The sequence below is a fragment of the Calditrichota bacterium genome, from assembly GCA_013152715.1.
Taxonomy (GTDB): Bacteria; Zhuqueibacterota; Zhuqueibacteria; order Thermofontimicrobiales; family Thermofontimicrobiaceae; genus 4484-87.
The window spans coordinates 1-96,674 of the sequence record JAADFU010000190.1 but is presented as its reverse complement, the minus strand read 5'-3'; the positions used below and the strand labels follow the sequence as shown (position 1 = coordinate 96,674).

Here is a 96,674-nt window from a genome sequence, read left to right as displayed (position 1 = left end):
CGGTCTGGGTTTGCTGGTAGATGTGCGCGTAATGCAGTGGTCACAGATTTTAGTGAACGACGTTGTTTTTGTGCTTTATGATATTAGAAATGACGGTACCAAAGACCTGGACAAAGCGGCGGTAACGTTGTTTGTCTTTGATTTGGTTGGCGGGGACGGCGATAGTCAGGACGATCATTCGGATTTTGACTTGTTGAATGATATTGCCTGGTGTACGGATACGGATGGACGCGGAAATCAAAATTTTGGCGATGACAAAGTTGGCGTCGTGGCGACTTCATTTCTGGAAACGCCGGGGAATTCGACCGACGGCATCGACAATGACGGCGACGGAGAAGAAAATTCGCCGATAGTCACAGAAACCATGATTGCCGATGAAGATCCGACAAATTTAATCGACGATAACGGAAATGGATTGATCGACGAAAATAAAACGCACATCGCTTTTGCCGATCAAATGGGCGTCGGGTTTCGCGACCACATCGACAATGACGGCGACGGCGAGCCGCTGAGCCCGGTAGTCACGGACTCAATGACTGACGGCGAAATTAATGGCAATGGAAAAGACGACAACAATAACGGTCTTTACGATGAAGACGCAACAGACGTTGGCAAAGCTTACCGCGATTGGATCGACAATAACGGCGATGGCGAAGATAACAGCCCGGTGGTAACGCAGGAGATGATTGACGCGGCTGCCAGCCAAAATGGCCGTTATGTAACGGCAAATGGCATTACGCTGTACGATTTGGGTGCGGAAGATTTGGGTAAAAAATACGCCGACGGCATCGACAATGACGGCGATGGCGCGGTCGACGAGATGATTGACGAGGGCATTGACGAAATGATTGACGAGCGCCGGGATAATTTCATCGACGACGACGGAGATTGGGACCCGGTGAACGATGATGTTGGTCTTGACGGAAATCCGCTGACCTATGACACGGGTCAGGGAGACGGCGTTCCCACCAGCGGCGCCGGAACGGGATTCCCGGGCGAGCCCAATATCGACGTGACGGATGTTTCTGAGTCCGACCAGTTGGGTTTGACGAATGTCCAATACCAACCTGCGGGGAATTTTCACACTGAACAGGATGAAGGAACCTGGAGCCGCTGGATGATTCCGGGAAAATTCTGGGACACGAGCATTAATACTGTCAATGGCGACTGGGATTTATTTGTTTCTTCCGGCCTTTTTCCACTGAAAGCAGGCGGACGCGTGCGGATTTCCATGGCGGTAAACCTGGGCGAAGACAAGAAGGATGCTTTGCGCAATAAAGAGGTATCCCAAAAAACTTACGATTTGGATTATCAATTTGCCAAAGCACCGATTTTGCCGGTGCTGAAAGCGATTCCCGGCGACGGAAAAGTCACGCTTTACTGGAATAATAAGGCGGAGAAATCTTTTGACAAATTTATGCAGGATATTGGCGCCGAACCTTTTGATTTTGAAGGTTACCGCATTTACAGAGCCACGGATCCGGCGTTTGAAGACGCTTATGTCATCACTGACGCTGACGGAAATTTGACTTTTTACAAGCCAGTGGCGCAATTTGATTTGAAAGATGGCATTACCGGTTTAGATTCTCTTGGCATTAACGGCGCTCATTTTAATTTGGGCAGTGACACCGGACTACGGCACTCCTGGGTGGATGAAGATGTAATTAATGGGCAGACTTACTATTACGCACTTACTGCTTACGACCGAGGCGCGGCCTGGGCCGACATTCCCCCGAGTGAAACGCCAATTCCCATTACCGTGGAAGTGACCGGGGAAGTGAAAATGGGAACCAATGTGCAGCGCGTAATTCCCGACGCGCCTTCAGCCGGATATGTGGCGCCGACGTTGGTGAATATCGACAAACCAGTAATTGGCAATACAACCGGGAAAATCATGTACGACATTGTCGATCCGCAAATCATTCCGGATAATCATAATTATCGCATTACCTTCCGGGATACTCTGGTCCCGCGACAAAAGCAGTCCGAACCGGACACGCTGAAAACACTGGATTTTTCGCTGTTTGACGTGACGTTTGAGTCCGAAGGGAGAATTGACACGTTGATTCTGAATAGCCCTAAACTCAAGGCTTATGAAGAAATTCCCATGACAGATGGATTCCGTTTGATTTTGGACAATGAAGATGTGATTGAATTAAATCAGACTCTTTCTCGCTGGAATGACGACGAAATCATGCCGCTGTCGCTCAAGCCATTTCAAGCGGGATTTCTGGTTGGATTTCCCAATCCCAAGGACTACAAAATCGTGTTTGGCGATGTTGGCATGGATACTTCTGTTTATTTGAAAGTGCGCCGCATTGATTTAAATCCCAAACCGGTGAACTTCACGGTGTTCAATATGACGGATTCGGCGAAAGTGAAATTTGCATTCTGGGAGACGGAAGGCGATGACGGGATTTTTACGGCAAGTTATCTCGAATCGGATGTGATCGTATTTATGGAAGAAAATTCCGAAGGCGTATTGTCGCCGAGCTGGCGTTTCAAAGTTGTATTTGATACGCTGCACAGAAATCCTGCTAAAGGCGATACCGCCTATTTGTACCTAAAAAAGCCCTTTCTCAGCAATGTGGTTTTTGAATTTGCCACTCAGTCGCCCTACATTGACAGAGAATTAGCAAAATCTCAATTGGATCGCATCAAAGTCGTGCCCAATCCTTATGTGGCAACGGCAATCTGGGAAGGTAGAAATTTTTTCACCACCGGCCGCGGGCCGAGATCGATCCATTTCAATCATTTGCCGCGGCAGTGCACAATTCGAATTTTTACGGTGTCCGGAGAATTGGTCGATACCATTGAGCACAACAGCGCCATTGATGACGGTTCTGCGGAATGGGACGTTCTCACGCGAGATAATTTGACGATTTCCTTCGGCGTTTACATTTATCATGTGGACGCGCCGGGAATTGGAGAAAGAATTGGGAAATTTGCTATCATAAAATAATTACGGGAGATGGAGACGTGAAAACGAGTCGAAAATATACATTTCTAATAATTTTGCTATTGCTGACGACGACGCAGGCGATCCTTCGCGCACAAGAAGTAACCAAAATTGGCACTTCGGCGGCAAAGGTGCTCAGTATCCCCGTTGGCTCTCGCGCCCTTGGAATGGGAGCTGCGTTTGTCTCTGTCGCTGACGACGCCACTGCCATGTACTGGAACGCTGCCGGAATCGCGCGTCTCGACCGAAGCGAGTTTGTATTTATGCATTCCAATTGGCTGGCGGATTTGCGTTTTGATTATGTAGGTTTGACTTTACCTTTGGCGCAAATAGGCACGATCGGCGTCAGCTTTTCTGCGCTGACAATGGATGAGATGGACATCACTACGGAGTCCGAGCCCGAAGGCACGGGAGAGACATTTTCTGCCGGTTCATTCATTGCCGGAATTTCCTTTGCGCGAAATTTGACGGATAATTTTACTATCGGCGGCACCGTGAAATATGTGACAGAAAGAATTTGGAATTCCTCTGCCGGCGCCATCGCTGTGGACATTGGCACGCTGTTCGATACGCCGTTTCGCGGTATTCGTTTGGGCGCCAGTATCAGCAATTTCGGACAAAAAATGCAAATCATGGGCGACGACTTGCTTGTACAAAAGGATATCGATGCCTCGATTGCCGGAAATAATGAAAGTGTTAACGCATACCTGGCGACTGACAAATTTGACCTGCCACTGATTATGCGACTGGGTATTTCTACCGAATTAGTAGATACTGATTTTCAAAAATTTACCATTGCCATTGATGGTTTGCATCCGAATGATAATACGGAATCTGTGAATATTGGCGGCGAATACTCCACATTGCGGAAATTGGTTTCTTTTCGCGGCGGAATAAAATCGTTGGGCTTGAAAAATCGGGAAGATCGTTATGTCGTCGGTATGGGTTTGAATTACTTTTTAGGCGGGGGAAGACGAATCCGCATTGACTACACGTATGAACAATTCGTTCATTTGAGAAATATTCATCAGTTCACGTTAGCGGTGAGATTTTAAATATGGCTTTTCAGTTGAGTTGCAATTGTGACAAATGGATAATTTTAATACAAAAGTTACGCAAGGGCTGGATAGCGCCAACAAATGGAGAGGTCAGAACATGGCAGAAGAATTGAATCAAAATATTAAATTAAGAAAGGAGGTGGGCAAAGGTTATTTTTACATTGTTTTTAACATAGTAAATATTTATGAAAGGAGGTGGTAAGATTTTTTGAGGGGTAGCTTTTGCAAAAAACAAAATCAAACGAGTGAACCAAAATTAAGGAGAGACCACATGAGTAAAAGAAATTTTTTACCAGTATTGATGGTGATCCTGGTTGCTTTTGGAGCTGTGACGGCGTTCGGTCAGACGATAACGCTAACAATTCCGGACACGATGGCTCAATCGGGCGCCAGCATTTCCATTCCCATCATGGTGAGCGATGTCACAGGCCTGAATGTGTTAGCCTATGATATGTCGGTCACTTTTGATCAGAATGTGCTCGATGCAACCGGATTTAGCCGCACTGGGACAATTTTGGAGTCCTGGAGCGATCCTACGGTGAATGACCTGGACGGACAATACAATCTGGTCGGCGCAGGCACCGCCGCCATGTCCGGCAGCGGCGTTTTCATCTACATTAATTTTGACGTTGTCGGAAATCCCGGCGATACCACGACGATACATTTCAACAAGATGGTGTTCAACGAAGGCGATCCGGCTGCGACCACAACTGACGGAAAGTTTACTATTGAGGCTGCTGCCAGCATGGTCACTTTTCAGGTAAACATGAGTATTAAACAGCGGGAAATGACTTTTGATCCCGGCGCGGGCGATATTGTTGCCGTTCGCGGAAGTTTTAACGGCTGGAGTGGCAATGATCAGGAATGTACTGATGCCGATGGCGACACCGTTTACACCGGTACTTTTGACGTTGGCACAGATCCGACGATTTACTACAAATACGTCCTTCACAAAGCCGATGGATCGGACGTGTGGGAATCTGATCCGAATCGAGAATTTGCAAATACCGGAAGTCAAACTCTTCCCGTGACTTATTTTGACAGAGATAGTGTCTATACGCCACCGGCGGATGTTTTTGTGACTTTTCAGGTAAATATGAGCATCAAGCTGCGCGAAGAAGTTTTTAAACCAAACGATGGCGATCTCGTTGTTGTGCGCGGCAGTTTTAACGGTTGGTCTGGCAATAACGAAGAATGTACTGATGCGGATGGCGATAGCATTTACACCGGCGCTTTCAATATCGGCACTGATCCCACAATTTTTTACAAATACGTCATTCACAAAGCCGATGGCACAGATATGTGGGAAGATCACGTTATTGATAATAGCGGCGGCAATCGTTATTTTGACAATCCAATGGCTGACGCTACTTTGCCGGTGGTCTTTTGGGACGACGATGACGAATTCAGCGGCGTGACCAAAACGGGCGCCATTTTGTTCAACGTGGACATGCAGGTATGGGAAGATGCTGGTTTCTTCGATCGTAACCTGGATTCACTGGAAATTCGCGGCGGATTTAATGGCTGGGCTTCCGGCGATTATCTGGAACGAGTGCCGGGAATGATGATTTACGAAAAACTTATGTCGGTAGAAGGTATTGTCGGCTCGGAAATGAATTACAAATATTATCTGAATTATAACGACAAAACTCTATGGAGCAATGGCGACTGGGGATATGAAGTTCCTTATACCCGCGGCGGCGGCAATAGATCTATTGTCTTTGAAGGCACCGATGATCAGATGGCTCCGTTGCAGTATATGAACGATATTCCTCATGGCGGCGTAATCCCCGAGGGAAAAACTGTTACCGTGACATTTACAATTGATATGAACCCGGCGATGAGTCTGCCTACTCCGTTCAATCCGGCGACTGATACTGTGACTTTGATTCCGCAGGATCCGCATTGGGCAATCGGGCAGGGAATTACCCCTTACGATGAAACGCTTGTCACTTTTACTGATGACAACAGCGATGGCATTTATACCGGGACATTGGAGATTCACGGCCCGACTATTTATGGCATGGAATATGCGTTTCGTTACGGCGCAGACGATATCACTGAGGGCGGCGGTTTCGATTTCGGACGTTATCGCACGCGCTACATTAACCCCAATAGCGACGGTACTTATCCGGATACCTGGACATTCCCCGTGGATACATTTCAGTTAGATCCGCCACTGCCAGTGGAAGAAGCGCCGCTGAGAGTGGCTGTGGATGAACTTATTCAAGGACGCGTGACTCCGGATAATTTCACTTTGCAACAAAATTATCCGAATCCGTTCAACCCGACAACGATGATCACCTACTCAATTCCCAAATTGAGCCACGTGAGCGTCAAAATTTACAACATGCTGGGGCAGGAAATTGCCACTTTGGTGAACATGTACAAAGCGCCGGGAACGTACAAAGTTTCCTGGGACGGCAAAGATTACACTGGCAAAGTTGTGGCCGGAGGCGTCTATTTCTACCACATTGAGGCAGGCGATTTCAATCAAACAATGAAAATGCTGTTCCTCAAATAAGGAAAAATTTTCTCAAGTAACTTGAAAAAGGGAGAAAATGGTGCTTATTTTCTCCCTTTTTCGATAATTCGGGATGGGAAGCGATGAAAGAGTCCATTCTGACGAGAAGCGAAATATTATTCATCCATAGAAAAGTGTCCGGTAGCGAAATCTCAGTTGATTTCAAGAATTATTACTCCAGAAATATGAAATAAATTGAAACAACTTTGGCATTTTTCCGTTATTTAATAGAGAAAATTCAATGAACTAAATTTCTCAGTAATTTAATGAGGAAAGGATTACGAGATGCCAATATCAAAAGACAGTCAGACATCGGAACCCAAACGTCTTTTTCGCTCAAAGGTTGATCGTATCTTTGCCGGAGTATGCGGAGGATTCGCTGAATATTTTAATATCGATCCGGTTATTATTCGCATTCTATTTTTGGTATTAATTTTCGTGAACGGATGGGGTTTTCTGATATATATTGTCAGTCTCATTGTGATGCGTGAGAACCCGTCTCAATCAGCGGCTGACCGCAAGCAACCACAGAATACGGCGCTTTATTGGGGAGTCGGATTGATAATTCTGGGAATAACGCTGTTAGCCCATCGGTGGGATTGGCAAATATTCCCCTTTATTCCGTTTAATTGGTACTGGTTTCGATTCTGGCCGTTTGACTGGGATGTGATTTGGCCGTTGATCATCATTTTGCTCGGTATTTTATATTTGGTTCATGTGCTGCACCAGGAAACTGACGAAAAAAGCAAACACGCGGGACCTGCGCGGCTTTATCGTTCTCATAGCGAAAAAATAATTGGCGGCGTCTGCGGCGGATTAGCCGATAGGCTAAATATCGATCCGGTGCTCATCAGAATTGGGTGGGTCGTTTTTACGTTAGCGACGAATTTAGTGATTGGCGCTATCGTCTACATCGTCTGGATGATTGCCATACCGGAAACGCCACCCCAGCCAAAGCCGACTGAAACGGCCGCTGCGCCTCCGAAAAAACCGCGAGCGCGACGCGTCAAAAAAATCCCCGAGCAAAAAGAATCGAAGGACACCACTGATTCTAAATCGAAACAAGAAGGAAAAGAATAGGAGAAAGCTATGGCACACAGAAAAAAATCTGCTCTTTTCCCGGGAGTTTTTTTAATACTATTAGGCATCATTCTTTTATTGTACAAATTAATGCCAAACTTTTTTGGTTGGCGCGAGCTTTATCCGCTGATTCTTTTAGTATTGGGTATTTGGCTCGTGATTGAAGCGATGTTGCCGGACAAAAAGGATCGAGGTGCCATTTTTCCCGGCACAATTTTGCTCCTGCTCGGATTGTTTTTCTCCTTGCGCAATTATGATCTCATTCCGTTTTATTATGTCCGCGAGGTCTGGCCTATTTTTCTGATCATTTTGGGATTTGCCTTTTTGGCGTTATTCCTGGTAAATCCTCGCGATCAGGGATCGCTGATTCCTGCTTCCCTATTTCTATTTTTTGGCGTAATTCTCCTATTGAGAAAATTATCGATAATTGACTGGGAAATTGGAAATTTTTTCGCTGATTATTGGCCTGTGATACTTATTTTTGTTGGGCTGGGTATTATTGCCAATAGTTTGCGCCGGCCTGGAATTGACGAAAATTGAAATGCGTCGTCTCTGTCATTTCGACAGCGCTGCCCGGTTTGATCATAAATCGGGCAGGTCATTACTGTTTTTAACTTGAACGCATGAGATGCGATCTGTGGCAACAATTGATTCCTCAAAATTACAAACCTTCGCTTGCAAGCGCTCACTAACTTCAAAATTTTTAGCGAATTATTTCTTGACAATCTTATGAAAATTAATTATATTGATTGACAAATACTGCGCTAATCAATTTTGTTCATGGATTTTTGCTAGAGATTTCAATAGTAATGCGAGGAGAATTTCCGGATGTATTTCACGATTATAAATTCAGTCGTCGGTTTCTTTTTTTTGTTGTTGATTTTCGTCGGAATATTTCTCAAATACCACTCCTTTCTGCCAATAAACATCATTGGAATTCTCATAATTGGGGCAACTCTCTATTTGGACAGGACAAACCATCTCCTGCCGGAAAATATTATTCTGATCATGCTGGCATTGGTCATAATTTTCATCACTGATATTATTTTTATTTTTCGGGATTTCCGCGAAGAAGTGAGCGCTGCGGATGCCCAACGCCTTAAACGATATCTGACCACGGAAAGCAATAACGATTATTTTAAGATGATACGGGACGCTAATCTGATCAAGTCAGATATTGATTTGCACAAGAAAGCGCCGCTTTCTGACAGAGTGCAGGCATTGGAGCTACTCAAGCAAGGCAACGAATTTTTTGAAAAAGGACAATTTCAGGAAGCGCTGGAAAAATACGATCTTTCATGCAATTTGGTGGAATCCGGTATTGGCTATTTAAATCAAAGCGGAGTTTTGCTTAAATCCGCTCAATACGAAGATTCGCTGATCATTGCCCGCAAGGCCGAAGATTTTCGATCTAATTTTTATGAAGCTAAAATAAATCAAGCTGTCGCGTTGGAAAAATTGAATCGTCTGCCAGATGCCTTGAAAAAATACGAAGAAGCCGCTAAATTGAATCCTGATGAATATGAGGTGTGGTTTTGCGAGGCCAATGTGCTTTTCAGGATGGAAAAATATCGCGAAGCAGTAGCGTATTATGATAAGTCGCTTTCTTTGCACGGAAGAAATTTCGACGCCTGGTATTACAAAGGAATTGCACTCCAGAAGTTGAACAAGTTAGTCGAAGCACTTCGCTGTTTCGAGCAAGCGGTCAAACTGAGATCGCACCATGCAAAGATATTTTTTCGCATGGGAAACATTCTGACTGCGCTTGATCGCGATTCCGAGGCTATCGCTGCCTATGAAAAATCGATCCGATTGAATTCGGACTCAGAATTTACCTGGAACAACCTGGGCATAACTTTAAACAAAATCGGCCGTATTCGAGATGCCGTTAAATGCTACGAGCGGGCAATAAAGCTCAATGATAATTATGCCGAAGCCTGGTTTAACAGAGCCCTTGCGCTGGATACGTTGGATAAAATTCGCAAGGCGTACGAAAGCTATCTTCGTTTTATTCAAGTTGCCTCCGAAAAAATGACACCACGAGTGGAAATGGCAAAAAAACGAGTCAATGAAATAAAGACAAAGCTTAAACGCAAAAAAGGATTTTCATTTTCTGCTTTAAAAAAGAAGTCTGGTCCAAAAAGCAAAAGAAAAAAAGACGCCCTGAAATAATCTTTTTCGCTCCGATGCCGCCATCTCTCATTAGAAACAGGCTTTTGAAAAACTGGTTCAATTTTGAACAAAATTTTTTCTCCTGAACGCTCTCATGCTGTCTTCCCTTTCGGATGATTCCCGCACAGAGTTTTGCTTCATTAAGATACACTTATGTTAATATTTTAAGCAATTTTGTTTCTTCATCGGAAGTTATTTTCATTGTGAAACAATATTGAAGTTTCGCTGTTATTGTTTGTAAAACAAAAATATAATTAAAAACCATCTAACATTTTGTGAATACTAAAATTATAATATCATTGAAAATGGGGCGCACTGACTTTGTCAGATGGCATGATTTTTGTTATTTGTATTAAAAACAATAAACAAGCGTGCTAAATCGAGGCGGAAAGGGATGGAAGAGCTTGTCTATTTTTCGAAATTTCAATTGCTGATTCGCGCCGGTTATGACAGGGATTTGAATGTGATCAGATACGAGACGCATCGGAAGCCCTTGCCCGAGGAGAAAAAATCGGTTGAAGTATTTCTTATTTCGAAATTCGCTCTGGACACAGATTATTTTCAGGAATCATCTAGCAGCTTAATTTTCAACGGCGTTGACGGAGCTCTCGAGAAAAATTTAGCGCAAATGCAGTTTGAAAGTTATGCGAAAAAATTAGATTCTCACTATTGGGAATTGGAACTCAAAGTGAGTGAACTCGTTCACGGCTCGCTGAGGAAATTTTATTTCGAGCATCTGGGAGATTCAATTCTGGAATTTAGAAAAAAGGTCAATAAAAGAAATCCTGACAAGGAGATTGTCGTTGAAAAGTTAAAGCACAATATTTTAGAGCTGATCGAAGCTTACAATCGGTACAGCGAGACGAAGGTGACTGTGGACAAAGCAGTGCCGAGAGACCTGCGGGACTATTTCAACTAATGTTACAAACTTGAATTACAACTTTGAACAAAACAGCGCGGTGGGGGGCCGAATAGGAGGTATACAATGAAAAGAATGACTTTCATCCCGGGAATTTTCATCATTATGAGCTTCCTGGTTTCAACAGCATCAGCTCAATTATTGTCTTCGAGTCGGCTGGGATTGGGATTTGGCATGGGAGGCCAGCGAATTTATTGCGACAAACCAAAAACCGGCGTTGGCGGCGGCCTTGAAGGGTACGCCAAGTACGCCATCAGCCCGCGTTTTTTTGCCATCGGTTCTTTTGGATATGGCGAGTTAAGTGACGGGACGTTGATCTTTGACAAATGTACTTTTTCCACGGATGTGCTCAATCTGGATTTAAAAGCGGCGGTAAATCTGGCTAGCGGCGGTAATCTTATCCCTTATGCCTACGCCGGTCTCGGGGCGATCTGGTTCCGGCATGATCCCGGAAAAACTCCCGGATTCCCGGGTCACTATTTCGGCGGTTATTTCGATGCCGCCTGGATGTTTGGCGGAGGATTTGAGTATCGACTCAGTCCGCGGATGGCATTAAATACGTCCGTCGATTATCGCTTTACTTCGGGGGATGATTTGGACGGCGGCTATAATGGCCAATGGAGCAAGTCCAACGACGGCTATTTGAATTTTAGAACAGGGTTGACGTTTTATCGCGAGGGAAGCTTTTTTAATAGAGGGAAAAATATCGACGTGGCAAATAAAACGCCCATTGAGGAATTGGCAAGTTCGCAAACCGGCAATATGGACGCGGGCCAAGGCAACACAGACGATCTGAATAAATTGTTAGAAGGGATCGATCAATACGAAGAAAAATCGGCGGCCGATAATTCGATGAGCGAATACGTGCAGCTCAAATCAAAAGTAGATGAGCTGAATCAGTCAATTTCACAGAAAGAGTTGGAAATTGAGGAATTGCAAAGCCAGTTGCAATATCGAAAAGATCGCATCGCACAAATGGAAGGAAATATGAGCACGAGAAGCGCTGCGATGTCGGCGTCGCTGAATGCAGATGTTTCTGATTTCAGCGCCACTTACGAACAGGCGATGAAAAATTTTTACGCCCGAGAATTTGATGCGGCAATCAATTTGTTTAATTCTTTGTTACAGACTTATCCGACGCACAAATTGGCAAGTAATTGCCAATATTGGATAGGCGAATGCTATTTCGGAAAAAAAGAATTTGACAGCGCGGTAGATGCGTTTGAAAAAGTGCTCGCTTATCAACAGTCGCCCAAAAAAGATGACGCTTTGCTCATGTTGGGACGGAGCTACTTGAAAATGGGCGATAAGCAATTGGCCTCGCAAATGTTTGACAAATTGATGAATGAATTTCCTGACAGTGAATATTTTGAAAAAGCGCAAAAATACGCGCATCGTTTGTAGCGAAATTACGTCCTCCATTTGATATAGATTAGACGCAAAAGTGAGCTGAACAAGCGAAAAGGCGAAATCGGTTTTCTATTTGGCAACTCGAAATTTCATGCGTGGCTTCTATTTGACAGGTGAAGACAGCAGGGAAGTGCAGCAAATGGATGCCACGGTTTCGCCGACCAGATTGTTCGGCTCGCTTTTTTTTAGAAATTATGAACGCCACCTGCCTATCCGCATGACTCCCCCAGAAATTGAGAAAATCGAATGACCGCAGCGCGTGATTCCGTCGAAAAGGGGAAATTCTTACCCAAAAAAGTTGCGCACATTTTTCAAGAAGCTTTCAATTTGCCAAAATCATCACTGAATTATTTTCTTTTGTCAGGTTGTTTTTGCGCCTCACCGGTCATGGGCACGAAAATTACCGGCAGCACAGATTTCCGATGAACTGTTCCATCCATGTCTTTTGTGATCAAAAATAAATTTTGCGACAAATCGCCTACCGGAATGATCATGCTGCCGCCACGTTTGAGCTGCTGGATGAGCGGCTGCGGAATTTGATCCGGCGCCGCAGTGACGATGATGGCGTCAAATGGCGCGTGCTCGGGCCAGCCGCGGTAGCCGTCGCCAATTTTGACGCGCACGTTTTTGTAGCCCAGACTTTCCAATCGCGCTCGCGCTTGCTCGCCCAATTTGGGAATTATTTCAATCGTGTAAACTTCTTTGGCTATTTCCGCCAGCACCGCTGCCTGGTAGCCTGATCCGGTGCCGATTTCCAGCACTTTTTCTTTTCCTTTCAATTTCAATTTTTCAGTCATGAACGCGACGATATACGGCTGGGAAATGGTTTGGTCTTCGCCAATAGGCAAGGGTCTGTCCCAGTAAGCCATTTCTTTTAAATTTTCCGGAACAAAAAGATGGCGCGGCACTTTTTTCATGGCATTCAACACGAGAGTGTCTTTCACGCCGCGCGCCTGAATTTGCGTCTTTACCATCCGCAGCCGGCGACGTGTGTAAATGTCCGCTGATTCTTGCTGTTGTTTTCCCTGACAATTTGGCGCTGAAGGGAAAATCAGCAAAATAAGCAGCCAGATTTTGGGTACATTTTTCATGGCGATGCCTCCTGACTTAAAACAGAGAGATGCGCTGCAACGCTGGCAGCCAATTTTTTCAGATGATATCCGCCTTCCAGCAAAGAAATGAGTCGCCCCTCACAATAATACTGCGCAAGCTCAAAAACGATGTCGCTGAGCGCCGTGAACCCTGTTTCCGTCAAATTCATTCCTGCGAGCGGATCGTCCTTGTGGGCGTCGAATCCAGCGGATATGAGCACAAATTGCGGCTTAAATTTTTCTGCGGCGGGAATGAGTTGCCGGACAAATGCCTGCGCGTAATCCTGATCCCCGGAGCCGGCGCGCATTGGTGCGTTCAGGGTGAAGCCGAGGCCTTTTCCTGAGCCTCTTTCATTGGCCGCGCCGCTGCCAGGATAGTGAGGCCACTGATGGATGCTGAAATAAAAAACCGACGGATCGGCGTAAAAAGTGTTCTGGGTTCCGTTGCCGTGGTGCACGTCCCAATCGACAATCAAAATACGCTCAATTTCTTGTTTCTTCTGAAGATAGCGCGCCAGAATTGCGATATTGTTGAACAGGCAAAATCCCATGGCGTGACCGTATTCGGCGTGATGTCCGGGAGGTCTCACCGCGCAAAATGCGTTGTCAATTTCGCCGGAAATAATTTTGTCGGCAGCGGTCATTCCGGCGCCGGCTGCGAGCAGAGCAATTTCGTAGGAACGGGGACAAATGCCGGTGTCCGCGTCCAGATGAGTCACCCCGTCGGCGGCGCAGGCCTGTCGGACAGATTGAATGTAATCCACTGAATGAATGGTCTCGATCCATTGCAAATCTGCCGGCTGCGGCGTGATTTGAGATAATTTTTCCCACAAAGTCCGTTGTCGCAGATGAGACAAAATCGCTTCCAATCGCTGCGGAGATTCAGGATGCAGAGCGCCGGCAGAATGAAGCAAAAAATCAGGATGAAAAACAAATCCTGTCCTTCGCATGTTTTACCCCTTTTTTTCGTCAACGAGTTTCTTTTTGAAGCGATTGACCGCAAGATGGCTCTGGCGCACCGGCTCGGGAACGCGATATTTTGGGCAACATTTTAGAACCCAGGTAATCGCTTCGGGGATGGTAATTTTTTGCCCGGGTGAAACAAATACCGGTTTCGTTCCTTTGCGCGTGCGAACCACCGCACCGATTCTTTCGCCGTGGTAAAAGAGCGGCGAAAAACTGCCTTTGTCCGGCGCCGGATCATCGAAATTCCCGATAAGGCGACTTTTGGCGCAGCCGATGGATGGAATGTCTAAAAGAACCCCCAGATGCGCCGCGATGCCCATCTTTTTTCTGTGAGCTATTCCCTGTCCGTCGAAAATGATCAGGTCTGGCGTGCATTGCAATTCTTCAAAAGCCTTCAGCAAAACAGGCGCTTCGCGAAAAGTGAGATAGCCGGGAATATACGGAAATGTCACATCGACGACAGCGAAGGTCTGTTCCACAATGTTCAATTCCGGAAATTTCATCACGGTCACGGCGCCAACGGAACGCCTCATTTGGTCAAAATACGCGACGTCGGCGCCGGCAATGTATTTTACTCTCCCGATCAATGGCTCAAAAAAGAGTTTTTTGGCTAATTCCTCTTGAATATCAGCCGCTTTTTTCAGAGTGACCTGCCAAGAATGAGTATGTGCAATTTTCATTTTGGTTTAATTCCGGACAAAGTTCATTCACCGATTTGGATGTTTTGCTCCTTTTGCAGCCGTTTCAGCACCTCGCGGTGCGCAGAAAATGCCACATTCTCCGGTAAATTATCCAGCGGAAAAAAATTTGCCTCAATCGCGTCGTCGCCGGGACGCAGGTCGCCGCCGATAATTTTCCCGTGGTAAACAATAAGCACAATTTGAATTTGCATTTCGTACGAGCCCGGCAGCGCGGCAAATATTCCGCTGATACGAATATCCAGATTCGTCTCTTCCTTTGTCTCGCGAATGGCGCATTCCTCCGGGCTTTCCCAGTATTCCATGAATCCGGCTGGCAAAGTCCAGTCCCCTGCTTGGGGCGGAAATTTTCTTTTCACCAGTAAAATTTCATCATTTTGAAATAAAATCACGGCCACTGCGGGAACCGGATTCATGTAAAAAACAAAACCACAGTTTTGGCAAATCAATCGTTTCGTGTTTTCATCGTGAACAAATTTTTCGCGCAGATCGCCGCTGCACACGGGACAAAAGCGGAAATTCCTCGGATTACTCGAATTCATTTAATGCGTCTCCTTCAGGAATTGCTCCAGCGCTTTTTCGATTGCATTCACGACTCGAGTGCGGTAATTTTTCGATCTGATCATTGTCTCTTCCACCGGATGGGTGATAAATCCTGGTTCCGCCAGCACGGCAATTGTCTGCGGCGTGCGGCAGACGAACAAATTTGCATAGTAGAGTCCGAAATTCGGCGCTCGAGTGTAGTCCAACATTTTGTTTTGAATCAAGTAAGCCAGCCGATAGCTGTGCGGCTGATTGTAATAAGTCGCTACGCCGCGGATGGGAAACGGATTCACGCCGTCGGGAATGCCGTTAAAGTGTATGCTGATGAAAATATCGGCGTTGATGAATTTAGCAAATTGCACGCGCGATTGCAGGGAGATGCCGTCAGCTTTTCCGCGGGTCAGAAAAACGCGGGCGCCCTTTTTTTCTAATTTTTCTTTGAGCGCCTTGCAGTATTCAAAATTAATGTCTTTTTCAGCGACGCCGAACGGACTGATTGCCCCCAAATCCGGACTGTGGCCGGGATCCAGACAAATCACCACGTCGCGCAGCGGAGAACGAAACCAGCCGCCGCTGCGAGGTTTCTTCTTGATGTCCAGATAAAATTTGCCATTGCGATAATAAGGATCGTAACCCCAATGGCGTTTCTGATTGATATTCACGACCAGTTTCAGATTTTCTTCGGAATCATTTTCCCAGTGAATATTTCTGATGAGCGGATCGTTCACGTCCATGCGAATGGAATCCGGCGATAGGCTCGCATTGAAAAAATGTACCACGAGTCGCGTGGGTTTTAGATATTCCGACACGCTGAACGGAACCCGTTGTTCGAGATTAATTTCCAGACTCGCCCAGCCATCGCGTTCTGCAGTTCGCATATCTGACACAATGCCTTCGGGAATTGTGGAACCCGGCGGCAGAGAATCGATGGCGCTGCTTTTGATCCAGAGCGTTTTTTCATCGGTGTACAGAATTTTTATGCGTTTTCCTCGGCGCATAGTGGCGCGCGCCCTGACGCCGCGAAAAAGAAAAAGCTGCGTCCCGATGCGCGTGCCGCTGAGCCGATGAATGACGTTCTCTTTGAATTCCACAATCTGCGGAATGGCGGACACGTTAATTGACAATTCCCCCGGCGCGGTGGTTCGAATTATTTTTCCCGAGCTGTCCTGCAGCGTGAAAGTGATCGGCAAATTTTCGCCCCAATCCCACGGCTGAATGATGCAGGAGCCAGTGTAGATTCCGCGCACTTCTGCCATCTGATAATTTGTCCCCTGCCCAAAAATCGATTCCCCCCAGTAGTAGCGCCGTCGGGGCTCGAGTTCTGTCATGGGAAGATTTTCCACGATGCCCTTGATGGAAAATTGCGCCTTGCAGTCGGGCGTACCTTTCACTGCCACTTTGATGATGTCGCCGGACCGCAGCGTCCAGTTTTCGCGCGGGAACACGTAGCTGGTGTCGATGGTCAGTACGTCTTCGGGAGAGGTTTTCAAATAGTAGGGAACGTAAACCTCTGTCACGACCCTGGCAGTGTCCGCGTCCAGAATTGCCATGCAGTGAATGGAAGAAAATCCAACAGCAACCGGAATGACAACCAGGAATGCGCCATTGTGGTACACTTCCGCCGGTATGCCATTGATAAAAACTTCCGCCTGCGGCGGGCTGACGTTCCCGTAAACGAATATTGTGTCCGAAGCAATGATCGTGCTGTTCGGTTTGGGATGGACGATGTTCAGTTTCAGTTGACAAAAAACGTCTTGCGCGGAAAAAAATAAAATTGCAATTGAAAATGTTGTGAAAAGTTTTCTCATCATCAACTCGCCGCTAAATTTGTCCGTCGATTTTTTTCGGGATTATTTTTTGAAATGAATTCTGTCTAAATTATACGATATTAATCAGTTAATGTCAAGAAATTAATTGAAAATGTGGGAATGGGAATGAGAAAATGAAGGGGAAATATTTTGAGGAAAAATGATTTTTCTCAGACGATTTTTGGAAGAGAAAAAAATGTTGATTTTTTTGTCGTTGATCGCAAATTTAATGTCGCACGGAAAACGCCGAACGTTTGACTGGTTTTAACTGATCGCCAGGGTTCAATTGAGAAAAATGCGCGACAATCCGTTTGATCGGCGTTCAATTTTTATGCTCACAAAACTACAACGTCCGCCTGCTTTTCCTCTGTCGCCGCGGTACGTCTGTCCCAGCGCGTTTGATTTGCTCGTCGGTCGGCAGGGCATTTTTACCCGCCAGAGTCTGTCTCAACAGCATCAGTTGCTCTCTGGTGCGTTCAGTCCAGGTGTTTTGGATGCTGTGCTGCATGGCGATATTCAGATTTGCCTGGTAATATTTGAACGCCTCCAATTGCAGCGGAATGACTAATTGGTTTTCGATAGTGGTCCAATATGCCTGTTTCTGCTTTGCGGTCAATCCGCCCGGTTCCGGCGAGTTGAGAATGTCCTGGCAAAATTCCTCGTACGCCAATCCGATCTGGTAGAACGACGCCGTGGTCCATTCCGCCATGTCGTAGCGCGTGACGTTCACGTATTTTTTTAGCATTGCCGAGAATGCCGCCTGTTTTTGTTTCAGATGAAATTGAAAAGGCGGAACGAGTTTCAGTCCGCGAAAATATTCGTGATCCATTTCCGCCAGACGAAAAGCAGCCTCGGCCGCGAAATCATCGTTCACTTTCAGTCCTGCTGCGGAAAGCTGTCTGTGTTTGTCGAGCACTTTCAGGTAGTCCTGCCGCGCGCTGCCCGCAAGGCGCTGTTTTTCACTGGCGTACGCCATTTTGAACATCGCTTCTAACACGCGATTTTCATCCTGCGGAAATTGAAGCGAGTAATCCCGGAATATCTGGCGCATTGCTAACCAGTCGCCGGCATTTTCCAGCGCCAATCCGGCATTGAACAGGGCGGCGGCTCCTTTGTCGCTATTGCCCAAAATCCGGAACAAGCGCCGGTAATCGGTCGCCGCTAAATGGTATTGTTGCAATTTTTCTCTCAAACTGGCGGCGCGGTACAGGGCTTCCGTTGCCTGTCGATGGTCGGGAAAACGGCGGTAGAAAGATTCGAAATTCACCGCTGCTTTCAGATTTTTGCCGATCTTTTCGTATTGCACCGCAGCTTCGAACTGAGCGGCACGCGCAATTTCTTTGTCTGCGGAACGAATGGCGGTTAGCTCAAAACTTTGCGCCGCTTTTTCGACCCAGCCGCCGGATTTCAATTTTTCCCCGATTTTGTACTGCGCCGAAGCGATCATTTTGTCGCACATTTGCAGCAGTTGGGCGGAGTCCGGTTTTTCTTTTTTCAATCTTGTGAAAATCGCCGCCGCGGTTGCGTAATTTTTTCGCTTAAATTTAATTTGTGCTAACATATTCATTGCATTAAGTTTGTAGGGTGTGCCTATTTTTGTTTTCAGAATGGACATCAGCGCCGAACGAGTCCATTTTTCGCTTTCCTGCCACACTTCGTACTGATAATAAATCTCTGCCAATTTTAATTCAATTTCAACCGTGCGGTCAGAGGTAGGAACAGACTCCAAAAATTGCTCACAGGCAGTAATGAGCGGAAAGGGGAGACCTTTGGATTTTTCGGGCGTGTCGGCGGCTGTCATTTCGTCGAAACAGATTACGCGATTGTAGGCGGCGTCTTCGAATAATTCGCTATTCGGGAACTTGTCGATTAATTTTTGATATTCTTTTTCAGCTTCTGCAAACTGGCGCAAATTGAAAAAACACTCGGCAACGCAAAATTGAGCGTGATCGCAGCGTTTGTCTTTGGAAAAGACGGACAAAAATTGCTGGTAAACCGGCATGGCGAGTTCAAATTTCTCCAGCGCAAACAGACTATCGGCTGATTGCAAAATCGGAGAGGCAATCCGATAATCCATTTCCGCTAACGTAGAATCGTACGCCGTACGAAATTCACTGTAGGGATGCGCCATGCTCCACTGGCTAGCGTCGCCGCAAGCGCGCATAAATTCGTCCCGAGCAGCAATCGCTTTTTTTGATTGCTCCAGTCGATTGTAATTTTCAAAAATTAATTTGTAAACTTCAGGTAATTGCTCAAAAGTTGCAAAATTTTGTTTAACATAATTTAATGCCTCCAGCGCGTCCTTGTAAAAATCACGCTTGAAAAAAATCTTGCCCAATTTGTACAACAGATGCGGTTTGTAGTCGGTCGTTCCGTTTTTGTCAATGAAGTCGAGCAACAGTTGCGTTCCGCCAAATTCGCTGAAACTCAGCGCGATGTATTGTAAAACCTCATCGCGCAATTCTAATTGGGATTTGCCGAGAATCTCTGAGTCCATCGTTTCCAGCAGGCGGATGTCTTTGAGCAGATAATAAAATGTGCTGATGGCGTCGGGAATGCGGTTGGTGAGATAGTGGCACCAACCGATTTTGTACAGCGCCATGGCAAAAAACGGACTGTCCCAGGATTTTAGAATATGATTGTAAGAGATGAGCGCTTTTTTGTAATCCTGCTTGTCAAAATAACATTCCCCGAGGCGAAATGTCAATTCCGCGCGCACCGTGTCCGATTTGACCTGCGGGATTAATTTCAGAAATATTTCCTTTGCCTTGTCTTTTTGGCCGGTCTCGTAATAACAGATGGAATTTCGATAGAGTACTTTCTGTTTGAAGGGAACATTGGGGAACGATTCCAGAATCTGCTCGTTGATGCCAATGGCTCTGGCAAAGGACAGCGTCGGCGGTTCTGGTTCCGTTTTCACTTTCCTCGATTCAAAAAGCTGTTGGCGATGATCGTATTTGATCATTTCAAATTCGAAGCGCAGCCGTTCGCGGCGAACTTCTAACTCGGATAAATGAAATAACATTTCCGCCAGATAAGTGGAGTCGGATACCGATCGGATGGCATCTTCCGCGTAAAGGATGGCGACTTCCGTGACTTTGAGTTCTCTTTTGAGTTGCTTCACATAGGTGATGCCGATGGGCGACGCCGCTGATGGCGTGATTTTATCATTCGCCCCGTTAACCGAAGAAAAAATGAAAATTGAAAACAAAACGCCCCGTGAAAAATAGCAACGAAACGCGCGGTTTAGCCGATGAAATTCCTGTAAGCAGTGCATGGCTGACCTCACAAATTAACAGCGATGATTTCGACCCGAAAAAAAACGTAGGTTAAAGATAAGATTATATTTTTTAGAACTCAAGAGAAAAAAGCAATAATGATGAGAGGGTAATTATTTGTAAAATAAGGGCGAAAATATAAAATATATTATTAGTTCAATAAAATAAATAAGATAGACATAGAAATATTAGTTGGGCAAAGTGCTCATTGATTTCAAAATTGAAATGAAATCGGAAAAGCAATTTTTTGAAGGAGATCAGGCGGAAAAGCGTCTGCGATGTTTGACAGTTTCTTTTGACGTTGCAAGGCTTTTTGCGGTGAACTGGCAACGCAGAAATTGTCGGCGGAGACTCATGTTTAGCGGACGGGAGTTTGCTTTGATTGCCGCGTGCCGCTCGGAACAGTCCGAATCTTTTAATTTCACGGGTTCTATTTTTTCAGAGCGGCAAATTCGGTAAAATTTCTCGTTGGTTTTTTGTATTGACTTTGAGCGGATTTTTCATTATCTTTAGAATAAATAAAAACGGTCAGGGCGGAATTCGTTTCGCAAAAGTATTTTTGTGCATTTGCAGCGTTTTGCCCGTGTTTTTAAATTTCGGAGAAAATGATGAAGAAGGCGCTGAATTATCCTATCATTTTTACTCTTCTGCTTTTTCTGCTGGTCGGATGCAGTAGCACCGCGAAATTGAACGGAAAAAAATCGACTGAGAAATACCAGGAGCGGCCCGGGGTGATCAATGAAAATTTTGATCCGATGAAGCTGGATCGCGAAGAGATTCAAATTCAGAGGACGAAAAATACCGCGACTCGCTCGGACAACATTGACAAATTGCTGCAACAGTCCGATGGCGGCGAACAAGCGACGGCAGATGTCGTAGGTTTTCGCGTACAAATTTGTGCGGTATCCGATGAGCAAAAAGCGCGTGCGATTCAACAGGAAGCAATATTAAATTTTATCGACGAAAATATATACCTCAAATATGACGCGCCGTATTACAAAGTGCGCATCGGCGATTTCGTAACGCGCCGGGAAGCGGAACAACTCCAGAAATTGGCCGTAGCAAGGGGATTCAACGACGCCTGGGTTGTTCGCACAAAAATCAAAGTCAATCCGCAAAAAGGCGAGCCTCCTCAACAGCCCAATCAGCAGCCACCGAATTAAGTTTATTCAGAAAAATTCTCAAAAAATCTTTCTGCCAAAATATTTGCGACATGGATAGCGAGTCGGATTTTGTTCTCCCAAAGTCGAGCGGATTTAAATTTGATTTCACTCGTGATGATTTGTTTTGTCTGATATCAGGTTGGATTTTGGCTGGTTTTGCTTAAAAATAATGATAATAAACAAAATCAACGTAAAAAGAGGCAAAATTTACAATTTTTCGTTTGGAAATCGGGCAAAAATTTATTAAATTAATAGGTTTAAAAATTTTAGGAGATCTCTCATGTCGGGACATTCCAAATGGAGCACTATAAAGCGCAAAAAAGCGAAAACCGATGCGCAGCGAGGGAGAATATTCACTAAGCTGATTAAGGAAATCACGGTTGCGGCTCGCATGGGCGGCGGTGACGAAAACACGAATCCGACTCTTCGTAGCGCCATTGCGGCGGCAAAAGCGGCAAACATGCCTGCTGCTAATGTCGAACGGGCGATCAAAAAAGGCACTGGCGAACTGCCCGGCGTCACTTACGATCAGATAATTTACGAGGGGTACGGCCCCGGAGGCACGGCGCTGATGATCGACGCGCTGACCGACAACAAAAATCGCACAGTAGCAGAAATTCGCCACATTCTCTCCAAACACAACGGCAGCATGGGCGAGTCCGGCTGCGTGGCGTGGATTTTTGACAAGAAAGGCCTGATTGCAGTAAAAGCCGATCAGGTTGACGAAGAGCAACTAATGGACGTCGTCGTCGAAGCTGGCGCCGATGATCTGAAAAGAGAAGACGATTTGTTCGAGATAGTCACTCAACCGCAAGCCTACGAAAATGTGAAAAAGGCGCTGCAGGAAAATAATATTGAAATCGATTCATCGGAATTGACAATGCACCCGAAAAATACGGTGGAAGTGAACGAGAAAGAAGCCGAACAACTTCTCAAATTACTGGACGCTTTGGAGGATCATGAGGATGTCAGCCATGTCTATTCCAATTTTGACGTCGACCCGGAAGTAATGGCAAAATTGGGACAGGAGTAGTCAATTAGCGGCAAGGGCTTGCCTCAGCCGAGGGGAAATTTTTAGTAAACAGAGATTGGGTTTTCATGATCATCGCAGGAATTGATCCGGGTCTGCAGAATACCGGGCTGGCAATACTAAAAAAATCGGGTCGTTCCGTGCAGTTTGTTAAGTTTCAACTGGTGCGAAATAAGAGAACCGATTCGTTTGATGCGCGTCTGAAGATGATTTACGATCAGATCACTGACTTTTTTCGGAGCTACCGGCCCGACGTCACGGCGCTGGAAGAAGTTTTTTACGCGAAAAACGCGCAAGTAGCGCTGAAAATGGGACACGCGCGCGGCGTCGCCATTTTGGCGGCGGCAAATCAGGGCATTCCTGTCGTTGAATACTCGCCGCGGGAGATCAAACTGGCGGTCACCGGAAACGGTAATGCCTCCAAGCACCAGGTGCAGCAAATGATTTTGCGAATTTTGAATATTGCAGAAGCGCCGCAGACGTTCGACATCACCGACGCGATGGCGGTGGCTTTTTGCCATTGCCAGCGACTGTGAGTGTCGCTGAATTCTAGCGGAGAGATGAGATTGGCATGATTGATTTTCTGAAAGGCGTTCTGGCAATTAAACAACCGATGCGCGTCGTTGTCGATGTGCGCGGCGTGGGTTTTGAGGTGCAAATTACTTTGCCTTGTTACGAAAGTTTGGGCGCTGTGGGCGCAGAAGTGAATCTCATCACCTATTTGCACGTGCGCGAAGATCAAATGCAATTGTACGGATTTAGCTCGACTGAAGAACGCGAGCTTTTTTTACATCTCATTTCCATTCCCGGCATTGGTCCCAAAAAGGCGCAGGCAATTTTGTCCAGCGTTACTGTGAACATTTTTCGGAGATATATCGCTGAAGAAGATTTAGCGGGGCTCACCTCGTTATCCGGCGTGGGCAAGAAAACGGCACAGCGATTGATTATTGATTTGAAAGATAAAGTGAGGGCGCCCGAGACCGGAAAAGCATTTCGGGCTGGCGCCGGTGAAGCGATTTCCGAGTTGGAGCATCTAATACGCGAAGCCGAAGCGGCTTTGCTGTCGTTAGGGTTCGTCCGACCAAAGGCGCGGCAGGCGATAGAGAAGACGCTCGCCGTCAAAGGGGCGAAAATAAATTTGGAAATTCTAATCAAAGAAGCGCTTCGGCTGTTGTGAGATATTTTTTTGTAAAAGAAAATGACGGATAAAGATATAAAACGACCCACAGATCCCGACCGATTGGAAGATGAGTTTGAATTTGACCAGACGGTCAGACCGACGACATTGGATGATTTCATTGGTCAGGAGAAGTTAAAAAAAAATTTGCGCGTGTTCATTCGCGCCGCACGCGAGCGAGGCGAGGCGCTGGATCATGTGCTGTTTTATGGCCCGCCGGGATTGGGAAAAACTACGTTAGCACACATCATTGCCGCGGAGATGCAATCCGATGTGCGCATGACTTCCGGGCCGGCGCTGGAAAAACCCGGTGATCTTGCCGGGCTACTGACGAATTTAGGTGATCGCGACGTCTTTTTTATTGATGAAATTCATCGTTTGAATCACACAATTGAGGAATATCTTTATCCGGCGCTGGAAGATTTCAAGCTGGATATTATCATTGATAAAGGCGCTAATGCGCGGACGATTCAATTGGCTTTGTCGCATTTCACGCTGGTGGGCGCGACAACGCGGGCCGGACTGTTGACGTCGCCATTGCGCGCCAGATTCGGCGTTGTCAGCAGACTGGATTTTTATTCGCCGCCGGAATTGAGCACGATTGTCATGCGGTCGGCGCAGATTTTGGGCATTCACATCGATGGAGATGCCTCGTTGGAAATCGCGCGTCGCTCTCGCGGAACGCCTCGCATCGCCAATCGTCTATTGCGTCGGTTGCGAGATTTCGCTCAAGTTCACGGCGACGGAAAAATTAACCTGAAAGTCGCTACTGAATCCCTGCATCAATTGGATATTGATGAAATGGGTCTGGATGAAATGGACAAGCGGATTATTACGACAATTATTGAAAAATTTAAAGGCGGGCCCGTGGGAATCAATACGCTGGCTTTGGCGGTCGGAGAGGAAAGCGACACGCTGGAAGAAGTGTACGAGCCCTATTTGGTACAACAGGGCTTTCTCAATCGCACTCCGCGCGGCAGAGTCGCCACGGAAACGGCTTATGAACATTTTGGTTTTGATTATAAATTATTTGGCCAGGGGAAATTGTTTTAATGTGAGGAGTTATTTTTATGAAACTATCAGACCTTAAATATACTTTACCGGAAGATTTAATTGCCCAGTATCCTACAAAAAAACGCGATCAGTCGCGGATGATGGCGCTTGATCGCAAGACAGAGACAATTGAACGAAAAATATTCAGCGATATCGTGAATTATTTCCACAAAGGAGATTGCCTCGTCGTGAATGAGACAAAAGTTTTTCCGGCGCGGCTGATGGCGACCAAGGACAAGACGGACGCTGAAGTGGAGATTTTTTTGCTGCGCGAGTTGGAGAACGATCTCTGGGAGGTTTTGGTTAAACCGGCGCGCAAGGTTCGTGTGGGAAACCGGTTGACTATTGATCACGGCGTTTACTGCGACGTCATTGACAATACGGTGTCAGGCGGGAGAGTCGTGAGATTTTATTATGAGGGAAATTTTTTCGATATTGTCGAGAAATTAGGCAAATCGCCGCTGCCGCCTTATATCACAAGAGATTCCGAGGATCTGGATAAAGAACGTTACCAGACGGTTTACGCGAAAGTTATCGGCGCGGTTGCTGCGCCGACAGCGGGGCTTCATTTCACTACCGATATCTTAAGCAAGCTCAAGAAAAAGGGCGTAAAAATTGCGCCGGTGGTGCTTCATTTAGGACTTGGCAGTTTCAGACCCGTCGTAGTGGAAGACTTGAGCCGCCACAAAATGGATTCGGAATATTTTGAAATAACAGAAAAATCGGCAAACACCATTAACGAAACCATCAAGAGCGGAAAATCGGTATTTGCGGTCGGAACGAGCAGCGTGCGCGTATTGGAAACTGTGGTGACTACCGAAGGTCTTGTCAAGCCATTGAAAGGATGGACGGATAAATTTATCTACCCGCCCTACGATTTCAAGATTGTCGATCATATCATCACGAATTTTCATTTGCCGTGCACGACTTTGTTGATGCTGGTGGTGGCGTTCGCCGGGAAAGATTTTGTTTTTCGTGCTTACCAGCAGGCGATGGACGAAAAGTGGCGCTTTTACAGCTATGGCGATGTGATGTTAATTATGTAGAATCGGAGTATTTTGTGGCAGTCACGGTCATCATTGCCGGCGGCGGAAGAGGAACGCGCATGGCCTCCGCGGTGGCGAAGCAATTTTTGGAAATTCAGGGTAAGCCGATTCTCTTTTACACGCTAAAAAAGTTTGAACAAAGTTCCGCGATTGACAATATTGTACTAACAGCGCCGGCCGATTCCGTTGGTCGGGTGCGCGATATCGTCGAGAAATTTCACATTTCCAAAATCAGAGCGATTGTCGCCGGTGGAAATTCGCGCCAGGAGTCGGTTGGGAACGGTCTGAAAAAAGTGTCAGAGGAAACGACTCTCGTCGCCATTCACGACGCGGTTCGTCCATTTGTGAGCGAGCGGCACATTCGGAGCGTTGTGGAAGCTGCGCGGGAGAACGACGCGGCTATTTTAGCGGTTCCGGTGAAAGATACGGTGAAAATTGCCGTGGAAGGCGAAATCAGAGCCACGCCTGACAGGCGGGACATGTGGCTGGCGCAAACGCCGCAGGTTTTCTCACGACAATTGATCATTCGGGCGTATCGACGCGCTGCGGAGGAAAATTTTATCGGAACGGATGATGCCAGTTTGGCGGAGCGTCTGGGAGTCACTGTTCGCATCGTCGAAGGTAGCTACGCCAACATCAAAATCACCACGCCGTTTGATCTGGAAATTGCCGAATTGGTTTTACGAAAAAACTTAGAGGCGGGCTGATTTATGCAGCGCGTAGGTTTCGGATATGATGTGCATCGGCTTGTTGAAGGCAGGAAGCTGATTTTAGGCGGCGTCATTGTTCCGTTCGAGCGCGGTCTGGAAGGACACTCCGACGCGGATGTGTTGACTCATGCTATTGGCGATGCGCTGTTGGGCGCCGCGGCTCTGGGCGATCTGGGGAAATATTTTCCCGCTGAAGATGAGCAATTTCGCGATATTTCCAGCTTGATTTTGTTGGAAAAAATTTTATCTTTGCTGAATGAAAAAAAATGGCGAGTCGTCAATGTCGACGCTACCGTTGTCGCCCAGCGGCCTAAATTGCTGCCTTTCATTGACAAAATGAGGAAAAATATTGCCGCCGCGTTGAAAATGGATTTCGAGGCTGTTTCAGTGAAAGCGACCACTACCGAGCGATTGGGCTTTGCCGGAACCGAGCAGGGAATGGCAGCGTTTGCGATTTGTTTGATTGAAAAATTTGAATGAAATTTTGATTTTGGAATAGATGAACTTGAAATTTGTTCGTTATTTTGTAAATCCCTCATTTTTGCACCGAAATATTGAGGGATGATTTTTTTATTGATAATGATGGGAACATGAGTTGAAAATTTGAAGGAAATTTTGATCATGGATACGCGCGTTCGTTTTGCACCCAGTCCGACCGGACACCTGCACATCGGCAATGCCAGGACGGCGATTTTGAATTGGCTCTTTGCGCGCCACACTGGCGGGAAATTTATTTTGCGAATTGAAGATACTGATCCGGAACGGTCGGTTGAGAGTTACATTGATCAAATTGTGGAAGATATGCGTTGGCTGGGTTTGTCATGGGATGAAGGACCGGAAATCGAAGGCGATTATGGCCCTTATCGACAATCCCGACGGCTGGAAATTTATCAGCAGTACGCGAAAAAGTTGATGGATGAGGGCAAGGCGTATTTTTGTTACTGCACGCCTGAAGAATTGGAGCAAATGCGAAATGAGAGCCATGCTCGCGGCGAGGCGGGTTTTTACAATCGCCGTTGTTTGCACTTGACAGAGGAAGAAAGACAGCAATTTATCGCAGAAGGAAGAAAACCGGCAATTCGTTTCAAAGTCCCGGGTAAAACCGAAGTGGTTTTCAAAGATCTTGTCAAAGGCGAATTGCGATTTGAGACGGAAAATATCAGCGATTTTGTCATCATGCGCGGTGAAGGGATTCCCACGTACAATTTTGCTGCTGTGGTCGATGACGGACTGATGAAAATCAGCCACGTCATTCGCGGCGACGATCATGTTTCCAATACGCCGCGCCAAGCGCTGCTGTACCAGGCGCTCGGATTCGACATGCCGCAGTTTGCGCACATTCCCATGATTTTGGGCCCCGACGGGACGCGACTCTCCAAACGGCACGGCGCGACTTCTCTGGATCAGTATCGAATGAAAGGCTATTTGCCTGAGGCGTTGATCAATTATCTCAGTTTGTTGAGCTGGTCGTCCAAAACCGGCGATGAAATTTTGTCGATTGAGCGTTTGATTGAGGAGTTCGATTTCGAGCGCATGTCCAGATCCGCGGCGATGTTTGATTTTGAAAAATTGAACTGGATGAACGGCCATTACATTCGCAGCGCAGAACTGGCGCGAATTGTCCGATTGACAACGCCCTATTTTCAGCAAGCCGGTTTCCCTGTGGATGACGAGGAGAAAATACAAAAAATTGTGGCTGTGGCGCGCGAAAGAATCGAAACGCTGGATCAGATTGCCGATCATGTACGAATTTTTTTTCAGAACAAAATTGTGTTTGACGATCCCGATGCCAAGGAAATGATTCGGGATGACAGTTCGCAAAAAGTGTTCTGGTCATTTCTGCGGGAATTGCGCTCGATTGCGGTTCTGGATCGGGAAAATTTCAAAGAAATAATGAAGACCGTACAGAAAGAAACCGGCATCATGGGCAAAAAATTGTGGATGCCGCTGCGCATCGCTTTGACCGGACAGATGCACGGTCCTGATTTACCGGTGACGGCGGAAATTTTTGGCAAAGAAAAATGCGAAAAATTTATAGAACGCGCGATTTACAAATAGAATTGGAAATTTCGCGCTGAAACAAATTATTATTACAACGTCGCGCACAAAAGAACAGATAATTTCAGCAATAGAGGAATCAGAGGGGTTTATGGCAAACGAGAAGCCTGAAAGACCGGCAAATTTCATTCGGAATATCATTACCGAAGATCTGAAGCACGGGAAAAATGGCGGCAGAGTGCACACGCGCTTTCCGCCGGAGCCGAACGGCTACTTGCACATTGGGCACGCCAAAGCGATTTGTTTGAGTTTTGGCATTGCCGAGGAATTTGGCGGGAAGTGCAATTTGCGTTTTGACGATACAAATCCGGCGAAAGAAGAGGAAGAATACGTTCGTTCCATTGTCGAAGATGTTCATTGGCTGGGGTTTGATTGGGAAGATCGACTGTTTTATGCGTCCGATTATTTTGACAAAATGTACGAATACGCGGAGCAGCTCATCAAGCAGGGGCAGGCTTACGTCTGCGATTTGAGCGCCGAAGAAATCCGCGAATATCGCGGAACGCTGAAGCAACCAGGAAAAGAGAGTCCTTATCGCAATCGATCTGTGGAAGAAAATCTGGATTTGTTTCGCCGCATGAGAGCCGGCGAATTTCCCGACGGGTCGCGCACGCTGCGGGCGAAAATTGACATGTCGCATCCCAATTTGAACATGCGGGATCCGGTGATGTATCGGATTTTGCGCGCCACGCATCATCGAACAGGCGACAAATGGTGCATTTATCCCATGTACGATTGGGCGCACGGACTGGAAGATTCCATCGAAGGCATCACGCACTCGTTGTGTACGCTGGAATTTGAAGATCATCGTCCACTGTACGATTGGTTTCTGGATCAGTTGGGCGTTCATCATCCGCAGCAAATCGAATTTGCCCGGCTGAATTTGAGCTACACGATTATGAGTAAACGGAAGCTGTTGGAATTGGTGAGAGACGGACAAGTGGACGGCTGGGACGATCCGCGCATGCCGACGATTTCAGGCTTGCGGCGTCGCGGTTACACGCCGGCGTCGATTCGGAATTTTTCCGATTTAATCGGCGTGGCAAAGCGCGACAGCGTGGTGGATATTGCCATGCTGGAATATTGCATTCGGGAAGACTTGAACAAACGGGCGCCGCGGAGAATGGCGGTGCTGCGGCCTTTGAAAGTCATCATTACGAATTATCCTGAAGGAAAAGAAGAAGAATTGGACGCCATCAACAATCCCGAAGATGCATCCATGGGCACGCGTAAAGTGCCATTTTCCCGGGTGCTTTACATTGAACAGGACGATTTTCGCGAGGACCCGCCGAAAAAGTTTTTTCGGCTGGCGCCGGGACGAGAGGTTCGTTTACGGTACGCTTATTTCATCAAATGCGTTGACGTTGTCAAAGATGAAAAGACCGGCGAAATCAAAGAACTGCATTGCACGTACGACGCGGCGACTCGCGGCGGTGATGCTCCTGACGGCAGAAAAGTGAAAGCTACGCTGCACTGGGTTTCTGCGGCGCAGGCGATTGATGCGGAAGTTCGTCTGTACGATCGTTTGTTCAATATTTCCGATCCCACAGCGAACAAAGAAAAGGATTTCAAGGAATTTATTAATCCGAATTCACTGGAAATTTTGGGAAACTGCAAATTGGAACCAGCGCTGGCGGATGCCCGGGTCGAAGAAAATTACCAGTTTGAGCGACTGGGGTATTTTTGCATTGACAGCAAATATTCGCGCCCCGAAAAATTGGTATTTAACCGCACTGTTTCTTTGAAAGATACCTGGGCGAGGATCGAAAAAGCAATGGCTGAACAAGCCAAAAATAAGAAATAATTTGCAGAATAGTGAATTCTCCCAATTTTGTCAATAATCGAAAAAAAGGTAGTTTCTGATGCCGATCAAAATTTACAATACATTGACGCGAAAAAAAGAAGAACTGATTCCGTTGGAGCCGAACAAAATCAGCATGTACGTTTGCGGTCCCACGGTTTACGACTATTTTCACGTGGGAAACGCGCGGCCGTTCGTGATGTACGATATCTTTCGTCGTTACTTGATTTATCGCGGCTTTGAAGTGAAATACGTGATGAATTTGACGGACGTGGATGACAAGATAATAAAAAAAGCCAACGAGCAGGGAGTTTCTGCATCTGAAATTGCTGAAAAATACACACAGGCATTTTTTGAAGACATTGAAAAATTGGGCATTAAGCGGGCTGATCACTATCCTCGTGCCACCGAGAGCATTCCCAACATGATCAAGCTGATCGAGATTTTGATCGAAAAGGGCATGGCGTACGTGGTTGACGGCGATGTTTTTTATGAAGTGGCAAAATTTAAAGATTACGGCAAATTGTCCGGAAAAAATATCGATGAATTGAAATCCGGCGCGCGCATCGATGTGGATGAGCGCAAAAAAAGCCCGTTGGATTTCGCTTTGTGGAAAGCTGCTAAACCCGACGAACCCTACTGGGAAAGTCCCTGGGGAAAAGGCCGCCCCGGCTGGCACATCGAATGCTCGGTGATGTCCATGACTTATCTGGGCGAGACCATTGATATTCACGCCGGCGGCAGCGATTTGATTTTTCCGCACCATGAGAATGAAATTGCCCAGAGCGAGGGCGCCACAGGTAAGCCGTTTGCTCGCTACTGGATGCACAATGGATTTTTGAATATTGAAGGCGAGAAAATGTCCAAGTCTTTGGGCAACTTTTTTACTGCCAGAGAAATCATGGAAAAATATCACCCGGCAGTGATTCGCATGTTTTTCCTGTTAAAACATTATCGCAGCCCGATCAATTTCAGTGAGGAGCGCATTCGCGAAGCCGAGCAAGCTCTGAAACGAATTTCTACGGCTATGGAAAATATAGAGTTAGCGTTGTCCGAAGTCGATGTGAAAAATTTACAAAAAAACGGGGAACTCTCCGCGGCGATGGGGCATTTAAAACAGCACGCTATTGAAGAATTAGATGATGATTTCAATACCGCGGGCGCTCTGGCAAGTGTTTTCGATTTTGTCCGCGAGGCGAATTTGATACTGAACAATGGTTCGCTGAGCGCAGACGATTATTTTGTTTTGTTTCAAATTAAAGAAACAATTGAAGAATTTGATCAATTTTTGTCCATTTTGTCGTATTCAGAGGCGAGGCAGGTTTCAGTTCCCGAGGCGCCGCTGATTGAACTATTAATTGACGTCCGAAAAAAGCTCAGAGAAAATAAACAATGGGCATTAGCCGACGAAATTCGGGATCGGTTATTTGACATGGGAATTGAATTAAAAGATCGACCTGGCAATACAATCTGGCAACGCAAGCGGAAATCATAGAATTTTACCACTTTTTGTCTGATAAAAATGAAAAAAAGATAAAAAAGTCTTGACTTTTATAGAAAAAATTATATATTATTGGTTTTGTGTAAATTGATTATTTAGGCAAAAACTGGTTTGTTTGTTGACTATCAAACAAGCCACCATAGCTCAGTTGGTAGAGCAACTGATTTGTAATCAGTCGGTCGCGGGTTCAAATCCTGCTGGTGGCTCGAGACATATTGGGAAGGTTCCCGAGCGGTCAAAGGGAACAGACTGTAAATCTGTCGGCTCAGCCTTCGGAGGTTCGAATCCTCCCCTTCCCACAATATCTGTTTTTATGTTTACATAAGCGGGAGTAGCTCAGTTGGCTAGAGCATCAGCCTTCCAAGCTGAGGGTCGCGGGTTCGAATCCCGTTTCCCGCTCTGGTATCTGGATTTGGTGAAACCCCTCATAATATAGCTCCCAGACCGATTGGGTAAGGCAAACGATGTTTTAGACAACCGGGAGATTGATAGGGTCAGGCTGGTGGTGTCCGGGAATTTATTTTCAAAATTTTGATATTTTATCTCTCATTATTTTTAAACAAGCCTGGAAAAAAGCTTATTATGAGGGGTTTTACATGCCTGAGAGCGAAAGTAGAGAACGATACTGCCCACGTAGCTCAGTAGGCAGAGCACATCCTTGGTAAGGATGAGGTCACCGGTTCAACCCCGGTCGTGGGCTCTAAATAATTGTAAAATTGGTCGTTGGAACTGTTGCAAATCAACGGTTGTGAAAAGTGACATAGCTATTTTGCATTGAAGGAATTTTGTCGCTGCGGTGAGACGATCCAATGGCTGGAAAATAGGCATTTAAGGAAATTGATTCAGTTAGGAATAAGCGATGAGAGATCTGGTCATTTTAGAATGCACTAAGTGCAAAAATCGAAATTACACGACTACCAAGAATAAGCGGAAACATACGGCACGCGTAGAATTCAAGAAATACTGTCGTTTTTGCGACAAACATACAATTCACAAAGAGACGAGGTAGTAGTTGTAGGCCAGTAGCTCTAACGGCTAGAGCACCGGTCTCCAAAACCGGGTGTTGGGGGTTCGAATCCCTCCTGGCCTGCTATTTTTCTCGAATAATCGTTCATTCTGGAGTTGGAAGATCGCTATGTTTCGAAAACTAAATAAGTTCATTCAGGAAGTAAAACAGGAAATGTCTAAGGTAAGTTGGCCTGGCAAAGAAGAACTAAAGGGTACGACGAGAGTGGTGATTATGGTGACGTTGGTGCTGACTCTGTTCATTTTTGCCGTTGATAAAATTTTAGAAGCCATATTAAATTTCATATTTTAGATTATTTCAGGCGAGGGAAATTGGAAGAGCAACAAAAAAAATGGTACGTGATTCACACATTATCCGGACATGAGAATAAAGTCAAGTTGTATCTTGATAGCGAAATTGCCCGGCTGGGATTACAGGAAAAAATCCCGACTGTTCTTGTTCCCTCGGAAGAAGTAACTGAGATGAGAAACGGGAAGAAGAAGCATAAAAACAAAGTATTTTTCCCGGGCTATATTCTGATTGAAATGATTCTGGACACAGAAACTTCTCATTTGATTGCCAACGCTCCCGGCGTCACTCATTTTGTGGGTTCAAAAAATAAACCCCAGCCGTTGCGTCCTGATGAAGTGAAACGAATTTTAGGGCGCGTGGACGAGGCGAAAAATCGTGAATTAGTGGAAGTACCGTTCAATATTGGCGATCCGATTAAGGTCATCGACGGTCCTTTTACGGATTTCAGCGGGATCGTCAAAGAAGTAAATGAAGAAAAAAACAAGCTCAAAGTGATGGTGAGTATTTTTGGCCGTTCCACACCAGTCGAATTGGACTTTTTACAAGTAGAATTGGAGAAGTAAAGTTTCATGGCAAAGAAAATTATTGGAACAATCAAGTTGCAAATTCCGGCGGGTAATGCGAATCCTTCGCCGCCGGTGGGGCCGGCTCTAGGCCAGCATGGCGTCAATATTATGGAATTTTGCAAGGCGTTCAATGCAAAAACTCAGGATAAGCAGGGATTAATCATTCCGGTAGTGATTACCGTTTATGCGGATCGTTCGTTCACTTTTATTACAAAAACACCGCCGGCGGCGGTTTTGTTGAAGCGGGCGGCAGGTTTGGACAAAGGATCCGGCGAGCCCAACCGGGAGAAGGTGGGGAAAGTGACGCGAGACCAGGTTCGTGAAATCGCTGAGTTGAAAATGCCGGATTTAAATGCATTTTCGGTTGAAAATGCGATGCGAATAATCGAAGGCACCGCGCGCAGCATGGGCATTATAGTGCAAGATTAATCGGTGTATTTTATCTGATTTGGTGGAGAGAAAATGAAAAGAAGTAAACGTTATAAAGAAGCTTTCGCGAAGCTCGAAAAAGGAAAAACATATTCCCTGGATGACGCGATTAAAATGATGAAGGAATTGCCAAAAGCGAAGTTTGACGAGTCGATTGAAGTTGCGCTTCGTCTTGGCGTCAATCCGCGTCACGCAGATCAGATGGTTCGCGGAACGGTAACGCTTCCTCATGGGACAGGCAAAACTGTAAAAGTACTGGTTCTGACCAAGGGCGGCAAACAAAAAGAAGCGGAAGAAGCCGGCGCCGACTACGTTGGACTGGATGAATATGTGGAAAAAATTCAGCAGGGTTGGCTGGATTGCGACGTCATTATTGCCACTCCCGATGCGATGGGCGCAGTGGGAAAGCTGGGTCGCGTTTTAGGGCCCAAAGGTCTCATGCCCAATCCCAAAAGCGGGACGGTGACGATGGAGGTGGGTCGGGCTGTAAAAGAAGTGAAAGCCGGTAAGATCGAGTTTCGCGTAGATCGCAACGGAAATTTGCATGCCGCCGTGGGCAAGGTTTCTTTTGATGAAGGGAAGATAAAAGAGAATGTGTTGGCGTTTGTGGATACGGTTGTTCGGTTGAAACCAGCATCGGCAAAAGGACAGTATCTGCGCGCTGCCACCATCACGACGACGATGAGTCCTGGCATTCCCCTTGATCGCTCGGCATTAATTGATGAATTAAAATAAACAGCTAATCTAAATTATAGCTTAAGGATGATAGAGTAATGGCACGCCCGGAAAAGGAAAAAGTAGTTGAAGAAATTGCGGAAAAAATAACCCAGGCAAACGGCGTTTATCTGGCGGACTACAAAGGGTTGGACGTTGAGGAAATCAGCGATTTGCGCAATAAGCTTCGAGAAGCAGAGGTTGAGTTCAAAGTAGTCAAAAATACATTGGCTCGACTTTCAGTAAACAAGATTGGGTACGAAGGATTACTCCCCTATTTGAACGGGCCCACCGCTATGGCGTTTGCGTTGGCAGATCCGTTGGCGGCAGCGAAAGTCCTGGCTGATTTTGCCAAGAAAAACGAAAAGCTGCAATTGAAAGCGTGCATATTTGACGGCACAATTTATGGTGAAGATCGCGTAAAAGAGATTGCTCAACTGCCGTCGAAAGAACAAATTCACGCTCAGACCGTCGGCATGATAAGCGCTCCTCTGCGCAGTCTGGTAACTGTTTTGAACGGAATGCTAGCGTCAATAGTGAATGTTTTGGATCAAATTAAAGAACAAAAAGAAAATTGATTTTTAGTAAACATTTTTTACGGAGGACAAGAAATGCCTGAAGCGAAAACAAAAGCTGAAGAGAAAACCGCTGAAGCAACGACGATCAGCAAGAATGTAGCGAAAATTGTTGAGTCTATTGAGAAATTATCAGTGTTGGATCTGGTAGAGTTGATCAAAGTTCTGGAAGATAAATTTGGCGTTTCAGCACAAGCGGCCATGGTCGCGCCTATTGCTGCAGCCGGCGGCGCCGCAGGCGGAGCTGCTGAACCTGAAGAAGAAAAAACCGAGTTTGACGTTGTGCTGTCTTCGGTCGGCGACAAGAAAATTCAGGTCATCAAAGTCGTGCGCGAGCTGACTTCTCTGGGTCTGAAAGAAGCAAAAGATTTGGTTGATTCCGCGCCCAATGCGGTCAAAGAAGGCGTCTCCAAAGACGAAGCCGAAGAGATCAAAAAGAAATTTGAAGAAGTTGGCGCCACTGTTGAAATTAAGTAGACCGTCAGATATCGATTCCCATCAAAATATTCTTCGGAACATGGTTTGGCAGGTGGGCCGTAGGTCCATTGAATTGTTTCGAAGATTATTTTATATTATCGAATATCAACGTACGTTGAAGAGAGGTTGATTTCTTAATGCAAAATACAAAACGCAAAAGAAAATCATTTTCCAAAATTCAGACTATTGTTGATCTGCCTGATTTATTAAATATTCAGTTGGACTCGTTCAAGGAGTTTATCCAACCGGATGTTCCCGCCGACAAGCGCGAGAACAAAGGATTGCAGGCGGTTTTCAATAGCATTTTTCCGATTGAGGATAGTCGAGAAAATTTCATTCTGGATTTTATTTCATATTATCTGGAAAAGCCGAAATACTCAGTTGAAGAATGCCAGGAGCGGGGCAATACTTTCGCCGCGCCATTGAAGGCAAAGCTGCGTTTATCGATTCGTGATCCGGAGAGTGATTCCGGCGAGATTATTGATTCGATGGAACAGACCGTCTATTTGGGCAATATTCCAATAATGACCGAAAAGGGGACGTTCATCATCAACGGCGCCGAGCGAATCGTTGTCAGTCAATTGCATCGTTCCCCGGGCGCTTTTTTCGCTGAGATGAAACATCCTAATGGCACGAAAATTTATTCGGCTCGTATCATCCCGCTTCGGGGATCATGGTTGGAATTTGTGACCGACATTAACGACGTCATGTATTTTTACATTGATCGGCGAAAGAAATTTCCGGTGACGACGTTGTTGCGTGCGATTGGATATTCGACGGACCGGGAAATTTACGAGTTGTTCGACATGGTCGAGGAGTGCGCAGTCGCGGATGAAAAGATCGAATCCTATTTTGGCAAGACCGTGTTGATGGATGTGATTGATTATGAAACCGGCGAAATTCTAATAGAAAAAGATTCGACTTTAGATCGTGAAGCATTGACGAATTTGCGCGAGCACCAAATCGAAAAAGTCAAATTTGTGAAGGCGGAGTCTCCTTACAGCCCGGAAATCATCAATAACACGATTCGCAAAGATCCGACAAAGTCTGAAAAAGAAGCGCTGGAAATGATTTACCGCCATCTTCGCTCTGGCGATGCGCCTGATCTGGAAACAGCGAGGAATCTGGTGTTCCGCTTTTTCTTTAATCCGAAAAGATATGATCTGGGTGAGGTCGGCCGTTATCGTTTGAATAACAAATTAGGCCTTGAAATCGATGTCGAACTTACTGTTTTGACTAAAGAAGATATCATTTCGATCATCAATTATTTGCTGGATTTGCGAAATGGCAAGCGCTCGGCTGATGATATCGATCACCTCGGCAATCGGCGCATTAAAACCGTTGGCGAGCAGTTAGCGGCTCAAATGAGCGTCGGATTGTCGCGATTAGCGCGAACTGTCAAAGAACGAATGAATTTGCGGGACAATGAAGAGTTGACCCCGCAGGATCTGGTAAATGCGCGGACTATTTTGTCGGTGATCAATACATTTTTTGGCACCAGCCAGCTCTCGCAGTTCATGGATCAAACGAACCCGTTGGCGGAGATGACGCACAAACGTCGTTTGTCGGCGTTAGGACCTGGCGGTTTGACGCGCGAACGTGCCGGATTCGAGGTGCGCGATGTTCATTATACTCATTACGGACGATTGTGTCCAATTGAGACGCCGGAAGGTCCGAATATCGGACTTATTTCTTCGTTGACGACGTTCGGGCGGATCAACCATTTGGGGTTTATTGAAACGCCGTATCGCAAGGTAGTTGATGGCCGCGTAACCAATGAAATTCACTATCTTTCTGCCGACGATGAAGAGAATTTGCGTGTGGCTCAGGCGAACGCGCCGATTGACGAAAAGGGCTATTTTATTAATGATCGTGTTCAAGTGCGGTTCCGCGGTGACTTTCCGCTGGTTTCTCCTAATGAAGTGGACTATATGGATGTATCTCCGACTCAGATGGTGTCTGCTGCAGCTTCGTTGATTCCGTTTTTGGAACACGATGACGCAAACCGCGCTTTGATGGGCTCGAACATGCAGCGCCAGTCAGTGCCGCTTTTGAAGCCGGAAGCGCCAATCGTGGGCACCGGCCTTGAGCAAGAAGTTGCCAGCGACTCTCGCGCGATGGTCGTCTGCAAACGCGATGGCATCGTGGAAAGCGTTGATGCGGGTCGAATTGTTGTGCGCATTGAAGAGCCGGAGGATAGCCAGGAACTGGATATTGAAAATTTGCTTGATTTTGATAATGATGAAACGGATGTTTATCCGTTAATAAAATTTAGACGCACAAATCAGGATACCTGCGTTAATCAGGTGCCACTGGTAAGAAAAGGCGATTTTGTTCGCAAAGGTGATGTGCTTGCAGATGGCTGCGCGACTCAGGGCGGCGAATTAGCGTTGGGAAGAAATGTGTTAGTGGCTTTTATGCCGTGGCGCGGCTATAATTTTGAAGATGCGATCGTCATCTCGGAGCGAGTAGTACAGGAAGATGTTTACACTTCCATCCATATTGAGCAATTTGAACTTCAGGTGCGCGATACCAAACGCGGCGAGGAAGAGTTGACCAGAGAAATACCGAATGTGAGCGAAGAAGCGACAAAGGATTTGGATGAGAACGGTATTATTCGCGTTGGTGCCGAAGTTCGCGAGGGCGATATTCTTGTCGGAAAAGTGACGCCAAAAGGCGAGACCGATCCTACTCCCGAAGAAAAGTTGCTGAAAGCGATCTTTGGTGAGAAAGCCGGAGACGTCAAGGATGCGTCGCTCAAAGCAACAACGGGTTTGCACGGCACTGTGATTTCGACCAAGCTTTTTTCCCGAAAAAAACGAGATTCCAAAAATAAGCGTCAAGAAAAGAAAGCGCTTGAAAAAATCGATAAATGGCTTGTTGCTGAAAAGCAGCGGACGAAACGTCTGAGAGATAGTAAATTAATCAGAGTTTTGCAGGGACAAAAGTCTGTTGGTATTCGTGAGTTAGAGAGCGGAAAAGTTGTCGTGCGCGCGAAAATGGTTCTGAAAAGAGATTATCTGGAAACGCTGGATTTTGATAAATTGGATTTGACACAGCCGTTGGTTGAAGATGAAGATCGGAATCAATTGGTCGCGCAAATTTTGGAACAGTATTATGTAAAATTGGATTCTCTGAATGAGGATTATGAAAACCACAGGTTCAAAGTGACGGTGGGAGATGAGTTGCCTCCGGGTATTGTGCAAATGGCAAAAGTTTACGTTGCCAAAAAGCGCAAATTAATGATTGGCGATAAAATGGCGGGACGCCACGGGAACAAAGGTGTTGTGGCGACAATCGTGCCGATTGAAGACATGCCATTTTTACCCGACGGCACCCCGGTCGATATTGTTCTCAATCCGCTTGGTGTTCCGTCCCGAATGAATTTGGGCCAAATTTTGGAAACCAGCCTGGGTTGGGCCGGAAAAATACTGGATGTCATCTATGCGACGCCGGTTTTCGACGGCGCTTCATTGGAAGAGGTACAGGCAGAGATGAAGAAAGCAGGTCTGCCCGGAGATGGTAAGTCTGTTTTGTTCGACGGAAGAACCGGGGAACCATTTGACAACTCGGTGACTGTTGGATATATTTACATCATGAAATTGTCTCATCTTGTGGAAGACAAAATCCATGCGCGTTCTATCGGACCTTATTCGTTGATTACGCAGCAGCCGTTGGGTGGCAAGGCTCAATTTGGCGGGCAACGATTCGGAGAGATGGAGGTCTGGGCGCTCGAAGCCTACGGCGCTGCGCATACATTGCAAGAAATATTAACTGTGAAGTCCGATGATGTACGCGGACGGTCCAAAGCATACGAAGCAATCGTAAAGGGCGAGTCTTTGCCGGAACCTGGGGTGCCGGAATCGTTCAATGTTTTAATCAGAGAATTGATGGGTCTCGGCCTTGATGTCGAGTTGCTTAATCTGAAAAAAGAGGAAGAAAATTAATCTTTTGAAGAGGATTAATTGTATCTATTCAGATATACCAGGTCATTGAGAAAAAGGCAGAGAAAAAAATAAAGTTTTATGGAGTTTTTTTATTGAAAACGACAAACAACCAATTGTTTGGGCGGGTTTCAATAGAAATCTAAACAAACTCTGCGTTCTCCGCGAACGCGGTGATAATGTTTTGGTCAGTTGCATCGCTACGATTAATTTTATTTAAAGAATGTCAGTCACTAAGATTTAATTATTTTATTATAAAACGAAGGGAGGTCATTCCCTTGATGCTGTCAATGAAACCGGAAATGATCACCAAGCCCAAGTTTAATGCAATAGCCATTAACTTGTCTTCTCCTGATAAGATTTTGGAAAGGTCTTATGGGGAAGTTACAAAGCCGGAAACAATCAACTATCGTTCCTTTAAGCCCGAAAAAGACGGTCTTTTCTGCGAAAAGATTTTTGGACCGGTTCGGGATTGGGAATGTCATTGCGGTAAATACAAACGGATTCGATATAAAGGCATCATCTGTGATCGATGCGGCGTAGAAGTTACCATGAAAAGTGTCCGCCGTGAACGAATGGGGCATATCTCTCTCGCAGTTCCGGTCGTACATATTTGGTATTGGAAATCTTTGCCTTCAAAAATCGGTTACGTCCTTGGATTGAGTATGTCGGAGTTGGAACGGATTATTTATTATGAGTCGTATGTCGTTATTCAGCCCGGCAAAAGCGGATTGAAGGAAAAAGAGCTGATCAGCGAAGAAGATTATTTTCGCATTTTGAGCGAGTTTCCTGATGTTGAAGCTGCTGAAGATGAAAATGAGCGATTTGTGGCTAAAATTGGCGGTGAAGCTGTCCTCGAGTTGCTGAAGCGAGTGGATATTGAGCGTTTATCCGGCGAACTTCGCCACCAAATTCAGGTTGACACCTCTATTCAGCGGAGAAAGGATGCGCTGAAGAGGCTCAAAGTCATTGAAGCGTTCAAACGCAGCAAACTTTTCAAAGAAAATAAGCCGGAGTGGATGGTCATGACGATTATCCCGGTCATACCTCCCGAATTGCGGCCGCTGGTTCCATTGGAAGGCGGGCGCTTTGCCACTTCGGATTTGAATGATTTGTATCGTCGCGTTATTATTCGTAATAATCGATTGAAAAAATTATTAGAGATAAAAGCTCCGGAAGTCATTTTGCGAAACGAAAAGCGAATGCTTCAGGAAGCGGTTGATTCGTTATTTGACAATGGACGAAAGACGGCGGCCGTGCGTTCTGATGGGAATCGAGCGCTGAAATCGCTGTCCGATATGTTGCGCGGAAAACAGGGGCGCTTCCGCCAGAATTTATTGGGAAAACGTATCGATTACTCCGGACGTTCGGTCATTGTGGTCGGTCCTGAGTTGAAGATGCATGAGTGCGGTTTGCCCAAAGAAATGGCGTTGGAATTGTTTAAGCCCTTTGTCATCCGCAAATTGGTGGAACGCGGACTGGTGAAGACGGTGAAAAGCGCCAAAAAAATGGTCGAAAAGCGCGGCAATGAAGTGTGGCAAATTTTAGAGGAGATCATTGAGGATCATCCCATTATGTTAAACCGCGCTCCTACATTGCACAGATTGGGTATTCAAGCGTTTCAGCCGATTTTAATTGAAGGAAAAGCAATTCAGATTCATCCGCTGGTTTGTGCGGCGTTTAACGCTGATTTTGACGGCGACCAGATGGCGGTACATATTCCGCTCTCGTTTTACGCTCAGGTGGAAACCAGGGTGCTGATGCTGTCGACGCACAATATTTTGTCTCCGGCGAACGGGCGTCCGCTGGCGGTGCCGAGCCAGGATATGGTTCTCGGCTGTTACTATATGACCAAGAGCCGTTCAGGTGAGCCAGGCGAGGGCAAAGTTTTTTCGTCTCCGGACGAAGTGATTTTGGCTTATGAAAATGGAATTACTGGCTTGCATGCGCGCATTAAAGTGCGTATGCAGGGGGAGTTAATTGAAACGATTCCTGGACGCGTTATCTTCAATCAGATTGTTCCAAAAGGAATTCCTTATGTAAATGAATTGCTGACAAAGAAACGCGTGGAAGAGATTATCGCTGAAGTTTATGCGAGATTGGGCAATTTGCGAACCGCTCAATTTCTGGATCAGATCAAAACGCTGGGATTTTACTACGCCATGAAAGGCGGCCTGACGATTGGCATGGATGATGTGATCACGCCGGACGAAAAACAGGCGGCGCTTGACGAAGCCGATGCTAGCGTTCATAAAATTATGAAGCAATACTCCGATAAAATTATTACTGACGGCGAGCGCTACAATAAAATTATCGACATTTGGACGCATACAACGAGTCAGGTCGCTGATTTGATGTGGGATCGACTGAGAAAAGCGGACAATGGTTTTAATCCGATTTACATGATGGCTGATTCAGGCGCTCGAGGTTCTCGTGAGCAGATTCGTCAGTTAGCTGCCATGCGCGGGCTGATGGCTAAACCGCAAAAGAAAATGACCGGCGAAATGGGCGAAATTATCGAAAATCCTATTACTGCAAATTTTAAAGAAGGTTTATCCGTTTTAGAGTATTTTATTTCCACGCATGGCGCGCGAAAAGGTTTGGCAGACACAGCGTTGAAAACTGCTGATGCCGGATATTTGACAAGACGACTTGTCGATGTGGCTCACGATGTGATTGTTACTGAAGATGATTGTGGGACAATCCTTGGATTGCGCATTGGCGATCTGAAAGAAGGCGAAGAAGTGATCGAGCCTTTGCGCGACAGAATTTTGGGACGCGTGGCCGCCGAAGACGTGTTTAATGATGATGGTGATGTGCTTGTTGAAGCGGGGGAATTAATTGATGAAGATAAAGCTGATCGCATTTACCATGCGGGACTTGAAACTGTCTCCATTCGTTCCGTGCTAACATGTGAGTCGCGGCAAGGCGTTTGTGCTCTGTGTTACGGCAGAAATTTGGCGACTGGTAAGCTGGTAAAAATCGGAGAAGCCGTCGGAGTCGTCGCCGCTCAGTCCATTGGGGAGCCAGGAACTCAGTTAACGTTGAGAACTTTCCACATTGGCGGCACAGCCGCGCGTATTGCAGCGCAATCACAGGCTCAGGCGAAGAATGAGGGATTTGTCTATTTTGAAAATATAAAATTTGTTGAGCGGGACGATGGAAATCTTGTGACGATTGCCAGAAATGGCACAATTAAGTTAAAAGATGAGGAGAATCGTGTTTTATCAATATATATTGTGCCATACGGATCGGAAATCGTCGTCAAAGAAAAACAAGAAGTGAAAAAAGGTGACGTGCTTTTCCGCTGGGATCCGTACGTGACTGGGATACTATCGTTCCATTCTGGTCATGTGAAATTTGAGGATATTATTGAAAATATCACTTTCCGAGAAGAGACGGACGACGCCACCGGACTGCGTCAGTTAGTGATTATCGAGTCACGCAATAGGGCGCTCAGTCCGCAAATTAAGATAGTGGATGACGAGGGCAATGAACTGAGCTCTTACATTTTGCCTGTTCGCTCGTCCATCCAGGTGAAGGAAGGCGACGTGGTGAAAGCCGGAGATTTTCTGGTAAAAATTCCGCGGGAACTTGCCAAGACCAGAGATATTACGGGCGGTTTACCGAGAGTCGCAGAATTATTTGAAGCTCGTCGCCCCAAAGAACCCGCCGTTGTCAGCGAAATCGATGGCATTGTGAATTTTGGGGAGATTCGTCGCGGTGTCCGGAAATTGACGGTGACTTCGAGAGACGGGCATGAAGAAAAAATTTACCAGATACCCTATGGTAAACATATTTTGGTTCATGACGGCGATCTCGTATCCGCGGGCGAAAAGCTGTGCGAAGGCTCTGTCGCTCCGCACGATATTTTGAATATCATGGGCGCGAACAAGGTTCAGGAGTACCTGGTGAATGAGATTCAGGAAGTGTATCGACTTCAGGGCGTGCGCATCAATGACAAACATATTGAAGTAATTGTACGTCAGATGCTGCAAAAAGTTAAAATTGACGACCCAGGCGATACCATGTATTTACCGGGGGATCAAGTTGATAAAATTTTTTTCCAACTGGAAAATAACAAAATTCGCACCAGAGTTGTTATTGTGGATACGGGAGATTCTGATTTGTACGTCAATCAGGTTGTCGACCGAAAGGAATTGGAACGCATCAATCAAAAACTGACCAAAGCGAAAAAGACGCCTGCGAAATCAAGGCCGGCAAAACCGGCGACGTTTCAGCCGTTATTGTTAGGAATCACCAAAGCTTCGTTGACGACGGAGAGCTTTATTTCAGCGGCGTCATTCCAGGAGACGACACGAGTATTGGCGGATGCTTCTATTGAAGGAAAGGTTGATCGGTTGCACGGCATGAAAGAAAATGTCGTGATGGGAAATCTGATTCCGGCAGGAACTGGTTTGAGAAAATACCAGAATATTATTATCCTTGATCGCGAGGAAGAGGAATTTGATGAACAAAAATCTGACGCTGATCCTGTTGATCCGGAATCAGTAGGAGACAAACCGTCAAAGTAATAATTTTGAAAAAAATGTGAAAAAATGAAAAAAAAATATTGCTATTTTCATAAATTTTAACTATATTTGGGCTTTTAAAAAATGGAGAGACAAATTGCCAACGATTAATCAACTTGTCAGATTTGGTAGGAAACGAGTTACGAAAAAGACGCATGCGCCGGCGTTAACCGGCTCTCCTCAGAGACGAGGAGTGTGTACGCGCGTTTACACGACGACTCCGAAGAAGCCAAATTCGGCTTTGAGAAAAGTAGCAAGGGTGCGTTTGACAAATGGATTTGAGGTGACGGCATATATCCCCGGCGAGGGGCACAATTTGCAAGAGCACTCTATTGTGTTGATTCGCGGCGGTCGTGTAAAAGATTTGCCGGGAGTTCGTTATCATATTATCCGCGGCGTGCTTGATACTGCGGGTGTTCAGGATCGTGCGCAGGGACGGTCTAAATATGGCGCCAAAAAGAAAAAATAATTCATGAATTTTTAAAAAATAGAATAAAATTATGCCGAGAAGAAGGAAAGTAGCAGAGCGAGAAGTTTTACCTGATCCTAAATATAACAGTGTCGTGGTGACCAAGTTCATCAACGGCCTGATGGAGCGCGGTAAAAAAAGTATCGCTGAGAAGATTTTTTATCGGGCTTTGGGAATCATTGAGTCAAAGACCGGCAAAAATAGCCTCGAAATGTTCGAAACTGCGCTGAACAACGTCAAGCCGATTCTTGAAGTGAAATCGCGACGCGTTGGCGGGGCGACTTATCAGGTTCCGGTAGAAGTCAGCGAAAAAAGACGTCAGGCTTTGGCGATTCGATGGATTATTGGTTACGCCAAATCTCGTCACGAAACGACGATGGCTGATAAGTTATCTGCGGAGTTGATGGCTGCCGCAAATAAAGAAGGCGCATCGATTAAAAAGCGAGAAGATACGCATAAAATGGCAGAGGCGAACAAAGCGTTTGCTCATTTTCGCTGGTAGTTTTCGTCGGTCTTGCGAGCGATTTGGCAAAACTATTTTGAGGTTCAATCTTCTCCACAACTTTAAGGAGGTAAGAGATAGCTTAAATATCTCCGATCTGTTCGGTGGAGTTTTTTATGTCAGATGACAGGCGATTGAAGCGAATCAGAAATATCGGCATCATGGCTCATATTGACGCGGGAAAAACAACCACCACCGAGCGTGTTCTTTACTATACCGGAAAAGTTCACCGTCTGGGTGAGGTTGACGAGGGCACCGCGACAATGGACTGGATGCAACAGGAAAAAGAGCGCGGCATCACAATCACGTCCGCCGCGATCACATGTCAGTGGAAAAATCATCAAATTAACATTATTGATACTCCCGGACATGTCGATTTTACAGTAGAGGTGGAAAGATCTCTGCGAGTGTTGGACGGCGCGGTTGCAGTTTTTTGCGCGGTTGGCGGTGTCGAACCTCAATCAGAGACCGTGTGGCGGCAGGCCGATCATTACAATATTCCAAGAATTTCGTTTGTGAATAAATTAGATCGACTTGGTGCTGATTTTTTCAACGCCGTGGATATGATAAAAAGCAGGCTTGCAGCGCGGCCTTTGATTGTTCAAATTCCGGTGGGGCGCGAGGATCGTTTCCGGGGCGTGATTGATTTGATTGAGATGAATTTCCTTTACTTCAAAGACGAGGCCCTGGGAGCAGAATTTGAATTATTGCCTATTCCCGACGAGTATCGGGAACAAGCTGAAAAGTATCGGGAACAGTTATTAGAGACACTTTCGGAATTTGATGACACAATTTTAGAAAATTACCTGGAAGGTAATGAAATCGCACCTGATCAGATTATGCAGGCGGTCAGAGAAGCGACAATAAATGTAAAGGTAACACCTGTTCTTTGTGGTTCTGCGCTAAAAAATAAAGGCATTCAGCCTCTGTTGGACGCGATCGTGAATTTTTTACCCTCTCCTTTGGATATTCCGCCAGTAACAGGCATTAATCCGAAGACAAATCGAGAGGAGATGAGAAAGACAGATGATGATGAATTCGCATGCGCTCTTGCCTTTAAAGTTGCGGCTGATCCTTATGTTGACAGATTAATTTACACGCGGATTTATTCCGGCACATTGAAAGCGGGGCAAGGCGTTTATAACGCTAACACTCAAAAGCATGAACGGATCGGTCGGATTTTAAAGATGTCTTCCAATAAACGGGAGGATTTGAAAGAAGCGCGCAGCGGCGAGATCGTGGCGTTAGCCGGTTTGAGAAATACTTTTACTGGTGATACTTTATGCGATTTCAAGCATCAGATAGTACTGGAATCGATGGAATTTCCCGAACCAGTGGTATCAATAGCGATTGAGCCAAAAACCAAAGCGGATCAAGACCGACTGTCCGGTTCGTTACAAAAATTAGCGGATGAAGATCCAACATTTACGGTGAAAATAGATGAAGAGACCGGGCAAACGATTATTTCAGGTATGGGCGAGCTTCATCTGGATATACTCATCGATCGTTTGACGCGAGAGTTCAAGGTGCGCGCTAATGTCGGAAAACCGCAGGTCGCGTACAAAGAATCTGTCACCGCGACGGGCACAGGCCGGGGCAAATTTCTGAAGCAAATTGCCGGAAAGAACCAATATGCGGAAGTCAAGTTAGAGATTGCGCCGAATGAAGCGGGGAAAGGTTTAAGGTTTGAAAATTTAACGTTGTCGGATAAAATTCCGCAACAGTTTGTTTATCCTGTGGAGCAAGGCGTCAAAGAGGCAATGTACGGCGGTGTTTTAATGGGATACCCGGTGACGGACGTTATCGTGCGTCTCGTGGGAGGTTCTTTTGACGAACAGACTTCGACTGAGTTAGCTTTTAAAATTGCGGCGTCACTGGCATTTCGGGATGCGGCACAAAAGGCGAATCCAATTTTAATGGAACCAATTATGGAAGTCGAAGTTACAGTACCTGAAGAATTTTTAGGCGAGGTGGTTAATTTTCTCAATGCAAAAAGAGCAAAAATAAGCCACATCGAAGCGCGACAGCATTTACAGGTCGTTACAGCCACTGTCCCTCTGAGTGAGATGTTTGGATACACCACCACACTCCGCTCCCTCACTCAAGGACGCGCAACCCATTCAATGCAATTTTTACATTACGAGCCTTTACCAGCAGAGAGAATGGAACAGATGTTTGCGGGAAATTATCAATTCAATTAGGAAAATAGATCCAAAAGAGATATTAATCACGGAGGTTTTCTATCATGGCTAAAGCAAAATTTGAACGAACTAAGCCGCATGTGAACATCGGTACGATCGGGCATGTTGACCATGGAAAAACAACATTAACGGCTGCTATTACTATGTATCTGGCGCAAAGAGGTCAGGCTTCTATTAAGAAGTATGAAGAGATCGATAATGCGCCTGAAGAAAAAGCCCGCGGGATAACCATTAATACCGCTCATGTGGAATATGAGACTGAAAAACGTCACTATGCTCACGTGGATTGTCCGGGGCATGCCGATTACATTAAAAACATGATCACCGGCGCGGCGCAAATGGATGGCGCTATTCTGGTCGTATCTGCCGCCGACGGTCCTATGCCGCAGACGCGCGAGCATATTTTGTTGGCTCGTCAGGTAAACGTACCTTCTATTGTCGTTTACATGAACAAGACAGACCAGGTGGATGATCCCGAACTTTTGGAATTGGTCGAGCTGGAACTTCGCGAGCTGCTCAGCTCTTACGAATTTCCCGGAGACGAAATTCCCATTATCAAAGGCAGCGCTTTGAAAGCGATGGAAAAAGGGATTGCTGGCGATTTTACCGGCGAAGAGTGGGAATCCATTCAAGCTTTGTTGGATGCTGTCGACGATTATATTCCGACTCCGCAGCGTGACAAAGATAAACCCTTCTTGATGCCGGTGGAAGATGTTTTTTCGATTACTGGTCGTGGTACCGTGGGAACTGGTCGAGTTGAACGCGGCATCATTAAAGTTGGCGATGAGGTGGAAATTGTTGGTATGGGCGCAAAAAGAAAAACGGTCTGTACCGGTGTCGAGATGTTCCGCAAATTGCTGGATCAGGGCGAGGCTGGCGACAATGTTGGTTTGTTGTTGCGCGGTGTTGACAAAGATGAATTGGTTCGCGGAATGGTCGTTGCTGCTCCTGGTTCCATCACGCCGCACACCAAATTTAAAGGCGAAGTTTACGTATTGAAAAAAGAAGAAGGTGGGCGTCACACGCCGTTTTTCAATGGCTACCGTCCGCAGTTTTATTTCCGTACAACCGACGTCACCGGTTCTATTCAGTTGCCTGAAGGCGTGGAAATGGTCATGCCTGGCGATAACGTAAATATGGATGTCGAGCTGATTATCCCGATCGCTATGGAAGAAGGTTTGCGTTTCGCCATCCGTGAAGGTGGCAGAACAGTCGGAGCAGGTGTTGTCACGAAAATCATTGAATAGTTTACCCTGTAAAATTGCGCAGGTTATTTGAAAATTTTGGAGTTTGGTATGGCTGGACAAAAAATTAGAATCCGCTTAAAGGCATACGATCATCGGTTGGTGGACAAATCGACCGATAAAATCATAAAAACCGCCAAGGCGACCGGCGCCCATATTTCCGGGCCCATTCCGTTACCGACAAGACGGAGCGTTTATACTGTATTGCGTTCGCCTCACGTGGACAAAAAGTCGCGTGAGCAATTTGAGACGAGAATTCACAAACGGTTAATTGATATTCTGAATTCAAACCCGAAAACCGTTGACGCTCTCATGAAGTTGGATTTGCCGGCAGGCGTAGATGTCGAAATTAAAGTGTGATTGAAACAATTAATTTTTTGTCCAGCGCCACCCGATTTTTTTTGAGTGTCGATCAGATCAGTAAGAATCGTATTTATAAAAATGAGCGAAGACAATGAGCGGTATAATTGGAAAAAAATTAGGCATGACCCGCCTTTTTGATGATAGTGGTCAACGAGTCGTTGTGACGATCATCGAAGCGGGCCCCTGCTACGTTACAGATATAAAGAGCAAGGAAGCGCACGGCTATGATGCCGTACAGTTGGGTTTCGATGAAAAACGCGAAAAAGTTACTACGAACCCTTTGCTGGGTCATTTTAAGCGCGCCGGCGTGAAGGCGTTACGCGTTGTGAAAGAATTTCGCCCTTTTGTTACTGATGAACCATTGAAACTTGGCGATCAAGTAACCGTGGATATTTTTTCTGAAGGCGATAAGGTAAATGTGACCGGAATTTCCAAAGGACGCGGTTTTGCAGGACCTGTCAAAAGGTATGGTTTTAGCGGCGGCCCCAAAACTCACGGTCAAAGCGATCGGCATCGTGCTCCTGGCTCAATTGGTCAGTCTTCATATCCTTCCCGTGTGCTAAAAGGCGTGAAAATGGCAGGCAGAATGGGCGGAAAAAAAGTTACCATCAAAAATTTAGAGATTGTAAAGGTTGACAAAGAGAACAATTACTTGATGGTGAAGGGGGCTGTTCCTGGGCATATCAAAAATTACGTTTTTATCAAGAAAAGATAAGAAGATAAAATTAAGCATAAATGGAAAATAGAACATGGAATTGGATGTTTACAAAAAAACTGGTGAATTGAGCGGCAAAAAGGTCAGACTGCCCAAAGCCATTTTTGCAGCGGAGCCAAACGACCATTTAATTTATATGGCAGTACGGGCGCAGATGACGAATAGTCGACAAGGAAACGCGGCGACGAAAAACAGATCTCTGGTCAGAGGCGGCGGCAAGAAGCCCTGGCGTCAAAAAGGACGCGGCACGGCGCGCGCGGGCACGACGCGTTCACCGTTGTGGGCTGGTGGCGGTCGCGTTTTTGGACCGCATCCTCATGATTTTCATTTGAAAATTACCAAGAAGATGAAAAGGTTAGCGAGAATTTCGGCTTATTCTCACAAAGCTAAAGAGGAAGGGATTGTCCTCGTCGAACCCGTAAAGCTTGAGAAACCAAAAACGCGGGAAATGTTCGGCGTACTTAAAAATCTGAATCTAAACGATAAGAAAGTACTGTTACTGACCGAAGAACACGATTCAGCCGTGCTTTTAGCCGGGCGCAATATTCCGAATTTGATTATTCGTCAGGCAGAAAATGCGTCCACGTACGACATTTTAAATTGCCAGGTTCTTTTGATTGAAGATAATGCAATTAAGAAAATCAAAGAGGTTTGCTCTCTATGAAAAGAGATTACGAAATATTGATGTATCCGATTCTAACGGAGAAAATGCTCAAATTGCAAGAGTCACAAAGTAAATATGCGTTCAAGGTGAGCTCTGATGCGAATAAAATCGAGATAAAAAATGCAGTCCAACGCCGATTTGATGTTGATGTGGAAAAAGTGCACATCATCAATGTAAAAGGTAAAACCAAGCAGATGAATACTCGGCGCGGCATCACTCGCGGCAGGCGGTCTGATTGGAAAAAGGCCATCGTTACGCTCAAAGAGGGGGACTCGATTGATTTCTTTGAAGGGGCTGCATGATTTTGGATATAATGCTTGATATTGGTTGTGGAGAAAAACAATGCCTGTAAAACATTTTAAACCTATTACACCATCATTGCGATTTAAGACGGTTTCTGCGTTCGAAGAGATTACCAAAGCGAAGCCTGAACGTTCGCTGGTAACGAAATTGAATAAAACCGGCGGACGCAATAATCGAGGTCGAGTGACAAGTCGGCATCGCGGCGGCGGTCACAAGCGCGCCTATCGCATCATTGATTTTAAAAGAGACAAAATCGACATTCCGGCGCGGGTAGCCGCTATTGAATACGATCCGAATCGATCGGCGAGAATCGCATTGTTGTACTACGTGGATGGTGAGAAAAGATACATTTTAGCGCCCGATGGCTTGAAAGTAGGCGATATGATTGTATCTGCTGATAAGGCCGATATTCGAGTCGGCAATTCAATGAAGTTGGCTAACATCCCTTTGGGTTCAGCAGTGCATAATATTGAACTAAAAATTGGGAAGGGCGGTCAAATCGCTCGCAGCGCTGGCGCTTATGCTCAGTTGGTAGCCAAGGAAGGAAAATACGCACAATTGCGCATGCCGTCCGGCGAAGTGCGCATGGCGCTTTTGGAATGCAAAGCCACACTGGGACAGGTCGGGAATTTGGAACATGAAAATATTACCATCGGCAAAGCCGGCAAAACGCGCTGGTTAGGACGTCGTCCCAAAGTACGCGGCGTGGCGATGAACCCCATCGACCATCCCATGGGCGGCGGCGAAGGAAAATCTTCCGGCGGCCGACATCCCTGTTCACCTTGGGGCCAAATGTCCAAAGGGCTAAAAACGAGGAAGAAAAAAAGTTCAGATGCACTAATTGTGAAACGAAGGAAAAAAAAGTAGGTAATTAAATATGGCACGATCGATTAAAAAAGGTCCTTACGTTGACGCTAAGTTACTGAAGAGGATTCAGGAACTCAACGATAAAAATCAGAAAAAGGTAATCAAAACCTGGTCGCGACGATCGACCATCACGCCGGATTTTGTCGGACACACGCTAGCGGTGCATAACGGCAATAAGTTTATTCCGGTTTTCATCAATGAAAATATGGTTGGTCATAAATTGGGTGAATTTTCCATCACCCGTACTTTCAGAGGTCATGCGGGCAAAGGTGATAAAAAGAGTCGTGTGCGATAACAAATTTTGAGCGAGAGCAAAATTAGGACGACCCTAACGGAGAAATATCAATGGAATCGAGAGCATTAGCAAAATATATCAGAATGTCGCCGCAAAAGCTGCGTCGCGTTGCAGAGTTGATTCGGGGGAAGAATGTCAGCGAAGCGCTAAACATTTTGCATTTTACCCCCAAAGCAGCGGCAGAGCCGATTGAAAAAACGCTGCGTTCTGCAGTCGCTAACATGCTGAACGACGAGAGAAGTTCAAAAGTGGACCCTGACGAGCTTTATGTCAAAGAAATTCGCGTGGATCAGGGCATGGCGCTGAAAAGATTTCGCTCGGCAGCTATGGGGCGCGCGGTGAAAATTCGGAAACCAACGAGTCATGTGTTCATAAAAGTTGCACAGATTGGCGAGTAAGAAATTTTAGGAGGGTCTTTTGGGACAAAAAGTAAATCCAATTGGTTTGAGATTAGGCATAAATCGAACCTGGGATTCAAATTGGTTTGATGAGCGCAATTTTGCCGAGAAACTTGCTGAGGATCTGAAACTTCGCAAATATATCCATGCCCGTCTCGACCATGCGGCGATTTCAAAAATAGTGATTGAGCGTACGGCAAAGAAAATTACTTTGACAATTCACACCGCCAGACCGGGAATCGTCATCGGCAGAAAAGGCGTTGAGGTGGATAAATTGAAAGTAGAATTACAGCGAATTACTAATCAGGAAGTTCAAATAAATATCGAAGAGATCAAACGTCCTGAGCTGGATGCTTATCTGGTGGCGCGCAATATTGCCAAACAGTTAGAGTCAAAAATCAGTTTTCGTCGCGCGATGAAAAAATCGATCATGTCGTCGATGCGCATGGGAGCGGAAGGAATTAAAATTTCCTGTGCCGGTCGATTGGGCGGCGCTGAAATGGCGCGCACCGAACAATACAAGGACGGCAGAATTCCTCTTCACACATTGCGTGCGGATATTGATTACGCCTATACAGTTGCCAAGACGACTTACGGAATCATCGGCGTGAAAGTTTGGCTGTGTCTGGGCGAGAAGTTTGAAAACTAGAGTGAATGAATAGAGGCTAAGGAAAAACGATCATGTTAATGCCGAAACGGACAAAATACAGAAAACAACAACGTGGAAGAATGAAGGGCAAAGCCCAGCGTGGTGCCACGGTTGCTTTTGGCGAATTTGGTTTGAAAGCCCTGGAACCGGCGTGGATTACCAGCAGACAGATTGAAGCGGCTCGTGTGGCGATAAATCGTTATATCAAGCGCGGCGGCCGTGTATGGATTCGCATTTTCCCCGATAAACCGGTCACAAAAAAGCCTGCTGAAACTCGTATGGGTAAAGGCAAAGGCGCGCCGGAATATTGGGTTGCCGTTGTAAAACCCGGACGGATTTTATTTGAAATTGAAGGTGTTCCTGAAGAAACGGCACGGGAGGCGATTCGGTTGGCTTCTCATAAATTACCAATCAAGACGAAGTTTGTGACGCGAACAGATGTTGGAGCGTAGGCATGAAAATAGAAGAAATTCTGGAAATGACACAAAAGGAGTTGCAAAATAGATTTGAAGATTTGCAGGAAGAAATGCAGAATCTTCGTTTTCAGCACGCAACTCATCAATTGGACGATCCGCTCAGGCTGCGCATGTTGCGCAAAGATATCGCGCGGATTAAGACAGTGCTGAAAGAATACGAAAAGGGCATTAGAGAGCCTCGTGTTTAAAATTAGAAATTCGGAGTGTTAAAAATTATGGCAGAACGAGGAAAGCGAAGATCGATTGTCGGACAGGTTGTCAGCGATAAAATGGATAAAACCAGAGTCATCAAAGTGGAGCATTATGTCCGGCATCCGCTGTATAAAAAATTTGTGAAAAAAAGCAGCAAATTCATGGCTCATGATGAGAAAAACGAGAGTCATGTCGGAGATGTTGTTTCCATCATGGAGACGCGTCCGTTGAGTCGAAGAAAACGCTGGCGTCTGGTGAAGATCGTTGAAAAAGCTAAATAGAGTGGTAAGTTAAACCTGATACTGGAAATTAAGGAGTACTGTACGAGCCATGATACAGGAATATAGTCGGTTAAATGTAGCGGATAACACTGGTGCGAAAAAAGTGATGTGCATTCGCATTTTGGGCGGTTCCAAGAAAAGATACGCCACTGTGGGCGATATTGTTGTCGTTTCTGTAAAGTCCGCTTTGCCAGGCGGCGCGGTGAAAAAAGGCGACAAGAGCAAAGCGGTGATTGTTCGCACCAAGAAAGAGATTGGCCGAAAAGATGGATCTTATATTCGCTTTGATGAAAACGCCGCCGTATTGATAACTGACCAGAAAGAGCCGAAGGGAACGCGCATTTTTGGACCTGTCGCTCGCGAGTTGCGGGAGCGACAGTTTATGAAGATCGTGTCTTTGGCACCCGAAGTGTTATAAAATGGAGTGGAGCGGTTATGCATATCAAAAAAGATGACATGGTAAAAGTTATTTCCGGCGATGACAAAGATAGGCAGGGAAGAGTATTGAAAGTTTTCCCTGATACCAATCGCATCATTGTGGAAGGTGTCAATTTTATAAAGAAACATACGCGACCAAATCAGAAACTGCCTCAGGGCGGCATCGTCGAAAAGGAAGCGGCGATTCACGCTTCGAACGCGATGGTAATCTGCCCGAAATGCGGCAAGTTAACTAAAACAGGCATGAAAGAAGTGAAAGACGAGACGACAAACAAAGTATCGCGTATTCGCTATTGTAAAAAATGTGGTGAAATGATTGTTTCAAGAACAGCTTAACCTTTTTAATTTTAAGAGGCAGGTAGAGAATGGAGTATTTTCCCAGATTATTAAAAAAATATCGCGCAGAGATTATTCCTGGCTTGCAGAAAAAGTTTAAATATAAAAATATCATGCAAGTGCCAAAATTGGAAAAGATTGTCGTGAACATGGGGGTTGGCGAAGCGATTGAAAATAGTAAAGCTCTTGACGCCGCCATGGAAGATTTAATGGTGATTACCGGGCAGCGTCCGAAAGTGACCCGCTCGAAAAAGGCAATTTCAAATTTTAAATTGCGCGCCGGTATGCCCATCGGCTGCTTTGTGACTTTGCGCGGCTGGCGGATGTACGAATTCCTGGATCGATTGATTAATATTGCAATTCCTCGAGTGCGAGATTTTCGCGGTCTCCCGGATAAATCTCTCGACGGACGCGGTAATTACAATATTGGACTAAAGGAGCAGATTGTCTTCCCCGAAATCGATTATGACAAAATTGACAAAATTCGCGGCATGAATATTACTTTTGTAACATCTGCAAAGAGCGATGAAGAGGCAATCGAATTGTTAAAAGGATTCGGGATGCCTTTTATAAAGCGGGAGCAAGCAAGCGAAGCAATAGAAGCATAAATCGAATAAATTAAGGAGAGAGCGACCTTGGCAAAGAAAGCACTCGTTGTAAAAGCCAAAAGAGAACCCAAATATAAAGTTCGAAAATATAATCGCTGTACGCGTTGTGGTAGACCGCGCGCCTATTATCGAAAATTCGGGCTTTGCCGTATCTGTTTTCGTGAGTTGGCGCATGAGGGACAAATCCCTGGCGTGGTCAAGGCAAGTTGGTAGCTTAAATTAAATTTAACGGAGAAAGTTTCATGTCTATGACAGATCCCATAGCTGATTACCTGACAAGGATCCGTAATGCGATCAAGGCAAAACACAAAAAAGTAGATATCCCTTTTTCGCGCGTGAAAGAAGAGATTACCAAAATTCTATTAGAATATCGATACATCAAAAATTATATTGTTATCGATGATGGTAAGCAGGGCTTAATTCGAATCTATTTGAAGTACGATGAGAGCGACAATACAGTGATTCATTCGCTGAAGCGAGTGAGCAAACCAGGTTTGCGTCATTATGTGAAATCAACGGAAATTCCCAGAGTTTTAAATAATTTGGGAATTGCGATTTTGTCCACTTCAAAAGGAATTGTCACTGATCGTGAATCTCGTCAGTACAAAGTTGGCGGCGAAGTGTTGTGCTACATTTGGTAAAATAATGAAGGAGTATAAAATTGTCTCGAGTTGGCAAAAAACCTATTGATGTCCCTAACGGAGTCATGGTGGAAATCGATCAAAATACTGTGAAGGTTTTTCAGGGCGATAAAGCGCTCCGGACAGATGTGCATCCGGATATTTCTGTGGAATACGATGCAGAAAAGAAACAAATCACAGTCGCGCGTCCCAATGATAGTCGGATTTTCCGCTCCTTGCACGGATTGTATCGTTCGCTGATTAGCAACATGGTCGTCGGCGTCACTGATGGTTTTACCAAAAAGTTGGAAATCGTTGGTGTCGGCTATCGTGCGGAGTTGAAAGGCAGAAATTTGCAATTGACTCTGGGCTTTTCTCATCCGATTTTGTTCAAGCCGCCGGAAGGGGTGCAAATCGCGTTAGAGACCCCGACAAAATTTTCTGTGAGCGGCATTGATAAGCAATTAGTCGGTCAGGTTGCCGCGAAGATTCGGTCATTCCGTCCGCCGGAACCCTATAAAGGCAAGGGAATTCGTTACGAAGGCGAATATGTGAGAAGAAAAGTCGGTAAATCAGCGGCGTAACGTGTGAATGTAAAATTTAGGGAATGAAGTAGTTATGAAAAAGATAAAAAATCTAAACGAAGCGGCGCGTTTGCGACGAAAAAAACATATCCGCAAAACAATTGCAGGCGTTCCGCAACGACCCCGGTTGGTCGTATTCCGCAGCGGAAAACATATTTACGCTCAGTTAGTTGACGATGTCAACCAAAAAACTTTAACGGGCGTGTCGAGCTTGTCAAAAGATCTGCAGTCGGAAATCAAGAAATCGGGCGACAGGGTCGAAATGGCGCGCATCGTTGGCAAAGGTATTGCGGCAAAGGCCAAAGCGATGAAGTTGGAAGAAGTTGTTTTTGATCGCAACGGCTACATCTATCACGGCCGGATAAAAGCCGTCGCCGAGGGCGCTCGAGAAGGCGGGTTGAAATTTTAACCAAAATTGGAGATCTAAGTAGTGAGACGAAATGCTGAACGTATTAATCCAAATGAACTGGATTTGAAAGAAAAAGTCGTCCATATAAATCGAGTCGCCAAAGTTGTCAAAGGTGGTCGAAATTTTAGCTTCAACGCGATAGTGGTCGTCGGCGACGGCAGTGGGCACGTCGGCGTTGGCCTGGGCAAAGCGAACGAAGTTACCGAAGCGATCACGAAAGGCTCGGAAAACGCCAAAAAGAATTTGGTCCATGTTCCGCTGATCAGAGGAACTATACCGCACCAAATTACTGCAAAATATGGCGCAGCAAAAGTATTTCTGAAACCAGCATCTCCAGGTACCGGCGTTATCGCTGGCGGACCTGTGCGTGCGGTCATGGAGGCGGTTGGCATTCAAGATATTTTAACTAAATCCATCGGTTCGGCAAATCCCCACAACGTCGTCAAAGCGACGATGCAGGCGTTGATTGATTTGCTGGATGTAAATACTGTGGCGAAAAAACGCGGGATTCGTTTCAACGAAGTTTTTGATAAGCCGTTATCTTAATTAATTTGACGTTAAAACTTAACAAATTGAGTTTTGGAAATGGCCGGAAAAAAGAAAAAAATTAGAATTACTTTGACAAAGAGTCCCATCGGTTATCATTTTAAGCAAAAAGCGACTGTGCGAACTCTTGGTTTGCGAAGGTTACACCAAACTGTGGAACAAACAGACACGCCTCAGATTAGAGGAATGATAAACAAAATTAGTCATCTGGTAACTGTGGAAGAAGTAAAATAAAAGATTGAGGCATATATGAATTTAGGTACGTTGACTTATGCGCCGGGTTCTCGAAAAAAGAGAAAAAGAATCGGTCGCGGGGAAGCCTCAGGGCAGGGTTGTACTGCTGGCAAAGGACACAAGGGGGCGCGTTCTCGTTCGGGATTCAAATCCAAATTAGGATTTGAGGGCGGTCAAACACCGCTGCAGCGCCGCATGCCGAAAAGAGGATTTTTTAATCGATTTCGCGTTGAATATCAGGTGGTCAATTTGAGGGACCTGGAACGGGTGAAAGATGTGAAAAAAATTGATCCGCAGGTTCTTTTTGCGCGGCGCTTGATTCGCAAAAAAAATAAACCGGTGAAAATTCTTGGTGTTGGCGAGATTAATTTTCAGATTGAAATTGCGGCTCATGCTTTTAGCAAAGCCGCTAAAGAGAAGATTGAGGCAGCCCAGGGGAGGATTTCTGTTTTATGATAAAAAGTCTGCAGAGTATTTTTCACATTCCTGATTTGAAGAAACGGATTCTTTTTACGCTGTTCATTCTGGTGATTTATCGCGTTGGCGGCCATATTCCGGTGCCGGGCATTAACGGAAGAGTTCTTTTTCAATTTTTCCAGAACATGGGCGGAGGCGGTATTTTTAGCCTTTACGATATGTTCGCCGGCGGAGCGCTGAAACAGGCGACTGTTTTTGCTCTGGGGATCATGCCCTACATTTCCGCGTCGATTATTTTGCAGTTACTGGGGGCAGTTGTTCCTTATTTTCAGAAATTGCAAAAGGAAGGCGAAGAAGGCCGGAAAAAAATTACACAGTACACACGATACGGAACCGTGGCTATTAGCGCGTTACAAGCTTACGGTTTAGCCGTGTTTTTGCAAAGTATCGAACCGGTGAATGGTCAGGTCGTTGTACCCAATCCCGGAATGATGTTTAAGATTTTTACCGTGATCACGATGACGAGCGGATGTGTTTTAATCATGTGGTTGGGCGAACAAATCACGGAACGCGGTATTGGTAACGGAATCTCGTTAATCATTTTTATCGGCATTCTCGCCAGATTTCCTAACGCGATCGGCACTGAAGTTACTCAATTAATTGGCGGTAATCGGGCTTTGCTAATGGAAGTGTTCTTATTTGGGCTCATGGTGCTGACTATCGCTGCGGTGGTGTTGTTGACGCAGGGAACGAGAAAAATTCCGGTTCAATACGCTAAACGGGTCGTCGGGAGAAAAATTTACGGCGGTCAGAGCACGCATATTCCGTTGCGCGTGAACACCGCCGGCGTGATGCCGATCATTTTCGCCCAGTCGATTATGTTCATTCCTAATACGATTCGGACTTTTTTCCCGGACAGTGATTTTGTGGGAGTCATCTCCGGATATTTTTCATATACTTCCGTTGTCTATTGGATGGTTTACGGCGTGATGATTGTATTTTTTACCTATTTTTACACCGCTATCGCTTTTAATCCGGTGGACGTTGCAGATAACATGAAAAAACAGGGCGGATTTATCCCTGGTGTGCGTCCCGGAAAACGGACAGCGGAGTTCATTGATAATATTTTGACGCGAATTACTCTGCCGGGGTCGGTATTTCTGGCATTAGTCGCTATTTTTCCGTATTTTCTGATTAAGTTCACCAATGTATCGTTCACTTTCGCCACATTCTTCGGTGGAACGTCGCTGTTGATTGTCGTTGGTGTGGCGCTGGATACGATTCAACAGATTGAATCTCATTTATTGATGCGTCATTACGACGGATTTTTGAAAGCAGGAAAGTTAAAAGGACGCAGACGTTTCTAATTGAGCTGAAAATCAGTTTGCTGAGGTCGCAATCATGATTTTGATTTTGGTGGGCGCCCCGGGCACAGGAAAAGGGACCCAGGGCAAATTGTTAGCTGAACGATATCAAATACCTAATATTTCCACCGGCGATATTTTGCGTGCGGCAATCCAGCAGGAGACTGAATTAGGGAAAAAAGCAAAATCGTTCATTGATAGAGGGGAGTTGGTTCCTGATGATGTCATGATCGGCATTATTCGGGAGCGGCTTGGCGCTGAAGATTGTAAGAAGGGGTTTATTTTAGACGGATTCCCCCGAACGGTGAGACAGGCTGAAGCGCTGGAAAAATTGTTTGAAGAAAGTGCGCTTTCACTGGATCACGTGATTGGTCTTGAACTGCCGGAAGAAGTGATCGTGAAAAGATTGTCCAACCGACGCGTTTGTTCAGAATGCGGGAAAGTTTACAATCTGATTACCGACCCGCCTCCTCCGGACATGCGTTGCGAAAAATGTGGCGATGAGATTATTCAACGATCTGACGACACAGAAGAGACAGTGCGGAACAGATTACGCGTGTACGCCGAGGAAACCGAGCCGCTGATTGATTTCTATCGGCGCCGGGGAAAATTGAAAGTATTCGATGCTGACGGTACGATTGAAGAGATACAGAAGAAACTTGTCGATTTTTTAGAAAAGACTAAATGATTATTCTGAAGACTGACCGCGAAATTGAGCTGATGCGGAAAAGCGCCGAGATTCTGATTGCAACATTCAAAATTGTTGATAGCTTGATCGAGCCCGGCATCCGCACTGAAGTGATTGACCGGGAAGTTGAAAAATTTATCCGCTCCAAAGGGGCGAGACCGGCGTTTAAAGGGTACCACGGCTATCCGGCAAGCGCTTGTATTTCCATTGACGATGAGGTGGTGCACGGGATTCCGGGCGAGCACAAGTTAAAGTCAGGACAGATCGTTGGTGTGGATATTGGCGTAGAGCTGAATAAATATTTTTCCGATGCGGCGAAGACTTATGCTGTCGGCGAGATTTCCGCGGAAAAAAAGAGATTGATGGCTGTTACGGAGCAATCGTTAGGAAAAGGGATAGAAGCGGCAGTCGCCGGCAATAGATTGTCAGATATTTCGTTCGCAGTTCAGTCCTTCGTTGAAGACGCCGGTTATTCAGTTGTTCGCGAACTTGTGGGGCACGGAATTGGCAGAGACCTGCACGAAGACCCGCAAGTGCCAAATTACGGAAAAGCGGGGCGAGGCCCGAGATTGAAGCCGGGGATGGTTTTGGCGATTGAGCCGATGGTGAATATGGGAGCGTGCGAAGTCGTTTTTGAAGATGATAATTGGACGGTACGCACGGCCGATAGTTTGGCGTCCGCTCATTTTGAGCACACCGTTGCCATCACTGAAAATGGCAATGAAATTTTAACGTTAGGAAGATAAAAAACCAGGGAGTTTACTTATGCCAAAAGAAGAAGCAGTAAAAGTTGACGGGACAATTGTGGAAACATTGCCCAATGCTTCTTTCAAGGTGGAGTTGGAGAATGGCCATCAGGTGTTGGCGCACATTTCCGGCAAGATGAGGATGCATTTTATTAAAATTTTGCCAGGAGACAAAGTGACGGTCGAGCTTTCGCCGTACGATTTGACACGAGGAAGAATTACTTACCGATATAAATAGAAAATAAAAATTGATAAAAGAAAGCGGATGGTGAAGTCATGAAGGTGCGATCTTCAGTAAAAAAAATCTGTGATAATTGTAAAGTGATTAAGAGGCGCGGCAAAGTGCGGGTGATTTGCAAAAATCCGCGTCATAAACAGGTGCAAGGTTGAGAATAATTTTTAGGAGGCTGTTTTGGCTCGTATTTCAGGAGTAGATTTACCTAACGATAAGCGAATCGAAATCGCGCTCACGTACATTTATGGCATTGGGAAAACGTCGGCAAAACAAGTGATTTCCCAAGCAAATATAAATCCCGATACGCGAGTAAAAGATTTGACTAACGAAGATATTGGCAGAATCCGGAACGCATTGTCTGATTATAAGATAGAAGGTGCTTTGCGAACGGAAGTGTCTATGAATATCAAACGTTTGATGGATATTGGATGTTATCGGGGCTTGCGTCATCGTCGCGGTTTGCCTGTTCGTGGGCAGCGGACTCATACTAATGCCAGAACGCGTACCGGCAAACGCCGGGCTGTCGGCGCAAAGAGGAAAACAAGATAATAAATTTTATGAATGATATATTAGTGTTGGAGGTAAATGTTGGCTGGTCCTAAAGGAAAAAGAACAAAAAAGCGTGAGCGCGTCGAAGCGAATGGCGTTGCGCACATCAAAGCCACTTTTAACAATACAATTGTGACGTTAACGGACAACTACGGTAATGTAATTTCCTGGGCCACGGCAGGCCGTGCAGGATTTAAAGGCTCTCGCAAGAGTACGCCGTTTGCCGCCCAGTTAGCAGCGGAAGCTGCTGCAAAAGAGGCAATGGATCTTGGCCTGCGCAGAGTCGAGGTTTTAGTCAAAGGGCCTGGCGCTGGACGCGAAGCCGCCGTCAGAGCCATTCAAGCGGCTGGTTTGGAAATAGCGGCGATCAAGGATGTTACCCCGATACCTCATAATGGATGTCGTCCACCAAAAAGACGACGGGTATAAGCGGAATCAACCAATATTGAATAATTAAGCTTGGAGATGGTTATTAATGGCAAGATATAAAGGACCTGATTGTAAATTGTGCCGGAGAGAAGGACAAAAGCTATTCTTGAAGGGAATCAAATGTCATTCTAATAAGTGCCCTTTCGACAAAAAGGGTTACGCTCCCGGACAGCATGGTCGTTCGAGACGCTTCAAACAGTCAGAGTATGGGATTCAGCTTCGAGAAAAACAAAAAGTGCGCCGCATCTACGGCATTTTGGAAGCGCAGTTCCGCAATTATTTTGCGAAAGCTGACAGAATGAAAGGCATCACCGGCGAGAACTTGTTGAAATTATTGGAAAGTCGGCTGGATAATGTTGTCTACCGTTTGGGTTTTGCATCTTCTCGAAAAACAGCGCGGCAGTTTGTTCTACATCGTCATTTCTTGGTCAATAATCGCCCCGTGGATATTCCTTCATTCGTACTGAGACCCGGCGATGTTGTTCAAGTCCGTGACAAAAGCAAAAAGATGAAAGCGATTCATACTTCTCTCCGCCGCATGAAAGATGATCGGATGTATTCATGGTTAAGTTTGGATAAAGCGAATTTGACCGGCACTTTTTTGAATGCTCCGAATCGCGAGGATATTCCGGATGAGATCAACGAATCGCTAATCGTTGAGTTGTATTCGAAATAATCATTTTTGCTATTAAATAGAGTAACTTGAAACCTCAATTTTTGAGGAGTTAGCGTAATATGAATTGGCTAAATTTTAAAATGCCCGAAAGCATCGACTTAGATGAATCGACATACACTAATCGGTACGGTAAGTTCGTCGTGCAGCCATTAGAGCGGGGATTTGGCACGACACTGGGAAATTCATTACGTCGTGTTTTGCTTTCTTCGCTTCCGGGGGCTGCGATTACATCGATTCGTGTGGACAAGGTGCTGCATGAATTTTCCACAATCCCAGGGATGGTGGAAGATGTGACCGATATGATTTTAAATTTAAAACAAGTCAGGATTAAACTGATTAATAAGCGACCGGATAAGGTTGTTCTTGAACTCAAAGGCGCCAGAGAGTTTGTCGCCGGAGATATTGCTAACGGAAAAACCGATTTTGAAATTCTCAATCCTGATTTGCATATTGCCACTTTGAATGAAGATGCGGATTTTCGGTTGGAATTGCGGATTGGTAGGGGCAAAGGATACGTTCCGGCGGAAGAAAACAAATTGCCGGATCAACCCATCGGTACTATTCCTATCGACGCGATATTTTCTCCGGTCACTCGTGTCAGCTACGTGGTGGAAAACACTCGTGTGGGACAGAAAGTGGATTATGAGCGATTAATCCTGGAAGTCCGCACCGACGGTAGCATCACTCCGGACGACGCGCTTACTTATGCCGGAAAGATTTTAAAGGATCATATTCAATTGTTCATCAATTTTGATATCGAGCAGGAGCCGGAAGAGGAACCGGATATTGACGAAGAAGTTGTCCGAATCCGAAAATTGCTGAGAATGAGCGTCGATGAGTTGGAATTGTCGGTCAGATCCCACAATTGTCTGATGGCGGCGAATATTAAAACCATCGGCGATCTGGTTCGTCGTGATGAACAGGAGATGTTGAAGTTTAGAAATTTCGGCCGGAAATCATTGACGGAATTGTCCAAGATTCTGGAAGAAAAAGGTTTGCATTTTGGCATGGATGTTGAAAAATACTTAAAGTCGGATAATTATTGATTGAAGGATTGATCTTATGAGACATCGTAAAGCATTCAATAAACTTAATCGCACGGCGAGCCATCGGAAAGCATTGTTGTCCAACCTGGCGACGCAGCTGCTTACTTATAAAAGGATAAAAACAACCGCGCCAAAAGCAAGAGCGCTTCGGCCTGTTGTAGAGCGGTTAATTACGTTCGCCAAAAAAGGAACGTTGGCCGCTCGGCGTCGTGTTTTGAGAACGGTGAGGGATAAAAAAGTCGTCAAATCGCTGTTCGACGAAATCGCTCCCACATTCGAAAATCGCCAGGGCGGATATACAAGAATTATTAAATTAGGTCAACGCGCCGGCGACGGTGCTGAAATAGCGTTCATCGAATTGGTCGGCTTCGAAGGCGTCAAAAAAAGCAAGAAGCAGAAATCGAAAAAAGAGTCGAAAAAGAAACAGCGAACCGATGAAGAGGAATCAGATTAAGAATCTCAGTTAAAAAAAAAGATTTTCTTTCGACAGGCTATTCCGAAAACGACAAAAAAGCAACCTTGATCATAAGGTTGCTTTTTTTGTTTTTGGGCAATGGATTCCCAAAGAAGGTCATTGCAAAAAATGCAGTATAATTTATTGCTTAAAATGGCGAGTTCCGCAGAAATATTGTGGGGTTTAGTTTTATGAATTATAAAAAAAGCCCCCGCATAATTAGCTCACGCGGGGGCTTGGAAAATTACAACATGAGAAGCTATTTCAATAACGTCATCATCTTGGTCACTTTCACGTTGCCAACTTCGAGGCTGTAAATGTAATTGCCAGTGGCTACGCGATGACCGAAATTGTCCGTCGCATCCCAGATAGCCCGATGCGTACCGGCAGCCTGGTATTTGTCATCCACCAGAGTTCTTACTTCCTGACCCTGCAAATTGTAAATGCGAATGGTCACGTTCTTGTCCAACGGGAGAGTGTAGTCGATCGTCGTCGTCGGGTTGAACGGGTTCGGGAAGTTTTGTGCCAGTTTGTAGTCGTTAGGAGTGATGATGCGATATTTGTGTTCGGTGACGCCGGTACCGCCAGTGTATTCAAAAACATAGAGCCAGGAATTTGAATAGGGCGATTCAATCATCGAGGTCACGATTTCCTGATTGCCGTCACCATCCAGATCCGCATGCGGCACCATAATTCCGAATGATCCATGAACTGCAGTCAGAACGCCATTGCTGTAATAGTCGCCATAGACAAAATCGCGATCGGCGAATACTTCTTTCATTGTCCAACTGGACTGCGCCATCATGTCTGCTCCGCCGCCGTTGTATTCCAGGCTGCGAACTGCGCCGCGAGCGTAAAGCGTGAAATAGAATTCAGGATTTCCGTCGCCGTTGAGATCACCAACATCGCCAGTAAGTCCACTACCGCCTGCGTCGTCGCGCAAAAAGGCATAATGATCGGGATTGGTAATGTCAAGGTCATGAATATTCGCTGGGGAATTAACCAGATAAATGGTCGCGTTCCAGTAAGAATTGAAAATCAATTCATCGTCGCCGTTGCCATCAACATCGGCAACGCCGAGACCTTTATAAACGACTTCGTCTGTCATTGTTTTATCTGCCAAAAAGACAGTCTCATCGTAGGTGTCGGGAGCAGTGGCTTCGAAAATAGAAAGCTGTCCGTTATTCCAGGTAGTGAAAATGGCTTCCTTTTGGCCATTACCATTGATGTCAGCGACGCGCGCCATTTTCGGTGATCCGGTACATTCTCCGGAAGCGCGATGCTGAGCTAATTCAACCAACCAGGTCGGGAAACCAGTCAGTTCACCGTCGATACAGGAGAAAATGTACAGACCATCGCCGGATGTACCGCCAGCGTCGGAAGGCCAGAGCACTTCCTGATGCCCGTCTTGATCAACATCTTCGACCCAGATACCTTCAGTCCTGTTGCAAGCAGTCAGACGAGAATCGATTTGACCAGCAGGCAAAATATAGGTAGGCCCGCCGTCGATTCCAAAACCATTATCCGTAGATCCGTCCCATTCAAAGAAATAGAAGCCGATACTGTCCGGATTGGCAGAAATATCGGTTCCGCCCATAAGCATGACGAATTCATCCAACCCATTTCCATCCACATCGCTTACTTTGATGTCGCGGGGGCTGGAGCCGGAAGCCGGAGCGCCTGGTTTGTATGAGTACACCCATTCCACAGTGTTGTCATCGACAACTTCGTAAACGTGGAATTTACCGTTGTATTCTGTACAAGCAATTTCGGGTTTGCCGTCCTGATCAACGTCGGAGCCGGCAAAAATACCGCGCGGATTTGAATGCACCGGATCGACAGTCAGGTCTGTGTCCGGACTATCGTGCCACATTATGCTAAAGCCAGCGTCGGGCAGATATTCGTGTTCAATAATGCGCAGATAGTGCTCGTCGCCGCTACCGCTGTAGATGAGCGCTACTTCGTCTTCGCCATCGCGGTCGAAATCGCTCACGCACATGTGCTGCATTCTCTGGGTTGTATCGGTGTAAATTGTGTAAGCATCCCAATTTGCGGGATCGCCTGGAGCATTCGGATCAGCAGTTTCACCGCGAGGTCCAGTGTATTCCAGGTCCATCAAATAATTACCGGAAGCGGCAAAAATTAAATCGGGACCATCTGATCCAAAGCCGTGATCAATATCGCCGTAAGCCAAACCGGTCAGATTCCCGCCGTCCGGATTTACCCAGATTTCATGGACATTTGTCGAATCAATTAGGCTTAATTCGCCTGGGTTGGTAACGATGAAAATTTTCCCTGGGCTACTTCTTCTGGCGTAAATTAATTCTGCTAAACCATCGCCGTTGATGTCGCGGGCGCCCATACCGCGCAGGCAGTAGCCATCGACATCGCGAGACATGTGCAACTCCGGGTATTTTGTGTAACTGTCTTCCTCTCCGCTGCATTCGTAGATACGAATGCTGTTGTAATCGGATGTTCCCACCGCGAAATCGCCCAGGCCGTCGTTGTCCATATCGCCGTAAGCAAATCCCCAGGGGCTGTATTTCAATGTATCGGTGTATTCGGTTTCAAAAATCGGGAAACTGAGATCTCCGCCGGTTTCTTCCACGACCCAAACGATATCTTCGCGTGTTTCGCCGATGATCAATTCCGTGTTCGGATCAGTGTCCACATTTGCGGCAAAAATACAGGAAATGCTGCCGCCGAGACCATTTACGTCATAGGTTGTTGCGTTTTCAGGCCCCATAGGAAAAGGAAAGCCATCAGTGATGGTGGTATCTTTTTCCCAAATCCAAATGCCTGGAGGTGCCGGGCCTGTGGGCTGGGCAACGCCTGCAATCAATTCGGGTAATCCGTCGCCATCGAGATCCGCGTCAGGACTTGTGGCGAAGAGGACATAGCTGTAGGTACATTCGTCGATGTAGGAATACCAGACAACTTTGTAATTGTCATTGGCGTCGGCTTCCACGACGAAATACCAGGCGCCCTGTACCGGGTCGTCAGCAGCACAGAAAATTTCATTTCTGCCGTTGCCGTCAAAATCCGGCAAAGTTCGCGTTGCCCACAGTGTGTAAGGAATACCGTTAGGAAAGTCGAGTTTGTCGGATGACCACGTGAGATTAAATTTGTTTTCACCTTCTTCTGCTGCAAAAAGCGTGTACGATACAACTAGCAGCAGCATCATGGTAACAATTAGTAGCTTGTTTCGATGCATTGGAACCTCCTATAAAATTACTCAGGGGTTAAATGAATTAGTATTAAGAAAAGAAATACTTAGCGGATTGTGCGCATCACCTCCTTTAAGGAATTTTTACTCAAAGTATTTGTGGAAAAATTTTATTAGAAGAGAGTTTTTCAAATTGTTCATTTTGTAGATGAGTATCATGTGGTATTTTCCGTGACAATCAGTGTTAGCTCAAGTTTGAAACTTGAAATCGGGACTCAGGTTGACCCTTGTAATAGATTATAATAAAAAAAAATCTAAATGTCAAATAAAAAATTAAAATAGTTTAATTTTTCACTTGACTAACTAACTTTGTTTTATTAAATTGTATCTAAAACCAAAGTCAATTTATCAATCAATAAGATTGGAGGATAAAATTGTCGAGCAAAAAAATTCTATTAATGATTTTAATCTTCTGCCTTTTTGTGCTGACGACATCCTGGGCCGGGATCACCGGTAAAATTGCCGGTTACGTCAAAGATGCAGAAACAGGCGATCCTTTGCCAGGGGTGAACGTCATGATCGAAGGCACGACTCTGGGGGCGTCCACAGGCCTCGACGGTTCGTATTACATCATCAATATTCCGCCCGGCGTTTATAGCGTCAAGGCGAACATGATGGGATACGGCCCGGTGTTGAAAACTGGAGTGCTGGTAAAAGTGGGTCTGACCACTGAGGTCAACTTTGCACTTAGCTCTGCTGTTCTGGATTTGGGCGCGGTTGTCGAGATTGTTGCCAAAAGGCCTATTGTTCAAAAAGATTTGACTTCCGGGCGCTCTGTGATCACCTCAGAGGAAATTAAAGAAATGCCTGTGGAAACATTCCGCGGCGTATTGTCAACAAAAGCAGGTATCACGACGGGCTCGAACGGCGCTATTCATATTCGTGGCGGTCGTTCCAATGAAATCGCCTACTTGATTGATGGTATTGCCATGTCCAATCCTTTCTGGGGTGGTATGTCCGCAGTTATTGAAAATACAGCGATTCAAGAGTTACAGGTCGTCAGCGGGACGTTTAATGCTGAATACGGAAAAGCGATGTCCGGCATCGTCAATATTGTCACGAAAGAAGGCGGAAAAGATTATCACGGCAATTTTACCACTTACTTTGGCGATCGCGTGAGTACGCACAAAGATATTTTTCTGAATATCGAGGACGTCAATCCGCTCAGCCAAACAAATTTTGACGTCAGTTTGAATGGCCCCGTACCGACATTGGGGAACAAAGTTACTTTCTTTGCTTCCGGGAGATATTATAATGAGAAGGGATACCTTTACGGAAAACGGGAGCACAATCCAGGGGATGCAATTTTTGTAGAACCGGCTTCTGCCAGATCCCTGGCGCAAAGCCCTTACAATGATGGCCGGATTCATTTTCTGGAACCGTTCACAGATAGAAATAAAAATGGGCAGTTTGATTTAGGGGAGCCATTCACAGACATCAATGGTGATGGCCAGTATCAACCTGGTGAGCCTTTTGAAGATCTCGACGGAAACGGTTACTATACGGAAACCGAGCCTTTCGAGGATCTGAACGGTAATGGCCTCTGGGATACCGGATTCAGCGGAGATAACAAATTAGTCCCAATGAACCCGTATCGGAAGTTTTCCGGTCAGGCGAAAATTACTTTTCGTCTCAGCCCCCAATTTATTTTTCGTTACACAACTCTTTATGACAAAATAAAAAACAGAAGTTATAGCCATATTTACAAATACAACCCCGACGGCATTCCGACGACCTATCAGTGGTCACTGACTCATAAACTGGATTTTACGCATCAAATATCTCGAAGCACGTTTTATGAGGTAAAATTTGCTCACTACGAGAATGATTATAAGCGATATCTGTACAAAGACTGGCAGGATCCGCGCTATTTGCCAAATATTCTCATTTCCAGTACCCCGGGGAATGAATTTTATGGCGGCGGCATGAATAAAACCCATACGTATCGGAATTCCAAAACTTCTGTGCTTCGATTCGATCTGACAAGCCAAGTGAATAAGCACCACCAGGTGAAACTGGGTTTTGAAGGTCGCTACCATGAGCTTTTCTATCATAGCTACTATATTGATATTAGCGAAACTTATGGCTGGGTTCCGACAATTCACACGCCGGAAACCAGCACTTCCAATAATATGTACAACCGCTATCCTCGCGAATTTGCCGCCTACATTCAGGATAAAATTGAATTGAAAGACATGATCATCAATATCGGCTTGCGCTACGACTATTTTAATTCAAATTGGAAAGTTGCGGCCGATAACAAGGATCGTTTGCTGATCGCCGGCAAAAGAGAATCGTTGGCTGAATTAAAATTAAAAAATGCGACGGCAAAGAATCAATTGAGTCCACGATTGGGAATAGCCTATCCCATTACTGACCGCGGAACAATTCATTTTTCGTACGGTCATTTTTTCCAGATGCCTCCGTTCGCGTACTTGTATGCGAATCCCGAGTTTGAGGTCGTCAGCGGACGTTTTAAATCTGTGTTAGGAAATGCAGATTTAAAACCCCAGCAAACCGTCATTTACGAAATCGGCCTGCAGCAGCAGGTATCTGACGATATCGGAATTGAGGCTATCGCTTTTTACAAAGATATCAACGATTGGCTGGGAACCGAGGTTTTCGAGCTTTACACTCGCGGTGATTATTACAACCGTTACGCGACGCTTGATTTTGGAAATGTCAAAGGTTTTACTCTCTCTATTGAAAAGCGTCGTTCAGGGTATTTATCAGGTTCTCTGGACTATACCTATTCTGTCGCCGAGGGAAATTCCTCTAATCCTCTTTCAAAATTTTATGATTTGCAAAGTATTCCGCCGGTGGAAACTGAAAAAAGGGTTGTGCCACTGGACTGGGATCAAACCCATACTTTGAATTTCACAGTGACGGTCAGCCAGGCGAAAAAATGGGGAATCAGTCTGATCGGCAGAATGGGATCGGGCTTGCCATACACACCCTCGCGCGATGCGATTCGGATTGACGCTGAGAATAGCGAGCGCAGACCGTCGCAGATGACCTTTGATCTTCAGGCGCACAAAGATTTTTATTTTTCCAACAATCGCTACGCCACGCTTTTTATTAAAGTGTACAATCTTTTTGATCGCTTGAATGAGATATTAATCTATTCTGATACGGGAAGAGCAACTTATGCGCTTTATCCGAGTACCGATCATGGCGACGAATATGGACGTCATTATTTGAAAGATTATTTGACCCGTCCTAATTATTATTCTTCGCCGCGTTCAGTGAGATTGGGCATGTCATTTGGTTTTTAAAAGTAAACGGATAATTTTGGATTAATTTCCGTTTTTTGCAATAGAAAATAACAAAAATTATTAGGGAGATAAAATTAAATGACTTTGAAAAGATTTTTAGCGGGAATATTGCTGCTGCTGTTGAGCGCAACTCTTTTTGTGGGATTGGCGCAGAATCCGCTTCCGCCTTATCCCAAAAAATCCGATCCGCCGGAGGTCTGGCAGGAATACCGCAGACAGCAAACGCAACTCAGAAAAATGCTATTGGGCGATCACGATTGGCGCAAGGAAGGAATCCACAATGGTAATCAGGTTTCCACGGTATTTTACAATTACGGGACTATTGGTCAGCCCGGTAATCGCGCTTCTCTCGTCTGGCCCAAAGGATTCGGATATGATTATGGCTATGAATTTGGCGTTTTGATTGCTGCGGAAGTTTTTGACACAACCGGCATGAGAAGGCACATCATTTCCGAAGGTTTGGATTATGGCGGAGACACGTCTCCTTCCGGCTTGCCCTGGGGCTTTGAACCATTACCCGGCTACGCGCGCTTTGAGCAGCCATCCATTGCTATGAGCGATGATAAATCGACATGGCCTAATAGTTGGCCTAATCGTCCTTCTAATTGGGACGGTCATTGGATTGCTGAATATGGATTGGATGCTTCGACTGCTGACCAGGAAAGTTATTTTATTATGGATGATGCTGCCAATGCTGAGTTTGCTTTTTTCCCGAATCCGATAGCAGAGCCTGATCGGCGCGGTGTAGGAGTGGAAGTCGAATCTCGGGGCTATCAGTGGCACCAAACATTGGCGCAGGATTGTATCTTTTTTATCTACAATGTCAAAAATGTGGGCGCTGATACGCTGCAAAAAGTATATTTAGGAATGTACGGCGATCCGCATATCGGCGGATCATCTGATTACGATGATGATGTTGGCGCCTGGGATACGAAATACGACATGGTTTATGCCTGGGACAAAGATTTCCGTGGTAGACCTAATGCCTGGCGGCCCGGGTATTTGGCGTACAAATATTTGGAGAGTCCCGGCGAGCCTTATGATAATATTGATAATGATGAGGACGGATTAGTTGACGAATCCATGCAAGATAATATTGACAATGATCATGACTGGGATCCTGAAGTTGACGACGTTGGCGCTGACGGCATAGATGCGGATGCCAATCGAAACGGTATCCAAGATGGGAATGAAGAATGGGATTACGGCGAAAAAGACGGCATCCCGACGCATGGCGAGCCAAATTTTGATGAAACTGATCTCGACGAAGCCGACCAGATTGGGTTGACTTCTTTTGCTGTGTATGAATACGCAAGTATGACGCCAGCGCAGGACGAGGCGACATGGGCGAAAATGGTTTCCGGAGTGTTTGACACTACCGATTTGGCAACGCCTAAGGATAATGTATTCCAGTACGGCTCAGGTCCGATCAAGATGGGGCCTGGTGACAAACGACGTTTTTCCATTACATTGTTTTTTGGCTACGACGTAGATGACTTGTTCCGCAGCGCAGCAACGGTGCAGAGAATTTACAACGAAGGCTATCGCTTCACCAAAGCGCCGGAAAAACCAAAAGTAACAGCGGTCGCCAAAGACGGTCGGGTAACGCTTTATTGGGACTCCTTCGCCGAACACTCCCGCGATCCGATTCAAGGCTACGATTTTGAGGGGTACAATATTTATCGTGGCACAGACCCGGGATTGAGCGATGCCTATGTCATTACAGACGCTCAGGGAAATCCGACATTGTACAAGCCCATTGCTCAATTCAATATGCCCGGAGATGGTTGGTTCGGTCCCCATCCCGTGGAAACGGAAAATGGAATTCATTTTTTCATGGGAAAAGATGATACTTCGGCTTTGCGCCATTCCTGGGTTGACACGACGGTTACCAACGGCCAGACTTATTACTACGCTGTCGTTTCTTTTGATCACGGCGATTCCGTTGATATTGCCCCCACGGAATGTCCCTGGGAATTTGATGAATACCCGCCATTTTCCGGCAATTATCTACCGACAGTAAACACCGCGATCGTTACCCCGCAGGCTCCTGCTGCCGGTTACGTACCTCCTACTGTGGAAAACGAAAAAATAGATCACGTGGGCCCGGCGACAGGCAAAATCGACATTTCTTTTCTGGACCCGGACAAAGTTAAAGACAATCATATTTACAAAGTTGTTTTTGATAGCAGCGAATCGGAAGGGACGACATTTAATTTGTGGGATGCCAGTGTGCAAGTCGCTGAATTGCTCCCGGTGACAATTCGTTATGAATATACCAAATGGGATACGACAGTTGTCCCGCCGATGCCAGTTGACTCTGTCAGATGGGCGACACTTAAGCTGTCGCATCCGAATACTATTGATAACGCGTATTTTGAAGTTTTCAACGCTGATAGTTCCTACAAATTCCCCCGTGACACCAGTCTGTTTGAATTGAATCCGGCGAAAGGGTGGGTTGTCATCAAGGATACGGATCAAATGCCTGTCGATCAGCTTTATTATGTTAAATATCAATATTATTTGATTGCAAATTCTCCTTATGTCGATGGGACAGATAACAATCCGTTCGTTGATGGATTCCGAATTTTAGTGAAAAATGATCCGTTAACAATTGATTACAAGGGAACCGGATTCATCAAGGGGAATAGCAATTACAATGTGGCCGTTGGCAAGTATCCCAATCAGGGAATTGAAGTGCCTTATGATTATTGGATCGTGCTCACTGATACGGTTGCCACGATTTCTTACAATAAAAAACCGTGCAAATTTTATGTTTTGAATGTAACGGACAGCACCGAGGCGCAATTTGTTTTTCAGGATGCGGATAAGGATTCTGCAATTTCCAACGGCGATATTCTCTTTCCGATCATAATGCTCAACAATCGTCCGCGTGGTACCTGGCAGGCGAGATTTATGGCGCCGCGGGACAGCATTGTGTTGGTCGATTCACTGACTGCAGACGGTTACGCAGTTTATGATAAGGAAGGTGAAAAAATAAGAATTCCTGTCGATACTATTTTTGTGGAAAAAGTTCCGCCGGAACCCGGCGACATCTTTCTTATTCATACGAAGAAACCGTTCACAAACAAAGATGTTTACAGTTTCACTACGAAAAGATCGTACATTGAGCCGAAAAGGGCGAGATCGATGCTTAAGAATATCGCCGTTGTCCCGAATCCGTACGTAGCAGCTTCGGAATTTGAAATCAAGCCAAATCTGATTTCCGGACGCGGAGATCGGTTGCTCTATTTCATCCATTTGCCGGCGAAATGCACTGTTCGCATTTATACACTCACCGGTGAATTGGTAAGGACGTTGTACCATGACAGTCCTTTTGAAGACGGCTCTGAGTCCTGGAATTTACTTTCCAAAGACCAAATGGATGTTGCTTATGGTATTTATCTTTATCATGTGGATGCGCCGGGCGTCGGTGAATTCATCGGGAAGTTTGCGGTGATAAAGTAAATTGCTTAAATTGTACATAAACAATAAAAATATCAGGAGCTTTTGAATGAAAAAGATAATTTTCATACTGATCGCGTTGCTGCTCTCGGTCTCTTTAAGTTTCGGCGTTTCCAAGGTCGGAACCACTGCGGCGCAGTTTCTGAAAATCGGTGTCGGTTCCCGAGCAGTCGGAATGGGTGGCGCTTTTGTCGCCGTGGCGAACGATGTGTCTGCTTTATACTGGAATCCGGCCGGCTTGAGTCGGCTGGGGCGCAATGAAGCCATACTCATGCACAGCGAGTGGTTGGCAGGTGTTAGTTTTGACTACGCCGGCTTGGTGGTCGATATGGGTTCTTTGGGCGCCCTGGGCGTGAGCGTTACTTCTGTCACTATGGGCGAGATGAAAGTGCGCACCGAGCTCCAGCCGGAAGGTACGGGCGAATTATTTTCCGCCAGCGATATTGCCGGAAGCATCGCCTACGCTAAAAGTCTCACAGACCGTTTTTCCATCGGTTTCAACGTCAAGTACATCAGACAAAACATTTGGCACATGTCTTCCAATGGTTTCGCCGTGGACGTGGGTACGCTTTTTAAAACGCAATTTAACGGGATGACCATTGGCATGAGCATTGCGAATTTTGGCCCGAAGATGAAAATGGCTGGTCGCGACGCCAAGGAATACATTGACATTAACCCCAACGCCAATGGCAGCAATGACCAACTCCCATCGCAGTTGCAAATGGATCCCTGGTCTCTACCCATCACTTTTCGCGTCGGCGTTGCCATGGATGCGTTTCGAACTGAAAACAATGCATTGATGGTTGCGGTGGACGCGCTTCATCCGAGCGATAATTCCGAGTACGTAAATTTGGGAATGGAATATTCGTTCTATGATTGGGGATTTATTCGTCTGGGCTGGCAAGCGCTGTTTTTGGATGACAGTGAGCGCGGCGGCGTTTTTTCCGGCGAGGGCAGCAGCAATTTCATGCCGTCGAATGTCGGAGTCGGCGTACAGTATGAGTTCTCTCGCGGATTGACGCTCAAATTGGATTACGCATTTGCTGATTTTGGACGCCTGCAAAATACGCAACGGTTTTCTTTGAGCGTGGAATTTTGAGCGATTTCGGAAGCAGAAAACTTGGGCGGCGCAAACTAAACATTGGTCGAACTGGCAAATTACAAGCGGAAGGATAACAATGATACGAAAAGGAATTTTCTGGCTGGTTGTGAGTTGTTTAATATCAACGGGTCTGGTCTATGGAACCCCTCCTCTTTCAACGGGCTTACAGAATTTATTGTCTGGCAGACGCTCGGCGGTCAAAGTTAGCGAACGTTTCGAGCTGTTCGCTGGCGTCGGTTACTTCAAACCATCTTTGCAGAAATGGTCTGACAGTTTCAAGGCTTTCAATGCAAATCTTCAGGCGACTGGCGCTCTCTCTCTGCATCATTTCCAAATAGTTAAAGACGGGAATTTGACTGATTTGGAGTCAGGTTATCTGGATCTGGGCGGGTATGATCTTGCTTCCGGGGGCGAAAAGTATATTTCTTCGGATATGATGTACCATTTTGGCGCGCGCTATTTCTTTACGAAAAATCTGAACCTGTCATTTTCTGTCGCTCGATTTAAAAGTGAAGCCAGCAGTGCGTTTTCTGCTGAGAATCAGGGGAAAGAAAGTTCTTGGCCTAATTACGAATATCAGGTTCAGGATCGCATCACTGTCGCGCAGAAGCTGGAAATTTATCCGACGATTTTAGCGATGAATTTCAATTTGCCAATCTCCCCTTGGCCTGATAATTTTGAGCTGTATGGCGGCGCCGGCGTGGGCTTTAATTTTTCCAAAATAAAAGCTGAAATTATTGACAATTACGGATTGAACCAATCCCGGGGCGATGCGGTCTGGGATTCTTTGTCAATTACGCCCAATCCATTATCATTAAATATTATCAGCAATATTCAGGCGAATGCAAATCCTTTCAGTTTTCAAGTCTCTGCCGGGACAAACATTAGATTCGGAATTGTGAGTCTGAATTTTGAAGTGGGTTACAATTTTGCTAAAGCAAAACTCAAAGAAGATGATTGGTCATTCTTTACGAGAAAGTTTAGTCCCATCGTCAAGGTCGAAGGCAGGCAACCGCCTGATTTTGACGTGACGTATTCTGAAGACAGGAAGTATTACTTTGATATTCCGGAATCCGCATTTGATAATCTCAAAGTTAAAGAACTTGATTACAGCGGGCTGATGATTAAAGGCGGAATTGGATTGTCATTTTAAATAATACCAAACTCAGGAGTTCGAAGATGCAACGGAAAAGTGCACTAAGTATTTTGCTGTTATTATTATCCGTTTCTATTGTTTTCGCTGGAACGACCGGGAAAATAACCGGCGCAGTGGTAGATGGCGATACTAATCAGCCGCTTCCGGGCGCAAATGTCATCATTGAAGGGACCAATCTGGGCGCGGCGACGGACATGGATGGTAATTTTGTTATCATCAATGTTCCGCCGGGGACTTATAGTTTAAAAGCGATGATGATCGGATATGGGGCGATGCGCGTGACCAACGTGCGTGTGAGCGTCAATTTGACGACGACCGTAAATTTTTCGCTCAAGACAACAGTCCTCGATATGGGCAAAGAAGTGACAATCGTCGCCAAAAGGCCACTCATCCAAAAAGATATTACCTCAAGCCGGGCAATTATCGGAGCGCAGGAGATTCAGAAAATGCCCGTGGAAAATTTTTATCAGGTGCTGCAATTGCAGGCTGGCGTCGTTCAGGGCAGCGGCGGAGAAATGCATATTCGCGGAGGCCGCTCCAACGAGGTCGCTTATATGGTGGATGGCGTTTCTGTGACAGACCCGTATTCCTCAAGCATGGCGGTGACTGTTGAGAATTCCGCTATTCAGGAACTGGAACTTGTCAGCGGCACTTTTAACGCCGAATACGGTCAGGCAATGTCCGGCGTGGTGAATATCGTCACCAAGGAAGGCGGCACTAAATATCGCGGTGAAATTCGCTCTTACATCGGCGATTATTTTAGCGCTCACGACGAGACGTTTTTGAATATCGACGAAATTAATCCTTTTTCCATTCAGGATTATCAATGGAGTTTGAGTGGGCCTGTGGTTTATTCGGATAACAAGATCACCTTTTTCCTGTCCGGAAGGCTTTATCAGAATAATGGCTATTTGTACGGCGTCCGACGCTACAGCGCGGCAGATTCCAATTCCTATATTGGCGATAACCCGGCGGATTGGATTATTCAGGAAACAGGAAACGGGGATTTTGTTCCCATGAGCAAAAGCCGACGATTCAGTAGTCAACTCAAACTGGCTTACAGCCTGAAACCCAACATGAAGTTAACCTATAGCTTATTTTATGAACGGGATCGCGGCCAATCTTATTCTCATAAATTCAAATATGAACCGGATGGCAGATCTAAAAGCTACAAAAACGGCATCAGCCAGATTTTAAGCTGGACGCAAACTTTAAGCCCGAATACGTTTTACACGGTGAAGTATTCCAATTTTTATAATCAGGGCAAATCGTATGTTTTCCCCAATCCCTATGACGCGAGATATGTGTCAAACAAGCGATTTGATCGCGCGGGAGTTTATAATTTTTACATGGGCGGCATGAGTCTTGGGCATTACGATCGATTTACTTTGACGAATTTGCTCAAAGCGGAAATTACCAGTCAAATTAATAAGATTCATCAGGTAAAGGCGGGCCTTCAGGCGCGCTGGAATAAGCTGTTTCTGAATAGTTTTAGTATTTTAATCGATCAATCGACCAACTGGGAGCCGCAAATTCCCGACGTGACGCTTCTTTCTCATGATCGCTATTCCAATTATCCTCACGATTTTTCCTGCTATGTGCAGGACAAAATCGAGTTGAAGGATATGATCGTCAATGTTGGCATTCGCTTTGAATATTTTGATCCCAATGGTAAGATTCTCACTGACTACCGGGATCCGAATTTGTGGAAGCCCAATAAATACGCTATTTTGGATGCCGTGACGGATCAGGGCACAAAACGCGTGAAAGCGCCGGTACGAATCGATCCTACTACCGGCGAGGAGACAATTATTGACCCCAATACCGGCGAGCCGATGAGCGCCAATTATAAATCCATCCGTTTGCTTGTCTTAAATTCGGAGAAGCAGGAATCCGCACAATATCTTTCTAATGTGACGTTGGTCGACACGACGACCGGGAATCCGATTTCTCGCGGGAATTTACGTTGGTTCAAAGGCACAACCCCAAAGTATCAAATTAGTCCGAGAATCGGAATCGCTTACCCGATCACTAACCGCGGGGTCATCCATATTTCTTACGGACATTTTCTGCAAATTCCAAATTATAGCTATCTTTACGCCAATCCGGAGTTTGAAGTTGCGCTGAGTACAGGTCAGGCGGGCAGTTTGATGGGAAACGCCGATTTGAAGCCGCAAAGAACCGTCAGTTACGAAATTGGTTTACAGCAGCAATTAGCGGAGAACATCGCGATTGACATTACCGGTTTTTACAAAGATATTCGAAATTGGCTGGGCACTGAAATTTACAAGACTTACAGCCAGGACATATATGCGCTTTACATTAACAGAGATTATGCAAATGTCAAAGGCATCACATTGAGCCTCAAAAAAAGATACTCCAACTATATTTCGGGAGCCATTGATTACACTTACTCTGTAGCTGAAGGCAACGCTTCAGACCCGAATACGGCTTATTACGATAATCAAGCAGGCCGAGAGCCGGAAAAACAACTGGTTCCGTTGAATTGGGATCAGCGCCACACGGTGAATTTTTCTTTGAACATTTCCAAACCCAGCGATTGGGGAATTAGCTTGGTAGGACAATACGGCAGCGGTTTGCCTTATACTCCGACCAGTTCCGGGGTTCAAGGTTTTCAGAATCTGCAAACGGTATTTCAAAACAGCGGTCGAAAACCGGCGACTTATAGCCTGGATGTCCGTATGCACAAAAACATCAATTATGATGGATTTCGCTTTATTTTATTTTGCAATATTTACAATCTACTTGATCGACAAAATGAGCGATACGTTTATTCCGATACCGGAAGCGCAGATTATTCGCTGATGCAATTTCGCACGACTGATACTCCCGGCCCGAATTCAGTGAATGAATACTTTTTGCGACCTTATTATTATTCTGCCCCGAGGAGCGTCCGGGCAGGCGTGGCATTTTCATTTTAATTTCAATTTTTAGTCATTTCTGTTGATTGACCAAAACGATTATTGGCTCGCTTTTTAAATTATGGCGGAGGTTATTGATGCGAAAATTTACTAATGTCCTGATTTTCACATTAGGCTTATTTATGGTTCTGAATTTAAAGCTTTTCGCCGCAGGTGAAAAAGGGAAATCTGTGAAAAAGTTTGGCAAAATCATGGGTCACGAAGACCGGCGGCGAGGAATTCATGATGGAAATAACATTCTGACTGTCTTTTTTAATTACGGAGATATTGGTAACTGGTTTGAAGATTCGAATCGATTGGTTTCCGGAATCTGGCCCAAAGGTTCGGGGCACAGCTATTTTGCCGAATTTTGTCCTTTTGTCGGCGCAGAAGTGTTTGACGCCTATGGCCAACGACGCCATATTTTTAGTGATGGCGAAGGATATACAGGCAGAGCGGACATGGCGCCTGGCGGCGAGTACCAGTATGGTTTTGAGCCAATTCCCGGTTATTTTGACCCAAATCAGGACTATATCGCCATGTACAACGCTCAGGGCGCGGAAGATAACGACGGCCCCGATGGCATTCCGGCACACATGGGCTCTGAAGACGACGACGGAAAACCCGACAGTTGGCCCTGGATTTGGCCTGACAAACCAGATTGGGTGGATCCGCGTTCGGGAATTCCTTTCTGGGACGGACAATATGGCGCTTATGCGCGCGCTACTCAAGAATCTTATTATCGGATGAACGACGACGCAAATGATGAATTTCAATTTTATCCTGATCCAAACGATTCGTCAAAAAGAGGTCTTGGTTTGGAAGTGGAAGTGCGCGGTTACCAGTGGGCAGACCCACAGGCAGAAGATATCATTATTTTCACTTTTTGGATCACCAATACCGGCAAATATTTGTATGAAAAAACTATTTTCGGCATGTACGGTGATGCGGATATCGGCGAGCAGGAGGATAACAGCGATGATTTGTCTGAATTCAATAAAGATGAAGATATTGTCTATCAATGGGACAACGATTTGTGGACGCCGGCAGATGGCGGCTTTAGCCCGGGATTTTTTGGCTGGAAATTTTTGGAATCACCCGGCGATCCGCGCAACGGCGTCGACGACGATGGCGATGGTCTGATTGGCGCCGATGGCAACCCCTGGGATGAAAGTCAGGATGACGGCATTGATAATGATCACGATTGGGATCCGAAAATTGATGACATCGGCAGCGATGGAATAGGTCCTGAACATCCGGATTATCCCGGCCCTGACCGGGACGGTACAGAAGGCAATGGCGTCCCTGACCGCGGCGAGCCGAACTTTGAATATACAGATAACGACGAGAGCGATCAAATTGGTTTGACCAGTTTTTTAAGCGCTGACTGGAAAGCCTCCTTGATCGAATTGGGCGAGGATGAAAAGCTCTGGTCGCAAACAATCCCCGGTAGTTTTTCCAGGGCAATGAACCAGGTGGATATTGTCATGCACTACGGTTCCGGCTATTTTTCTCTGCCGCCGGCGCCGGAGCCGGACTCCCGGAGAAAATTTGCCATCAGCATGGTGATGGGCGCTGACCGCGACGATCTGGTCAGAAATGCCATGACCATGCAGCAAATTTATGATGCGGATTATAATTTTGCCGCAGTGCCGCTGAAACCAAACGTGACAGCCGTTCCCGGCGACAGAAAAGTGACGCTTTACTGGGACAAACGCGCCGAAGGATCGCGCGATCCAATTTATGGCTACGATTTCGAAGGGTACGTCATTTATCGAGCTACGGATCCGGGATTTTTGGAGAGCTATATCGGGACTGACACTTATGGCAATAAATCATTTAACAAGCCCATTGCCCAATTTGACTTGATTGACGGACTGAAAGGCCCGCATCCGGTGAGCAGAGATGGCATTCAGTTCAATATGGGCAAGGATACTGGTTTGCAGTACACATTTGTCGATTCCGGGCAAACCTGGGCTGGGCCTGTGGAAAACGGACAGACTTATTTTTACGCCGTTTGTTCCTTTGACAAAGGCTATTACGACGATTTTTACAGCCGTGGATTATCAGAATTTGATAGTTTGCAAGCAAAAGCGCCCGCGGTCTGCGGGAAAAGAATTCAGTTTGATGCATCCGGCGAAGTCACGTTTGTCGATGTTAATTGCGTTCAAATTGTACCCAATGCTCCCGCCGCCGGTTATGTTGCGCCGCCGAGGTTGGATAGGGACAACGGCGCCGTGAAGCAGGCTTCGGGATCCGGAACCGGCTCGATTGTTGTCGATCCGATTGACCCGACAAAAATAGACGATGGCGCCGAGTACGAAATTCTGTTCGACGATTCGAGTCATTTCGAGATGGAAAATAACAAGAAGGTCATTACGGACACGACTTTTTATGTGAAAGATACTCGGCAATATACCGAAACGGTGAAGTTGGATACAAATTTTGTATTGCTAAAGAAAAGTCATCTCGTGCCTTCTTCGCTGACGGTGAAAATTCCCGGCGACGAGCGCGAATTCCAGATTGACGTGGATTATGAGGTCGGTTTTACTGTCGGAAATTTCCGAGTGTTGCCCGGAGGGGCTTTACCCGTCAGCAGCAACGGCGACGTTTATTACGGTGAAGTTAATTATCAGTATTATCCGATTTTTGACAGTCCATTTTTGAACGGCGAGGATCGCAATGATTATTTTGATGGCTTGCGGGTTCTTGTGCAAAATCACAAGCTCGAAGCAAGCCAGGAACGAAGCGGCTGGCTCACCGGAGACGACCATCAGAGATTTTTAGCTGAATATGGGTTCATCGGTGAAAATGATAAGATTCCTGAAAACTACCAGACAAAAACGAATTATGATTATCAAGTGGGTTTGTACTCAAATCAGGGAGTAGCCGTACCTTACGATTTCCTGATTGTAATCTATGATTCAATCGTGGTAAAGTCTGCCAATAATAAGTGGGCAAATTTCAGAGTCTTCAACGTGACTACCGGCGATACGGCTGAATTTGTTTTCTTTGATACGGACAAAGATTCGGCGCTTTCCGATCAGGATTATCTGACGCCGATCACTTACGTCAATCATCGCAAACGCGGAACCTGGGAAGCGCGTTTTCGGGCGCCCAAGAATATCATTGTTTCGCGCGATTCCTTGAATGAATACGGCTATGCGGTCAAAGACAAAGAAGGCGAAATTATTAAGATTCCCGTTGATACAATTGTCGTGGAAAAATTTAAACCCAAAGCGGGAGATATGTTCTATCTCGCTGTGAATAAGCCTTTTACCAGTCAGGATAAATTTACATTTGCGGCGAAAGGCGCTTATGTTGATTACAAAGTCGCACACGCAAAAGAAACATTGAGAGACATTGCGGTCGTGCCAAATCCCTACGTTGTCACTGCTTCATGGGAGCCACAGCATTTTTATTCTTCAGGCCGCGGCAAGCACAAGATCGATTTTATTCATTTGCCGCCGAAATGTACTATTAAAATATTTACGATGCGCGGGTACTTAGTTGATACGGTTGAACATGACAGCCCGATAGATGACGGGGCGCAGTCTTGGGACATGCTGACCAAAGATGGCATGGAAATCGCGTACGGAGTTTATGTTTTCCATGTGAGCACACCTTCCGGGGAAAACTATATTGGAAAATTTGCGGTGATTAAGTAGCGAGGAGGATACGTCTGATGAAAAGGATTAAATTTTTACATATCGTTTTGATTTTGCCGTTTCTGTTTCAGATGAGTTACGCGCAACAATTTGTCAAAGATGTTTCCAAAGTTGGAACGACGGCGGCGCCATTTTTGTCCATCGAGGTTGGCGCCAGGGCAATTGGTATGGGCGGCGCTTTCGTCGCCGTGGCAAACGACGCCTCTGCCCTTTATTGGAATCCGGCGGGAATCGCCCGTTTGACCAATAATGTGGAAGTTACGCTCAATCATACCAATTGGCTGGCGGGCGTTAATTTTGATTATGCCGGGACAACGTTATCCCTTGGCAGATACGGTACAGTCGGCATGAGCTTTACTGCTTTAACGATGGGAGAGATGGAAGTGAGGACTGTGGCTTATCCCGACGGTACTGGTGAAAAGTTTGGCGCTTCGGACATTGCTATTGCGACTTCGTACGCGCGAAATTTGACAGATCGGTTTAGCATCGGTTTTAATTTGAAATTTATCAATCAAAAGCTCTGGCACGAAGCTGCTTCCGGATTGGCGTTAGATATCGGGACATTGTTCACAACACAATTTCGCGGCATGACGCTCGGCATGAGTATTTGCAATTTCGGTTCAAAAATGCGAATGACGGGGCGTGATACACAAATTCCCGTAGATATTGCTCCGGAGAAATATGGCAACAACAATAAAATTGTGGGAAACATGCGCACGGATAGCTGGGAGTTGCCATTACTTTTCCGATTTGGCGCGGCGATAAACGTGATCGACAATTATAATTATCGCTGGATATTTGCCGTGGATGCCATGCACCCCAATGACAACGCGGAATATGTCAATATCGGCACTGAATATGCGCTGCGGGACATTGTCTTTTTGCGCGCCGGATACAAAAATTTATTTATGAAAGACAGCGAGGAAGGCTTAACTGCCGGTGTCGGTTTGCAATACGGATTTGGCGGTTCGCTCAAGGTGAAGTTTGACTACGCTTATGCTGATTTTGGCGTGCTGGAAAATGTCCAGAGGTTTAGTCTGGCATTAGAATTTTAAGTTAGCTCAATCGTGCTGGAAGATAAAGCCCTCCAGATCGCTCCGGAGGGCTTTTTGTTACTGAAATGTAAAAAAACACTTGACTTTTTCTCTATGCGCTATTATATTGAATGAAATGATTGTTCCAAAGAATTTTAAAATGAAATTTCAGTTACATTTAATGTTGACGCTTGAGTTAGTCGCGGAAAAATTTTTCAATTGTATCCTGCTCTGATTCAGGGACAGAAAAAAGTAGCCAATGTTGCAGTTAAAAAAATTAGACATGTTCAATTTGTCTTATTATTAGCTTTGAGCACAAGCCGGACGTCGGCAAAGCAGTCATTTTTATTGGTTGGAATGATTGGCAACTTTCCCCTGAAAAATAGAATCAATAAGGAAATATTTGAGTAAATTTTTAGCCAAAATTTATTTCACGAGGCCAAGACCTAAGTATTTGATTGAATAATAAACAGTGATTCCTGTGCCAATATTTGCACAATTAGTGAAATTCACTGCATAATTTAGCATTTGGGCAAATTTTATGATTAATAAAAACAATTACTTATGGTATTCTTAAATATCAGGTACGAAATTTGTAATAATCTATTGACATTTCAGTTAAAGAAATTCTCTGCTTCAATTTTGCTCGCAGCAAAGTCAAACGTGCGAAAGGAGGTGATGTCTGACTTAATAATTACCATACTATTAATTTTCACACGCAAAAATCAACCACAAGAGGAGGACAATTTATGCGCAACAAAATTCTAATTGTTGCCCTGACGCTAGTCTCAGGAATCTTTTTCTCCACTCTGTGCTATGGGGGTATTACCGGCAAGATTGCCGGAACGGTGAAAGATAAACAGACTGGAGAGCCATTAATTGGCGCGAATATTATCGTTGTCGGGACTAACTTTGGCGCAGCGACCGATGCAAATGGTGATTATTACATCATCAATCTGCCGCCCGGGCGGTACGATTTAAAAGCGATGATGATTGGCTACAAGTCAATCATCAAGACATCGGTTCAGGTTATTGTCGATCGTACGACGCGCATTAACTTTGGACTTGAATCGACGGTGATTGAAGGGGAGGTCGTTGAAGTCACTGCTGAGCGGCCGCTGATTGAAAAGGACGTGACCTCATCCTCAGTAGTAACGACTGGCGAGCAAATTGATAAGCTTCCTGTGTTGAGCTATCAGGAAGTGATGACGATTTCGCCCGGATTTATCGAACGCGGAACTGGCTTAAATCGATCGATTAATGTGCGCGGAGGGAGAACCGGAGAACTTTCTTACATGATCGATGGTTTTTACGTCGAAGACCCATTAATGGGAGGAATGGGAAGCGACGTCACCAGTGTTGGTATTTCTGAGATGGCTGTTTTGCTCGGTACCTTCAATGCCGAATACGGCGAGGCCATGTCTGGTGTGCTCAACATTGTGACAAAAGAAGGGGGCAGCGCTTACAATGGTCGGATTCGCGTGATGACGGACAAATACGTGAACCGGCACGAATACAATTATATCTACAAGCGGTTAAATAGAAACGGGCAATGGATTCGCGTGTCGGATGGCGATACGGCGCTCGTCTCTGACGTTGGGACAGCGCCGGCGACGCCCGGACAAAACAAATTTGATCCGGCATACTGGGAAAAGCGCAACAAGAAAGTTGACGATTGGGGGAGGTTCCGCACAGATTTGTACGTGGGAGGTCCGATCCCGTTGCTGGGCAAGAAAAATACTTTTTTCGTTTCCGGTGACGCTTATAATACAAACACTTATCTTGGTTGGACCGGGCAGCCTTATCGCCATGAACGTCGCGCAAACGCGAAATTAGTTTTGCGTCCCATCAATGCGATCAAACTTACCTTGGGCGCTGTTGGCGCGCGCGAACGGTACAAAAATTATCTTCATGGCAATAAATATGTGCCGCAAAACACGGGTACAAATTACGACGACAACTATATGTTCAACGCCACTTTTACGCATACGTTGTCGCCGAGTACTTATTATGAAATTAAGGCGTCGGTGTTCAATTCTCATCGCATGTACTACAAATACAGAGCAAAAGATTTCTTTAGCGGTTATTCAAATGGCGAGTGGCAAATATTAAACGAAAACGGCCAATATACCGGCGCGGCAAATATTTCTCCGCCTGATGAGGAATACGAGTTCGACCACATCTTTTTCGATACTGCCGACTCAACGTACACCTCAGGCGGCGGCGCTGAATGGGAAAATCGGGAGAATGTCATCACATCTGGCAAAATCGATTTGACCAGTCAGGCCAATAAAATGCACCAAATCAAAGTGGGCGTGGAAGTGAAAAAGGTGGACATGTCTTATCACGACGTGTATGCGCCATATTCTGCTGCTCCTGATGTCTGGAAATTCCATCACAAACCCATCGAAGGCTCGGCTTACGTTCAGGATAAAATGGAGTTTGAAAGCTGGGGCATGGTAGTGAATGCTGGCTTGCGGCTGGACTACATGGATACCAAGTCCAAATATATTTTTGATCCGCGACAGCCAACGGCTGAATATGTAACTGATCCTCTCACCGGCGAGTTACGCAAGAATTTAGTGGAAGCGGACAAGAAATTGTATGTCAGCCCGCGATTGGGATTTGCGCACCCGGTGATGGACAGAGCGGTGCTTCATTTTGCTTATGGTCATTTTTATCAGATTCCCCAGTACATTCGTCTGTTTTATGCGGAGAATCAAGATAATCAATATTACCCCTTTCCGGATATGTCGATCAACGGCATTTATACGCGGCTGGGAAATGCGAATTTGAAGCCGGAAAAAACCATCGCTTATGAGTTGGGAGTGGAGAGTAAAATCTCAGAGAATGTCGCTCTGGACGTCACGATATATTTTCGAAATATTTACGATTATGTTGCTTTGCAGCGCTATCAGGGCGTGCCGGTGCAATACCATCGTTTCACCAATTTGGATTATGCAAACGCTAAAGGCGTCGAGATAACGCTGAAAAAACGTTTTACTGGTTTTTTCGGCGGACAGATCAATTATTCTCTGTCCAAAGCGGAAGGCAACGCTCCTAATGTGACGGCTCATTATAATGATTGGTATTCATTCTCAGTTTATGGCACTTATCCGCCAAAGAAAATGATCACCATGGATTGGGATCAGACGCATACCATAAATTTTGTGCTTGATTTTGGCAAGCCTGGCAAATGGAGCGTGAATGTCATCGGAAATTATGGCAGTGGTTTGCCTTACACGCCGCTTTCTTCGCGCGGTCTTCGTATCGACGAACCAATGAGCGCCAGGATGCCCTGGACGATGAATGTGGATTTGCGAGCACAGCGAATTTTCCAGGTATATGGCTTTGAGGTTATCACCTACACAGATATTAGCAACCTGTTTAATAAACGAAATGTTTTATCTGTTTATGGCGATACCGGGTTGCCCGACGCCACGACAGATTGGGACGATACGCAAGATTTCATAAGGCGTCCCTACAATTTCAGTGCGCCACGTTCAGTGTTGCTCGGTTTAAGTGTAGGATTTTAATCAACTTCTTAAATCATCAGGAGGAAATAATATGATGAAAAAAGTATCGCTCCTGTTATTGATCTCCGTGGTCACTTTGGGCATGTCGCAAATTTCTTTTGCTCAAAAAAAAGTCGGGATGTCAAAATGGGAGTATTACGATAAACTGTGCAAGGAACGCGGCTGGGATAATAAGTTGGCTAAACCCAGCGGCTTCAATGACAGAAAATACGGTCGCTTTGACGTTGGAAAAATAGGTCTGGAAATTAACAATGCCAACCGGCTGGGCTACAGCCGCGAAATGCTCACTTTTGAGTATCCGATTGGTGCTGGCATTACTTACCAGTGGTGCGAAGCCCTAATCGTTGGCGGAATTCTGAACGGTGAAAAGCGCATTTCCAATGGCACGCGCGGCTGCTACGAAGATGTCAATGAAAACCATTACGAGCCGCTTCCGGGATACGACTCCGGAGTAGGCGAAAATGGCCTGGCGATGAGCAACAAACCCGAATCATGGCCCGCTTCCTGGCCTGCTGATGCGGGACCCGTCGGATCAAAAGGATTCCCCGGCGTTTATGAGGATGGCGAAATTGCCGCTGACGCCGAAGGTGTCTGGATGGCTGTTGACGACGATCCGACCTGTCAGCAACTTACGCCTCTGCATCTCAAAACTTTTGGCCGCGGTATGCAATGGTCGAGCGTCCTGGCGGAAGATATGATCGTTTTCAAATATTATATCACAAATACAGGCACCGACACAATCAAAGATTGCTACGTCGGAATACATACTGACATGGATTGTCCCGAGGAAGGCTCCAGCGAGTGGATGGATGACTACGGCGTATTCATCCCGGTGGAAGAGGATAGTATCCTCGGGAATTTTCTTTATATTTGGGACGGAGACGATAAATCCGCCGGCTACATTGAGAAAGGCGTTGCCTGGCAGGGTTTGAAAATGTTGGAAACGCCGAAAGGACCGGATGGCAAGGAACTGGGTTTGACGACGCTGTTCATTGCCACGTACGATGACTTTTTTGTTCCGACTCAGGCGGATGTGTACAACATGCTATCTTCCGGAATCTCGCCGATTGACAATGTTACACCTGCCCCGGGAGATTGGACACAGACACCTAATACTTACGGTCCGGACATCACTTCTCTCCATGCGTCGGGACCTTTTGATTTAGCGCCTGGTCAGACTGTGACTTTTACGTTTGCCAATGTTTTTGGGTTAAATAAGGCCGATTTATTGGCGAATGCAGCGCTGTGCCAGACAATTTACGACCTAAATTATAAGACAGCCAGTCCGCCGGCGATGCCGAATGTACGTGCTGTCGCTGGGGATCGCATGGTTACTCTGTACTGGGACGCCGACCCGAGTGAAAGCGATGTAGATGATTTTACAGGCCATAATGCTTTTGAAGGCTATAAAATCTACCGTTCCACGGATCGCGGTTTGACCTGGGGAGATCCAATCAACAATTCTATCGGCGCTCTGGTTGGATATTTACCAACAGCTCAATATGACTTGCAAGACGGCGTGAAAGGGAACAGCGCGATTGACCCCTATTTTTATCTGGGCAACGACACTGGTTTGCGTCATAAATTTGTGGATAAAAATTTAAAAAATGGGGTCGAATATTGGTATGCTGTGTGTGCGTACGATCATGACGATGTTTGGGAGATTTTGCCGGTGCCGCCCATGGAAAATGCCAGACTCTCTAAGGCAATTTATGAAGGCGATAACACTGTCTCTGTGATTCCGCAAGGGAAACCTGCTGGATATACAGGTCCTGACCTCTCTTTCACAAGGCAGGGAAATACAACGGTTGAGCTCCTCTGGGAAGTCATGGACGAAGATGCTGTTCAGGATAACGTCTATACTATCACCTTTGATGACACAACAAATTCCGCACAAAAGATGTTTAGCGTTTACGATGAAAATAAGGGCGACTATGTCCTGAAAGATGTGGCGAAAGTTCATGGCGAAGAAGATACACCCACTTTTGATGGTATCAAGTTAAAAATAGTTGATGAGGATGCTGTTGCTTTCGACGATCAGCGGAGTGGTTGGGTTACTGAATCCGGAGACTCCAGCAATTGTAACTGGAAAATTTACGCAACATCAGGAAGCCCCTTACCTTACAATTATGAAGTCCGTTTCACTGCCACGGGCGATACGGCATTTTTCCCGCCGACGATGGTGCTCCCGTTTGAAATTTGGAATGTTACACTGGGGACCCAGGCTGATATCGGAAATTTCAAGGCCGCAGACACCGATACGACTCCGGAAATGAAATCGACCTGGACCAGTGGCGATGTTCTGCAACTCCGCGAAACGATTGACGGTAAGGTAAAAATGACCTGGCAGATAATATTGTCTGCGCCGAGTGATACCACTGTAACTGAAGTTCCGCCGCAGCAAGGCGACATCGCCAAAGTTTTCACGTTGAAACCGTTGACTTCACAGGATTTGTTCACTCTGACAACCAAAGCAGCGACAACTGCCGGAGCTGACGAAAAATCGCTCGATCAGATCAGAGTCGTTCCCAATCCTTATGCCGTGACTTCTTCCTATGAAAATGCGCAAACGCCCTGGGTGAGGGAAATTCAATTCCATAATTTGCCGGAGCGTTGTGAGATTAGAATTTTTACAGTGTCCGGTGATCTGGTGCAAATTTTGCACCATGAACCGGGAAGCGACGGCTATCGTGGCCCCGCTGTAGAGGCATGGAATTTATGGACTTACAACGATCAGGAAGTGGCTTTTGGCATCTTTTTCTATTACGTTAAAGCCGATGGCGTCGGCGAAAAAATGGGCAAATTTGCCATCATAAAATAGGATTTGGCAACGACTAAAAATTTCAACAGTTTGGAGGAAATACAATGAATAAAAAAGTTTCATATATTCTTCTTTGCCTCCTTCTGAGCGTCACGCTGGTATTTGCCGGGAACGATAACACGGGCACATCCTCAGCGAACTTTTTGAAGATCGGAATAGGGCCGCGCGCGTTAGCAATGGGCGGCGCCTTTGTGGCGAATGCCAACGATTTTAGTTCTCTGTATTGGAACCCGGCGGGAATCGCGCAAGTGAACTCATTGGAGGTAGGCGTTTCGTACACTGATTGGATCTTGGATGTCCAGCATAGCTTCGTGGGAATTGTTTATCCGTTAGGGTCTCTCGGGACAATCGGTGTGAGCTTCAATTCGCTATCCATGAATGAAATGGAGAGAACGACGCCCTCCGAGCCCTATGGAACCGGCGCCTATTTTTCCGCCGGCGATTTGGCGTTGGGCATTGGCTATGCGCGTCAGCTCACTGATAGATTTATGGTAGGCGTGCAATTCAAATATGTGCATGAGTCCATTAGCTTTTCTTCTGCCAGTACGATTGCCGTTGACGCGGGGACTCAGTTCACAACCGGGTTCCACGGCATGAAAATCGGAATGAGCATTAGCAACTTCGGCGGAAAGATGACGATGCGCGGCACAGACCAGATGACAAAAGCGGATATTGATCAAGTTATCGAAGGCAATCCGATGAAAGAAGCTCGTTTGGAAACTGAAGCCTGGACATTGCCGTTGATTTTTCGCCTTGGCGTTTCAATGGATGCGATTTCCAGAGAGAACAGCAGAGTGACAGTAAATATGGACTACAACGATCCGCGCGATGTGAATCCTTATGGCACATTCGGTATGGAGTATGCCTGGAATGACATGCTTTTCTTGCGCGGGGGTCTCATCTATCGGTCCAAAGAATTTGATGAGAAAGAATTGATCCAAAAAGAAAATTTGAAACTCATTTATGATTTGCGTTTTGCTTTTGGCGCCGGGGTTAATCTTAAAATTCCGGGACTGGGGTCTAAAGTTCGGTTGGACTATTCCTACACCGACTTGGGACTCTTGTCCAATACGCATAGTTTCTCTTTTACTTTTGGGTTATAACTTGAATCAGGGGCAGCGTTGACTTAGCACTGCCCCTATTTTTTGTGCATGATATTTTTTAATTAGAGTTTTGCGCTATTGGTTCTATGGAGATATCTGGAAATTCAAGCGGGGAACTACTCGACCGCTACTGCTCGAAACTCCAATTTTTAATAAAAATCACTAAAACATTGTTTTTTGTTATAGGTTAAAAATAGTGCGATTTTTCCGTCACATTACGATTTTTTTTGTCATATTATTCGCTGTAAATCATATTTTTGCCCAAGATATTTTCAAAAACGACAAGCAGCGACAAGCGATTTTTCGTTTGATTTTACCCGACAACGCGCGAGAAGTTTATGATGAGATTTATGATAATAAGGAAAAAAATCAATTCGAAATGAAATATTGGAAGCTTGTCGATCCGACGCCGAATGCAGAGAAAAATGAGTTTTACGAGGAATTTCTGTCCCGAGTGGAATATGCACAAAAGCATTATTCCAGTCTTGTGGCGCCGCTTTTTGTTGATGACCGGGGGAAGTATTACATCAAATATGGCCCGCCGGATGATCGAGTATTTTCCTCTGGCGTAGGAAAACCATACGATGATAATGAAACCTGGGCTTATTATGATTACAATTTATTTGTCGATTTTGTGCATCAGATTGGTTTTGGTTATCGCGAAGTGAACAATTTATTGGACGCAGTAACAGCGGGTCCTTTGAATGAAAAAGTATTTCGCGCTGCTGAACTGTACACAGAGCGCGAATCTCTCCATCAAAAGTATCTGGGTTTTCGCGACATCCTCAATGGGAAAGAAGGTTTGAGGTCTGAATCTGCCTTTCATCGTCTCATTGATGGTTTGAGGACGGAGAAGCAGATCATCAAAGAAACGGCTCCGCCGGCGCGATTCACTTTTTCTTACAATAAAGTCGCGCTGGACGCACGCCTTGATGCTTGCGTTTTCAGGTCAAAATTGGGATTTTCCCGCGTGGAATTTTATTACAGCTTTGCCATGAACCAGTTGTCTTTCAAAGCCGGCAGTCATGTGCCTTTCGAGTCGCTTGTTGAAAGGCAACTAACGATTTTTAATGATAAATTTCAAAAAATAATTGACAAAACAGAAACGCTCAAACTTGTCGCGAATAGCAAGCAGCAAATTCAAAAACGGATTTATCTCAATCAACACACCGAAGAGCTGATGCCTGGCAATTATTACGTAATTTTACGTTTGGATAATATCGGGGGCAATCGACTGGCTATTTTGCGGTCGCACCTGACTGTACCTGATTTTTCCGGCGATTCCCTGATGCTCAGCCAAATTCAATTTTCTTCGCTGATCCGCGAGGGAATGAAAAATTTTCGTAATTTGAAGCCGAACAACATTCAGGTCGTTCCTTACCTCGGAAATCAGTTCCACAAGGATAAACCAATTTACATTTATTTTGAAATTTACAATCTGAAAAAAGATGAGACCGGCAGAACCCGTTTTAAAGTGGATTATAAAATTAAATCAATGACCGAATATTCTGAGTCGGTGTTGGCGTCTGCCATTCAATTTGTTAGTCATCTCATCGGGAAGAAAAAGAAGGAGACGGTCGGCAGCAGTTTCGAGAACGAGGGCCAGGATGAATTTCAGCAAATTTACCTTTCCATTGATTTTTCCAAGGTAGCGACTGGCGCCACCAGCTTGCAAATCGAAGTGACGGATTTGAATTCCGGGCAAAACGCGAAACAGTTGCGGCGATTTATTTTGAAGTGATTTTTTAAAGAAAGAAAGGGAACGCTGCTGCGCTCCCTTTTTGCTTTCAACAATCTATTTGCTATATTCTTTTTTTATTTTTTTCCGTCTTTTTTCCATTTCCCATTTTCGTTTGACATCCGGATCGGTTTTCGATTTCCGCTCCCGCAGAGGAAGAACTTTCAGAGTTTTGGAGTCTGAAAATTTTCCGGCATGAACTTCAATAGTGAAATTCCCCTTTGATAGGTACGCCGGAGCCACTTTTTTCCGCAGTTTCTTTTCAGCAAGTTTCCCGTATTTTTTTAATTTGCTAATTTTCTCTGTGATTTGGCGGATTTTTTCTTTGGCGCGAGTAATCTTTCCTTCAAGCGTTTGTATCTCAGTGATTTTCTTATTTTCTTTTTTCGCTTTTGCCAACTTTTTGGCCAAAGATTTAAGCTCTTTCTGTGCAGCGGCCACTTCATTGGCAAAAGCAATATTTCGGTCGATTGTCAAATCCCACTTCAGAGTATTAATTCCGCGAATACCTTTGTCTTTCAAAGTTCGCAGTACCTGGCCTTTTTTGTTTTTGACCAGAATTTTTACATCGTCGGATTGATTCAGCCAATAATGAATGTCAAGAAGAGTAGGCTCGGAAGGTCTGGCCCAGAATGATGGCGCTCTTTTCCAGCGAGCTTCTTCCCGAATTTCTTTCGGCTCAAATAAATGCACGACTTTTTTCATGACAACCGGCGTCAACTCCTGAATCGGTTTGACATTGATTACGTAAATGCTTCTGCCGTGGGTTCCGACGACAAGTTCGTGATCTCTCGGATGAATGACCATGTCATGCGCCGGAACGATGGGAATTCCGGTTTGCAAGACGTCCCAGCTTTTTCCGTCATTAATGGAGACAAAAACTCCCTTGTCGCTGCCGACATACAGAACGTGCGGATTGTACGGATCTTCGCGAATGACGTTCAATGCCTCATCCGGCATATTTGATTTGATGGATTTCCAGTTTTCTCCAAAATCGCGCGTGCGAAAAACGTAAGCGCGGAAATCATCGTCGCGGTAGCCGTTGAGAGTGACGTAGGCAGTTCCCTCGTCGTAATAAGATGCGATCACGCGGCTGCACCACAAACCTTGCGGTAGAGATTTACCAATTTCTTTCCAGGTGTAGCCGCCGTCGCGAGTGACGTGAATTCTGCCGTCGTCGGTACCCACGTAAATTAAGCCGAAAGTAATCGGGCTTTCCATTATGGAAGTGATTGTGGCATAAGGAACATCGCCAATCTCTTTCGGATTTGTCGTCAAATCCGGACTAATTGCCTGCCACGTGTCGCCGCGATCCAGTGAACGATAGAGGCGATTTGCCCCAAAATAGAGCACATTGGAACAATGCGCAGAGAGCCAGATCGGTGTCTGCCAGTTGTATCGAAGTCCAGGATCTTTGATATCGGGCATTGGCGTGATCGAAGTTCTTTTTTTGGTTTTTTGATTGATTCTGGCGTAATTCCCGAATTGAAAACCAGTGTAAACAGTAAAATCTTTCGGATCAATCTGTACTTGCATGCCATCGCCACCGTAAATGGCTTTCCATGGCGAAGTTTTTAGAGGAACTGATTTGCTTGATCCTTTGTAAACGCCATTATCCTGCAAACCACCGTAAATATTGTACGGCTCTGCCATATCCACATTCACGGAATAAAATTGACCCACAGGGACGTAGTTCAATTTCCACCAGCTTTTTCCCCCGTCGTAGGAAATGTTTAGCCCGCCATCGTTGCCGTCGATCAAATGATTCGGAAAATTGGGGTCAATCCAAAATGCATGGTGATCTCCGTGGACTCCTTTTCCGCTGACCCATTCGATTGATTTTCCGCCGTCTGCCGAAGTCAGCAAAGGAATGCCCAGAATGTAAATCCGATTCGGATCGTGCGGAGCGACACGAATTTCGCCGAAATAATATCCGTAAGTGCTGTAGAAACTGTTGATGTAATCTTCGTTCATTTTTCGCCATGAGGCGCCGCCATCGTCGCTGCGGTAAATTTCAGCTCCTATGATCTGCGGATCGAATGCATGAGGATTATTTTTGCGAATGAATTCCAGCAAATCGTCCTTTGTTAGTTCGTCATTGACAATCATCTCGCGAACAATTTCAGCAGAATATTTTTTTTGAAAACCATATCTGCGCAAAAAACCTTCGAACTCATTGTCCGAAAGCGCCAGCAAATCCTTTTTTTTCATGTGTAGCAGTTTTTTCGCGCTGATGGCTGCCGTTTCTTTCTGATCTTTTTTGGGTCGGATTTTTTGATTGTCCATGATGGCATAAACGATGTCAGGGTTTTCAGGGTAAACTGCCAGTCCAATTCTTCCCACAAATTTGCCCTGGGGAAAGCCGCCGCTCAGCCGCGTCCAGTTGTCGCCGCCGTCAGTGGATTTGTAAATGCCGCTTTCATTTCCTCCCTCGACGAAATTCCAGGCCTTGCGATCTTTTTCCCAGGCTGCGGCAAAAATGATATTTGGATCTTTTGGCGAAATGACCAAATCGACAAAGCCGGTGCGCGGACTCACGTAGAGAATTTTTTCCCATGTTTTGCCGCCGTCTTTTGTCCGATAAACGCCCCGTTCCTCATTCTCCGTGTAAAGATGTCCCAGCGCGGCAACGTAAACGATGTCTGAATTTTGCGGATGAATAACAATTCTGCCTGTGTGGTGAATATCAGCCAATCCCATGAATGCCCAGCTTTTTCCGCCATCGATCGTTTTGTAAATCCCTGTGCCTGAATAAGAGCTGCGGCTGGAATTTTTCTCGCCGGTCCCAACCCAGATGATGTCCGGATTGCGCGGGTCAACAGCAATATCGCCGATGCTGATAGCGTTCTGGTTTTCAAACAAGGGCTCGAATCGCTGACCATTGCTGCTGGTGCGCCAGAGTCCGCCAGTGGCGTAGGCGACAAAAAACGTGTACGGTTCTGTCGGATGCGGCTCAATGTCGACGACTCTGCCGCTCATCACTACGGGTCCGACACAACGGAAGGACAGATCTCGAAACAAAGATTTTTCG

83 protein-coding genes, 5 tRNA genes and 1 pseudogene are annotated in these 96,674 nt (G+C 45.7%); 81 read left to right on the top strand and 8 right to left on the bottom strand.

The features are described from left to right. The 10 genes and pseudogenes from GXO74_15050 to GXO74_15005 form a co-directional block, all read left to right on the top strand. Positions 1-2,962: hypothetical protein (locus GXO74_15050; protein NOZ62971.1), on the top strand; the 2,962-nt coding region annotated here is incomplete at its 5' end. Between the two features lie 17 nt (positions 2,963-2,979). Beyond that, the gene (locus GXO74_15045; GenBank protein NOZ62970.1) at positions 2,980-4,014 is read left to right on the top strand and encodes a UPF0164 family protein; all 1,035 of its coding nucleotides are present in this window, start codon (positions 2,980-2,982) and stop codon (positions 4,012-4,014) included. 274 nt (positions 4,015-4,288) lie between these two features. Then, positions 4,289-6,541, top strand: a complete 2,253-nt coding sequence (locus GXO74_15040) for a T9SS type A sorting domain-containing protein (GenBank protein ID NOZ62969.1) — start codon at positions 4,289-4,291, stop codon at positions 6,539-6,541. A gap of 285 nt (positions 6,542-6,826) precedes the next feature. Beyond that, positions 6,827-7,243: pseudogene (locus tag GXO74_15035) on the top strand (PspC domain-containing protein). Between the two features lie 18 nt (positions 7,244-7,261). Beyond that, entirely contained in the window at positions 7,262-7,621 is a 360-nt protein-coding gene (locus GXO74_15030; protein ID NOZ62968.1) for a PspC domain-containing protein, read from the top strand. Positions 7,622-7,630: 9 nt separating this feature from the next. After that, on the top strand, positions 7,631-8,161 hold the full coding sequence (locus GXO74_15025; protein NOZ62967.1) for a hypothetical protein: 531 nt from the start codon (positions 7,631-7,633) through the stop codon (positions 8,159-8,161). Positions 8,162-8,449: 288 nt separating this feature from the next. Beyond that, entirely contained in the window at positions 8,450-9,793 is a 1,344-nt protein-coding gene (locus tag GXO74_15020) for a tetratricopeptide repeat protein (protein NOZ62966.1), read from the top strand. Between the two features lie 394 nt (positions 9,794-10,187). Then, positions 10,188-10,712 carry a hypothetical protein gene (locus GXO74_15015; GenBank protein ID NOZ62965.1) on the top strand — a complete coding sequence of 175 codons (525 nt, stop codon included), beginning with the start codon at positions 10,188-10,190 and terminating at the stop codon, positions 10,710-10,712. Positions 10,713-10,778: 66 nt separating this feature from the next. Then, positions 10,779-12,116, top strand: a complete 1,338-nt coding sequence (locus GXO74_15010) for a tetratricopeptide repeat protein (GenBank protein ID NOZ62964.1) — start codon at positions 10,779-10,781, stop codon at positions 12,114-12,116. Positions 12,117-12,195: 79 nt separating this feature from the next. Next, on the top strand, positions 12,196-12,372 hold the full coding sequence (locus GXO74_15005; GenBank protein ID NOZ62963.1) for a hypothetical protein: 177 nt from the start codon (positions 12,196-12,198) through the stop codon (positions 12,370-12,372). Between the two features lie 97 nt (positions 12,373-12,469). Here GXO74_15005 and GXO74_15000 read toward each other — a convergent pair whose 3' ends face one another. The 6 genes from GXO74_15000 to GXO74_14975 form a co-directional block, all read right to left on the bottom strand. Continuing rightward, entirely contained in the window at positions 12,470-13,213 is a 744-nt protein-coding gene (locus GXO74_15000; protein NOZ62962.1) for a protein-L-isoaspartate(D-aspartate) O-methyltransferase, read from the bottom strand. Further along, the gene (locus GXO74_14995) at positions 13,210-14,163 is read right to left on the bottom strand and encodes a histone deacetylase (protein NOZ62961.1); all 954 of its coding nucleotides are present in this window, start codon (positions 14,161-14,163) and stop codon (positions 13,210-13,212) included. The genes GXO74_15000 and GXO74_14995 overlap by 4 nt, the downstream gene beginning before the upstream one ends. 3 nt (positions 14,164-14,166) lie before the next feature. Further along, the gene (gene nfi / locus GXO74_14990; protein NOZ62960.1) at positions 14,167-14,859 is read right to left on the bottom strand and encodes a deoxyribonuclease V; all 693 of its coding nucleotides are present in this window, start codon (positions 14,857-14,859) and stop codon (positions 14,167-14,169) included. 23 nt (positions 14,860-14,882) lie between these two features. After that, a complete protein-coding gene (locus tag GXO74_14985; protein NOZ62959.1) occupies positions 14,883-15,419 on the bottom strand; it encodes an NUDIX hydrolase in 537 nt (178 codons plus the stop codon). Continuing rightward, a complete protein-coding gene (locus GXO74_14980; protein NOZ62958.1) occupies positions 15,420-17,231 on the bottom strand; it encodes an AMIN domain-containing protein in 1,812 nt (603 codons plus the stop codon). It abuts the gene before it with no gap. 340 nt (positions 17,232-17,571) lie between these two features. Further along, a complete protein-coding gene (locus GXO74_14975) occupies positions 17,572-20,505 on the bottom strand; it encodes a tetratricopeptide repeat protein (GenBank protein NOZ62957.1) in 2,934 nt (977 codons plus the stop codon). Between the two features lie 606 nt (positions 20,506-21,111). Here GXO74_14975 and GXO74_14970 point away from each other — a divergent pair. The 60 genes from GXO74_14970 (at position 21,112) to rplQ (ending at position 64,598) form a co-directional block, all read left to right on the top strand. Beyond that, entirely contained in the window at positions 21,112-21,669 is a 558-nt protein-coding gene (locus GXO74_14970) for an SPOR domain-containing protein (protein NOZ62956.1), read from the top strand. A gap of 280 nt (positions 21,670-21,949) precedes the next feature. Then, a complete protein-coding gene (locus GXO74_14965; GenBank protein NOZ62955.1) occupies positions 21,950-22,702 on the top strand; it encodes a YebC/PmpR family DNA-binding transcriptional regulator in 753 nt (250 codons plus the stop codon). Positions 22,703-22,767: 65 nt separating this feature from the next. Next, the gene (gene ruvC, locus GXO74_14960) at positions 22,768-23,235 is read left to right on the top strand and encodes a crossover junction endodeoxyribonuclease RuvC (GenBank protein NOZ62954.1); all 468 of its coding nucleotides are present in this window, start codon (positions 22,768-22,770) and stop codon (positions 23,233-23,235) included. 35 nt (positions 23,236-23,270) lie between these two features. After that, positions 23,271-23,876 (top strand): Holliday junction branch migration protein RuvA, encoded by a 606-nt coding sequence (gene ruvA / locus GXO74_14955; GenBank protein NOZ62953.1) that lies wholly within the window; start codon positions 23,271-23,273, stop codon positions 23,874-23,876. Positions 23,877-23,897: 21 nt separating this feature from the next. After that, complete coding sequence (gene ruvB / locus GXO74_14950; protein ID NOZ62952.1) at positions 23,898-24,929, top strand: Holliday junction branch migration DNA helicase RuvB; 1,032 nt, start codon at positions 23,898-23,900, stop codon at positions 24,927-24,929. Positions 24,930-24,946: 17 nt separating this feature from the next. Beyond that, positions 24,947-25,975 (top strand): tRNA preQ1(34) S-adenosylmethionine ribosyltransferase-isomerase QueA, encoded by a 1,029-nt coding sequence (gene queA / locus GXO74_14945; protein NOZ62951.1) that lies wholly within the window; start codon positions 24,947-24,949, stop codon positions 25,973-25,975. Between the two features lie 14 nt (positions 25,976-25,989). Continuing rightward, positions 25,990-26,682 (top strand): 2-C-methyl-D-erythritol 4-phosphate cytidylyltransferase, encoded by a 693-nt coding sequence (gene ispD / locus GXO74_14940; protein ID NOZ62950.1) that lies wholly within the window; start codon positions 25,990-25,992, stop codon positions 26,680-26,682. A gap of 3 nt (positions 26,683-26,685) precedes the next feature. After that, positions 26,686-27,165 (top strand): 2-C-methyl-D-erythritol 2,4-cyclodiphosphate synthase, encoded by a 480-nt coding sequence (locus tag GXO74_14935; GenBank protein ID NOZ62949.1) that lies wholly within the window; start codon positions 26,686-26,688, stop codon positions 27,163-27,165. Between the two features lie 141 nt (positions 27,166-27,306). Then, on the top strand, positions 27,307-28,743 hold the full coding sequence (locus GXO74_14930) for a glutamate--tRNA ligase (protein NOZ62948.1): 1,437 nt from the start codon (positions 27,307-27,309) through the stop codon (positions 28,741-28,743). 91 nt (positions 28,744-28,834) lie between these two features. After that, a complete protein-coding gene (locus tag GXO74_14925) occupies positions 28,835-30,547 on the top strand; it encodes a glutamine--tRNA ligase/YqeY domain fusion protein (protein NOZ62947.1) in 1,713 nt (570 codons plus the stop codon). A gap of 58 nt (positions 30,548-30,605) precedes the next feature. Further along, positions 30,606-32,039, top strand: coding sequence for a cysteine--tRNA ligase (locus GXO74_14920; protein ID NOZ62946.1), 1,434 nt, complete (start codon positions 30,606-30,608; stop codon positions 32,037-32,039). Positions 32,040-32,178: 139 nt separating this feature from the next. Beyond that, positions 32,179-32,251, top strand: a tRNA-Thr gene (locus GXO74_14915). Positions 32,252-32,262: 11 nt separating this feature from the next. Then, positions 32,263-32,344: transfer RNA gene (locus GXO74_14910), tRNA-Tyr, on the top strand. 26 nt (positions 32,345-32,370) lie between these two features. Continuing rightward, positions 32,371-32,444 (top strand) — tRNA-Gly (locus tag GXO74_14905). A 228-nt stretch (positions 32,445-32,672) separates the two neighbouring features. After that, positions 32,673-32,745, top strand: a tRNA-Thr gene (locus GXO74_14900). 159 nt (positions 32,746-32,904) lie between these two features. Further along, positions 32,905-33,054, top strand: coding sequence for a 50S ribosomal protein L33 (rpmG, locus tag GXO74_14895; protein ID NOZ62945.1), 150 nt, complete (start codon positions 32,905-32,907; stop codon positions 33,052-33,054). Positions 33,055-33,061: 7 nt separating this feature from the next. Beyond that, a tRNA-Trp gene (locus GXO74_14890) sits at positions 33,062-33,135 on the top strand. A gap of 45 nt (positions 33,136-33,180) precedes the next feature. Further along, complete coding sequence (gene secE, locus GXO74_14885) at positions 33,181-33,363, top strand: preprotein translocase subunit SecE (GenBank protein ID NOZ62944.1); 183 nt, start codon at positions 33,181-33,183, stop codon at positions 33,361-33,363. Between the two features lie 20 nt (positions 33,364-33,383). Next, a complete protein-coding gene (gene nusG, locus GXO74_14880; GenBank protein NOZ62943.1) occupies positions 33,384-33,926 on the top strand; it encodes a transcription termination/antitermination factor NusG in 543 nt (180 codons plus the stop codon). Positions 33,927-33,932: 6 nt separating this feature from the next. After that, positions 33,933-34,358 carry a 50S ribosomal protein L11 gene (gene rplK, locus GXO74_14875; protein NOZ62942.1) on the top strand — a complete coding sequence of 142 codons (426 nt, stop codon included), beginning with the start codon at positions 33,933-33,935 and terminating at the stop codon, positions 34,356-34,358. A gap of 33 nt (positions 34,359-34,391) precedes the next feature. Beyond that, positions 34,392-35,093: a 50S ribosomal protein L1 gene (locus GXO74_14870; protein NOZ62941.1), complete on the top strand. Its 702-nt coding sequence runs from the start codon at positions 34,392-34,394 to the stop codon at positions 35,091-35,093. A 38-nt stretch (positions 35,094-35,131) separates the two neighbouring features. Beyond that, positions 35,132-35,650 (top strand): 50S ribosomal protein L10, encoded by a 519-nt coding sequence (rplJ, locus tag GXO74_14865; protein NOZ62940.1) that lies wholly within the window; start codon positions 35,132-35,134, stop codon positions 35,648-35,650. A 33-nt stretch (positions 35,651-35,683) separates the two neighbouring features. Then, a complete protein-coding gene (gene rplL / locus GXO74_14860; protein ID NOZ62939.1) occupies positions 35,684-36,124 on the top strand; it encodes a 50S ribosomal protein L7/L12 in 441 nt (146 codons plus the stop codon). Between the two features lie 137 nt (positions 36,125-36,261). Beyond that, the gene (rpoB, locus tag GXO74_14855) at positions 36,262-40,071 is read left to right on the top strand and encodes a DNA-directed RNA polymerase subunit beta (GenBank protein ID NOZ62938.1); all 3,810 of its coding nucleotides are present in this window, start codon (positions 36,262-36,264) and stop codon (positions 40,069-40,071) included. Between the two features lie 287 nt (positions 40,072-40,358). Continuing rightward, entirely contained in the window at positions 40,359-44,603 is a 4,245-nt protein-coding gene (gene rpoC / locus GXO74_14850; protein NOZ62937.1) for a DNA-directed RNA polymerase subunit beta', read from the top strand. A gap of 94 nt (positions 44,604-44,697) precedes the next feature. Then, on the top strand, positions 44,698-45,069 hold the full coding sequence (locus GXO74_14845) for a 30S ribosomal protein S12 (protein ID NOZ62936.1): 372 nt from the start codon (positions 44,698-44,700) through the stop codon (positions 45,067-45,069). A gap of 31 nt (positions 45,070-45,100) precedes the next feature. Then, entirely contained in the window at positions 45,101-45,571 is a 471-nt protein-coding gene (gene rpsG, locus GXO74_14840; GenBank protein ID NOZ62935.1) for a 30S ribosomal protein S7, read from the top strand. 116 nt (positions 45,572-45,687) lie between these two features. Next, positions 45,688-47,772, top strand: a complete 2,085-nt coding sequence (gene fusA, locus GXO74_14835) for an elongation factor G (protein ID NOZ62934.1) — start codon at positions 45,688-45,690, stop codon at positions 47,770-47,772. Between the two features lie 44 nt (positions 47,773-47,816). Further along, positions 47,817-49,019, top strand: coding sequence for an elongation factor Tu (tuf, locus tag GXO74_14830; GenBank protein ID NOZ62933.1), 1,203 nt, complete (start codon positions 47,817-47,819; stop codon positions 49,017-49,019). 48 nt (positions 49,020-49,067) lie between these two features. Beyond that, a complete protein-coding gene (rpsJ, locus tag GXO74_14825; protein ID NOZ62932.1) occupies positions 49,068-49,376 on the top strand; it encodes a 30S ribosomal protein S10 in 309 nt (102 codons plus the stop codon). A gap of 94 nt (positions 49,377-49,470) precedes the next feature. Next, positions 49,471-50,094, top strand: a complete 624-nt coding sequence (rplC, locus tag GXO74_14820) for a 50S ribosomal protein L3 (GenBank protein NOZ62931.1) — start codon at positions 49,471-49,473, stop codon at positions 50,092-50,094. 34 nt (positions 50,095-50,128) lie between these two features. Further along, positions 50,129-50,758: a 50S ribosomal protein L4 gene (rplD, locus tag GXO74_14815; protein ID NOZ62930.1), complete on the top strand. Its 630-nt coding sequence runs from the start codon at positions 50,129-50,131 to the stop codon at positions 50,756-50,758. Further along, positions 50,755-51,060 (top strand): 50S ribosomal protein L23, encoded by a 306-nt coding sequence (rplW, locus tag GXO74_14810; GenBank protein ID NOZ62929.1) that lies wholly within the window; start codon positions 50,755-50,757, stop codon positions 51,058-51,060. The genes rplD and rplW overlap by 4 nt, the downstream gene beginning before the upstream one ends. Before the next feature lie 40 nt (positions 51,061-51,100). Then, entirely contained in the window at positions 51,101-51,928 is an 828-nt protein-coding gene (gene rplB, locus GXO74_14805; GenBank protein ID NOZ62928.1) for a 50S ribosomal protein L2, read from the top strand. Positions 51,929-51,938: 10 nt separating this feature from the next. Next, the gene (rpsS, locus tag GXO74_14800; GenBank protein ID NOZ62927.1) at positions 51,939-52,223 is read left to right on the top strand and encodes a 30S ribosomal protein S19; all 285 of its coding nucleotides are present in this window, start codon (positions 51,939-51,941) and stop codon (positions 52,221-52,223) included. 50 nt (positions 52,224-52,273) lie between these two features. Further along, complete coding sequence (gene rplV, locus GXO74_14795) at positions 52,274-52,621, top strand: 50S ribosomal protein L22 (GenBank protein ID NOZ62926.1); 348 nt, start codon at positions 52,274-52,276, stop codon at positions 52,619-52,621. A 19-nt stretch (positions 52,622-52,640) separates the two neighbouring features. Further along, positions 52,641-53,270 carry a 30S ribosomal protein S3 gene (rpsC, locus tag GXO74_14790; protein NOZ62925.1) on the top strand — a complete coding sequence of 210 codons (630 nt, stop codon included), beginning with the start codon at positions 52,641-52,643 and terminating at the stop codon, positions 53,268-53,270. A 32-nt stretch (positions 53,271-53,302) separates the two neighbouring features. Then, the gene (rplP, locus tag GXO74_14785) at positions 53,303-53,722 is read left to right on the top strand and encodes a 50S ribosomal protein L16 (GenBank protein ID NOZ62924.1); all 420 of its coding nucleotides are present in this window, start codon (positions 53,303-53,305) and stop codon (positions 53,720-53,722) included. 2 nt (positions 53,723-53,724) lie between these two features. After that, entirely contained in the window at positions 53,725-53,934 is a 210-nt protein-coding gene (rpmC, locus tag GXO74_14780; protein ID NOZ62923.1) for a 50S ribosomal protein L29, read from the top strand. A 27-nt stretch (positions 53,935-53,961) separates the two neighbouring features. Next, complete coding sequence (gene rpsQ / locus GXO74_14775) at positions 53,962-54,219, top strand: 30S ribosomal protein S17 (GenBank protein ID NOZ62922.1); 258 nt, start codon at positions 53,962-53,964, stop codon at positions 54,217-54,219. A 49-nt stretch (positions 54,220-54,268) separates the two neighbouring features. Continuing rightward, positions 54,269-54,637 carry a 50S ribosomal protein L14 gene (gene rplN, locus GXO74_14770; protein ID NOZ62921.1) on the top strand — a complete coding sequence of 123 codons (369 nt, stop codon included), beginning with the start codon at positions 54,269-54,271 and terminating at the stop codon, positions 54,635-54,637. A 17-nt stretch (positions 54,638-54,654) separates the two neighbouring features. Continuing rightward, positions 54,655-54,993 carry a 50S ribosomal protein L24 gene (locus GXO74_14765; protein NOZ62920.1) on the top strand — a complete coding sequence of 113 codons (339 nt, stop codon included), beginning with the start codon at positions 54,655-54,657 and terminating at the stop codon, positions 54,991-54,993. A gap of 29 nt (positions 54,994-55,022) precedes the next feature. Then, positions 55,023-55,601: a 50S ribosomal protein L5 gene (gene rplE / locus GXO74_14760; protein NOZ62919.1), complete on the top strand. Its 579-nt coding sequence runs from the start codon at positions 55,023-55,025 to the stop codon at positions 55,599-55,601. A 27-nt stretch (positions 55,602-55,628) separates the two neighbouring features. Continuing rightward, positions 55,629-55,814: a type Z 30S ribosomal protein S14 gene (locus tag GXO74_14755; GenBank protein ID NOZ62918.1), complete on the top strand. Its 186-nt coding sequence runs from the start codon at positions 55,629-55,631 to the stop codon at positions 55,812-55,814. A 29-nt stretch (positions 55,815-55,843) separates the two neighbouring features. Next, a complete protein-coding gene (gene rpsH / locus GXO74_14750; GenBank protein NOZ62917.1) occupies positions 55,844-56,242 on the top strand; it encodes a 30S ribosomal protein S8 in 399 nt (132 codons plus the stop codon). Positions 56,243-56,262: 20 nt separating this feature from the next. Next, positions 56,263-56,805: a 50S ribosomal protein L6 gene (gene rplF / locus GXO74_14745; protein NOZ62916.1), complete on the top strand. Its 543-nt coding sequence runs from the start codon at positions 56,263-56,265 to the stop codon at positions 56,803-56,805. A 34-nt stretch (positions 56,806-56,839) separates the two neighbouring features. Beyond that, positions 56,840-57,214, top strand: a complete 375-nt coding sequence (locus GXO74_14740) for a 50S ribosomal protein L18 (protein ID NOZ62915.1) — start codon at positions 56,840-56,842, stop codon at positions 57,212-57,214. Positions 57,215-57,235: 21 nt separating this feature from the next. Continuing rightward, on the top strand, positions 57,236-57,760 hold the full coding sequence (rpsE, locus tag GXO74_14735; protein NOZ62914.1) for a 30S ribosomal protein S5: 525 nt from the start codon (positions 57,236-57,238) through the stop codon (positions 57,758-57,760). A gap of 39 nt (positions 57,761-57,799) precedes the next feature. Next, positions 57,800-57,994, top strand: a complete 195-nt coding sequence (rpmD, locus tag GXO74_14730; protein ID NOZ62913.1) for a 50S ribosomal protein L30 — start codon at positions 57,800-57,802, stop codon at positions 57,992-57,994. A 15-nt stretch (positions 57,995-58,009) separates the two neighbouring features. After that, entirely contained in the window at positions 58,010-58,450 is a 441-nt protein-coding gene (gene rplO / locus GXO74_14725; GenBank protein NOZ62912.1) for a 50S ribosomal protein L15, read from the top strand. Next, a complete protein-coding gene (secY, locus tag GXO74_14720) occupies positions 58,447-59,778 on the top strand; it encodes a preprotein translocase subunit SecY (protein NOZ62911.1) in 1,332 nt (443 codons plus the stop codon). Before rplO ends, secY begins: the two co-directional genes overlap by 4 nt. Before the next feature lie 34 nt (positions 59,779-59,812). Then, on the top strand, positions 59,813-60,463 hold the full coding sequence (locus GXO74_14715; protein NOZ62910.1) for an adenylate kinase: 651 nt from the start codon (positions 59,813-59,815) through the stop codon (positions 60,461-60,463). Continuing rightward, positions 60,460-61,209 carry a type I methionyl aminopeptidase gene (map, locus tag GXO74_14710; protein NOZ62909.1) on the top strand — a complete coding sequence of 250 codons (750 nt, stop codon included), beginning with the start codon at positions 60,460-60,462 and terminating at the stop codon, positions 61,207-61,209. The genes GXO74_14715 and map overlap by 4 nt, the downstream gene beginning before the upstream one ends. Positions 61,210-61,228: 19 nt before the next feature. After that, entirely contained in the window at positions 61,229-61,447 is a 219-nt protein-coding gene (gene infA / locus GXO74_14705; GenBank protein ID NOZ62908.1) for a translation initiation factor IF-1, read from the top strand. A 38-nt stretch (positions 61,448-61,485) separates the two neighbouring features. Then, positions 61,486-61,599 (top strand): 50S ribosomal protein L36, encoded by a 114-nt coding sequence (rpmJ, locus tag GXO74_14700; GenBank protein ID NOZ62907.1) that lies wholly within the window; start codon positions 61,486-61,488, stop codon positions 61,597-61,599. A 22-nt stretch (positions 61,600-61,621) separates the two neighbouring features. Next, the gene (gene rpsM / locus GXO74_14695; GenBank protein NOZ62906.1) at positions 61,622-61,993 is read left to right on the top strand and encodes a 30S ribosomal protein S13; all 372 of its coding nucleotides are present in this window, start codon (positions 61,622-61,624) and stop codon (positions 61,991-61,993) included. A 36-nt stretch (positions 61,994-62,029) separates the two neighbouring features. Continuing rightward, complete coding sequence (gene rpsK, locus GXO74_14690; protein NOZ62905.1) at positions 62,030-62,422, top strand: 30S ribosomal protein S11; 393 nt, start codon at positions 62,030-62,032, stop codon at positions 62,420-62,422. A 46-nt stretch (positions 62,423-62,468) separates the two neighbouring features. Further along, complete coding sequence (rpsD, locus tag GXO74_14685; GenBank protein ID NOZ62904.1) at positions 62,469-63,098, top strand: 30S ribosomal protein S4; 630 nt, start codon at positions 62,469-62,471, stop codon at positions 63,096-63,098. Positions 63,099-63,157: 59 nt separating this feature from the next. Beyond that, positions 63,158-64,144, top strand: coding sequence for a DNA-directed RNA polymerase subunit alpha (locus tag GXO74_14680; GenBank protein NOZ62903.1), 987 nt, complete (start codon positions 63,158-63,160; stop codon positions 64,142-64,144). A gap of 16 nt (positions 64,145-64,160) precedes the next feature. After that, entirely contained in the window at positions 64,161-64,598 is a 438-nt protein-coding gene (rplQ, locus tag GXO74_14675; GenBank protein NOZ62902.1) for a 50S ribosomal protein L17, read from the top strand. Positions 64,599-64,857: 259 nt separating this feature from the next. On the opposite strand, the gene GXO74_14670 is transcribed toward rplQ, so the two are convergent. Next, positions 64,858-67,812, bottom strand: coding sequence for a T9SS type A sorting domain-containing protein (locus GXO74_14670; protein ID NOZ62901.1), 2,955 nt, complete (start codon positions 67,810-67,812; stop codon positions 64,858-64,860). 386 nt (positions 67,813-68,198) lie between these two features. On the opposite strand from GXO74_14670, the gene GXO74_14665 reads away from it, so the two are divergent. The 11 genes from GXO74_14665 to GXO74_14615 all read left to right on the top strand — a co-directional run bounded on the left by GXO74_14665 (position 68,199) and on the right by GXO74_14615 (position 93,646). Then, complete coding sequence (locus GXO74_14665; GenBank protein ID NOZ62900.1) at positions 68,199-71,099, top strand: TonB-dependent receptor; 2,901 nt, start codon at positions 68,199-68,201, stop codon at positions 71,097-71,099. A gap of 78 nt (positions 71,100-71,177) precedes the next feature. Beyond that, positions 71,178-74,567 (top strand): hypothetical protein, encoded by a 3,390-nt coding sequence (locus GXO74_14660; protein ID NOZ62899.1) that lies wholly within the window; start codon positions 71,178-71,180, stop codon positions 74,565-74,567. A gap of 46 nt (positions 74,568-74,613) precedes the next feature. Further along, positions 74,614-75,663 carry a PorV/PorQ family protein gene (locus tag GXO74_14655; protein NOZ62898.1) on the top strand — a complete coding sequence of 350 codons (1,050 nt, stop codon included), beginning with the start codon at positions 74,614-74,616 and terminating at the stop codon, positions 75,661-75,663. A 79-nt stretch (positions 75,664-75,742) separates the two neighbouring features. Then, positions 75,743-76,819 carry a hypothetical protein gene (locus tag GXO74_14650; GenBank protein ID NOZ62897.1) on the top strand — a complete coding sequence of 359 codons (1,077 nt, stop codon included), beginning with the start codon at positions 75,743-75,745 and terminating at the stop codon, positions 76,817-76,819. A 26-nt stretch (positions 76,820-76,845) separates the two neighbouring features. Beyond that, the gene (locus GXO74_14645) at positions 76,846-79,764 is read left to right on the top strand and encodes a TonB-dependent receptor (protein NOZ62896.1); all 2,919 of its coding nucleotides are present in this window, start codon (positions 76,846-76,848) and stop codon (positions 79,762-79,764) included. Between the two features lie 77 nt (positions 79,765-79,841). Continuing rightward, entirely contained in the window at positions 79,842-83,411 is a 3,570-nt protein-coding gene (locus GXO74_14640; protein NOZ62895.1) for a hypothetical protein, read from the top strand. 17 nt (positions 83,412-83,428) lie between these two features. Next, on the top strand, positions 83,429-84,466 hold the full coding sequence (locus GXO74_14635) for a UPF0164 family protein (GenBank protein NOZ62894.1): 1,038 nt from the start codon (positions 83,429-83,431) through the stop codon (positions 84,464-84,466). A 728-nt stretch (positions 84,467-85,194) separates the two neighbouring features. Next, complete coding sequence (locus tag GXO74_14630; protein ID NOZ62893.1) at positions 85,195-87,981, top strand: TonB-dependent receptor; 2,787 nt, start codon at positions 85,195-85,197, stop codon at positions 87,979-87,981. 31 nt (positions 87,982-88,012) lie between these two features. Next, positions 88,013-90,802 (top strand): hypothetical protein, encoded by a 2,790-nt coding sequence (locus GXO74_14625; protein ID NOZ62892.1) that lies wholly within the window; start codon positions 88,013-88,015, stop codon positions 90,800-90,802. 44 nt (positions 90,803-90,846) lie between these two features. Continuing rightward, entirely contained in the window at positions 90,847-91,905 is a 1,059-nt protein-coding gene (locus tag GXO74_14620) for a UPF0164 family protein (GenBank protein NOZ62891.1), read from the top strand. A 196-nt stretch (positions 91,906-92,101) separates the two neighbouring features. Next, positions 92,102-93,646, top strand: a complete 1,545-nt coding sequence (locus GXO74_14615) for a GWxTD domain-containing protein (GenBank protein NOZ62890.1) — start codon at positions 92,102-92,104, stop codon at positions 93,644-93,646. 54 nt (positions 93,647-93,700) lie between these two features. Here the strand turns inward: GXO74_14615 and GXO74_14610 are convergent, their stop codons facing one another. Beyond that, positions 93,701-96,622 carry a glycosyl hydrolase gene (locus GXO74_14610; GenBank protein ID NOZ62889.1) on the bottom strand — a complete coding sequence of 974 codons (2,922 nt, stop codon included), beginning with the start codon at positions 96,620-96,622 and terminating at the stop codon, positions 93,701-93,703. Between the last annotated feature and the right edge of the window lie 52 nt (positions 96,623-96,674).

Excerpts from the sequence above, each read along its gene's own strand:
- GXO74_15040 (NOZ62969.1), top strand. The coding sequence starts at position 4,289 with ATGAGTAAAAGAAATTTTTTACCAGTATTGATGGTGATCCTGGTTGCT.
- GXO74_15025 (NOZ62967.1), top strand. The coding sequence starts at position 7,631 with ATGGCACACAGAAAAAAATCTGCTCTTTTCCCGGGAGTTTTTTTAATA.
- GXO74_15020 (NOZ62966.1), top strand. The coding sequence starts at position 8,450 with ATGTATTTCACGATTATAAATTCAGTCGTCGGTTTCTTTTTTTTGTTG.
- GXO74_15015 (NOZ62965.1), top strand. The coding sequence starts at position 10,188 with ATGGAAGAGCTTGTCTATTTTTCGAAATTTCAATTGCTGATTCGCGCC.
- GXO74_15010 (NOZ62964.1), top strand. The coding sequence starts at position 10,779 with ATGAAAAGAATGACTTTCATCCCGGGAATTTTCATCATTATGAGCTTC.
- GXO74_15000 (NOZ62962.1), bottom strand. The coding sequence starts at position 13,213 with ATGAAAAATGTACCCAAAATCTGGCTGCTTATTTTGCTGATTTTCCCT.
- GXO74_14995 (NOZ62961.1), bottom strand. The coding sequence starts at position 14,163 with ATGCGAAGGACAGGATTTGTTTTTCATCCTGATTTTTTGCTTCATTCT.
- nfi (NOZ62960.1), bottom strand. The coding sequence starts at position 14,859 with ATGAAAATTGCACATACTCATTCTTGGCAGGTCACTCTGAAAAAAGCG.
- GXO74_14985 (NOZ62959.1), bottom strand. The coding sequence starts at position 15,419 with ATGAATTCGAGTAATCCGAGGAATTTCCGCTTTTGTCCCGTGTGCAGC.
- GXO74_14980 (NOZ62958.1), bottom strand. The coding sequence starts at position 17,231 with ATGATGAGAAAACTTTTCACAACATTTTCAATTGCAATTTTATTTTTT.
- GXO74_14975 (NOZ62957.1), bottom strand. The coding sequence starts at position 20,505 with ATGCACTGCTTACAGGAATTTCATCGGCTAAACCGCGCGTTTCGTTGC.
- GXO74_14970 (NOZ62956.1), top strand. The coding sequence starts at position 21,112 with ATGATGAAGAAGGCGCTGAATTATCCTATCATTTTTACTCTTCTGCTT.
- GXO74_14965 (NOZ62955.1), top strand. The coding sequence starts at position 21,950 with ATGTCGGGACATTCCAAATGGAGCACTATAAAGCGCAAAAAAGCGAAA.
- ruvC (NOZ62954.1), top strand. The coding sequence starts at position 22,768 with ATGATCATCGCAGGAATTGATCCGGGTCTGCAGAATACCGGGCTGGCA.
- ruvA (NOZ62953.1), top strand. The coding sequence starts at position 23,271 with ATGATTGATTTTCTGAAAGGCGTTCTGGCAATTAAACAACCGATGCGC.
- ruvB (NOZ62952.1), top strand. The coding sequence starts at position 23,898 with ATGACGGATAAAGATATAAAACGACCCACAGATCCCGACCGATTGGAA.
- queA (NOZ62951.1), top strand. The coding sequence starts at position 24,947 with ATGAAACTATCAGACCTTAAATATACTTTACCGGAAGATTTAATTGCC.
- GXO74_14935 (NOZ62949.1), top strand. The coding sequence starts at position 26,686 with ATGCAGCGCGTAGGTTTCGGATATGATGTGCATCGGCTTGTTGAAGGC.
- GXO74_14930 (NOZ62948.1), top strand. The coding sequence starts at position 27,307 with ATGGATACGCGCGTTCGTTTTGCACCCAGTCCGACCGGACACCTGCAC.
- GXO74_14925 (NOZ62947.1), top strand. The coding sequence starts at position 28,835 with ATGGCAAACGAGAAGCCTGAAAGACCGGCAAATTTCATTCGGAATATC.
- GXO74_14920 (NOZ62946.1), top strand. The coding sequence starts at position 30,606 with ATGCCGATCAAAATTTACAATACATTGACGCGAAAAAAAGAAGAACTG.
- rpmG (NOZ62945.1), top strand. The coding sequence starts at position 32,905 with ATGAGAGATCTGGTCATTTTAGAATGCACTAAGTGCAAAAATCGAAAT.
- secE (NOZ62944.1), top strand. The coding sequence starts at position 33,181 with ATGTTTCGAAAACTAAATAAGTTCATTCAGGAAGTAAAACAGGAAATG.
- rplK (NOZ62942.1), top strand. The coding sequence starts at position 33,933 with ATGGCAAAGAAAATTATTGGAACAATCAAGTTGCAAATTCCGGCGGGT.
- GXO74_14870 (NOZ62941.1), top strand. The coding sequence starts at position 34,392 with ATGAAAAGAAGTAAACGTTATAAAGAAGCTTTCGCGAAGCTCGAAAAA.
- rplJ (NOZ62940.1), top strand. The coding sequence starts at position 35,132 with ATGGCACGCCCGGAAAAGGAAAAAGTAGTTGAAGAAATTGCGGAAAAA.
- rplL (NOZ62939.1), top strand. The coding sequence starts at position 35,684 with ATGCCTGAAGCGAAAACAAAAGCTGAAGAGAAAACCGCTGAAGCAACG.
- rpoB (NOZ62938.1), top strand. The coding sequence starts at position 36,262 with ATGCAAAATACAAAACGCAAAAGAAAATCATTTTCCAAAATTCAGACT.
- rpoC (NOZ62937.1), top strand. The coding sequence starts at position 40,359 with ATGAAACCGGAAATGATCACCAAGCCCAAGTTTAATGCAATAGCCATT.
- rpsG (NOZ62935.1), top strand. The coding sequence starts at position 45,101 with ATGCCGAGAAGAAGGAAAGTAGCAGAGCGAGAAGTTTTACCTGATCCT.
- fusA (NOZ62934.1), top strand. The coding sequence starts at position 45,688 with ATGTCAGATGACAGGCGATTGAAGCGAATCAGAAATATCGGCATCATG.
- tuf (NOZ62933.1), top strand. The coding sequence starts at position 47,817 with ATGGCTAAAGCAAAATTTGAACGAACTAAGCCGCATGTGAACATCGGT.
- rpsJ (NOZ62932.1), top strand. The coding sequence starts at position 49,068 with ATGGCTGGACAAAAAATTAGAATCCGCTTAAAGGCATACGATCATCGG.
- rplC (NOZ62931.1), top strand. The coding sequence starts at position 49,471 with ATGAGCGGTATAATTGGAAAAAAATTAGGCATGACCCGCCTTTTTGAT.
- rplD (NOZ62930.1), top strand. The coding sequence starts at position 50,129 with ATGGAATTGGATGTTTACAAAAAAACTGGTGAATTGAGCGGCAAAAAG.
- rplW (NOZ62929.1), top strand. The coding sequence starts at position 50,755 with ATGAAAAGAGATTACGAAATATTGATGTATCCGATTCTAACGGAGAAA.
- rplB (NOZ62928.1), top strand. The coding sequence starts at position 51,101 with ATGCCTGTAAAACATTTTAAACCTATTACACCATCATTGCGATTTAAG.
- rpsS (NOZ62927.1), top strand. The coding sequence starts at position 51,939 with ATGGCACGATCGATTAAAAAAGGTCCTTACGTTGACGCTAAGTTACTG.
- rplV (NOZ62926.1), top strand. The coding sequence starts at position 52,274 with ATGGAATCGAGAGCATTAGCAAAATATATCAGAATGTCGCCGCAAAAG.
- rplP (NOZ62924.1), top strand. The coding sequence starts at position 53,303 with ATGTTAATGCCGAAACGGACAAAATACAGAAAACAACAACGTGGAAGA.
- rpmC (NOZ62923.1), top strand. The coding sequence starts at position 53,725 with ATGAAAATAGAAGAAATTCTGGAAATGACACAAAAGGAGTTGCAAAAT.
- rpsQ (NOZ62922.1), top strand. The coding sequence starts at position 53,962 with ATGGCAGAACGAGGAAAGCGAAGATCGATTGTCGGACAGGTTGTCAGC.
- rplN (NOZ62921.1), top strand. The coding sequence starts at position 54,269 with ATGATACAGGAATATAGTCGGTTAAATGTAGCGGATAACACTGGTGCG.
- GXO74_14765 (NOZ62920.1), top strand. The coding sequence starts at position 54,655 with ATGCATATCAAAAAAGATGACATGGTAAAAGTTATTTCCGGCGATGAC.
- rplE (NOZ62919.1), top strand. The coding sequence starts at position 55,023 with ATGGAGTATTTTCCCAGATTATTAAAAAAATATCGCGCAGAGATTATT.
- rpsH (NOZ62917.1), top strand. The coding sequence starts at position 55,844 with ATGTCTATGACAGATCCCATAGCTGATTACCTGACAAGGATCCGTAAT.
- GXO74_14740 (NOZ62915.1), top strand. The coding sequence starts at position 56,840 with ATGAAAAAGATAAAAAATCTAAACGAAGCGGCGCGTTTGCGACGAAAA.
- rpmD (NOZ62913.1), top strand. The coding sequence starts at position 57,800 with ATGGCCGGAAAAAAGAAAAAAATTAGAATTACTTTGACAAAGAGTCCC.
- rplO (NOZ62912.1), top strand. The coding sequence starts at position 58,010 with ATGAATTTAGGTACGTTGACTTATGCGCCGGGTTCTCGAAAAAAGAGA.
- secY (NOZ62911.1), top strand. The coding sequence starts at position 58,447 with ATGATAAAAAGTCTGCAGAGTATTTTTCACATTCCTGATTTGAAGAAA.
- GXO74_14715 (NOZ62910.1), top strand. The coding sequence starts at position 59,813 with ATGATTTTGATTTTGGTGGGCGCCCCGGGCACAGGAAAAGGGACCCAG.
- map (NOZ62909.1), top strand. The coding sequence starts at position 60,460 with ATGATTATTCTGAAGACTGACCGCGAAATTGAGCTGATGCGGAAAAGC.
- infA (NOZ62908.1), top strand. The coding sequence starts at position 61,229 with ATGCCAAAAGAAGAAGCAGTAAAAGTTGACGGGACAATTGTGGAAACA.
- rpmJ (NOZ62907.1), top strand. The coding sequence starts at position 61,486 with ATGAAGGTGCGATCTTCAGTAAAAAAAATCTGTGATAATTGTAAAGTG.
- rpsK (NOZ62905.1), top strand. The coding sequence starts at position 62,030 with ATGTTGGCTGGTCCTAAAGGAAAAAGAACAAAAAAGCGTGAGCGCGTC.
- rpsD (NOZ62904.1), top strand. The coding sequence starts at position 62,469 with ATGGCAAGATATAAAGGACCTGATTGTAAATTGTGCCGGAGAGAAGGA.
- GXO74_14680 (NOZ62903.1), top strand. The coding sequence starts at position 63,158 with ATGAATTGGCTAAATTTTAAAATGCCCGAAAGCATCGACTTAGATGAA.
- rplQ (NOZ62902.1), top strand. The coding sequence starts at position 64,161 with ATGAGACATCGTAAAGCATTCAATAAACTTAATCGCACGGCGAGCCAT.
- GXO74_14670 (NOZ62901.1), bottom strand. The coding sequence starts at position 67,812 with ATGCATCGAAACAAGCTACTAATTGTTACCATGATGCTGCTGCTAGTT.
- GXO74_14660 (NOZ62899.1), top strand. The coding sequence starts at position 71,178 with ATGACTTTGAAAAGATTTTTAGCGGGAATATTGCTGCTGCTGTTGAGC.
- GXO74_14655 (NOZ62898.1), top strand. The coding sequence starts at position 74,614 with ATGAAAAAGATAATTTTCATACTGATCGCGTTGCTGCTCTCGGTCTCT.
- GXO74_14650 (NOZ62897.1), top strand. The coding sequence starts at position 75,743 with ATGATACGAAAAGGAATTTTCTGGCTGGTTGTGAGTTGTTTAATATCA.
- GXO74_14645 (NOZ62896.1), top strand. The coding sequence starts at position 76,846 with ATGCAACGGAAAAGTGCACTAAGTATTTTGCTGTTATTATTATCCGTT.
- GXO74_14640 (NOZ62895.1), top strand. The coding sequence starts at position 79,842 with ATGCGAAAATTTACTAATGTCCTGATTTTCACATTAGGCTTATTTATG.
- GXO74_14635 (NOZ62894.1), top strand. The coding sequence starts at position 83,429 with ATGAAAAGGATTAAATTTTTACATATCGTTTTGATTTTGCCGTTTCTG.
- GXO74_14630 (NOZ62893.1), top strand. The coding sequence starts at position 85,195 with ATGCGCAACAAAATTCTAATTGTTGCCCTGACGCTAGTCTCAGGAATC.
- GXO74_14625 (NOZ62892.1), top strand. The coding sequence starts at position 88,013 with ATGATGAAAAAAGTATCGCTCCTGTTATTGATCTCCGTGGTCACTTTG.
- GXO74_14620 (NOZ62891.1), top strand. The coding sequence starts at position 90,847 with ATGAATAAAAAAGTTTCATATATTCTTCTTTGCCTCCTTCTGAGCGTC.
- GXO74_14610 (NOZ62889.1), bottom strand. The coding sequence starts at position 96,622 with ATGAGCGGCAGAGTCGTCGACATTGAGCCGCATCCGACAGAACCGTAC.